The organism is Pseudomonas sp. SW-3 (assembly GCF_016615645.1).
In the GTDB taxonomy this organism is placed as follows: domain Bacteria; phylum Pseudomonadota; class Gammaproteobacteria; order Pseudomonadales; family Pseudomonadaceae; genus Aquipseudomonas; species Aquipseudomonas mandelii.
The window spans coordinates 3373439-3488781 of record NZ_CP067098.1; the positions used below are offsets into that span (position 1 = coordinate 3373439).

Here is a 115343-nt window from a genome sequence, read left to right on the forward strand (position 1 = left end):
TTCACCCGTGCTGCAACCTGCGATCCAGATCTTGATCGACGGATAGGTCTTGAGCAGTGGCACGACTTCCTTGCGGATCGCGAGGAAATGCGAAGGATCGCGAAACATTTCGCTGACCGGGATCGTCAGCAATTGCAGCAACTGCATGAACGCGGTCGGATCGTGCAGCACCTTTTCTTGCAGGGCCGAAATGGTATTGCACTCGAATTGCGCCAACGCATGATTGACCCGGCGCTTGATCGAAGCGCCGGAATAATCGCGAAAGTCGTAGCTGTACTTGAGGTAGATCGCCTCGATCAACAACCGCAATTCGATCTCGCTGTTACGCGCCACTGTTTCAATGCGTTCCACTAAATGCGTTCCATCTTCGGTAACCACACGCGAATCAGCGAAAACAGGCGATCCAGGTCAATGGGCTTGGCCAGGTAATCGTTGGAGCCGGCTTGCAGGCAGCGCTCCTGATCGTCCTTCATGGCCTTGGCCGTCACCGCAATGATGGGCAGCTTGCGCCAGCGCGGGTCCTTGCGGATCTCGATGGTGGCTTCGAAACCGTCCATCTCCGGCATCATCACGTCCATCAACACCAGATCGATGTCCTCGACTTCATTCAGTTTTTCAATCGCCTCACGACCGTTCCGGCCGATGACCACGACTGCACCCTTTTGCTCCAAAGCGCTGGTCAGGGCGAAGATGTTGCGTACATCGTCGTCCACCAGCAGCACTTTGCGGCCTTCGAAGACCTTGTCGCGGCTGCGCGCGGTCTTGAGCATCCGTTGGCGTTCATGGGACAACCTGGATTCGACTTTGTGCAGAAAGAGTGTGACCTCATCCAGCAAACGCTCGGGTGAGCGAGCGCCTTTGATGATGATCGAGCGCGAGTACTTGCGCAGGTCAGCCTCTTCGTCCCGGGTCAGGTTGCGTCCGGTGTAAACGATGACCGGCGGGAACGAGCAGATATCTTCGGTGGACATGCGCTTGAGCAGATCGTTGCCGAGCATGTCCGGCAGCTTCAGGTCGATGATCATGCAATCGAAAATGGTCGTGCGCAGCAGGTCGAGCGCTTCCTGGGCGAAGCCGACGGCGGTGATTTCAATGTCCTCGTCGCCGATCAGGCGAGCAATGCTGTCGCGTTGCAAATCATCGTCTTCGACCAGCAGCACCCGTTTGACCTTCTGGGTCAGCTTGGCCTCGAGGCGGGCAAACACGTCCTTGAGTTCTTCGCGAGTGGTCGGCTTGACCGCATAACCGATCGCGCCCATGTGCATGGCCGCCTCGACCCGATCTTCCACCGAAATCACATGCACCGGAATGTGGCGGGTTTCGGCATGTTCTTTCAGACGCTGCAATACGGTCAGCCCGGAATGGTCCGGCAGGCGCATGTCCAGCAAAATGGCGTCGGGAATGAACTCCTTGGCCAGGTCGTAGCCTTCATCGGCCCCGTGAGCGACCAGGCACTGGTAACCCAGTTCGTGGGCCAGATCGTAGAGAATGTTTGCAAAATTCGGCTCATCTTCCACCACCAGGATGCAACGGGTGGTGAATGGCGCCTTGCTGCGGTCATCATCGAAACGTGGAATGTCGACTTCGGCAATCAGCGGCACCAGCGCGGGCGTTGTCACCCTAGGTTTTGCGGCGACCGGGGTAGCCTGCATCGGCGCGAGGGGCGCATCACCCGGTTCTACGTATTGCTGCGGCAGCACGAGGGTGAACACACTGCCCTGCCCCGGCTCGCTGGTGACGCTGATCGAACCGCCCAGCAACGCCGCCAGATCGCGGGAAATCGACAGGCCTAGCCCCGTGCCGCCATAACGGCGATTGGTGGTGCCGTCGGCCTGGCGGAAGGCTTCGAAAATGCTGTCCTGCTGGTCGGCGGCGATGCCGATCCCGGAATCGCGGACGATAAAGGCGATGCCGTCGTTCGGCTGGGACGCCACCGTGAGGCTGACGATGCCTTTTTCGGTAAATTTCACCGCGTTCGACAGCAGATTCTTAACGACTTGCTCCAGACGCTGGCGGTCGGTGAACAGCATCATCGGCGAACCGGGCTGCACGTCGACCTCGAACTCCAGCTTCTTGTCAGCGGCCATCGGCTCGAACATTCCGCGCAGTCCGTCCACCAGACGCGCAACGCTGGTGTTCTCGGGGCGCATTTCCAGCTTGCCGGCCTCGACCTTGGAAATATCCAGAATGTCATTGATCAGATTGAGCAAGTCATTGCCGGCGGAGTAGATCGACTCGGCGAACTTCACCTGCTCGGCGCTGAGATTTTCCTGAGGGTTTTCCGCCAGCAACTTGGCCAGGATCAGCGAACTGTTCAACGGCGTGCGCAGTTCGTGGGACATGTTGGCGAGGAACTCGGACTTGTACTTGCTCGAGCGCTGCAATTCTTCGGCGCGCTCTTCAAGCTGGGCCTGGGCCTGGTTGAGCTCGGTGTTCTTCAAGTCCATCGCATCACGCTGATCGGCCAGAATCTGTGCCTGATCGGCGAGTTGTTCGTTGGTCTGCTCCAACTCGACTTGCTGGGTTTCCAGGTGAGCCTGGGACTCCTTGAGAATCCGCGATTGCTCTTCGAGCTCTTCGTTGGCGGTCTTGAGTTCTTCTTGCTGAACTTGCAGCTCTTCGTTGAGCTGCTGGGTTTCGGCCAGCACTTCCTGCAAACGCTGACGGTAGCGAGCGGCCTCGATTGACGTGCCGATGTTGCCGGCGATCAGCTCGAGCAATTCGACGTCGCGGTCGTCCAAGGGGCGCAGGAAACCCAACTCGATCACGCCATTAACCCGATCATCGTCGCTGGTGGGCACCACGAGCACGCTACGCGGCAGGCCTTCGCCCAGACCGGAGCTGACTTTGAAATAGTCGCTTGGCACGTCATCGAGACGGATCAGGCGAGCCTGTTGCGCCACCTGGCCGGCAATCCCTTCATCGCTGTAGATCTGCTGGTCGCGCTCTTCCTGCTCGCGAGAAAAACCGTAGGACGCTATTCGTCTGAGGCCGCCATGTTCTTCGCGCACATAAATAGCAGCGACCGCAGTGCCCAGATATTGCGCGCAGAACTGCAGGATGTTGCGCCCCAACAGATTCAGGGACAGTTGCCCCAGCACCTGCTCGGCCAGTTCGGTCTGGCCGTTGCGCAGCCACGCTTGCTGTTCCAGGCGCCGGGCGCTGGCCTGTTGTGCGGCGAGGTTGGCGCTATAGCTTTGGGACAGGTTGAGCAAATCGCGACGACCGATATAGGCCAGCAAACCGCTGATGCCGAGGATGAACAGCAGGTAAAGGGAGATGCTCCAGATCGTGGTGCGGCGCACTTCCTCGTTGCGCGTGGTGCGCAACTGCTGCTCCATGTCGATCACGTCTTCGAATTGCTTGCGGATTTCGTCGGTCAGCCGTTTGCCCTGCCCAGCTTTGACAGCACCGCGATAATCACCGTTGGTGCGCTGCAACTCGATCATGGATTGCGCATAGTTGGCCCACTCAACCTGCAAGGCCTGGAGTCGGCGCAGACGATCGGTCTGAACCGGATTGTCGGCCGTGAGCTCGAGCAAAGTATTGAGCGCGACCGCGATTCTCGGCTTGGCCGTTTCGTAAGGGTCGAGAAAATGCTCATCGCCGCTGAGCAGAAAGCCGCGCATCCCCGTTTCCAGATCAACGGTCAGTTTCACCGCCTCATTGGCGTTATTGATCACCCGGTCGGTGTGCTCGACCCACTGGATTACCGACAGCAGGTAAGTGATCAGCGAGACAAAGAACACCGCGCTGAGCACACCAACGCCCAACGGCAGACTGATGTTGCGGCTCAGGAGTTTACGGAATCGTTGCTCATCAACCGAAGACGCAGGGGTCATGGGGAGGCCTTGTCGAACTGTTCAAAACCAGGGAGTTTGCCCCAAAACGGGCACATTGATCCAACTTTCTGCGGCCGATCCGGGCAAATACCCGCATTTAGCTGCGATCGATCTAAGGAGCGGTTATCCTGCCGTCTCTTGTACAGCTATTCTTTTTTGCACAACGCCGGGAACTTGTCGGGATCTGCCACTTACTCATGATAGAGCCCGGCGATTTCGATCGACCTGCGACCCTGAATTTACCTTGAGAGCCCTCTTATGTCCTCCACCCCGTCCACCATCCTGGTAGTAGAAGACGATGACATCGTGCGCATGCTGATCGTCGATGTACTGGAGGAACTGGACTACAAGGTCCTTGAGGCCGATGGCAGCAAAAAGGCGCTGGAGTTTCTAAACGATGAGGACCAGCACATCGATTTGATGATGACCGATGTGGGTTTGCCGGATATGGATGGCAGAGAACTGGCGAAACAGGCGCGGATGCTGCGTCATGAATTGCCGATCCTGTTCGCCAGCGGTTATGCCGAGAGCATCGAGCTCCCTGCGGGCATGCAAGTGATCGGCAAGCCGTTTTCGATTGATAAGTTGCGCGACAAGGTCAAAGGCATGCTTGCTTAATCATTCATTACATTTTCTTAGGCGCACTTTTTCCAAAAAATGGTTTGCCGTATCAACGGCAAACCTTAGCTGCCTATAAATGATCCTGCTGCACTTGAGCAATCAATGCGCCTTCCCTGTTTATTGAAACAATCCATCACACTAACAACCTTGCTACCGGACCTGTGCGGATAAACCTGAGCACGTTTTCCATAGCCTTAGCCTGCCCACCACCGGTTGCACAGGCCGCCCTGGATGGCAGAACATTCCATCGACGTCGTGATCCCTTGCGGCCAGATATGGTTAAATCCCGCGCCTCTCGCGTCACTCAGCCCTCATCCCGAGTCAAGGAAATACCGTTCATGAATCAGCCCCGCGCAACCAAAGTCCTCGTCATTGGTTACGTCTGGCCCGAGCCCCGCTCTTCGGCCGCCAGTGGGCATGTGATGCAGATTCTGGATACGTTTCTGAAACAAGGCTGGGATATTACCTTCAGCAGTCCGGCCGGTACCGGTGAACATCGCGCGGATCTGACGGCGCTAGGCATTCGCGAAGTCCCGATCGAATTGAACAACAGCAGTTTCGACGACTTCGTCAGCCAACTGGCCCCGGATATCGTGCTGTTTGATCAATTCATGATGGAAGAGCAATTCGGCTGGCGTGTCGAGAAACACTGCCCCGCCGCCTTGCGAGTGCTTGAAACTTCGGATCTGCAAAGCCTGCGGCACGCCCGACATCAGCGTCTCAAGGATCGCTTGAAGACCAGCGACGATAACAATGATTTCACTGACCTGTTCGCACCGGCATTGCGCGAAGAGTTTGACTTGATGGCCGATACCGATCTGGCCAAACGGGAAATGGCCGCGCTGTATCGTTGCGATTTGAACCTGATGATCTCTGAAGTGGAAATCGAGTTGCTGGTCGAGCAGTTCAAGATGCCGCGCAATTTGCTGCACTGGTGCCCGTTGATGGTCGAACCGCCGAGCGTGCCGGCGGCTGCCTTTGAAGATCGGGCGCACTTTCTCAGCATCGGTAACTTTCGACATGCGCCGAACTGGGATGCGGTGCTCTGGATGAAAACGGCGATCTGGCCGTTGATCCGCGAACAACTACCCGGCGCCCAACTGCACATCTATGGCGCTTACACGCCGCCCAAGGCCACTGCGCTGCATAACGCGGCCCAAGGGTTCCATGTCATGAACTGGGCGGAAGACGCCTTGCAAGTGATGTCGGCGGCGCGCGTGTGCCTGGCACCGCTACGTTTCGGCGCGGGCATCAAGGGCAAGATCATCGACGCCATGCTGTGTGGCACGCCTACAGTCACAACGCCTATCGGCGCAGAAGCAATGCACGGCCAGCATCCCTGGCCTGGCGCCGTGGCCCGGACGGCACGGGAGTTCGCCGATGATGCGGTGCGGTTGTACAAGGATGAAGCACTCTGGACGGACGCCCAATCCAGAGGGCAGGTGTTGTTGGCCAATCGTTATAGACAAGCCGAACATGGCCCGGCACTTATCGAAAAGTTAATAGACTGCCGACAACGTCTTGCCCAACTTAGAACGGATAACTTTACCGGCAGCATGCTGCGTCATCACCACCATAAAAGTACGCAGTATATGGCGCAATGGATTGAAGCAAAAAACCGCACTCACTAACTATCGACACTATCGCTACACACTTTGCATTGTCACGCTTATTGACCCCTTCCACACCCCACCTTATAAACAACTCGCCGGATTAGATTCAGACAAACTTATCCGGCGGCTTTTATCTAACTTACCACTTGATGCAAGGATGCATTAAATGACTACCATTGTTCAAAACAACCTGACACTTAACGACTGGATGGCCAGCACGCCGGCCATTGACACGTTGTCACTCTGCGAATTGACCCTGCCGGGCACCCATAACGCTGGCAGCGACTGGAAAGCCTCTTGGCCGCTTATTCCAGGCGCCCACTGGCTGGCTTGTCAGCACCAATCGTTTTACTCGCAACTGTGCAAAGGCTCTCGAGCGTTGGATATCAGACTCGTATTTGACGCCAAGGAACCGGGGCTTGGAAAATTCCGAATGCATCACAACGGCTACCGCAACAATCGTACCTTGGGGAACTTGTTTACCGACCTGAGGCAGTTTCTTGACGAGAACCCCGATGAATTCATTGTCCTGGACTTCCACGAACTAAAAGGGGATGCGTTTGATTACACTTTTTTCAACAACATGATGATCCATCTTATGGGGCACCTGATAATTCCCACTCGAAACCGTTCTCTGAGCCTGCATCAACTCAAGCAAATCAGTTCTGAGCAAAGGCTCCTGGTCGCGGCCCCTGGGCATTGGCAGCTTGATCGAAACGTGTTCCTTGAACAGATTGAACACCAATGGTCTGGCAGCGGCATCACAAGCGCCGCCGATCTGCAGAAGCACATTACGAGCGTCCTGACCTACCCGCCAGGCACATGGGCACCATGGTCGCTCTCGGCAGCGAGTTACAGCGCCCTCGGTGGCCCCGTGGATATTCATGATGAACTCAATGCCTGGTTCGACCCCGAAAAAAGTGATTGGGCGGCAAAGTGCAACATCATCAATGTTGACTTCATTGAAGAGTCGCAAATTGTTTCCTACTGCCGAACCGCAAACGTGTATAAAGCCGCCAAACGAGCCAACTAATCGGCGTGCCATTAAACGGCCATCTATGTGTAACTGTTTCCATGACTGGAAATCCTCTTACTCACTTCTATGCTGGGTCATGAAAGCCTTTCTGCGCAGGGCGATCAACACAGGTGTGGCGTGCAGCCAACTCTGATACATGAACTTCGTCGCCCCACGGAGGGGGCGCGTCAACGACAAGGAACTGTCATGACCCAAAACACAGCGGGCACGTTAGACAAACAAAAGTGGATGAGTAACGTCCTGGATATCCATCGATTAAAACTGACCGATATCGTCTGGCCGGGCGCCCATAACGCCGGCATGGATAAACAGGCACCCAATTATGATGTTGTTATCGGCAACTGGACAACGTGTCAAAACGGTTCATTTGCCTGGCAACTGTCCAACGGTGCCCGGGCCTTTGATATCCGCTTGGGTTACACCGAGGGCGCGGACCAGTCGATTTTCTATTTTCACCACAACGGATACCAGTCCCATCGGGTCCTCGATGAACTGATGACAGACGTGTCAGCGTTCCTTGACCGCAATCCCGATGAGTTCATCGTGCTGGATTTCCACCAACTCGCGGATGGGTCCAAACCCTTTGATTATCAGAAACTCAACGATCTTCTGGTGAGTCGACTCGGGCAGCGAGTGATCCCCCCCGGCGACGCTGAAAAAACCATCGGCGAACTGAAGCGGATCAGTTCTCGCCGCCGGGTGGTGTTGGCGGCGCATGGACGGCGGGAACTGGATGAGGATTACTTCTGGCCGCGCATCCCACACAAGTGGATAAACAAACGGTTTACCGATACCGAGGATCTGCAAAACCATGTTTCCAGCGCACTCGAAGACGCGCCGTACGAAACGTTTCTATGGTCGTTATCAGCCACCAGCTACGCGTTTCTGGGAGGGCCTCAGGACATCAAAACCCAGATCAATGACTGGTTCAATCCCACCCGGGACTGGGTCACACGCTGCAGCATCATCAATACCGACTTTTTCGACGAATCAGAGATCGTTCGTTATTGCTGGACGGCCAACAGCATGAAAGCGGTTTACGGCCATGCGTTGCATGAGCGGACTCCGGGCTGACACACGGGACGTTGCACACTGGCATTAGGGGCCTGGAAAGAGGCATGATCAGGGCGCAATGATAATAAAAAGCGCCCTGACATGACCCGAACCGCAAGAGTCACAGATCCTTCCTACGAACTGATGGACGACCACAACGGGTTGTCGATCATCTATCGCCAGCATGGATTCCCCTGCCCGTTGGTGCGGTGGCATTTCCACAAGGAATACGAACTGCACCTGATCGTCGCCAGTTCCGGCAAGGTGTTCATCGGCGATTACATTGGCAACTTCTACCCGGAAACCCTGTTCTTGACCGGCCCGAATCTGCCTCACAACTGGATCAGCCAGGTGGCCGAAGACGAGGTAGTGCCCAAGCGCGACATGCTGGTCAACTTCACGGATGAATTGTTCGAGAGCGGTCATCAGGTATTCGCAGAACTGAAGACCCTTGCGCCACTGCTGGAGCGCGCGCAGTACGGCATCGAATTTCGTTGCAAGCGCACCATCCGCCAGGCCATGACGTTGATGCAACGCATCGCCGACACTAAAGGCGTCACCCGGCTCGGGCACTTTTTCATACTGCTGGAGCTGCTCGCGGCTTCTGACGATTTTCAGTTGCTGTCGGGTGCCACCACGCCGCAACTGGCGGATGAACACAATATCGATCGCACCAACCGGGCGGTGGATTACATTTTTGCGCATTACGCCCGGGACCTGCCGCTCGAGGAAGTCGCCGAGCATTTAGGCATGAAGCCAACGTATTTCAGCCGGGTGTTCAAGCAAGCCACCGGGCGCTGCTTCATCGAGTTCGTCAATCGCCTGCGCATCAGCAAATCCTGCGAGTTGCTGGCCGATGGCGACAAACCGGTGACCGATGTGTGTTTCGAATCGGGTTTCAACAATATTTCCAACTTCAATCGGCGGTTCCAACAGCTCAAGGGCATGACGCCCTCGCATTACCGGCGGCTGGCGGTACAGCGGCTGACCGAACAGAATCTGGCCTGAACGTCTTGGTCATAGGGCGTTTTGGGCCATACGCCATACCTGTAGGAGCGCGAGGCTTGCCCGCGAATGGGCCGGAAAACCTGTACAAAATCGATGACTGTTCACCTCTGTGAAGCCTGTCCTTGTATCTCCCCCCATTAATCCCAGTGCAAAAAAGTATCGATTCAAGTGCGACGGATGATTTGTCACATCCTCAATTGAAGGCTGTAATCAGTGCACATTCTTCCTGCCCTCGGAAGACACAAAAACAATAACTGTCCTTCTGTCCCCCATCGGGTGCAGAAAAGGAGTGCACGATGCAACCTTCTGTAAAAGCTCTGCTTGCCCTCACCTGCATGACCCTCAGCAGCGTCAGTCTTGGCGCTCAGACGCTGACCATCGCCACCGTCAACAACAGCGACATGATCCGCATGCAAAAGCTCTCGAAAACCTTCGAGGCCGAGCATCCGGACATCAAGCTCAATTGGGTGGTGTTGGAAGAAAACGTCCTGCGCCAACGCCTGACCACTGACATCGCCACCCAGGGCGGGCAGTTCGACGTGCTGACCATTGGCATGTACGAAGCCGCACTCTGGGGCGCCAAGGGCTGGCTGGAGCCGATGAAGGATCTGCCGGCCACCTACGCCCTCGACGATGTGTTCCCTTCGGTGCGTGAAGGCCTTTCGGTCAAGGGCTCGCTCTACGCCCTGCCGTTTTACGCGGAAAGCTCCATCACCTATTACCGCACCGACCTGTTCAAGGACGCCGGGCTGACCATGCCCGAGCGCCCGACCTGGACCCAGATCGGCGAATTCGCCAGCAAGCTCACCAATAAAGACAAAGAACAGTACGGCATCTGCCTGCGTGGCAAGGCCGGTTGGGGCGAGAACATGGCGCTGATCACCACCGTCGCCAATGCCTATGGGGCACGCTGGTTTGATGAGCAGTGGAAGCCGGAATTCACTGGCCCCGAGTGGAAAAACGCCTTGAATTTCTACGTCGACACCATGAAGAAATCCGGCCCGCCGGGTGCCTCCAGTAACGGCTTCAACGAAAACCTTGCGTTGTTCAACAGCGGCAAGTGCGCGATCTGGGTGGACGCCAGCGTTGCCGGTTCCTTCGTCACCGACAAAACCCAAAGCAAGGTCAGCGAGCACGTTGGCTTTACTTATGCGCCGCATGAGACCACCGACAAAGGTTCAGCCTGGTTGTATTCCTGGGCGCTGGCGATCCCGACCAGTTCCAAGGCCAAGGACGCGGCGAAAACCTTCAGTGCCTGGGCTACCTCCAAGGAATACGGCGCATTGGTTGCCGAAAAAGACGGCATCGCCAACGTGCCGCCCGGCACTCGGGCCTCGACCTACAGCGAGGCTTACATGAGCGCCGCACCGTTTGCCAAGGTCACGCTGGAATCGCTGAAAGCGGCGGACCCGAGCAAACCGACCCTCAAACCGGTGCCTTACATCGGCATCCAGTTGGTGACTATTCCTGAATTCCAGGCGGTGGGCACCCAGGTCGGCAAGTTGTTCTCGGCGGCGCTGATTGGCCAGACCACGGTCGACCAGGCACTGACGGCGGCCCAGCAAACCACCGAACGTGAGATGAAACGCGCCGGTTATCCCAAATAACCCCTAGCCATCCAATTTGTGGCGAGGGCGCTTGCTCCCGCTGGGCTGCCTAGCGGCCCCAAATCCGGGAAACGCGATTCATCAGACAGACCGCATTTTCCGGATTTACGACTGCTTCGCAGCCGAGCGGGAGCAAGCTCCCTCGCCACAGGGTCTCGCCGCATTTCGAGCAAGTGATCGCCATGAATATTTCAACTGCCAAAGCTCACATGGACATCCCCCAACCGGTGCGTAAAAGCCGATTGGCCAATCCCGGCTGGTTTCTGGTCAGCCCCTCGGTGGCGTTGTTGCTGCTGTGGATGATCGTGCCGCTGGGCATGACCGTTTACTTTTCAATGATCCGCTACAACCTTCTCTATCCCGGCGAAAACGAATTCGTCGGGCTGGAGAACTTCACCTACTTCCTGACTGACTCCGGGTTCATGCCCGGCGCCACCAACACCCTGTTGCTGGTCGGCAGCGTGCTGCTAATCAGCGTGATACTGGGCGTGCTGATCAGTGCCTTGCTGGAGGCCAGCGAATTCCTCGGTCGCGGCATCGTGCGGGTGATGCTGATCTCGCCGTTTTTCATCATGCCCACCGTCGGTGCGCTGATCTGGAAGAACCTGATTTTCCATCCGGTGTCGGGGATTCTCGCCTACGTCTGGAAGCTGTTCGGCGCACAGCCGGTGGACTGGCTGGCGCACTACCCGCTGCTGTCCATCATCATTATCGTGTCCTGGCAATGGCTGCCCTTCGCGATCCTGATCCTGATGACCGCCATGCAGTCCCTAGACCAGGAACAGAAAGAAGCCGCACGCCTCGACGGGGCTGGGCCGATCGCGATCTTCTGGCACCTGACCCTGCCGCACCTGGCACGGCCGATTGCGGTGGTGGTGATGATCGAAACCATCTTCCTGCTCTCGGTGTTCGCCGAAATCTTTACCACCACCAACGGCGGTCCCGGCTATGCCTCGACCAACCTTGCGTACCTGATCTACAACCAGGCACTGGTGCAGTTCGACGTCGGCATGGCGTCCGCCGGCGGCTTGATCGCGGTGGTGATCGCCAACATCGCGGCCATCGTTCTGGTACGGATGATCGGCAAAAACCTGACAGACAAAGCCTGAGGCCTGCGCCATGACTCTTCAACAATCCCGCCGCCTGCAAAGCCTGCTGCTCGGCACTCTGGCCTGGGCCATCGCGATCCTGATCTTCTTCCCGATTTTCTGGATGGTGTTGACCAGTTTCAAAACCGAAATCGACGCCTTCGCCACGCCGCCGCAGTTCATCTTCACGCCGACGCTGGAGAACTACCTGCACATCAACGAGCGCAGCGATTACTTCAGCTTCGCCTGGAACTCGGTGGTGATTTCGTTCAGCGCTACGGCTCTGTGCCTGCTGATCGCGGTGCCGGCGGCCTACTCCATGGCGTTCTACGAAACCCAGCGCACCAAAGGCACGCTGCTGTGGATGCTCTCCACCAAGATGCTGCCGCCGGTGGGCGTGCTGATGCCGATCTACCTGTTGGCCAAGAGCTTCGGCTTGCTCGATACGCGCATCGCGCTGATTGTGATCTACACGCTGATCAACCTGCCGATCGTTGTCTGGATGATTTACACCTACTTCAAGGACATCCCCAAAGACATCCTCGAAGCCGCGCGCCTCGACGGTGCCACGCTTTGGCAGGAAATGGTCCGGGTGCTGCTGCCGATCGCCAAGGGAGGCCTGGCCTCCACCGTGCTGCTGTCGCTGATCCTGTGCTGGAACGAAGCGTTCTGGTCGCTGAACCTGACCTCGTCGAAAGCCGCGCCACTGACCGCGTTGATCGCTTCGTACTCCAGCCCCGAAGGCCTGTTCTGGGCCAAGTTGTCGGCGGTGTCGACCCTGGCCTGCGCGCCGATCCTGATTTTCGGCTGGATCAGCCAGAAACAACTGGTCCGCGGCCTGTCGTTTGGCGCTGTGAAATGACCTGCCGACATGCAAATCCCTGTGGGAGCGAGGCTGCTCGCGATGAGGGAGTGTCATGCAGCATTAATGCATCTGGCACACCGCAATCACGAGCAGGCTCGCTCCCACAGAAAAGCCCGCCCGGCTCAACTGAATAACAACACGTGGAGGCCCATCATCATGGCCAACCTGAAAATCAAGAATCTGCAAAAAGGCTTCGAAGGCTTTTCCATCATCAAAGGCATCGACCTGGAAGTGAACGACAAGGAATTCGTGGTCTTCGTCGGCCCGTCGGGCTGCGGCAAATCCACCCTGCTGCGCCTGATCGCCGGCTTGGAAGAAGTCAGCGACGGCACCATTGAACTCGATGGCCGCGACATCACCGAAGTCAGTCCGGCCAAACGCGACCTGGCGATGGTGTTCCAGACCTACGCCCTGTACCCGCACATGACCGTGAAAAAGAACATGTCGTTCGCCCTTGATCTGGCCGGCGTACCGAAGGCTGAAGTCGAGAAGAAAGTCGGTGAAGCGGCGCGCATCCTCGAGCTGGGGCCAATGCTTGAGCGCAAGCCCAAGCAACTCTCCGGCGGCCAGCGTCAACGTGTCGCAATCGGCCGCGCCATCGTGCGCAACCCGAAAATCTTCCTGTTCGACGAACCGCTGTCCAACCTCGACGCCGCGCTTCGCGTGCAGATGCGCCTGGAACTGTTGCGCCTGCACAAAGACCTGCAAGCGACGATGATCTACGTGACCCACGATCAGGTCGAAGCGATGACCATGGCCGACAAAGTGGTCGTCCTCAACGGCGGCAAAATCGAGCAAGTCGGCTCGCCGCTGGACTTGTACCACCAGCCAGCCAACCTGTTTGTCGCCGGGTTCCTCGGCACGCCGAAAATGGGTTTCCTCAAAGGCAAAGTCACCCGAGTCGAGAGCCAAAGCTGTGAAGTCCTGCTGGACGCCGGCACCCGCATCACCCTGCCGCTGAGCGGTGCCCAACTGAACGTCGGCGGCGCGGTGACCCTGGGCATTCGTCCGGAGCACCTCAACCTCGCACAAACCGGCGACTGCACCTTGCAGGTCACCGCCGACGTCAGCGAACGCCTGGGCAGCGACACCTTCTGCCACGTCGTCACCGCTTCCGGCGAAGCGTTGACCATGCGCGTTCGTGGCGACCTCGCCAGCCGTTACGGCGAAGCCTTGAGCCTGCACCTGGACGCCGAACACTGCCATTTATTCGATGCCGACGGCGTGGCGCTCACCCGCCCGCTGCGTGCAGCGGCCTGATTTAGAGAGCCTGTGATGAAACTCAACCAACAGAACCTCAACCGCCTTGCGCCCGAAGTGGCCCTGCCCGCCTACGCCCTGAGCGATACGCGCCAAGGCATCGCCCACATCGGCGTCGGAGGTTTTCACCGTGCCCATCAGGCGTATTACACCGACGCCTTGATGAATACCGGAGAAGGCCTGGACTGGGCGATTTGCGGGGTCGGCCTGCGCGCCGAAGACCGTCGCGCCCGGGACGATCTGAAAGAGCAGGATTACCTCTTCACCCTGTTCGAACTGGGCGACACCGACGACACTGAAGTACGGGTCATCGGCGCGATTCGCGACATGCTGTTGGCCGAAGACGGCGCGCAGGTGTTGATCGACAAGCTCGCCAGCCCAGAGATCCGCATCGTCTCGCTGACCATCACCGAAGGCGGTTATTGCATCGACGACAGCAACGGCGAGTTCATGGCGCACCTGCCGCAAATCCAGCACGACCTGGCCAACCCGAACGCACCGAAAACCGTGTTCGGCTTCCTCTGCGCCGCGCTGGCCAAACGTCGCGCCGCCGGCACGCCGGCCTTCACCTTGATGTCCTGCGATAACCTGCCGCACAACGGCGCCGTCACCCGCAAAGCCTTGTTGGCCTTCGCCGCGTTGCGCGATGCCGATCTGCGTGACTGGATCGCCAACAGCGTGAGCTTCCCCAACGCGATGGTCGACCGCATCACGCCAATGACCAGCACCGAACACAAGCTGCAACTGCACGACAAACATGGCGTCGACGACGCCTGGCCGGTGGTCTGCGAACCCTTTGTGCAGTGGGTGTTGGAAGACAAGTTCGTCAACGGGCGTCCGGCTTGGGAAAAGGTCGGCGTGCAATTCACCGACGATGTCACTCCGTATGAAGAGATGAAGATCAAACTGCTCAACGGCAGTCATTTGGCCCTGACGTATCTGGGGTTTCTGAAGGGTTATCGCTTCGTGCACGAGACCATGAATGATCCGCTGTTTGTGCGCTACATGCGTGCCTACATGGACCTGGACGTCACCCCGCAACTGTCGCCCGTGCCGGGCATTGACCTGACGGATTACAAGAACACGCTGGTGGCGCGTTTCTCCAATCAGGCCATCGCCGATCAGCTGGAGCGTGTGTGTTCGGACGGCTCGTCGAAGTTTCCCAAGTTCACCATTCCAACCATTAATCGCCTGATTGCCGATGGCCAGGAGACCAAGCGTGCCGCGCTGGTGGTGGCAGCCTGGGCGTTGTATTTGAAGGGGGTGGATGAGAATGGAGATACCTACTCGATTCCCGATCCGCGGGCGGCGTTCTGCCAGGCCTTGGTGGCCGATGATGCGTTAATGACCCAGCGGTTGCTGCAGGTTGAGGAGATCTTTGGTACGGCGATTCCCCGTTCTCCGGCGTTTGTGGCGGCGTTTGAATGGTGCTGTAACAGCTTGCGGGAGGTGGGTGTGACGCGGACGCTGGAGCGGGTGCTGGCGTAAATGTGGCGGTGACAATGCTGCCGTCTTCGCGAGCAGGCTCGCTCCCACATTGGATCGTTGTCGAACATGACTAAACATCTCCTGTGGCAGCGGGCTTACCCGCGATGACGGACTGACCGACAACCTAAATGTCGAACCTGACGATCCAAGGACCTTCGATGGCAAACCAACAATTATTCCTCGGCATTGACTGCGGCACCCAAGGCACCAAAGCCGTGATCCTAGACGCCCACACTGGCCAGGTCCTGGGCCAGGGCGCCGCTGTGCACAGCTTGATCAGCGGCGCCAACGGTCGCCGCGAGCAAGACACCGGCCAGTGGCTCGAAGCGTTCACCCTGGCCACCCGCCGTGCGTTACTCGCGGCGAAAGTCGACGGTCAGGACATCCTTGGCCTCGGCGTCTCCGGACAGCAACACGGCCTGGTATTGCTCGATGACCAAGGTCAGGTGCTGCGTCCGGCGAAGCTTTGGTGCGACACCGAATCCACCCCGGAAAATGACCGTCTCCTGGCTCAACTCGGTGGCGAAAAGGGTTCACTTGAGCGTCTGGGTGTGGTCATCGCGCCCGGCTACACCGTTTCCAAACTGCTGTGGACCAAAGAACAGCACCCGGACATTTTCGCCCGGATCGCCCACATCCTCCTGCCCCACGACTACCTGAACCACTGGCTCACCGGCCGCAGTTGCAGCGAGTACGGCGACGCGTCAGGCACCGGCTATTTCAACGTGCGGACCCGCCAATGGGATTTGCAGTTGCTGCGCGACATCGACCCGAGCGGACGCCTGCAAGCCGCGTTACCGGAGTTGATCGATGCGCATCAAGCCGTCGGCACGATCCTGCCCGGCATCGCCGAACAGCTTGGCATCAACCCGCAGGCGCTGGTCTCCAGCGGGGGCGGCGACAACATGATGGGTGCGATCGGCACCGGCAATATCAAGCCCGGTGCGATCACCATGAGCCTCGGCTCTTCGGGGACGGTGTACGCCTATGCTGACCAGCCGAAAGTCAGCCCGGATGCTTCGGTCGCCACGTTCTGCTCGTCCAGCGGTGGCTGGCTGCCGTTGATCTGCACCATGAACCTGACCAACGTCACGGGGGTCATTCGCGAGCTGTTCGCCCTTGATATCGAACACTTCAACGATTTGGTCGAGCAGGCGCCCATCGGTGCCGAAGGCGTGTGCATGCTGCCGTTCCTCAATGGCGAGCGCGTCCCCGCCCTGCCCCATGCCACCGGCAGCCTGCTGGGCTTGACCATGACCAACCTGACCCAGGCCAACCTGTGCCGCGCAGTCGTCGAAGGCACGACCTTCGGTTTGCGATATGGACTGGACCTGCTGCGCCAGAATGGCTTACAAAGCCGCAGCATTTGCCTGATCGGCGGCGGCTCGAAAAGCCCGGTGTGGCGCCAGATCGTCGCCGACATCATGAACACCCCGGTGATCTGTACCGAGCAGAGCGAAGCGGCAGCCCTGGGCGCAGCGATTCAGGCGGCGTGGTGCAAGTCCAGGGCAAACGGCCACGAGGACAGTCTGGCGGACCTTTGCGAGCGTTGTGTAAAGCTCGATCTGGCCAGTGAAACCTTGCCGATTGCCGACAATGTGGCGGCCTGTCAGCAGGCCTATGAACGTTATCAACAACATGTCGCAACCCTTTAAAGAGCGAACAACTATGTATCTGGTGTGTGGCGAAGCGCTGTTCGATTTCTTCAGTGAAGACGACGCCGGCGGCCTGGCTTCAAAAGTGAATTTCAAGGCAATTGCCGGCGGTTCGCCGTTCAATGTGGCGGTTGGCTTGCGGCGATTGGGCGTGGAAGCGGCGCTTTTTGCAGGACTCTCCACCGATTACCTTGGCCGACGCTTGCAGCAAGTGCTGCAGGACGAAGGTGTGCGCCCGGATTACCTGGTGGACTTCGCCGCACCTACCACACTGGCAATGGTCGCGGTCGGGGCCAATGGCTCGCCGCACTACAGCTTTCGTGGTGAAGGTTGCGCGGACAGGCAGCTCAGAACTGAACATTTGCCTGAGCTGGGCCCGCAAGTGCGTGGTTTGCACATTGGCTCGTTCTCCCTGGTGGTGCAGCCGATTGCCGACACGCTGCTGGCGTTGGTGCAGCGTGAAAGCGGAAAACGCCTGATCAGCCTTGATCCGAATGTCCGACTCAATCCTGAACCGAATATCGACCTGTGGCGTTCGAGGATTGCGACGCTGGTTGAGTTGGCGGATCTGATCAAAGTCAGCGATGAGGATTTGAGTCTGTTGTACCCCGAACAAGATCCGCAGCGGGTGATTGAAAGTTGGTTGCAGCATCGCTGTCAGTTGGTGTTCCTGACCCGAGGTGGTGAGGGTGCCACGGTGTTCAGCCGCACTCAGGGTTCGTGGTCAGTACCGGCGAGCTCAGTGAAAATCGCTGATACCGTGGGCGCGGGCGATACGTTCCAGGCGGCGTTGATTACCTGGTTGACCGAGCAGCAGCTCGATTCGGTTGAAGGTGTTCAATCCCTTGAGCGCGGGCAAATCGACGGGATGTTGAAGTTTGCGGTACAGGCAGCGGCGCTGACGTGCAGCAAGACCGGCCCGGATTTGCCGTATCGGCAGCAACTCAACTGACAGATCGTTCCTACGTTCCGCGTGGGAATACAGCCCGGGACGCTCCGCGTCCAAAGCGGACGCGGAGCGTCAGTGAGGCATTCCCACGCAGAGCGCAGGAACGATCAACAGGATCATCGGCAATGGCGGCAGCAGGCTTTTATCGGTCGAAGAGGACTTTAGTCTGGAAATGACTGTTGATTCTTGGCCACCTGGAAGGTGTGGCGCAGTGATACCCAGGAAAAGATAACTAAAAATCCCCTGCATTCATTGGCCGAAACCTTGTATCTAAGGGTTTTCCCGATAGCCCAATGCATCCACTCCTACGCCATTTGCGCCTTGAACGTGGCGGTTTAATCCTGCACCATCCGCACCAGCTTATTCAAAGGACGGAATTAAAGGCATGCTGGACGCGAACGCAACCCATATTTCCCTGACGCTGGAAGGCGTTTCCGTTGACCTGCAAGTGCTCAGCTTCGTCGGTCGCGAAACCCTCAATCAACCGTTCTGTTTCGACATCGAACTGGTCAGCGCCCGTCCCGACCTGAAACTTGAAGAGTTGCTGCACAAGCCTGGCTGCCTGACCTTCGGCGCCACCGGCAAGGGCATCATTCACGGTCTGGTCTATCGCATCGAGCAAGGCGATTCCGGCAAAAGCCTGACGCGCTACAGCATCAGTCTGGTCCCGCAACTCGCTTACCTGCGCCACAACCATGACCAGCAGATCTTCCAGCATTTAAGTGTGCCGAAGATCATCGCCCAGGTACTGGAGGCGCGCGGCATCCTGTCTGACGCTTACAGTTTCCAGCTCGGCGCGATCTACCCCGAGCGCGATTACTGCGTCCAGTACGACGAATCCGACCTGCATTTCATCCAGCGTCTGTGTGAAGAGGAAGGCATTCACTTCCATTTCCAACACAGCGCCAGCGGCCACAAACTCGTCTTCGGCGATGACCAGACGGTGTTCCGCAAACTCGCACCCGTGGCCTACCAGCAAGACTCCGGCATGGCCGCCACGAAACCGGTGATCAAACGTTTCAACCTGCGCCTGGAAACCCGCACCACCCGCGTCAGCCGCCGCGACTACGACTTCGAAAAACCACGCATCCTGCCCGAAGGCGCCGCCAAGAGCGCTCTCGCCCCGGACCTCGAAGACTACGACTACCCCGGCCGCTTCCTGACCCGCGAGCGCGGCAAACAACTGGCCACCCGCGCGCTGGAGCGCCATCGCAGCGATTACAAACTGGCCGAAGGCAAAGGCGACGAGCCAACCCTCGTCAGCGGCCACTTCATGGCCCTGAGCGAACACCCGCGTGCCGAGTGGAACGATCTCTGGCTGCTGCTCGAAGTCGTGCACGAAGGCAAGCAGCCGCAAGTGCTCGGCAAAAACGTCACCAGCGACGTCACCCATAACAAAGACGATTTCCATCAGGGCTACCGCAACCGCTTCCTCGCCACCCCTTGGGACGCGCACTTCCGCCCTGCCCTCGAACACCCGAAACCGAAAGTCCTCGGCAGCCAGACCGCCATCGTCACCGGCCCGCCCGGCGAAGAAATCCACTGCGACCAATACGGCCGCGTCAAAGTGCAATTCCACTGGGACCGCGACGGCCAGGCCAACGACACCACCAGCTGCTGGCTACGCGTCGCCACCGGCTGGGCCGGCAGTGCCTACGGCGGCATCGCGATCCCGCGGGTCGGCATGGAAGTCCTCGTCACCTTCCTCGAAGGCGACCCCGACCAACCGCTGATCACCGGCTGCCTGTTCCACAAGGAAAACGTCGTCCCCTACGACCTGCCGGCAAACAAGACCCGCAGCACCTTCAAAACCCTCAGCTCCCCGGGCGGCAAGGGCTACAACGAGTTCCGTATCGAAGACAAGAAAGGTGCGGAACAGATCTACCTGCACGCCCAGCGCGACTGGGATGAAAACATCGAGCACGACCAGAAAATCCGCATCGGCAATGAACGCCATGACACGGTCGAGGCCAATGTTTTCAGCGAGTTCAAGGTTGAAGAACACCGGATTACCCATCTGGACCGAAAGACTGAGGCGCGGGCGGATGATCACCTGACCGTGGCGGTGACCCAGCATGTGAAGATCGGCACAGCGCAGTTTGTCGAGGCGGGTCAGGAGATTCATTACCACGCTGGCGAGAAGGTGGTGGTTGAAGGCGGAATGGAACTGACGGCGAAAGCTGGCGGAAGTTTCGTCAAGGTTGATGCGGGGGGCGTGACGATTAGTGGGGCTGAGGTGAAGGTGAATACCGGGGGCTCGCCTGGGGTGGGTACGCCTGCTGCGCCGTTGTTGCCGGGGCCGATGAAGGTGGCGGATGCGGATGTCGCGGGCAAAGCGCCTCTCCCCAGCCGCCTCAACGAATCGGGTATTACGCCGTTGTGCGGCAAACAAAGCAACGGCGCCTGCAGCCGTAAGGATTGCACATGCATGTGACCGCCATGAACACCCTGCTGGCCGCACCTCGTTACGGATTCGAGTCGCTGCCCAGGGAACAGTCCAGTCAGGTCCTGTGTTTCATCATCGATCGCGCACGCCAACCCGAGGCAATGTCGCGTCTGTATCGCATCGGCGAACCGATGAATGCTCAAGCCTTGTACAGCAGCACTGACTTTGCGGAAATCGCCAATGACGGTCCGCTCTGGCTCACAGCACCTTGGGGCAGCCGATTGGCAGTCGAAGCCACGCGCTTGTGCGAAGAAAATCACTCGGGCATTGCCCTGGTCGCAGAAGACGCCACTCAGGCACTCGCACACGCGCGCTGGTTGCTACGAGCCAACGACGGTTCCGGCGGCCAAAGCCTGTTGAGTTATCACAAACCTAGCCTGTGGGCTGCGCTGGCCTACACCGCAGGCGACACGTCCATTCAATTGTTCGGTCCTTGGCAAGCAGTGTATAGCCCTGCCCCGAGACACTTCGGCAAAGAGCGCGGCGCGTGGCTGTCCTGGACGGCGAAGTCGGAACTGAAGTGGCGTGGCGATGGCCCGGCGTTCAACCTTCCCGACAACGCAGCAAAGATTCAAGCGCGGCTGGGGTGGTTGTACTGGGTCGATGAGCAATATGCAGCGTTCGGTAAGCCCGGTGATGACCGGATCAATGAAATTACCGAGAACCTGGACCTTTTGCTCAAAAACAACATCTACGAAGGTGATCACTTGCTCAAGCTCGCCTCCGTCGTCGACGGACCGCGGCTTGAAACACAGCCAGAAGCAATGGCCATCCTGCAATCCAGGGAAGAGTCGTTCATCAAGGTTGAACAGCTGATGCAAACAGCATCCGCCAATCCCCAATGAACCCGACGCAACAACAGAACGGAAGCACCATGGAAATTACCAATCATTCAGTCAATCCTGGTGAAACGCTCAGCCAGATTGCTACTCGCTACAACACCAATGTTGCGCAACTGCGCCAGATGAATCCATTCATTACCAACCCGAGTGCGATTAAACCGGGTTGGAATCTTAGTGTTCCCAAGAGTGCTCAGGCTGAAGCGGTTGCAAAACCAGCGGCCCCTTCAACGGCAGCTTCCCAACCTGCTCCAACAGCCGAAAGTGCAAGTGCGCCTGGCCCTAAGCCCATTGACTTGGGGCCGAAAAAAGACTTTACAGAAACGTGCGCCCCCAGCTTCAAGGATCAGCCCAAGCCTTGTTCCAACACGTACGGCACCGCAATTTATGCAACTGACGAAGAAGAGTTTTGGTTACTGCCCGAGCGCGCCGCCTCCTCGATGAAGGAGGCGATGCACGCTCTGGAGAATCAAATTGCCCCGAGTAAATCCCGCGATGAGCGCCTCAAGGGATTAGATGACAGCGGATTACTGAATTACTTCCTTGAGCCAAAACTGAGTAATTTTCTCGAGGGCGAACAGCGCCAGCGAATGGAGGAGATTGAAGCTCAGGAACCGAATATCGAAATGGACCCAGGAATGGTCCTTCGCAGCCGCCAAGAAGTAAAACGCGCAAAAGAAAAGGACGCACCAAAGGCCGAAACGCCGAAAACCGATACTCAGCGCTCACGTATAGATCAGCTTCAGTCGGATATCGATACTCAGAACCGTATCCGGGATGATTACAGCGAGCTACGCAAGTTACGCAGCGAGTGGTTGGCGCTAAAAAAAACAGCTATTGCCGCCGCCGAAAAGAAGGGTCATACGTACGAGAACGGTACGTTGTTCGCTGCCGGGGCAATCGAGGCTCGCGCTCGCGTCCAAAATTACCTGGAGAAACGCAAGGCGCTGATCAGTGAAGGTGGCATCAAGCCACAGGCTCAGGAAGATATCGCCAAGCTCCTTGAAACTGACAAGAAAAAGCGTGATGAACTGCAGAAGTGTTTATACACCTGCGAAGGCGATACATACGCCTACCTGGCGTGGAAGCATGGCGAAGCCAAGTCGTTTGCCTATCACGAATACACCGACGCGATTATCAAAGTAGCGGAATACGGGATCGCCTTACCTGAGTACGCATTGATCAGTGGCGATGACATCACTACAGGTATCGAGCAGTTCAAGTTGTATCTCGATACGGAAAAACAGCAATCGGAAATCAATAACCGCTTGCGTGAAAAATACAAAAACTGGATCGAAGCGACGGGTCAAAATGCCCAGGCACCTGCCGGTCTGGTCGAAGCCGAACGTGCCGAATGGGACCGTTTGCAAGTTGTAAAACAGGGCTTACACGAAAAGGCTCAACAAAAAGTCGCTGCTGACCCTATTCGACGTCACTTATTATGGGAGCCTGAACAGTTTGAGCCTCAGCCGGTTGATCGGCTTGTCAAAGATGGCTTTCCGCTAAGAGAGGTCAGCACACTGGCTACAAGCGGCACGCCGTTGAAGTGGTTCAGTTTGCTCAACCTCAAGGGTGCGCCAAACCTTCTTGAGGAAGACTTGAAAAAAGCCGGCAAGAGCGCAAAAAAAATTCTTGAAGGCATCCCAAAAAATGGTGACGGTGGTGCAAATAAAAACAGCGCGCAGAAGGTATTTGGCCAGTGGCTGGCAAGCCAGGGCGCGCTAAAAATTGGAGATCAAGCCGGCGATTGGTTTGATACCAATGGTTGGTTCAATATCGACAAGTTTTACAGCTTCTTGCAAACCAACGGCTATAAAGTGACTCAGCTTGAGGATGCCGGTGCGCGAAAAGAATGGGGCGAGCATCTAAAGCAGGTCGTATTCAAAAAGAGTGTTCGTGGTGAAGTGAGGCTTTTCGACAAGAGCCAGCAGGCGCAATTTGTCCGCTGCCTTGCGCCGCCGCAAAAAAAACTGCATGGCGAAGTGAAACTGGAAGGTCCCTCCTTCTCTGCCGCTGAAGGCTTCAAGACGTCGGCCAGTGCGTCACTGAGCTTTGACTTGGCTCGAGGTGAAGTGGAACTGCTTAAAATCGACATGCCGACTCGCGAAAAAGCCAAGGATGTGACGGTCGATTACTATCTCGAAGGTAATCCTCAACTTCAGACCTTGAACCTCGGCCGTATGTCCTTCCATTTCGGTGCCCGTGCGTGGGGATACGCCGGTGCGTCGCTCATGCTCGCCGGTAGTATTGAGCTGGTCCCTATAGGCGGCAATACCAAATATGGCGCGACACTCAGCCCTGTCAAACCGGCACAGCGCGAAGATACCGAAGCAAAGGCCGAACGGAAGACCTACGAAGAAACGATCAAAACCAAAGCCGACAATGGTGATACCAGCCCTACCCCAGACCTTGAATACAAGTCCAAGGCGCTCACGGCTGTCGATACCAAATCAAGTGGCCAAGTCATGTCCGGCAAGGCCGCCAACGTACAAATTGAAAATGGCATAAAGGCCAACTTCAATCTGTTCGCCGGCGTGCAAGCAGGTATCCAACTGACAGGGGCTTTGAATTGGGCTCCGCCTAAAGCATTGGCTGTATTGCGGGCAGGACCCTCCACCGGAATCAATAACAGCAAGGAGGCTACGAGCGCTAGCCAATGGCTAACGCTTGCCAACCTCAGCGGATCTTTAGGTGCTGCCTATGGCGCGGGCTTGCAGGGCAATGCTGGAGTTTCTCTGGATAAGGGTAAATTCATTCTCAATCTTAAAGCAACGGTTGTTCTTGGGCCGGGTGCAAGTGGTAGTTTCAAATTTGAGGTAGGTTACGAGGCTGTTGTAGAGCTTATCAATATTTATCGACGTGAGCTGTATAAAGCTAAAGGCGCTTCTATTAGCTGGATTACTCCAGAGGCTGCTGAACAGGCTTCTGCACTGAACATGCTCGGTGCGGTCGGGTTGGATGTTGCAATGATCTATATGATGGGCATCGACGTTATTATGAATCTATATGACGCGATGACCAGTAGTGGAAAGGGAGGGCCCATTGCAGACACTATTATTGAATATGAAAATCAAGCCGAATTGCAAAAATGGTTTATGGAAGCAGCTCCCGCGGCCTTGGGCCCCCTCCTTATGACGCTCAGTTCTGAGCCGGAAGAGTTTTCAGTAATTTCAACGAACCAAGACACAAGTGAAAGTAAAAGTACCGATCGTAAGTACGTAAAACAGGAAGCACGTTTGCTCCAACAACGAGCTCTCGACAGAGTGATTTATTGGGTAGGATCAACGGCGGATGGCGCAGAAGCGTTAACCAAAGCTCAACAGCTATTTGAGGACGCTTGTAAATGCATGAACAAACTAGGCGTCGCACCTAAAGAGTCCGGGCAAGCGTATTGTGAGAATAGATACAGACTAGATAATTTTATGGCAGTTCCTGTACTTAGCATGGAACGTGCGGAAGGCGTTAAAGCTCGGGCCCGCTATAAATCAAATGTGAAGAAAATGGGTCAGCGTATAGACGCGTTCTGCAAGCTGGACTTTCGGGAAAATAGCTATATCCCGATGACCACCATGAAATATTCCGGCCCTTTATAATCGAGTCAACTAAATATGTTAAAAATGAAAAATGCCGTTTGCATTGCCTTATCAACCCTATTCTTTAGCTTTGTGGCGCAGGCAGAAGTATCGACACAGCAAGTGAAAGCAAAGGAAAAGGGTATTGAGCTTTACAATCAATTCAAAGCCATATCTGCAGTCCCCTATCTGAAGGCAGCAGCGGAAGGTGGCGATCGTGAAGCACAGTACTACTTGGGCGAAGCGTTACGCAAAAATAACAAATATATAACTCCAGAAGCTCAGAGCGCGTATGAAGCCTCTGCTCGCCAAGGTGATATATATGCAATGATAAGATTGTCTCAGCGCAATAACGATCTCTGCGTTGAGATGAACAACTGCTCAGGTGAAAAAAAATCGCCAAACGAGTGGTCCAAAAGTGCCTTAGAGGCTGCTACGAAAGAAGCTGAAAAAGGTGACGCCGAGGCTATGTATTTGATGTACCGGATAACCGGAGACGACAAATGGTTTGAAAAATCCGCAGACGAAGGTTTTGCGCTAGCGCAGTACTATCTAGCGGCGGATTACCGTGAAGGTAAAGGTTTCTTCCTGACACCTTCAAAACGCGCGGAGATGGTCGAACGCTGGATGAAGGCATCTGCGGAGGGTGGCAACCCTCAAGGTATGTTGGCGTATGCCGCGATTCAGGGTCGAAAAAAGGACTGGGAGCAATTCAGGTCGTGGAATGAAAAAGCAGCAATGACTGGATATGTCAGCGCTGTATATGGTTATGGCTCTTACTTAGCAGGACAATCGCCGGAATACGGCTTTAAGGAGGATCTAGTAACAGCCTATGCATCCATTTCCTGGGTGCTTGAACTAGACGGTGGGGGCGGCATGCGAGAATTTGCACAAGATGAACTCCCGGAAATCGCGGCAAAAATGACTGGGGAACAGATCGAAAAATCAAAAAAAACCCTGACGGAATGGAAAGCAACCCGCCCACCACTATCCTTCTTCCCTGACAAGCTATGAACTATTAACACTATGAAAGCGTATTTTTTCGTAGCCCTCTTCGCGATCGGTTTGTCCTCAGAGGTTAGCGCACAATCTACTTCGGACCGAAGTACATCGATACGTCAGGCAAGCCTGAAGAAATCAGCTATCGGAAGCTTTCTGACGCTTGCAGTTATCAGAACTGACTGAAAGGCCTGATTTTGCACTTTGCGGTACTCCTGTGAGGGATCAGGCGCTATGCTTTGGCGCCTCCCTCACTGCCGCAAGGATCCGCCATGCAGTTATCGTTTCGTATCGTGTCGGCCTTCACTTCCCTCCTCTGTTTTTACTGGCCCTGGTCTGGGGTTTGATGCCGTGGCCCTGAGCGAACACCCGCGCGCCGAGTGGAACGACCTCTGGCTGTTGCTCGAAGTCGTGCACGAAGGCAAGCAGCCGCAAGTGCTCGGCAAAAACGTCACCAGCGACGTCACCCACAACAAAGACGATTTCCATCAGGGCTACCGCAACACCTTCCTTGCCACCCCGTGGGACGCGCACTTCCGCCCTGCCCTCGAACACCCGAAACCGAAAGTCCTGGGCAGCCAGACCGCCATCGTCACCGGCCCGCCCGGCGAAGAGATCCACTGCGACGAATACGGCCGCGTCAAAGTGCAATTCCACTGGGACCGCGACGGCCAGGCCAACGACACCACCAGTTGCTGGCTACGCGTCGCCACCGGCTGGGCCGGCAGTGCCTACGGCGGCATCGCCATCCCGCGCGTCGGCATGGAAGTCCTCGTCACCTTCCTCGAAGGCGACCCCGACCAACCGCTGATCACCGGCTGCCTGTTCCACAAGGAAAACGTCGTCCCCTACGACCTACCTGCGAACAAGACCCGCAGCACCTTCAAAACCCTCAGCTCACCGGGCGGCAAGGGTTACAACGAGTTTCGTATCGAAGACAAGAAAGGTGCGGAACAGATCTACCTGCACGCCCAGCGCGACTGGGATGAAAACATCGAACACGACCAGAAAATCCGCATCGGCAATGAGCGCCATGACACGGTTGAGGCCAATGTTTTCAGCGAGTTCAAGGTTGAAGAACATCGCATCACGCAACTGGATCGCAAGACTGAAGCGCGGGCGGATGATCACCTGACCGTGGCGGTGACCCAGCATGTGAAAGTGGGGACGGCGCAGTTTGTCGAGGCGGGTCAGGAGATTCATTACCACGCTGGCGAGAAGGTGGTGGTTGAGGGTGGGATGGAACTGACGGCGAAAGCTGGCGGGAGTTTCGTCAAGGTTGATGCGGGGGGCGTGACGATCAGTGGGGCTGAGGTGAAGGTGAACACCGGGGGCTCGCCTGGGGTGGGGACAGGGATTCAGATTTTGCCGCCCGTCATCCCGTGGGCCGCCGCTCAGGACAAAGCCGGCGCCCTGCTCGTCCCGGCCGCCGTACAAATGGCCATGGCCAAAGCCGCCCGTGCGGCGGGCGACATACGCTGCCCGATTTGCGAAGCCTGCCGTGAAGGCAAGTGCGATCTGGGGACTGCAGCATGAGCGACGCACTGAACAACTGGCTCGGCGAACAGGCAAAACTCAATCGCGTGCTGATCCTGGCCCTGGACAGCCTCGCTGACCCGAACCCGGTCACTTCGCTCTACAGCGCCGGATTGATGAAGCGCTCGGTGCAGCTCTATCGACGCACCCAGTACGCCGACTTCGCCGCCATCAGCCCCTGGTTCACCGAACTGCACGAACCCAACGCCGATGCCTTCCGCAAACTGCTGGACGACCCGCAGCGCAACTGGGGTTGGATCGGCAGCATGGAAAAAGCCGATCTCGACGGCCTGACCCAACACTGGCAAGCGCGGATGGTCATTGAGGAAGACGGCGAACGTTCGTTGTTCCGTTTTCAGGACAATAGGGTGATTGCTCGATGCCTCGCTAACTTGAGCGAAACCGAATGGCCGTTGCTGTTAGGCCCGATCAGCAGCGTGCTGTATTGGGACGAGGAGCAATGGAAAAGCGCCGATAACGCCCGCCCCGGCATGTACCCGGTGCCCAACCCCGCGCCGTGGTTGCGAATTCCAAACGCGCCGGAGCGTACCCGCAGCATCTTGCGCGAAAACCTGAAACGTTGGCTGCTGGTGTACCACGTCGAGGCCACCGCCAAACTCTCCGAAACCCGCAATGTCCGCGAATGGCTGGAAGAACAGATGGACCTGCTTGAAACCTGGCAATGGAACACGCCAGAACAACGCGAATTCATGCTCAGCCTGAGACTTGATCCCAAATGCGCAGAAGACGTGGCTTGGCAGCCATTGCCGAGTGAAACCCCAGAGCAGCATTTTGCGCGGTGTCAGCGGGTGTTTGATGCGAGTTTGGGCAAACCAGAGCGTGAGTAAGTTTGTGGCGGCTGGCATAACAGCGTTTGCGGCTGAACACTTTTCTGGATGCTTGCCTTTGTTCCTCGCTGCGGCGGGCGTGATGGTGGCTTCTGGCTGTTCGGCCATCAAGCCTGCCGATAGTTTTACGTTGCTGACGGAACTGCCACCTGGGTTCAGCATTAAAGGTGAAGCTTCCTATGTGCCTCGTACGGGGGAGATGTGTTCAGTGCCTGCGAAGAAAGGCAGGAACTTTCCGGGGTTGAAGTTTTTTGAGCAGAAGCTGAGCGCTGGTGCACAAACGGCGCGGTTTGAAGTTCCGCTGACGAGTACGGAAGGTGGTTGTCCTTTGGTACTAAAAAGTTTCGGATATGAAGTAGACGCAAAGTACGGAGCTGCTCGGCTCAATTTAGGTAGGGATTACACGGGGATTGCGTTTCAGGATGGAATCGCAGACAGCCAAAATGCACCTTCTCCCATGGTATTGCAGAAACAGTGTGAATGGTTTTTTCGTACGGTAGGGCCCAAACGTTACATAGCAAAAATTCTGGAGTGTAAATCTGTAGCAACACCTGAACAGGAAAACGGCACAGTTGCAAAAGGTCCGCTGCAACTTGCTCAGTTGGTGGGAAAGACGGTTAAAGTAGTTTTCGCTATTTCAAGCGAAGAGAGTCCGGCTATGGGTGATAACTGGGTGAAATTCCCCACTGGCTGGAAGCGCTGCATGGGGGAAAGCCTCGAAGACCCTTATGCGTTTTGTAATGGGAACATAACCGATTTCAAACCTTTCAAAATGCCGGATGGACGTGATTGCACCGTCTATCCCAACTGCACTGAACAAGGACAATAAAATGTTTTTTCGAAACTTTTTCACTGGATTTGTTCGAGCTGCGGCCATCGGCTTAGGGGCGCTCGGGACTGCAGGATGCTCAGTCGCACAACAGGATAGCTTCACGCTGATCACTGAACTGCCACCCGGATTCAGCATTAAAGGTGAAGCATCCTATGTGCCTCGTACGGGAGAGAGTTGTACAGTCCCACCTCGAAAAAGCAGAAGCTACCCCGGATTGAAGTTCTTCGAGCAAAAGCTTAGTAACGACGCCCAGACAGCGCAATTCGAAGTACCGCTAACCAGCATCGAAGGGGGGTGCCCCTTGGTGCTTGATACCTTCGCGTATGAGGTTGATGCCAAATATGGTGCTGACTTCCGGAATGTAGGTAGGGCACACACAGGGGTTTCGTTTGAGGATGGAAGTTTAGAAAGACCAAGACCTCCCGAAACCTTGATAAAGCAAAAGCAGTGTCAATGGTTGTTTCGCACCGCTGGACCCGATCGTTACATTGTGAAAATTTTGAAATGTAAATCTGTCACAGCGGCCAACGAGGTGAGTGACGAAGCTGAAAATGGTCCCATACAACGAGCAAAGCTCGCGGGTCAAATGATCAAAGTTGTATTTTCAATTGCCACGGAAGAAACCCCATACATGGGAGATACATGGGTTAAATTTCCTGAAGGCTGGAAACGGTGCATGGGAAAGAGCCTCGAAGATCCTTATGCGTTTTGTCGCGGCAATACTACCGATTTTAAGCCCTTTAAAATGCCAGATGGACGTGATTGCACCGTTTATCCCACCTGTACTGAATAAGGATATTTTTTATGGAGCCGAAGGCGCCTTGCAATCCACTCTTAAGTGAAAAATCAGGAGCATGCCCACTGCGTGGCGACTGGATTAGTTTTCAAGTAGTAGATGAAACCGGCAATGGAAAGTCTTACGCTGGGCTCTCCTATGTCCTTCAGGATAGTGCGCATCAAAAATATTCCGGAGTACTGGACGCTGATGGAAAAGCGAAGGTTTTCAACCATTATCAAGGCCCCGTCGTACTGACCCTTGACGCCCCTTATATAGGAACTGATGATCTTTATTCTGTCCTTTCGCAGCGAGAAAGCTACCCCATTCCCATCACAGAATTTCAGGTAAAAGCCGAGAAAACACGTTTTGTACGGAAAGACGGTTTACGCGTTGAGAAAAATCCTGCAAAGGAAAAGGCAGACCAGTTTTTTCATGTCGAAGTGAAAGACTTGGTGAAATTTACTGCTCACCTGCCACCCTGCTCTCCTAGAAAATACCCTCCAAACCAAAGTTTAATGAAAGCCATGGGCGACCTCGGGTTCGGACCAATAGAATCGGAACTCTATGGAATTGGCCTAATACCTAACAAACATACCGTTCTTGAAGTACGCCCACTGCGCGCCTTCCGCCCCATGCTGTCGAAAGACAACGCATTCAGCGCATTGTGTAGTGGTCTAATGAAACCGGACACCCATTTAGGCGAGAATGCTCGCCAGATCGAGGTGTCAGATGACTAAACAACGCCGCTCCTTTACTCCTGAATTCAAGCGCGAGGCTGCCGACCTTGTGCTCAAACAAAACTACAGCTACATCGAAGCCAGCCGTTCACTCGGCATTGGTGAATCGGCATTGCGCCGCTGGGTTGACCAGATTCAGAAAGAACATAAAGGCGTCACCCCGCAGAGCAAGGCACTGACTCCGGAACAGCAAAAAATTCAGGAGCTGGAAGCCCGGATTGCTCGGCTTGAGCGAGAGAAATCAATACTAAAAAAGGCTACCGCGCTCTTGATGTCGGAAGATCACGAGCGTTCGCGCTGATTGACCAGTTGAGGGCACATGAGCCGGTTGATTGGCTGTGCAAGGTGTTTGACGTCACTCGCTCGTGTTACTACGCCCAGCGCCTGCGGCGCCGCACGCCGGATGTTGAACGGCTTCGATTGCGTAGTCGCGTCAGTGAGCTGTTCTCGCAAAGTCGCAGCTCTGCGGGCAGTCGCAGCATCCTGTCGCTGATGCGTGAAGACGGTGAGCAACTCGGTCGATTCAAAGTGCGTAGCTTAATGCGCGAGCTTGATTTAGTCAGCAAACAACCCGGCTCCCATGCCTACAAACGAGCAACAGTAGAAAGACTGGATATCCCGAACACATTGAACCGCGAGTTCGACGTGCCAGCGCCCAATCAAGTCTGGTGCGGCGATATCACCTACATTTGGGCGCAAGGAAAGTGGCATTACCTGGCTGTCGTCCTGGATCTTTGTACGCGTCGGATCGTGGGCTGGGCGCTGTCGGAAAAGCCAGACGCTGAGCTGGTGATCAAAGCGCTGGATATGGCTTACGAGCAGCGTGGCAGGCCTTCGGATCTGCTATTCCACTCGGACCAGGGATCGCAATATGCAAGCCGACTCTTTCGCCAGCGGTTGTGGCGATACCGCATGCGCCAGAGCATGAGTCGACGAGGAAACTGCTGGGATAACGCACCGATGGAGCGCGTATTTCGCAGCTTGAAAACAGAATGGATACCGACCGTGGGCTATCGAACTGCGCAGGAAGCACAGCGCGATATCAGCCATTTTTTGATGCATCGCTACAACTGGATTCGGCCTCACCAATTCAACGAGGGGTTGGCACCAGCGCGGGCCGAGGAAAAACTTAACGTCGTGTCCGGGATTAGTTGACCACTACATTGAACCTGTATCAACTGTCTCTATTTTCAAGCTTGAGCTACTGTAATTTTGGTCAAGAGCCTGCCGAAAAACCAATCGACACTGTAACGTTTCCATTGGATCCGAGCGTCGGGCATATGTTTGGTAATAGCCTTGCCAGTTACACAGAGTCTTGGAAAATCAACTCAACCCAGACATTAGCTTACTATCCACTTTATGAAGATGTGCCTTACTCCAAGCGTTTCGAGATTTTGCCGTTCGACCCCACATTATACAAAAAAAACAATCGTGAATTAGGCCCAAATCAAGAGCATCCCGCCACGTGGCACTTCTTCGATGATGGCAAAGCCGAGGGCGGCACCAATACTCAGGCCTTCATAACCCACCATGACGAAATTATTCTAATCTCCGTTCGAGGAACGTTAGAACTAGTGGACTTCGTGCGAGACACAGATGCAGAGCAAGTTCCTATTACGGGTGGCATAGGTAAAGCGCACAAAGGCTTTTACGATGCCTACCGAGCAATGAGTACTTTTATACTTACCTATCTCGATAGTTTTCACGTAGACCAAAAAGTGATTATTTGCGGTCATAGCCTCGGCGGAGCCATTGCGACTTTGCTCGCTGAAGCACTACGACGCGATACCAAAAAATACGACGTCCTTCTCTACACCTACGGCTCCCTACGAGCCGGCGACGCCGACTTCGTCAATGGCGCGGCAGACTTGGCCCATCACCGCATGGTCAACAGCAATGACCCGATTCCAAGTGTTCCCGCGCCATGGATGAACACCCGCAAAAGTATCTGGATGCCCGGCGTGGTCCTCAGTTTTGTCACCGCCCCTTTAGGCGCACTTATTTTCGCTATAGGCCTGTCGCGAACTGGCGGTGCTCCATACGAACACCAGGGTAATCTGCACCATTTCATGCCCGTTCATTTTAAAGGGCGCGAGCAATCCGCGGTTCTCTGGGACCCAGGTTGCGACTCCATCGAAGAGGCGGCTTGCACCAAGGCATTGAAAAAGTTCGGCGATATGCCCGACCGTGATGCTTTTGTGATGCAACTGTTCCAGATGAGCGATCACTACATGGTGCCCTCCTACATTCCGTACGCTTGGGCAACATTGCGCCGCTGGCAGCAAACCCAGGAAAGCGGGACTACCGTGGTTACCAAAACAGAGTACGACCAGGTTTACTACCAATTGCAAGAGATGCAGGAGCGGCTGAAGGCGAAAGAAGCTGAACTGAGGTTCGTTTACCAATCTGACCGTCGGCAGTACCAGCAAGAGGCAAATGTGTTGAGAGCAGAAATTGGACGGCTTGATACATCAAGACAACGGATTCACACCCTTAGCTTCCTCAAACTAGTGCCTGAGGACATCTACGGCTCCGCCACTCAAGCGCCGGAACATAAAATCAACGTAGATCGCTGGATGGCAAAAAAAGAAAACAGTGTCGAGGTCCAGCTCGCGATGATTCCTGATGCAAGCAGCAGTGACCTGAGGACAGCGTAGTTTTCAGGAATGCTTTAACTCGGTACGCGTGTAAACAAGCCAGTGTCCGCAGGAGACTGGCTTGTTATGTACCGCAGTGGCGTCAGACCGGTGCCTTCCACCCCATCATCCGCTGTTGGGCAACCTGCAATAGGTCGCAGCCGTCCTGAGTCAGAAGGTAAACCGCATGGGTAATGTGCGGGATATCCTGAACATCGCCGTGCTTGAAGCATTGGCAGTGGAGCGTTTCAAGCAGCTGACTGGAGGCCCGGACCCGCTGTAGAGCGGCTTCGAGGATGTCTTGAGGATTGGCTTCGGTGTCGATCACCAAAGGACTTGAGTCGGTAACGCTGCTGTTGATTGAACGATAGCGATCGGGAAATGCGTTTAGCGTTGTCATAGTAAGTTACTCATCTGTTTTGAAGTAACCGCCCCACCGTGACCAAACGATGGGAGGCGGACTGTATACAGGCTTGGTCAACCGAGAACAGTAACTCAGCTCGCCCGAAGGCGTCCTGCACACAGCCGCCACAACGATGCGCCATAAGGACGTAGATGTCCGCGACGCGAATCATGGCACACATATGTGCACTGTTCTCACAGGTGACCAAACCTGTCCGCTGATTTTGCAGCGAGCCCAAACAGTAGTCGCTTCACCCCATCCGGCGAAAGTCGACAAGGCGTCTGTCTTTGTAGGACCAAGCCGAAGACTTCGTAGACGCTTTCCTAACGAATCATCCGACAGAAAAAACCTCGCGACAGGCGGCATTCAACCGGGTTAACCATCGCTTAACTCCGCGGTCCAAGACTTTACTGGACCGCACGCCCTCAGGTTCCTCTGACGCCCAGTGCGGCAGGTTCGACGCTCAACCGTCGAGCCGACTCAACGCCTGCACTGGAGATCGCCCCATGAACATCCGTATGCTGCTGATGACTTCCGCCCTCGCCTGCACCGCGTTTACTGGTCTTGCGCAGGCCAATGACACGTCGTCCTCGCAAGCCACCCCCTATCACTACGGCATGCCGCTGAACATCGGCAAAGTGGTCGCGCTGACTGAGCCGAACACGCTGGAATGCAAAGTGATCACGGCCGACATGAAGTACATCGATACGTCAGGCAAGCCTGAAGAAATCAGCTACCGGAAGCTTTCTGACGCTTGCAGTTATCAGAACTGACTGAAAGGTCTGATTTTGCACTTTGCGGTACTCCTGTGAGGGATCAGGCGCTATGCTTTGGCGCCTCCCTCACTGCCGCAAGGATCCGCCATGCAGTTATCGTTTCGTATCGTGTCGACCTTCACTTCCCTCCTCTGTTTTCTGCTGGCCCTGGTCTGGGGTTTGATGCCGGATGGGCTGCTGGCGATCTGGAGTATTGAGTATTCGTCTGTGGCAGGGTTTGTCGCGCGACGCAGTGCAGTGCTGTTCGCGGCGTTGGGCGTGATGTTTTATCTGGTTCGGAACGAGGCGCCGTCGGTCACCCGCAATGCGCTGAGCACCGGGTTTACCGTGGGTTGTTTCGGCTTGGCGATACTGGGTTTTGGCGAATGGCTCAATGGCCATGCCGGGCCGGGCATATTGCTGGCGGTGATGGTCGAATCGGCGCTGGGACTGGGGTTTGTCCAGGCCCGGCGCGTATCAGCAGAACTCGAAACGGCTGGTTAAAGCGCTTTCCCGGCGGGATGCAGTGGTCGATTCTCTTCCTGATGCTGCATCTCAGAGCGTAGACCGGCAATCAGGTCGTTTATTTCACGGCAACCGTTCAGGTGCTTGGCATCTATCCCGGTCTTTATCAAATCAAGGTGATCGGTTTTGCGGTCTGAATACACCTTGACGGTCATCGACAGGTCCGGCGACAGCGTGCACTGACAGCGCTTCGGCAGAAAACTGCTTTCAACGATATTGCGAAGTTCCAAGGCAGAAAGAAACATGGCGACTCTCTCCTGATTGTGAGACTGCCAGAAAAATTCAACGTCGGTCCGTGGTGAAATCTCCCGCCGTTTCTTCCGTCGACGGAGTTTCTACGTTTCACACAGCAGACCGTCCTTGTGGTTAGAGCTGACTCAATAATGTCCTGGTCAACTTAAGATCTGCTTGAGCATAAAGCATGCCGCAAATTTCGCCGTGCAGCTCATCGGTAAATCAATGATTTAACGGACATGCCTGAAAATGGCCTCATGCAATCTGCAAGAAAGGGCAGTTTGAACCCTGCAATTTGCATACATTCCCGACCGGGTTTGCATTGGTGGCGGTCGGCAGTAAGAATGCGCCTGCCAATCCAGTATCCGCTGACCCTACTCACACGCAAGGAGGCATCATGGGTTCTTTGACCTGTATCAATACCGTCGGGCTGATTGTTGCCAGCCTTTCCAGCGTGGCCTGTGCGGCAAAGCTCGAAACCGTCGCGCCGTTCCCTAAACCGGAAAGCGGTTTTACCCGCCAGGTCATTCATGTAGCGCCGCAGCCACAGGAAGAAAACTTCCAGGTCGAGGTGCTGGCGGGCAAGACGCTGACGGTGGACTGCAATCGCCAACGTCTGGGCGGTATCCTTGAGGAAAAAAACCTTGAAGGCTGGGGCTACCCCTTTTACCGTCTGGAAAAAATCATCGGCCCGATGAGCACGATGATGGCCTGCCCCGACGGCAAGAGTAAAAAGGCGTTTGTGCCGGTGGTCGGTGACGGCTTCATGCTTCGTTACAACAGCAAGTTGCCGATCGTGCTCTACGTGCCCAAGGACGTCGAAGTCCGCTATCGGATTTGGTCGGCGTCGGACAGGGTCGAGAAAGCCGTTCAAGAGTAACCGCAGCGCCCCTCCTCACGCTGAGGCGTCGCTCAACGCGGCGCGCTCGGCGACATGCCGCAGGCTGTCAAAGTTGATATTGGCGCCCGAGTCGATCGCGATCAGGGTTTGACCACGCGCACCGGTTTGAGCGACGTACTTCTTGATGCCGGCCACCGCCAAGGCACCGGAGGGCTCAGTGATCGAGCGGGTATCGTCGTAGATATTCTTGATGGCGGCGCACAGTTCGTCGTTGCTGACGGTCAGCACTTCATCGACGCAAAACCGGCAGACCTCAAATCCATAAACGCCAATCTGCGCGACGGCCACGCCATCGGCGAACGTGCCCACGGTGGGCAGGACGATCCGCTCGCCTGCTTGTAACGCCGCGTACAGACACGCGGAATGTTCTGATTCGACGCCGATGATGCGGACTTCCGGGCGCAGGTATTTGACATACGCCGCGATGCCGGCGATCAGACCTCCTCCACCCACCGGGACGAAGATCGCATCCAGGGGGCCTTGTTGCTGGCGCAGGATCTCCATGGCCACGGTGCCCTGCCCGGCGATTACGTCCGGGTCATCGAAAGGTGAGACGAAGGTGCAACCGGTTTGCTCGGCGAGGCTCAGGGCGTATTCGAGGGCGAACGGAAAGCTCTCGCCGTGCAGCACGGCCTCTGCCCCCCGACTGCGCACCCCGTGCACCTTCAATGCTGGTGTTGTGCAAGGCATGACAATCGTCGCAGCGATCCCCAATTCACGCGCCGCCAACGCTACGCCTTGGGCGTGATTGCCCGCTGAAGCGGTGATCACGCCCCGAGCCTTTTGCTCATCGCTCAGTTGCACCAATTTGTTGTAAGCGCCACGGATCTTGAAGGAAAAGGTCGGTTGCAAGTCCTCACGCTTGAGCAGGATCTGATTACCCAAGGCCTCGGACAGCGCTGGCGCGGGTTGCAACGGTGTGCGCACGGCCAGCTCATACACCGGCGCGGCGAGGATCTTTTTCACATAGTGCTCAAGCAAGGCCTGCTGGGCGGGGGTGCTGCTCATGGTCGTCTCCTGACATTGATCGGGGCCCAGGAGACAGAAAGTAAAAACCCGCCTCTAGGGCGGGTTGGGTGCTGCAGTCGTGAGCTAGCCCGCCAAATAAGGAATGGCGGTAATAATGCTTGGCTGGCAGCGCAATACGGTGGAAGTCATGGCTGGAAATTAGCCGGGCGTTGCGGGCAAGTCAATGGTCAATTTTCCTCGGTCTCTGTAGGCTGGCGGACATCGCTCATTGTCCCAAGGAAGGAAACCATGAAGTCTGTCGCCCTGCCCCTCATTGCCTTGATCGCCTTTGCCGGCTACACCGTTTCCGTGATGCTTCAGGCGGAGCAGTCGTTGATCGACTTCGGCATCGGTTTGATGTCACGCCCGGATACTGCGCAGGTGGTGATTGATCTTTATCTGTTGGCGACACTTGCGGGCGTCTGGATGTACCAGGATGCGCGCAAGCGTGGGCAGTCGGGGTTATCGGTGATTCCGTATCTGCTGATTACGGCGGTTTTCGTGTCCGTCGGGCCGCTGTTGTACCTCGTGGTTCGGGGGCTTAAGAATCGCAGGAATTGCGGTGATGCACGCCAGCAAATTTGATCCAAAGCAGTGTTGTGTTGCGGATAGAGCCTTCGCGGGCAAGCCTCGCTCCTACATTGGAGCGTATCCCCCTGTAGGAGCGAGGCTTGCCCGCGAAGACGGCCTGACAGTCGACATCGTCATTTCGCCAACCGCCTGAGCCCAAGCACCATCGCCCCCGCCCCAATCATCATCGCCGCCAGAAACAACGGATACGACACCCACCACGGCGTGCCCCCGGTCATCATGCTGAACTCGGACATGCCGCCAATGCTCGCAATCAGGTTCAGCGGCAAAAACACCACGTTAATTAATGTCAGCTTGCGCAGCAGATTGTTCATGCTGTTGTTCATCAGGTTGCCACGGGCGTCGATCAGCCCGGAAAACACCGTGGAGTAAATTTCCGCCTGCTTATAGCACTGGTTATTTTCGATGATCAGGTCGTCGATCAGGCCGATGGCCTCGGCGCTGAAGTGTTCCTTGGCGGCATGATTGCGCAACCGCGTCAGCACTGCGCCGTTGCTGTGAATCGCGTTGATGTAATAGATCAGGCTTTCGCTGAGGTTGAACATCTGGATCAGGTGCTGGTTCTGCATCGAGGCGTTGAACTTCTGCTGCAACTCCCGGGCAACCAGCTTGATTACCTTCAGGTGGCCCAGATAGTGATGGATGTTGTTGAACAGCAGATCGAGCAGCACATCCAGCGGCGTGTTCAGCCGCTGCCGGGTGCCGAGCCCGTGCAGCGGCGCATCGTCGGTGGCGATCACCAGCAAGCGCTGCGCAGAAAACAACAGGCCACAGGACGACACTTCAAAGGCCAGGCTGCCGGCACCGGAGTAATTTTCCGGGCGCTTCCAGATCAGGAACAGGTTGTCGGGGTGGAACTCGATGCGCGACACCTCGTCAGGGTCCAGGGCCGAGGCCAACGCGTGCTCATCAAGCTTGAAATGGCTGTGCAACAGGTCCCGTTCGGCGGCATCGGGGTTGCTGAACAGCATTACCTCGGCATCCAGTCGTTCGACGGCATGCAAGGCGCCGCCGTCCAGTTGAAAGCTTTTGATCATCGGCCGATCACCAGGCCTGGCCGCGACGTTTCAGTTCCAGGCGACGGACAAACTCTTCCAGTACCAGCGAATACAAATCGTCCTGCAAGTACGCATCTTCGATGCCGGCGTCCATGTTCGGGTTATCGTTGACTTCGATCACCACCACTTTGTCGCCGGACTGCTTGAGGTCCACGCCGTAGAGGCCGTCGCCGATCAGATTGGCGGTTTTCACGGCCAGGTCCACCACGGCTCGCGGCGCTTCGTGGACCGCCAGGGTGCGGCATTCACCGTTGATGTCCTGGCCCTTGGCCTTGTGGTTATAGATTTGCCAATGGCCCTTGGACATGAAGTATTGGCAGGCGAAGATCGGTTTGCGGTTGAGCACGCCGATACGCCAATCGTATTCGGTGTAGAAGAATTCCTGGGCCAGCAACAGCACCGAGTGTTCGAACAGTTCGGCGGTCGCTTCGAGCAAGGCTTGCTGGCTTTCGACCTTGATCACGCCCCGGGAGAAACAGCCGTCGGGGATCTTCAGCACCAAGGGAAAGCCCAGGCGCTCGCCGACCCGTTCGAAATCTTCCGGTCGTTCCTTATAGAGGATTTCGGTGGCGGGCATGCCGAGTTGATGGCTCTTGAGCAGGTCGGTCAGGTAGACCTTATTGGTGCAGCGCAGGATCGACGCCGGATCGTCCATCACCACCAACCCTTCGCTTTCGGCTTTCTTCGCAAAGCGATAGGTGTGGTTGTCGACGCTGGTGGTCTCGCGGATCAGCAGCCCGTCGTATTCAGCGATGCGCGCGTAGTCCTTACGCTCGATCAACTCCACATCGATGCCCAAGGTCTTGCCGACGCGTATGAAATTATCCAGCGCCTTCGCGTTGGAGGGCGGCAAGACTTCCTGCGGGTCATGCAGGATGGCCAGGTCATAACGGGCCAGCCGCCGTGAACGCGGCACGCGCCAGATCTTGCGACTGAAACTGTCCAGAGAGTTAGCGAATTGATCTTCCTGATCTTCGCGCAACCTATGCAAGGCGCCGGACTTTATACCTTCGATGTGCCAGCCGTTAGTTCGGCGAAACTCAACTAATAATATTGGACACGGAAACACTTCAAACAACTGTCGCGCCAAATCCTGCAACGGCTCGATGTTGGTTTTGCCAAAGTACAACGTCAGGGTAAAGCCTTCGGTGTCGCTGTAAAGGTGATTGCTGAGGGCTTTTTCCAGGGGTTTGTCCAAGTCGTCCAGCGCCAGGCCATACAGAGATTTTCTGGTCAATTCGCTGATGGTCCGCACCGATGGAATGACCTTGTGCCCCCGCGCTTCGGCCAGCAACGAGCAGTAATAGCCGTGCCCCAGATACTTGTAGCTGCGGCACAGGTTGATCACCTGGACCCGCTTGCCCTGTTCGTTGTCCCGCGTCTGTTCGAGGTATTCCTGGGCGCTGACAATGTCCTCGCTGGGGAAATACGAGGCCCAGTCTTCCTTGCGTTCGACGATGATTATCAACTGACTTGAAGTTCTGCCTGCGTCATTTAAATAAGTTGCTGCCGGCAAAGTTTGCTCGGATACTTCGCGCCAATGACCTTGTACCGCTGACATAGTGATTGATCCGTTGGAGAACAAGACCTTTCCTATTAAGCACGAACTTTTTCGAAAGTCCCGTTTCGTTACGTAACTTTTACGGCGGTCATATGAACACTGTCTTTCGCTTGGCGGTAGTTGAAGACTTACCCGCGCTGCTCGAACTCGAACAGCAATGTTTCACCACGGACCGGCTCAACAGTCGCAGCTTTCTGTGGATGATCACTCGAGCGCACGGGCAGTTGTTGGTGGCTCAGCATGGCGAGCAATTGGTCGGCTATGCGGTGGTGCTGTTTCACCGAGGCACCTCGCTGGCGCGGCTTTACTCGATTGCGATCGCGACCGAGGCCCGCGGCAGCGGACTGGGCAAGCAGTTGCTCGAACGCATCGAATCCTGCGCCCTTGAACATGATTGCGCCTACTTGCGCCTTGAGGTGCGGATCGACAACCCCGCGGCGATTGCCTTGTATGAGCGCAATGGTTACCGGCGTTTCGCGCTGATCCATGATTATTACCAGGACCATGCCGATGCGCTGCGCCTGGAAAAACGCATTCTTGAGCACTGCGATTCGCGCAACATCCAGGTCCCATGGTACCGGCAGACCACCGATTTCACTTGCGGCCCGGCCTGCCTGTTAATGGCCATGGCAGCGCTGCAAGGCAATCGATGGCTGGAGCGTCGCGAAGAGCTGCAAATCTGGCGTGAGGCGACGACGGTGTTCATGACCGCAGGCCATGGCGGCTGCAGCCCTCAAGGCCTGGCACTGGCGGCATGGCGCCGTGGATTTCGGGTGCGTCTGCAACTGAGCATGGAAGGGCCGCTGTTTCTCGATGGCGTGCGCGATGAGCATAAAAAAGACGTAATGCGTCTGGTGCACGAGGAGTTCACCACGCAGCTACTCGAGACGGATGTGGAGCGAGTGATCGGCGGCCCGCTGAACCTCCCTCGGCTACTGGACGATGGCGGACAACCGCTGGTGCTGATCAGCAGCTATCGGCTGACCCGCTCCAAGGCGCCGCATTGGGTGATCGTCACCGATTGCGATGACGAATTTGTCTACCTGCACGACCCGGATGTGGACCACAGCCAACATCGCCAACCGATGGACTGCCAGCATTTGCCGGTCAGCCACGGCGAGTTCGACAAGATGTGCAGTTTTGGCCGGGGCAAGCTTCGGGCGGCGGTGATTATCTACTGCCGAAAATAGACCTGTGGCGAGGGAGCTTGCTACCGCTGGGTGCAAAGCGCCCCATTCAAGCGACTGCTCCGCAGTCGGACGGGAGCAAGCTCCCTCGCCACCAAACCCCCAGAGAGGTCGAATCGGGTTACTTCAGGCCTACCTTGTACAGCCCGCCGTCGTCCTCATCGGTCAGCACATACAAGTAGCCGTCCGGCCCCTGTCGCACATCGCGGATGCGCTTGTTGAGTTCGCCGAGCAAGCGCTCTTCGTGAACCACTTTGTCGCCATCGACCTGCAAGCGGATCAGCTCCTGGCTCACCAGCGCACCGATGAACACGTTGTGCTGCCACGCCTTGAAGCGATCAGCGTCGTAGAACGCCATGCCACTGAGGCCGGGGGATTTTTCCCAGACATGGTGCGGCGCCACGGCGCCTTCTGCGGTCTTGCCCTCGGCTTCCGGGATTGGTTGTCCGGAATAGTTGATGCCGTGGGTCGCCAGCGGCCAGCCGTAATTCTTGCCGCGTTCGATGATGTTGATTTCATCACCGCCGCGTGGGCCATGCTCGTTTTCCCAGAGCACGCCAGTCCATGGATTGAGCGCTGCGCCTTGCGGATTGCGTTGGCCATAGGACCAGATTTCCGGGCGTACGCCCGACTGCCCGACAAAGGGGTTGTCGTCCGGCACTTTGCCGTCCGGGTAGATTCGCACGACCTTGCCTTGCAGCTTGTCGAGGTCCTGAGCGGTCGGCCGATCGTTGTTTTCGCCCAAGGTGATGAACAGGTAGCCGTCGCGATCAAACACCAATCGTGAGCCGAAGTGGTTGCCGACCGACAGCTTCGGCTCCTGGCGGAAAATCACTTTGAAGTCCTTGAGGGTTTTCAGGTCCTCGGACAACTGGCCTCGCCCGACCGCCGTACCGGCCTTGTCGCCCGCACCACCGCCCTCGGCGTAAGACAGATAAACCGTCCGGTCCTGCTTGAAGTCGGGCGACAGCACCACGTCCAGCAAGCCGCCCTGCCCCTTGGCCCAGACCTTTGGCACCCCATTGATCGGTGCCGAGAGCTTGCCATCGTAATCCACCACTCGCAGGTTGCCGGGCCGTTCGGTGACCAGCATGCCCCTGCGATCGGGCAGGAGCGCCAGAGCCCACGGATGTTCCAGGCCCTTCGCAACTTGCCAGACCTCAAGGGTGCCTTGTTCGCTTTTCATCTCCCGGGGCGTTGCCGCAAGAACGGGTGCCGTGGCGGTGATCAGTATGCTGGCGCAGAAGGTGGCCAAGAGGGTTTTACGCAACATGCACGATTCCTTTTGTCGTTCGAATAGCTGGCAAGAGCGCTGTCCTGCCGTTCAACGGTTGCTTGTGCCTGCATCTCGAGGGGGCGGATTGGGAATGAATTTGGGTGGGCTGGCGGGAGCGGTATGGTTCTGGGGATAGCGATTGCCGATGCCGCCGTTATCAAGGGTCGGTGGACGGGGCACCGGGACGGTATTTGGCCCGCGAATGACCGGGGCAGCGGGTTGTGTGCCTTGCATACTATTGGGATTGGCCCGGCGGATCGGGCTGTTGTAGGGGTTGCTGGAATTGCCTGTGGGGCTCTGGGCCAGCAGCATCAACGAAGGTGGCGAGGCCTGGGCCAGCTGACTCATCAGGCCACTGAATGCCAGTACGGTGCAGGCGAGCACGAATCTGTTCATGGGAAGCCTCTGGGCGTCAGCGTGGATAGAATCTTCGATAGCACGCTACGCCCGGGGTTCGGATTTGTTAACTAAAACCTCTTTCTTAAGATGTAACACCAGTTGACGGTCCAGCAGGACCGGGCCGCAGCCCGCTGAAACTTTTGCGCCGCGCCGCGGGTCACCTGAACACATCACTCGCGAGTAGACGACCATGGCACGGGCAATCTGGAAAGGCGCAATCAGTTTCGGGCTGGTGCATATCCCTGTGGCGCTGGTGTCGGCGACGTCCTCGCAGGGGGTGGATTTCGACTGGCTCGACAGCCGTAGCATGGAGCCGGTAGGTTACAAACGCGTCAACAAGGTCACCGGCAAGGAAGTCACCAAGGAACACATCGTCAAAGGTGTGCAGTACGAAAAGGGCCGGTACGTGGTCCTCAGTGAGGAAGAAATCAAGTCGGCGCACCCGTTGTCCACGCAGACCATCGACATCTTTTCTTTTGTCGACGCCGAACAGATCCCCCTGCAAAACATCGACACGCCCTACTACCTCGCGCCGGATAAACGCGGCGGCAAGGTCTATGCGCTGTTGCGCGAAACCCTCAGCAAAACCAATAAAGTTGCCCTCGCCCATGTTGTCCTGCATACCCGTCAGCACCTGGCGGCGCTGATGCCCCTGGAATCGGCCATGGTGCTGGTCATGCTGCGTTGGCCCGCTGAAGTACGCAGCCTCGATACGCTAGAGCTGGGGCCTGAGGTGACCAAGCCCGAACTGGCCAAGGGCGAACTCGACATGGCCAAGCGTCTGGTGCAGGACATGAGCGCCGACTGGAAGCCCGAGGATTATCGCGACAGTTTTGAAGACAAGATCATGGCGCTGGTCGAGAAGAAGGCGAACGAAGGCAAGATCGAGGATGTGGAAACGGCGACGGGTGAAGAGGAACGCAAGACGGCTGATGTGATTGATTTGACTGAATTGCTTAAACGTAGTCTGGGTGGCAAGACTGCCGGCAAGGCCAAACCGGCGGCTAAACCCGCAGCGAACAAAAAAGCCACGAAGACGTCTCGTGGCTGATTGTTGTTTTCGCGTTGGCTGTCAGGCCCCCTTCGCGAGCAGGCTCACTCCTACAAGTGATCGCGGTCAACTGTAGGAGCCAGCCTGCTCGCGAAGGGTTTGCAAGCCGGCATACAACATTCAGATCAGCACAAATACCGCCAGCAACCCACCAAAAATCGCCCACTTTTCAAGGTAGTAAAGTTTGCGATTACGCTTCTTCAGCGCCTTGCCCCGCAGCCGAATCGCGTAGATTTTGGCAAACAGCCGGTTGATGCCCCCAGTCTTGTCCCCGGCATCATTCGGCGCGCCCGCCGCTGACATCACGTTACGGCTGAACCAGCCATTGAACGCCGCCGCCCAGCGATACTTCATCGGCCGCTCGACGTCGCAGAACAGAATGATGCGGTTCTGCTGGGTGGTGTTTTCGGCGTAGTGAATGAAGGTCTCGTCGAACATCACCGCTTCACCGTCGCGCCAATGGTAGTTCTCACCATCGACGTTGATGTAGCAACCGGCATCGTTCGGCGTTTCCAGGCCCAGGTGATAACGGTACGAGCCAGCGTAGGGATCGCGGTGGCGGACCAGTTTGGAACCCGGTGGCAACTCGGCGAACATTGCGGCTTTGATCGACCCGATGCTTTGCACCAACTCAGTGGTGCGCGGGCAGAGTTTCGTCGCCGAAGGATGGCTGTCGCCGTACCACTTCAGGTAGAAACGCTTCCAGCCGGTCTTGAAGAACGAGTTGAAACCGACATCGTCGTATTGGTTCGAGCGCTTGATTTCCCCGGCCCTGAGCAGGTTCTGGCCTTCGGCGCGAATTTCTTCCCAGTGCGCCTGCAACGGACTCAGGTCCGGGAAATCGGCCGGATCGAGATAAGGCTTGTTGGGGATTTTCGAGAACAGATAAAGGAAGCAATTGATCGGCGCGAGAAACGACGAGTGATCGCTCAGTTGGCGGCCCAGCTTGTGGCGCACCCGCCCACGCAGGTGGACGTAGGCAATGGATACAACGTAAATAGCGGCAATGATCAGTTTCACAGAAATCGTCACATGTCAGAAGTGAACAAACTGCGTCCCCGGCCAACCTAGCGGCCCAAGGGTCTTGTGCAGCGTCTGAATACGAAACAGCGGTCCCGGTGGCGCGTCCTTGAGCCTCTACCGAGGGGCGGCGCCTGTTGAAAAGTGGCATTTTAGTCTCATTTTGTAACCAATAGTTAACCTTCAAATGTGAAAATCTGTCCGCTGGTGCCACCAAAGCGCCCGTGCGGCCTCAACGCCCTATCGTTTAAAGAGCCAGACCAGTACAATCGCCGCCAAACATTACGCGCCCCCCTTGGTTGATGACGGGAATGAACCCCGTCTCAGCGCACTTCGACTCGGGCCAAGCGCTCCAACTGCTGCTGTCCACTTATTGCCAGATGGACCTTCCGCTTCTGACCGGGATGCATTTCCCGTGGTTTGAAAAACGGAAACGGGTACTGAATCGGTACTGCCGCAACCCTAGCTACTCTGAATGCTTCGCAGGAAAAACCTTTGATCTCTACAGCTAACATCACGATGCAGTTCGGCGCCAAGCCGCTATTCGAAAACGTTTCGGTCAAGTTCGGCGCGGGCAACCGCTACGGCCTGATCGGCGCCAACGGTTGCGGCAAGTCGACCTTCATGAAAATCCTCGGCGGCGACCTCGAGCCGTCCGGCGGCCAGGTCATGCTTGAGCCGAACGTGCGTCTGGGTAAATTGCGCCAGGACCAGTTCGCCTACGAAGAATTCACCGTCATCGACACCGTGATCATGGGTCACGAAGAGCTGTGGAAGGTTAAAGCCGAGCGCGACCGCATCTACTCGCTGCCGGAAATGACCGAAGAAGACGGCATGGCCGTGGCCGAGCTGGAAACCGAGTTCGCCGAAATGGACGGCTACACCGCCGAATCCCGTGCCGGTGAATTGCTGTTGGGCCTGGGTATCGGCATCGAGCAGCACTTCGGCCCGATGAGCGAAGTGTCCCCGGGCTGGAAACTGCGCGTATTGCTGGCTCAGGCGCTGTTCTCCGATCCTGAAGTACTGTTGCTCGACGAACCGACCAACCACCTGGACATCAACACCATCCGCTGGCTGGAAAACATTCTGACCCAGCGCTCCAGCCTGATGATCATCATCTCTCACGACCGTCACTTCCTGAACAGCGTGTGCACCCACATGGCTGACCTGGATTACGGCGAGCTGCGCCTGTTCCCGGGCAACTACGACGAGTACATGACCGTGGCGACCCAGTCCCGCGAGCAACTGCTGTCGGACAACGCCAAGAAGAAGGCACAGATTTCCGAGCTGCAATCGTTCGTCAGCCGCTTCTCGGCCAACGCCTCGAAAGCCAAGCAGGCCACTTCCCGCGCCAAGGCGATCGACAAGATCCAGTTGGCCGAAGTCAAGCCTTCGAGCCGTGTGAGCCCGTTCATCCGTTTCGAACAAACCAAGAAACTGCACCGTCAGGCTGTCATTGTCGAGCGCATGGCCAAAGGCTTCGACGGCAAGCCGCTGTTCAAGGACTTCAGCTTCCAGGTTGAAGCGGGCGAACGCGTCGCGATCATCGGCCCGAACGGTATTGGTAAAACCACCCTGCTGCGCACCCTGGTCAACGAACTGACCCCGGATGCCGGCACCGTGAAGTGGACCGACGCCGCAGAACTGGGCTACTACGCCCAGGACCACGCGCACGACTTCGAAGACGACTGCAACCTGTTCGACTGGATGGGCCAGTGGACCCAGGGCGGCGAGCAAATCGTTCGCGGCACCCTCGGCCGCATGTTGTTCTCCAACGACGAAATCCTCAAGTCGGTCAAGGTTATCTCCGGTGGTGAGCAAGGTCGCATGCTGTTCGGCAAGCTGATCCTGCAAAAGCCGAACGTGCTGATCATGGACGAACCGACCAACCACTTGGACATGGAATCGATCGAAGCGCTGAACCTGGCGCTGGAAAACTACCCGGGCACGCTGATCTTCGTCAGCCACGACCGTGAGTTCGTATCGTCGCTGGCCACCCGCATCATCGAGCTAAGCCCAAGCGGCGTGATCGACTTCAGCGGTACTTATGATGACTACCTGCGTAGCCAGGGCGTTGTGTTTTAAGAGCAGCTATTAGTTTCAAGCTGCAAGCGGCAAGTAAAAGCCCTGTCCTGGTGATGGGGCTTTTTGCATTCGAGGCTGAATGGATTTGGGTGCCCTCAACCACAACGAATATAGTTAGCCTGCTTCCTTTTATACCCCACCCAAGCCATGATGCAGTTCTCCCACCGCCGCCCGCGAACGAGCCGTCATGTCTGTGCAGCAACTGCCACCGCAAAGCTCCATGGCGATCACCCTGCAGATCGTCTCCATCGTTTTCTATACCTTTATTGCCTTCCTCTGCATCGGCCTGCCTATTGCGGTGTTACCGGGCTATGTCCATGAGCAGTTGGGTTTCAGCGCGATCGTCGCGGGACTGACCATTGGCTCTCAATACCTGGCCACCCTGCTCAGCCGCCCGATGGCCGGGCGCATGTCAGACACCATTGGCACCAAACGGGCGATTGTCTACGGCCTGTCTGGGATCGTGTTGAGCGGCGTGTTGACGTTGATTTCAACCTTGCTGCAAAGCTTTCCACTGCTGAGCCTGTTGATCCTGATCGCCGGACGCTTGTTGCTCGGCATCGCCCAGGGCTTGATTGGTGTGGGCACGATCAGCTGGTGCATGGGCCAGGTCGGCGCGGAGCACACCGCGCGCTCGATTTCGTGGAACGGCATTGCGTCTTACGGCGCCATTGCGATCGGGGCGCCGCTGGGCGTGGTGATGGTCGCCGAGTACGGCTTCGCCAGCCTGGGGATCGCGTTGTCATTGCTGGCCCTGGCCGCCTTGTTGCTGATCCGCAATAAACCCTCGGTGCCGGTGATTCGTGGCGAACGCCTGCCCTTCTGGGCGGTGTTCGGGCGTATTGCGCCCTTCGGTGCCAGCCTGAGCCTGGCCTCTATCGGTTACGGCACCCTGACGACCTTTATCACCTTGTATTACGTCAGCCGTGGCTGGACCGGCGCGGCCTGGTGCCTGACGGTCTTCGGGATCTGCTTTATTTTGTCGCGCTTGCTGTTTATCTCCGCGATCAGCCGCTTCGGCGGTTTCACCTCGGCGATTGTGTGCATGAGCATTGAAACCGTGGGCCTGGTGCTGTTGTGGCTAGCGCCTTCGACCGCTTATGCGCTGATCGGCGCGGGCCTGGCCGGGTTCGGTCTTTCGCTGGTGTACCCGGCGCTGGGGGTGGAAGCAATTAAGCAAGTGCCCAACTCCAGTCGCGGCGCGGGTTTGAGTGCTTATGCGGTGTTTTTCGACCTGGCACTGGCGATTGCCGGGCCGTTGATGGGCGCGGTGGCGTTGAATCTTGGGTATTCGTGGATTTTCTTCAGTGCGGCGATGTTGTCTGTCACCGGGCTCGGCTTGACCTTGTTACTCAAACGCCGCGCAACAAGCTGACGCCACTGTGGGAGCTAGCCTGCTGGCGATGGCGGTAGAACATTCAATACATCAGTCGCCTGACAGATCGCTATCATCGGAACGCCGCCCGGAGCCAGCTCACTCCCACAGGGGTGGTGGGGAAATTACTGATCCGCAGTCTGCATCCCGGCCCGGGTAGGCTTGCCCAGCGCGTGCGAGAAGAACCGCCCGGCTTCGGACACCATGTTGCGATGGATGTCCTCGCGGTCAACACCATCGGCATCGGTGCACAGCGCCGGCATGGCGGCGATCTGCTCTTCGTTGCACGGTGCCATGAACACGAAGTGCCCTGCCCCGGCCAGCAATTTGAAGTCTGGTGCAATCGGCAGTTTGCGCGCCAGGGCGGCGGCATTTTTGTCGAACGCCACCAGTTTGTCGCCATCACCGCTGTAGAGCAGCACTGGCACATGTACGTCAGCCAAGGTGTGGCGGCCGAATTTCAGACTCAGCGGCGCCATCAGCAGCAAGGCATGCACCCGTGGATCCGCCACAGGCTGCAAATCATCCCGGTCGACAATCAGCTCGCCCTGGGTGTTGCAGGCATCGTGGTCGTCCGGGCGTTCCTGGCAGTAGCGGCGCAGACGATCCAGGTCAGGCGTGGCGCCGGAGAGGATCAGCGCCGTTTCGCCGCCCGCCGAGTAACCGATCACGCCGACCTGATCGGCATTGACGAAAGGCGCGAGCATACGGTCGCCCAGGGTCGCGGTAATGGCTTCGGAAATCTGGATGGGCCGGCCGTAAAGGTTACTCAACGTACCGAGGCGGCTGTGGTCTTTGGAGTTGTCACCGGGATGGATCACCGCCACCACCACAAACCCTTTGCGTGCCAGCGAGGTGGCGAGGTCGTGCAGCGCCAGCGGGGTACCGGTGTTGCCGTGGGACAGCATCAGCATCGGGAAACGGCCCATGGCGACGCGGGTGTCTTCCCCTGCCTCGACCGTGTAACCCTCGATTTTGCTGGTGTGTTCCCGGTCGCTCGAGGGATAGAACGCGATGGCGCGCATCGGCTGCAAGTCCAGAGGATCGAGAAAACTCATCTCATGGAAGCCGACGCTCCAGTGAGGGTGCGGCGCAGGCGCGGCGTGCACTGAATTCAGGCTGCTGAGCAGGCAAATCAGAAACGTTGCACAAAGACGCACCATGGGATGCCCCACCTTGTTACTGGACCGGAGTCGGTAACCCTCGACTGCATAACCCGGGCCACAACCTGTAATGACCAGAAACAAAAAACCCTGCATCTGGCACTTGCGTGATCAGAATACAGAGTTTTTTGGGTGGTGCCTGAGCTGTTTGAGCGCTTTACGCAAGCCTTACGCGGCGGCGAACAATTGCTCGCTGATTTGCGTGTGGGCATCGCTCATGGCTTTGGTGCGCACTTCGTCACCGTAGGCCAGGCCATGGGCACGAACAAACTCAATGTCGGTGATGCCGATGAAGCCGAACAGCACCTTCAAGTACTCTTCGTGCGCAACGCCAGTCGCCTGACCGGCATGCAGACCGCCGGACGTCGAGACGATCACGACTTTCTTGCCACCGCACAGGCCTTCAGGGCCCGCTTCGGTGTAGCGGAAGGTCTGGCCGGCAACGGCAATGCGGTCGATCCAGGCCTTGAGTTGGGTCGGGATGGTGAAGTTGTACATCGGCGCTGCGATGACAACGGCGTCGGCCGCGAGGAATTCGGCCAGGGTGGTGGCGCTGAGTTCGGCTTCGTGCTGTTGCGCGGCGTTGCGCAGTTCAGCGGTGGTGCCGGCGGCAACCAGGGTGGTGGCGGAGAAATGGCTGATGGCATCGGCGGCCAGGTCGCGGTAGGTCACCACCGCGGTTGGCTCGGCGGCTTGCCAGGCTTTGACGACTTCGCTGCTCAGCAGACGGGAAGCCGAGTTGTCACCAAGAATGCTCGAATCGATATGCAGCAGTTTCATAAGGGATCTCCAGGTGAGGATCGCCACCGGGCGATCTGATGGGGAGGATCCTACAGATGAAACCAATAGCTGATTAGTCCGCAACAATGCGATAGTTCGTCCCACTGATAGAACAATCGGATTTCCAATCATGCAAGACCTCAACGACCTTTACTATTTCGCCAAAGTGGTCGAAGCCGGTGGCTTCGCCGCAGCCGGGCGTTTGCTGGGGATTCCCAAGTCCCGATTGTCGCGACGCATTGCCGAGCTGGAAGAACGCCTCGGCGCGCGCCTGCTGCAACGCACCACCCGGCAACTCAAGCTGACGGCGGTAGGCGAACGTTACCTGCGGCACTGTCAGGCGATGCTGCTGGAAGCCGAGATGGCCGATGAAGCCGTGGCGAGTATGTCCAGCGAACCTCGCGGACGCTTGCGGGTGTCCTGCCCCGTCGGGCTGGCCCACGAAATGCTGCCGACGGTGATCAGCCGCTTCCTCGAAAAACACCCTCAGGTGCAACTGGAAGTCATGTTGCTCAATCGCCGGGTCGACTTGGTCACCGAAGGCGTCGATGTCGCGCTGCGGGTCCGTGAGTTGGGCGATGAAGATCCGTTGCTGGTGACCCGTCGCTTGCGCCAGGCACAGATGGCGATGGTCGCCAGCCCGGCCTTCCTGCACGGACGTGAGATCAACCACCCCGAAGACCTGAAATCCTTGCCGGTGCTTGGTGCGCTGGAAGCCGACCGTCTGGTGCACATTCGCATGCTCGATCAGCAGGGCAAAAGCTACGATTTGAGCCTGGAAGCGCGATTGGGCATTGACGATTTCATCGTGCGCAAGGCCTGCACGCTCGCCGGCCAGGGGTTCACCATGCTGCCGATGATGTATTGCGAACAGGAGCTGGAAAATGGTTCGCTGGTGCAGTTGCTGCCCGACTGGTCATTGCCTGGCGGCTGGCTGCAAGCGGTCTACCCTCATCGGCGCGGGGTGATGCCGGCCGTGCGGGCCTGGATCGACCATTTGATCGAATCATTCAATGCCTGTGGGGACCGATTGATATGAAGGCTGGACGCATGAGCGAAGAGGACGTCGCGCAATTCTGTCTCGCGCTACCCGGTGCGCGGGAAGACTACAAGTGGGGAGGCGTTCGGGTGTTTTCGATTGCCGGGAACAAGATGTTCGCCTTGCAGAACCTGCGCGGCGATTCCCTGGCGTTCAAGGTCGACAAGGATCTGTTCCTCGGGCATTGCGACCGCCCGGGGATTCACCCGGCGCCGTACCTGGCGCGGGCCCAGTGGATCATCATGCAAACGCCCTACCCGCTGGGATCCGAGGAGCTTCAGGCGTTGTTGAAACGTTCCCATCAACTGGTGGTGAGCAAGCTGCCCAAGCGCACCCAGGTCAGCCTGTTGCTTTAAAGCAGTGCAAACAGGTGAGCGCCGAGGAATAGCTGGTCGATCCAGAACACCTGATGCATCAGCACAATGAGCCAGAACACCAGCTGGAACGAGACCTTGCGAGTCTTGTGCCGAAACACTTGCTGGGCCAGCAAGGCACCCGGCCATCCGCCCGCCAGCTCCACCGCGTGCAACACGTTTTCCGGTGTCCGCCAGCTGTCGGCGCGAGCCTTGCGCTTGTCGCTCCAGTACAGGAAGAACGCCAGCACGCTGACGATGCCGTAAGCCGCCAGCGGAATCAGCGACACCCCATGCAGCCACAACGACATTGAACCCGTCAGTGGCAGCGCGCACAGGATCGCCAACACCAGCAATTTCAGCCGAGGGTGCTGGACCCGCTCGCCCCCGGACCTGCGTCCGGGATTGTTGCGCGCGCTGGAGTCATTCATGGGCGTGCGGCGGCCCAATCGACCCAGCCGAATTGCCAGGTGGCCAGGATGAACAGGCCGAACGCAATGCGATACCAGGCAAATGCCGCGTAGCTGTGGCTGCCGATGAACACCAGCAAGCCTCTGACGGCAATCATCGCGAAGATGAACGCCGTGACGAAGCCGATCGCAAACACCGGAAGATCAGCCGGTACGAACAGGTCGCGGTATTTGTAGCCCGAATACACCGCCGCACCGACCATGGTCGGCATCGCCAGAAAGAACGAGAACTCGGTGGCCGTCTTGCGCGACAACCCGAACAGCAAGCCGCCGATGATGGTCGAGCCGGAACGCGAGGTCCCGGGAATCATGGCCAGGCACTGGGCGAAACCGACTTTCAAGGCATCTTTCCAGGTGATTTCGTCGACAGTGTGGGCATGCACTTCATGCTGACGCTGCTCCGCCCACAACATCACGATCCCGCCCACGACCAAGGCCGTGGCCACGGTGATCGGGTTGAACAGGTATTCGTGGATGAGATCGGCAAAAATCACCCCCAATACCACCGCAGGCAGGAAAGCGATCAACAGGTTGGCGGTAAAACGCCGCGCATTGGGTTGTGTCGGCAAGCCGACGACCACGTCGAAGATCTTTCGGCGAAATTCCCACACCACCGCCAGGATCGCCCCGAGCTGGATAATGATGTTGAAAGCCATCGCGCGTTCGCCACCGAAGTTGAGCAAGTCCGCGACTATGATTTGGTGACCGGTACTGGAAATGGGCAAAAATTCCGTCAGCCCTTCTACAACCCCTAAAATCAATGCCTGCAAGGCGGTCCAAAGTTCCATCAATCCCCCAAAGGCGATGCGCCAAGGCATGCCCCATTAGTGTTTTAAGCGTTCACCGCGCCAAGCGTAGCTGAAGTCCCGCGCGCAAAGGATCCAGACGGAGCCGTAAAAACTCCGTGAAAAATCAACTTGGATTCAGGTTTTTCCGCGCGGGGCCGAAATCCTATCAGACAAGCCCCGATAACGCTGCCGCGTAATGAGACTTGGGTCGTATAGGCCCGACCGGCAAAGCGTGGTTGGATGCTGGCAATCGTTAATTACAAGAAAAAGAAATCGGAGTGACAGCGTTATGAACAGCTTGCGCAGTGTGTCGATCAGCCGACGCTTGTGGCTCATCTTGATTGTGTCGGTATTGATGTTGTTGACGTTGGGCGTGTTGATGCTCAAGCAGATCCATACCGATCTATACCAGGCAAAAGCCCAGAAAACCCAGCACGTAGTGCAGACCGCCAGCGGCATTCTGACTTACTACCACGGCCTGGAAACCGCCGGCACGCTCACCCGCGATGCCGCGCAGAAGCAGGCACTGACCGCCGTGCGCGGGCTGCGTTATGACCAAAACGACTATTTCTGGATCAACGACCTGACGCCGGTGATGGTGATGCACCCGGCCAACCCCAAACTCGATGGGCAAAACCTCTCGGCGATCCGCGACCCGGACGGTTTTGCGCTGTTCAACGAAATGGTGGCCGTCGCCAAGGCCAAAGGCGCCGGTACGGTCAACTACCGCTGGCCTAAGCCGGGCGCCAGCGACCCGGTCGGGAAAACCTCCTACGTCAAATTGTTCGAGCCTTGGGGCTGGGTGATCGGTTCGGGCGTGTACATCGATGACATGCAGGCCGAGTTCTACGGCCAGGTCTGGAAGGCTTCGTTCGTCGGCCTGGTGATTGCGCTGATCATGGCGTTGCTGGTGATCATGATCGCTCGCAGCATCGTGCGACCGCTTCAGGACACGGTGAACGCCATGGCCAACATCGCCAGCGGCGAAAGCGACCTGACCCGCAGCCTCGACACCCATGGCCAGGATGAAGTCACGCAACTGGCCCGGCACTTCAATGCCTTCACTGCCAAACTGCGAGGGGTGATCAGCGAGCTGCAAGTGTCCGCGAGCGCCCTGGGCCAGTCGTCCAGTGAACTGGGCAATGACGCCGCCCAGGCCCAGCAACGCAGTCAGCAACAGTCCCAGCAGATGGAGCTGGTGGCGACCGCGATCAACGAAGTGACTTACGGTGTGCAGGACGTGGCCAAGAATGCCGAGCATGCGGCCAGCGAAATGCGCGATGCCGAATCCCAGGCGCAGCAGGGGCAGATCAATATTGATGGCAGCTTGCAGCAGATCGACAAACTGTCCGGCACCATCGATCAAGCCGTGGAAGTGATTCGCACACTGGCCGCTGAAAGCACCCAGATTGGCAGTGTCCTGGAGGTGATCCGCTCCATCGCCGAGCAAACCAACCTGCTGGCACTCAACGCCGCCATCGAGGCTGCCCGCGCCGGTGAACAAGGCCGTGGCTTTGCGGTGGTGGCCGATGAAGTGCGCCTGTTGGCCCAGCGTACCCAGAAGTCCACGGCGGAGATCCAGTCGATGATCGAGCGCCTGCAGACTCACTCCGAAGCGGCGGTGAAAGTGATCGGCGACAGCAGTCGAGCCTCGCAACTGACCATCGAACAGGCCGGTCTGGCCGGCGCCAGCCTCAATGCCATCGGTCAGGCGCTGCGCAACCTCAACGGGCTGAACGCATCAATCGCCAGTGCAACCCTGCAGCAAGCCCATGTGGTGGAAGACATCAATCAGAACGTCACCCAGGCGGCAGGCTTGTCCCACAGCACTGCGCTGGCGGCCGAGCAATCGAGTGTGGCCAGCGTTCGGCTCAAGGACTTGAGCGAGCAGGTTAACAGCCTGCTCAAACAGTTCCGCGTGTAAAAGCAGACACAGAACCCTGTGGCGAGGGGGCTTGCTCCCGCTGGGCCGCGAAGCGGCCCTGAATAGGCAATCCCGTTTTTTCAGGTAAACCGCGATAGCGCCTTTGCGACTGCTTCGCAGCCGAGCGGGAGCAAGCTCCCTCGCCACAAGTGTGCGTCAGACGCCAGTTTCGGGTTGCTAACGCATTTGCCTTCTCTCTGGGTACAATCCGCCCCCCTCTTTCGTTTTCACCAAGGAACCCCCATGTCCGGCCTTGAACTGTTTGCCGCCACCCTCGGCGTGATCGCCGTCTGGTTGACGGTCAAACAGAACCCCTGGTGCTGGCCGATCGGCCTGGTCATGGTGCTGCTTTATAGCTGGATCTTTTTTGAAGTGAAGCTGTATTCGGACATGCTCCTGCAAGTGATCTACGCCGCGCTGCAGCTCTACGGCTGGTGGCAATGGACCCGCGCGGGCGAAGCCAATAGCGGCCGGCAGGTCAGTCGGCTTGAGAGCAAATCGATCGCTGCGGGCCTTGCGGCCGGTGCCATCGGCAGTCTGCTGCTGGGCGCCGCCATGGCGCACTGGACAGATGCCGCGCAGCCCTGGCTTGATGCTGCGCTGACCGGTTTCAGCCTTGTGGCGCAGTTATGGATGGCGCAAAAACGCGTGCAATGCTGGCCGTTGTGGATCGCCGTCGATGTGATTTTCGTCGGGCTGTTCCTTTATAAAGGCATGTACCTGACTGCTGCCCTCTATGCGTTGTTCCTGTTGCTTGCCGTACAAGGCTGGCGTGAATGGCGCGCCGACCCGGCTCTGCGCGCATGAAAGTGCTGGTGCTCGCGGGCCCTGAATCCAGCGGTAAAAGCTGGCTTTCGGGCGAGATTCACGCCAATTTTGGCGGCATATTAGTCAATGAGTACGTTCGACACTTTATCGACAGCGAAGCCCGTGAAACCCGCTACGATGACATTACATCGATAGCTCATGGCCAGCTTTCGTGGGAGGACGAAGCACGCGCCAGGCAACCGTCACTGCTGATCCTCGATACGCACCTCTTAAGCAATATCCTTTGGAGTCGCACGTTGTTTAGCGATTGCCCGGCATGGATCGAGCAAGCCTTGCTGGCCCGGCACTATGACCTGCATTTGCTGCTGAGCCCTGAAACCGTGGCTTGGCATGACGACGGGCAGCGTTGCCAGCCGCAACTGGCAGAACGCCAGGCGTTTTTTCAGGCCAGCCGTGCATGGCTTGACCTGCACCGCCAACCTTGTCAGGTGCTGCAAGGTGACTGGCAACAGCGCAAGGACGCCGCATTCGAGGCTGTGACACGTTTGCTCAAGGCCTGACCGGAGTGCCCCGCCCCGCTGCAACTGTCCATTCCTGAAACACCCAATCCCACGCAAACCCCCGAACTAAAGCGGCCCGAGCGTTCCTGCAAGAAAATGTTAAGCCACTGATACAGCCTGCGTTCAACGCCCCCAGCGTGCACCGCCGCCCGTGTGGATGTCGTTTTTGCGTAGCTCTGTCTCAGTGGCGTTACACAATTTTTTTGACCACCCCGACAATTTAATCCAACCACTTGTTTTTAAACGAATAACCGAAAGCGGCACACCTTCTGCTCTCTACCTCGCAACGCTGATAAGGGCCAGCGTTCCATTTACAGAAGGAATTGCCGCCGTGGGGAAATTTGATAGAAGCATCTTTAGCCTGCTGATCGGATGCGCACTGGGCTCAACAGTCTGCCTGCCCGTGCAGGCTGACAACGGCATCATAACTATCAAACGTGATGTGCAGACCCGCAACGCAACCATCCCGCCGCTCATCCCCGACCCTAACCCCACGACCGTCAATGCCAACCCGTCCAGACAAATTCTCCAGCAAACGAACGAGTTGAGCGACGGCGATTTTGCCAACGTTGCCAGTGGTGCAGGCATCAACCGCCTGGTCACTCAAAACACTAACAACCTGGGCGGCAACATCAGCAACCAAACCCAACTGTCCAACCTCCCTGCCGGACGTTCGGGAAATTCAGGCAATGGCATTGCCAACATGGTCAATTCCAACATCCAGCAAGGCCTGGGTGCTCTGAAAATCATAACGGGAGACCGTTAAGATGAATCGTTCGCTGCTGATGATCGCCATGTTTTGCAGTGCATCGACCTTTGCCCAACCTCCCGTCATCAATAACGCCGACATCGACGGCTCGGGTATGCAGTACCAAGGCAACCTCACGGTCAACCAGGCGGCGGGCGATCTTCAGCAACAGGCCAACGCCAGGGCCATCGCTATTGGTACCAATGCCAGTGCGACCACGCAGATTCGCCAGCGTTTGCGCACCGTTGTCGACCCCAGAATTGATGCCCAGTCCAACATCCAGGGTGACTCCTTCAGTCACGGCAACGGCGTACTGGGTGTCAACCAGAGCGCGGGCGCCAGTAACCAGCAAGCCAACGCACTGCGGATAAGCATTAGTAAACAGCCGCAAAGCATCGACGACAGCGTCCTCATGCAACAGAACGTGGCGCTGCTCAACAACTCCGATCCAACTGACTCTGCACCAGGCCATCGCCAGGTCACTACCAGTGACCAGGCATTCACCGGTAGCCGTGGGGTGATCCAGTTGAATCAGAGCGCCGGGGTGGGAAACCGAATGGCCAATACCCTGAGCGTAAGGGTCGTGGATTGACCCGAAAAGGTAAGAAACAACACTTAACCTAAAATAAAGTACGGAGAATCACCATGAAACCTTCGATGGCACTAAAGCCTCTGGTTTTCGCAATTGCTGCGGTCATGGCTGTTGCTGTACAAGCTGGGCAAAATGATCGGCGTGGCAACCATCATGGTCATCACAACGGTGGCCAACAACAAACCCCTCCTGCAAGAATGGTCCCAATCAATGCGACTGCCAATGCGACGGACCGGCAGAACAGTACCGGCAATAGCATCTGGAATGAAGGGACAGAAAACTCGGCCGAGATGAGCAGTTCGGCCGCAGGCGCGAGCGGCAACGTCGGCGTCAACGTGGCGGCAGGTAACGGCAACCAGCAAGACAACGCCGCCGCCATCGCCAACGCAGCCTCCGACAACGCCGCGATCGATAACAGCTTTGTGTTCGGCACGGCCACTGCCACCGCTGACGTGAGGCAAGTCAGCAACAATAACCGCGTCGACAACTTTGGCTCCACCAACTCTGCCGTGATGAGCGGATCCGGCGGCGGTAGCAGCGGCAACATGGGTATCAACATTGCTGGCGGCGATCTGAACCAGCAGAAAAATACCATGGCAATTGCCAACGCCAATGCTCCACTGGGTAATGCAACCGCCACCGCGTCCGCCGTTCAAAACGGTCCCGGCCTGATCGTGAACAACAACGCTGATCGGACCTACCGCGTTGATACGATCACCGTTACCAATACGGCGAGCGGCAGTTTCTCCAAAGATAAGTCGTTTGAGGCAAGCGGCAGTCAAAGCGCTTCTTCCAGCTGGAACAAAGCCGGTTCCAAAAGCTATGACGCCAGCGGGTCAAAAAGCGTTGATATAAGCGGTTCTCACAGCAGTAATGCCAGCGGTTCCAACAGCAGCAATGCCAGCGGTTCCAACAGCAGTAGTGCAAGCGGTTCTTCGAGCGCTTCTTTGAGTGCTTCCTTGAACGCTACGCTGGACGCTACTTCGGCGGCTTCCAACTCCACTACCGTCAATTTTGGCTTCGGCGACCGCACCCGCAGCTCGTCTTCCGACGCATCGCTTAACGCATCGCTCGACGCGACGCTTGATGCATCGATAGACAAATCGTATGACAGATCGCACGACTCTTCGTACGACAGATCGCGCGACTCCTCGTACGACAGATCGCGCGATTCGTCGTTCGAAAAATCGTATGACAAGTCGTACTCGAAGTCGTCTGACTCCTCGTACGAAAAATCGGGCAGCAAATCGTCCGAGTCTGAGTACGCAAAAGCGAAAGCCTACAGTGAAAGCAGCTCGTATGATTTGAGCAACACCTACTCTTATCAAGTGCTGACTCCAACTGGCTGGGCCAACCCTGTGACCAACACTGCAACCCTGAGCGGTTCGGTGAACGGCGGCAGCGGCAACCTGGGCGTCAACGTGGCGGCTGGTGTGGGCAACCAACAAAGCAACTCGTTGGCCATTTCCAACCAATCGTTCTAAATGCTGTCTCTGGAGGCCCCCTTACGGGGGCCTTTTTCAACATCACCAGAGGGCGTCCAATCATGCGTATTCTCGCCTTGGCATTTTTGCTTTGCGTGGCCACCGTGATCGAGGCCGCACAAATGCCGCTCTCCATCCTGCCGGGCGGCGCGTTGGTGTACAAGCCGATCCAGAGCGTTCGCGAGCGCAAATTTGCCGACCTGGTACAACAGAAAACCGACTTCAGTTGCGGCGCTGCGGCGCTGGCGACCATCTTGCGCCAAGCCTATTGGCTGGACGTGAATGAAGAACAGATCATCGAAGGCATGCTGGCACACTCCGATCAAGATCTTGTCCGTGTCCAGGGCTTCTCCATGCTCGACATGAAGCGTTACGTGGAAAGCATCGGCATGCGAGCCCGTGGCTATCGGGTAGCACCGGAAACGTTGAGTGATATCAGAATCCCGGTAGTGGTCCTCATGGATATCCGTGGCTACAAACACTTTGTGGTCATGCAAAGAGTCCATCAGGGCTGGGTCTACATCGGAGATCCGGTACTCGGTCATAAACGCTACAAAGTCGACGACTTTATCAAAGGCTGGAACGGCATCATCTTTGCCATCATCGGCCAGGGTTACGACAAAACCAATGCGTTGCTCGACCCGCCCATGCCGCTGACCGCCAGGAACCGCGTCAACGCCTTTAGCCCGGTGCAAGACGCAGAGTTGATGGATTTTGGATTTATCCAAAGCGACTTCTTCTAATAACAAGGGAGCACGACGCTCCGGGAGCATCCCATGAAGACTCCAATCTGGCTGGCCGTGGTCTGCCTGGCCGCCAGCCTGCCGACCCAGGCACAGACGTTCAAACCCATTGAACTGAAGGATCAGGAGTTGGCAACCCTGCGTGGCCGTTATGTCATGCCAGGACGGATTATCAGTTTCGGCATTTCGATGACCAGCACTTGGCAAAATGCCAATGGTGAAGTGATCGGGGCAACGTCCACGATGCAAATTCAACAATCGACCATCAAGCCACAGTTTTATGTGTCGATGATCGACGAAAAAGGGAATGGATCAACCCGTTCGCAAGGCGCCAGCACGGGCACCGGCACCGTCACTGGCGGCAACGGCCTCAATACCACCGAAGGCGTCACTCAAGTCGTACGGGCTGCCGGCGACAACAATACGGCCTACAACAACGTTGATATCAACGTCACCAAGGCAAACCAAGCGCCAGCAACGCAACAGCAGGGCCAGGCACTGGCCGCAGGCACGACATTGGTCGGCGCCAATGGCGCGGGCTCAATGAGCGTTTCCTCGACCGGTACGGGTGTGCAATTCAACATCGTGGCCAACAACAACCAGGGCAATACCGTACAACGCCTGGCCCAGGGTGGCCTGATGCAGAACACGACATTGCTCGGCAGTAGCAACCAGGTCCGCAACCTCACGTCCTTCAATGTCGTGCTGCGTGACAACGTGCCGTCAGCCGGATCGGTGAGCGGTAATCTGGACCAGCTCAAAGGTCTTCGCACTCTCGGATTCTGATCTACGCTCAGTCTCATCAGATGTAGTCAGAAGGGACGGCTAACACATGCAACGATCTTTTACGTTCAGAGCTTTGGTATGTTTGAGTAGCCTGGCCCCGGCCACAATGCTATACGCAGCACCGGACCCCCAGGTCGAAATCCTAAAACAAGAACTCATGGAGTTGAAACAGCGTTACGAAGCACAACAGAACGCGTTGATGGTACTTGAGCAACGCGTTCGCCAAGTCGAAGAAACACCGCAGCCACCAGTTCCCAAGCGCTTGACCAAATCCCCCGCCGAACCCTCCCGGGGTAACCAGGCGGTCGCCGCTGGTGCGCCGGGCACCACCGGCAGCTCATATGGCCAATCGCTCAAGGACGATTCGGAACCTGCGCAAAGCGTTTCCAACCTGTATGACGAAGCCAGCGGCTTCTTCGGTGGCGGCAAGTTCAGCGTCGAAACCGGCCTGACCTACACGCACTACGATACTCGCGCCTTGACGCTCAACGGCTTCCTGGCACTGGACTCGATTTTCCTCGGCAACATCAACCTCGACCGCATCAAGGCCGACAACTGGACCCTGGACCTGACTGCCCGCTACAACGTGGCACAACGTTGGCAGTTCGACATTAACGTCCCCGTGGTTTACCGCGAATCAACGTACTCCTCCGGCGGCGCTGGTGGCGCTGGTCCGGTGACGTCTGACGCCACCGTGACTCGCGACCCGACCATCGGCGATGTGAACGTTGGCGTTGCCTACAAGTTTCTGGATGAGTCGGTCAGCCTGCCCGATGCGGTTGCTACACTGCGCGTCAAGGCGCCGACCGGCAAGGACCCCTACGGCATCAAGCTGGTCAGCGACCCGACCAACGATAACCTCTCGGTCCCCGAGGATTTGCCGACCGGCAATGGTGTCTGGGCGATCACCCCGGGTATCTCGCTGGTCAAGACCTTCGACCCTGCCGTGCTGTTCGGCAGCCTGTCCTACACCTACAACGTTCAGGACTCTTTCAGCGACATCAGCCCTCAGGTCGGCTCCAAGGTGAAAGGGGACGTGAAGCTGGGCGATTCCTGGCAGATCGGCGCCGGCATTGCCTTCGCCTTGAACGAGAAGATGAGTATGTCGTTCTCGTTCACTGATCAGTTCGCCCGCAAGAGCAAGATCAGGCCAGACGGCGGCGACTGGCAGTCGATTTCCAACAGCGACTACAACTCGGCCAACTTCAACATCGGCATGACCCTGGCCGCCTCCGATAACCTGACGATCGTACCCAACCTGGCCATCGGCCTGACCGACGACTCGCCAGACTTCTCCTTCAGCCTGAAATTCCCGTACTACTTCTGATCCGCCACAACAAAGCCCCGCTGCGACTTCAATCCCAGCGGGGCTTTTGTATGTGGAACATTAAATCTGCGTCTAACGGATCTGATGCTTGTGCAACAAACGGTAAAAGGTCGGCCTGGATATCCCCAACACTTTGGCGGCAATGCTCAAGTTATCGCTGTGGCGGTTGAGTACATCGCACAAGGCCTGGCGTTCAGCGCGGGTCTTGTAGTCTTCCAGCGTGCCCATCGGCGCAGGAATGACGTGCTGGCTGATCAGCCCAAGGTCTCGCGCTTCGATCTGCCGGCCTTCGGCCAGTACCAACCCGCGACGTACCCGGTTGGCCAGCTCGCGAACATTGCCCGGCCAGTCGTGCTTGCCCATGGCAATCAAGGCGTCGTCGCTGAAGCTGCGGGGGCGGCGGCCGGTTTCATGGCTGTAGAAGTGGGAAAAGTGGTTGGCCAGCATGGATAAGTCGCCATGACGCTCACGCAGCGGCGCGGTGACGACCTGCAATACGTTAAGGCGGTAGTACAAATCCTCACGGAAGGTTTTTTTCTCGACGGCCGCCTCAAGGTCGACATGAGTCGCCGCCAACACCCGCACATCCACCGGAATCGGCTGGCTGCCGCCGACATGCTCGATATGTTTCTCCTGCAGAAAGCGCAGCAGATTGGCTTGCAACTCCAGTGGCAGGTCACCGATCTCATCGAGAAACAATGTGCCGCCATTCGCCGCTTCGATCCGACCGACCTTGCGTTGATGGGCGCCGGTAAAGGCGCCCTTCTCATGACCAAACAGCTCCGACTGGATCAAGTGTTCGGGAATGGCCCCGCAATTGATCGCCACAAACGGCTTGTTGTGACGCTGGGATTGTCGATGGAGCGTGCGGGCGACCAATTCTTTACCGGTTCCGCTTTCACCACGAATCAATACCGGAGACTCCGTAGGCGCCAGCTTGCTCAGTAACTTGCGCAGCTCGCGAATCGGTTTGCTGTCGCCAAGCAGCTCGTGCTCAGGCTGATCAATATGAATCGTGCCCTGTCCGCGCAGGCGCGCCATGCCGAACGCGCGGCCCAGCGTGACTTGCACCCGGGACACGTCAAACGGCAAGGTATGGAAGTCAAAAAACCATTCGCAAACGAAATCTCCGACATTTTGCAGGCGCAGGACTTCCTGGTTGAGCACGGCGATCCACTCGGTACCGCTGCGGCTGATCAGTTCTTTGACCGCTTCCGGGCGTTCCAGATGAAAAGGTTGTAATCGAAGGAGGCCGACGTCGCACGTTCGGTCGGCGGCGTTCTCCAAGGAACAGCTGTCAACATCCCAGCCCACAGAGCGCAGACCCGGCAGCAGACGATAGCAGTCGTCGCAGGGATCTACTACTAACAGACGTCGTAACGCAGGCGTTTCGATCATGACTGTTCCTTGACGCCAAACTTTAGGAAATATTATTAAAAACAGTCGTTTGGCGGATCTGGCTGTAACATTAGCAAGAATTTGACGCACCCTTGTACCGTTTGACTATAGGAACACCGCATTATTAGTTATAAGAATGAGTTTGTTAGTTACCTAACGAGTTCAACCTTTCATTCAGCTTTCAAAAACCGCTCTGCCATTGAGTATATGAAAGAAAGTTGAAATTTCTTTTGATTGAGTGTGACCTGACCCCCGGTTGAGGGCATCAGTACAAGTAACCAGCCGAACGGTAAGCCCAACCGACGGCCTGTCACTTGATTGGGCATATAGAGAGAAGACCCCATGACTGCCCCGCTCCGTATCAACGAAGCTCTTTTGATTGCCAACCGCGCATTCCAACCTTTTCAATGCGTGGCCTGGGCCCCACAAGACGGCAATGGCGAACTCAGCCTGACCATTATCGACCGCACCAATACCCACATTGGCCGCACACAAATTCCGAGCAGTACTTATTCCGACCCCGCGCAACTTGAACACATTCTTGAAGAAGCTCGCGCCGAATTGAGCGAGGAAGGTTACACGCTGCAATCGTGGTCGATGCCACACTAAGGACGTTGGCGGATGACTTAAGTTGTCCGCCTCTTCTCCTTTCTTTTAGCGAACTACGTCGCTCGTCACGCCCCCCCATTCCAACTTGCCCGCCACGAATTACTTGGCAGGCTTGTCAGTGGTTCGAAAAGTCACTGTTCTGGCACAAAGCGACCCTCCACCTGTGAGTTGTGACAGTTGTGCAATCGAGCGTTCAGGGATTGAATGTTCTGCACACGCAGTTGCCCTCCCGGTTCCCGGGTTTCGGTCAGCTCGCAAGGAGATGCGCGCATGCCCACCCTGACTGCTTTTGCCCGACCTGCCGCGCAGCGCACGGCCGGCCTCCTCGATAAAAGCTTCGCCTCCAACGGCAAAACCCAGGTGTATTTCGCCGGCAGTACGTCGAGCATCGCCAACGGCGTGGCGATCGACTCGAGCGGTCGCGTACTGGTAGCGGCGAAAGTCGGCACTCGAAGCGGCCATTGCTTTGGCCTGGCTCGCTTGCTTGAAGACGGTTCGGCAGACCTGGCATTCGGCGCTCATGGCAGCGTCATCGGGCAATTTCAGCGCGGTCATGAGGCCATGGCGGGAAAAGTCCTCGTATTGGGCGACGGGAACATCCTGGTCGCCGGCCTGCACTATGAGGACGCTCATCGGACGCTGCCGGCCTTGGCGATGTTCGACGCGCAAGGTCACCCGGTCAGGGACTTTGGCGACAATGGATGCTGTGTCATACGCCTGCCGGGGAATCTGTCCCAGGGCGTGCGCGACGCCTGGCTCCCTCCCGGCGTACCGGGGGCCGAAGCCTGCGACGTCCAGGTACAGGCTGACGGCCGAATCCTGCTGCTGGCCAATCACCCTTTCGAACTGGCCGATCACGTCGGCCTGCTGATTCGCCTGACCGACGCTGGCGAACTCGATACCTCCTTCAACGGCCGCGGCTTTGTCATGGTTAGGCATTTGCTGATGAACACCTGGCTCAGCAGCCTGCTGTTGCAGCGGGACGGCCGGATCATGGTCGGCGGATCGATCAATTTCCCTGAAGAAGGTTTGCTGGCGCGCTACCTGCCCGACGGCAGTCTGGATGATCACTTCGCCGTGGATGGTTTCATGACTTTCAGTGTTGAGGGGCACAGCGCTCAGGTCAGCCAGATCGTCCAGCAGGAAAATGGTGATTTGCATTGTTTTGGCAGCAGCCGCGACCCGATGCATTGCCTGGCGCTGACACTGCACAGCAACGGTCGCCCGGACGTTCATTGCAACGGTGGCCAGCCCCACCTGCTGAAAATCGGACCCAGTGGCTGCCAGTGGAACGCCGCCCAACTCCAGCCGGACGGCCGTGTACTGGCGGTTGGCGCCACGATTGGCGGAGTCGAAGCCGACTTTCTTCTGGCTCGGTACTTGCCGGGCGGGCAACTCGACCCTGGTTTTGCCGAGGGCACTTGTTGGGTTCGCACCCGTCTGGGGCGCAGCCTGGACACCGCCACATCAGTGGCCGTTCAGCCGAATGGAGGCATCGTCGTAGGCGGTTATTCGCTGGACGGCAACTACCGGGCGGTTGTGGTGCGCTATCTCGGCTAAGCCAACGACTTTTCCCCCACTTGATCTTCCCGTCGGCTTACGGCAAGTTGCGCGCTTCTTAATACAAGGAGTAGCCGATGTCCGGTTCAATGGCCCAGGCCTTCGCGCACAACTTTCTAGGCCACTCGCCTCGCTGGTACAAGGCGAGCATTGTCGGTTTCCTGATTCTCAACGCCCTGGTGTTGTGGACCGTCGGTCCGGTGGCGGCCGGTTGGCTGCTGGTGCTGGAGTTCATCTTCACCCTGGCCATGGCGCTCAAATGTTATCCGCTGATGCCCGGCGGGTTGCTGCTGATTGAAGCGCTGCTGCTGAAAATGACCACGCCACAGGCGCTCTATGACGAACTGATACACAACTTTCCGGTGATCCTGCTGCTGATGTTCATGGTGGCGGGCATCTACTTCATGAAAGACCTGCTGCTGTTTCTGTTCTCGCGCCTGCTGCTGGGGGTTCGTTCCAAGGCCCTGCTGGCCTTGATGTTCTGCTTTCTCTCGGCGTTTCTGTCGGCGTTCCTCGACGCCCTGACGGTGACGGCGGTGATCATCAGTGCCGCCGTGGGGTTTTACTCGGTGTATCACCGCGTCGCCTCGGGCAATGATCCGCGTCAGGACAGTGAGTTCAGTGATGACCAGCACCTGCCCAAATTGCACCACGACGACCTCGATCAGTTCCGTGCTTTCCTGCGTAGCCTGCTGATGCACGGTGCCGTGGGCACGGCATTGGGTGGCGTCTGTACGCTGGTCGGCGAGCCGCAGAACCTGTTGATCGGCCATGAAATGGGCTGGCACTTCGCCGAGTTTTTCCTGAAGGTCGCCCCGGTGTCGCTGCCCGTGCTGGCAGCGGGCCTGGTGACGTGCGTGCTGTTAGAGAAATTGCGCTGGTTCGGTTATGGCACGCTGCTGCCGGACAACGTGCGCGCGGTGTTGGCCAACTATGCCGCCGAAGACAATGCCGAACGCACTTCACGCCAGCGCGCAGCCTTGCTGGTGCAAGGCGCGGCGGCGCTGATCCTGATTGCCGGGCTAGCGTTTCATATCGCCGAGGTCGGCCTGATCGGCTTGATGGTGATCGTGTTGATCACCGCCTTCACCGGCATCACCGACGAGCACCGCATCGGCAACGCGTTCAAGGACGCGATGCCGTTCACGGCCCTGTTGGTGGTGTTCTTCGCGGTGGTTGCGGTTATCCACGATCAGCAGCTGTTCACGCCGCTGATCCAGTGGGTGCTGGCGCTGCCGGCCGATCAACAGCCGGGCATGTTGTTCATTGCCAACGGCTTGCTGTCGGCCATCAGCGACAACGTGTTTGTGGCGACCATTTACATCACCGAAGTGAAACAGGCGTTCATCTCCGGCCACATGAGCCGCGAGCATTTTGAAACGCTGGCCATTGCGATCAATACCGGCACCAACTTGCCGAGCGTGGCGACACCCAATGGCCAGGCGGCGTTTCTGTTTTTGCTGACGTCGGCGATTGCGCCGCTGATTCGCCTGTCGTATGGGCGGATGGTGTGGATGGCGGTGCCGTACACGGTGGTGATGGGTGTGCTGGGTTGGTACGCCGTGAGTTTCTGGCTTTGAGTTAGCAGGTTTGACGCCTTCGCGGGCAAGCCTCGTTCCCACAGGTCAGTGTAGGAGCGAGGCTTGCCCGCGAAGAACGATAACGCGGTTTAATCCACGTTGAGGATGTATTGCTCGATCGCCTGGGCCGCGCCGTCTTCGGTATTGGCACCTGTCACCACGTCGGCCTGGCGCTTCACCGCTTCTTCCGCCTGCCCCATGGCAATTGACAACCCGGCACGATGAAACATCGCCGGGTCATTGCCGCCATCGCCCATCGCGGCAGTCTGCTCCAGCGGCACACCGAGAAACTCCGCCAGTGTCGCCAGTGCGGCCCCCTTGTTGGCGAGCATCGCTGTCACGTCCAGGTACACCGGTTGCGACCGCGAGACTTGTGCCTGGCCTTCCACTTTCGGCAGCAGCTGCGCTTCCAGCTCAATCAACAACTGCGTGTTTTGGCTGGTGGCAACAATCTTGTCGATGCGCGTCAGATACGGCTCGAAACTCTCGACCACCACCGGCGGATAGCCGAGGCCGTGCTGCTCGCGTGGGACCATCGGCCCGTTCGGGTCTTTCAGCAACCAGTCACCGCCACTGAACACCCAGATTTCCACGTCCGCCTGATCGGCAAACAGCGCCAACGCCGTCAGCGCAGCCGTGGCCGGCAAATAATGCGCGACCAGCACGCTGCCGTCCGGATGGACGATCGTGCCGCCATTGAATGCCGCCGTCGGCAGGTCGACACCGAGCGCTTCGATCTGCTGCAGCATGGCTTTCGGTGGACGCCCGGTGGCCAGGCTGAACAGCACGCCGGCCTCACGTAACGAACGGACGGCCTCGATGGTGCGCTGACTGAGGCTGTGATCGGGCAGCAGCAAAGTGCCGTCCATGTCGCTCAGCAGAAAACGGATGGATTGTGGCGTGACGTCACTCATCCGAGGCTGTGCCAGACGCGACCGTCGCGGGCCAGCAGTTCATCAGCCGCCTCCGGGCCGTTCTCGCCCGCCGGATAGCGCTGCACGCTCGCGTCCTGCTGCCAGGCATCGAGGAATGGCTGCACGGCGCGCCAGCCGTTCTCGATGTTGTCGGCGCGCTGGAACAGCGTCTGATCACCCGTCAGGCAATCGTAGATCAGCGTTTCGTAGCCGGTGGACGGCTGCATTTCAAAGAAATCCTTGTAGGCAAAACCCAACTCGATGTTGGCCATTTTCAAGGCCGGCCCGGGCCGCTTGGCCAACAGGTCGAACCACATGCCTTCGTTGGGTTGAATCTGAATCCGCAGGTAGGTCGGTTGCAGCTCATCGACCTCGGTATCGCGGAACTGCGCGTAGGGCGCAGGTTTGAAGCAGATGACGATCTCGGTGTCACGCACGCTCATGCGTTTGCCGGTGCGCAGGTAAAACGGCACGCCGACCCAACGCCAGTTGTCGATCATGACCTTGAGCGCGACGTAGGTTTCAGTGTTGCTGTCGGACGCTACGTTGGCTTCCTCACGATAACCCGCCAAGGATTTGCCATCGAGTTCGCCGGCCGTGTATTGGCCACGCACCGAGTTGGCCCGCGCCTCTTCCGTGGACCACGGACGTATCGCGCCGACCACTTTGGCTTTCTCGCCACGGACCGCATCGGCGCCAAAGGCTGCCGGCGGTTCCATCGCGACCATCGCCAGCAACTGGAACAGGTGATTGGGCACCATGTCCCGCAAGGCGCCCGTGTGTTCATAAAAACTGCCACGGGTTTCCACGCCGACGGTTTCGGCGGCGGTGATCTGCACGTGGTCGATGTAATGGTTGTTCCAGAACGCTTCGAACAGGCTGTTGGAGAACCGGCTGATCAAAATGTTCTGCACGGTTTCCTTGCCCAGGTAGTGATCGATCCGGTAAATCTGGTTTTCCGACATCACCTTGAGCAGACATGCATTCAACGCTTCGGCGGTGTGCAGATCGGAGCCGAACGGTTTTTCGATCACCACCCTTCTGAACGCTTCGGGTGTCTCTTGCAGCAAGCCGGCGGCGCCGAGGCGGCGCACCACTTCACTGAAGAAACGTGGCGCGGTCGCCAGGTAGAACACCGCATTGCCCGTGCCGCTGGCGGCGATTTTCGCCGCCAGCGCTTGATATGTGCTGTCGTCCAGGAAATCGCCCTGGACGTAGCTGATGCCTTTGGCCAGTTTGGCCCACAGCGCCGGGTCAAGGGCTTCATCGCCCTTGCCGACTTTGGTGGCCGCTTCGGTGCGGATGAAATCTTCAAGCTTCTGCGCAAAGGCTTCGTCACTGATGGCGTTGTGGTCAACGCCGATGATCCGCAGTCCATCGCCTAGCAGACCGTCGCGACTCAGGTTGTACAGCGCCGGCATCAGCAAGCGCTTGACCAGGTCACCATGGGCACCGAACAGAAACAGCGTGGTCGGTGGTGCGGGTTCTGCTTTCGACTTATTGCGGATCAGACGGGTCATTTTTTCGAAGTCTCCACGTGGCCGCCGAAGCCGAAGCGCTGGGCCGAGAGGATCTTGTCGCCAAAGGTGCCTTGGCCGCGCGAACGGTAGCGCGAGAACAACGAGTTCGACAGCACCGGAACAGGCACCGATTGCTCCATGGCGGCTTCGATGGTCCAGCGGCCTTCACCGCTGTCAGCCACGGAGCCGGAGTACCCGTCGAGTTTCGGATCGCTGGCCAGTGCGTCGGCGGTCAGGTCGAGCAACCACGACGACACCACGCTGCCACGGCGCCAGACTTCGGCGATGTCGGCCACGTTCAGGTCGAAACGTTGGTCTTCCGGCAGGTTTTCGCTGGCTTTGGTCTTGAGGATGTCGAAGCCTTCGGCAAAGGCCTGCATCATTCCGTACTCGATGCCGTTGTGGATCATCTTCACGAAATGGCCAGAACCTGCAGGGCCGGCGTGGATGTAACCGCGCTCGGCGCGATCGTCTTCCGACTTGCGGTCCTTGGTACGCGGGATGCCGCCCATGCCGGGGGCCAGGCTGTCGAACAGCGGATCAAGGCGTTTCACCACCTCGGCTTCACCGCCGATCATCATGCAGTAACCGCGCTCCAGGCCCCAGACGCCGCCGGATGTGCCGACATCGACGTAGTGCAGGCCTTTTTCCGACAGGGTTTTCGCCCGGCGGATGTCGTCCTTATAGAAGGTGTTGCCGCCGTCGATGATGGTGTCGCCGGCTTCGAGCAAGGTGCTCAGGGAGTCGATGGTGTCTTCGGTCGGCGCACCGGCCGGCAGCATGACCCACACCGCACGTGGCTTGGCCAGGCCTGCGACCAGCGCCGGCAAGTCGATGACGCCCTTGGCGCCTTCTGCTGCCAGGGTGTCGACGAAGGCGGTATTGCGGTCGTAAACAACGGTGGTATGCCCGTTGAGCATCAGGCGACGCGCAATATTTCCGCCCATGCGGCCCAGTCCAATAATCCCGAGTTGCATGTGCTGATGCTCCCTACTACAAATAAAGTGTGTCAAAGGTTATAGCCCAACGCGACCAATGAGGGTTAGTCCAGAGCGTTGGCGTGAAGTTTCCGGGCATTGTGCCCGATCCTGACTGATAACGTCGGAAATCGAACTCAAGACACAACGACCATGAAAAATAAAAAAGTTCCCTTCAGGGGCAAAAGAAATCAAAATCGGTGCCGATAGTAATACAGCACCCGATGTCGGGGCGGTTTTACAGTTGATGCACGCCATTTGCGAGGTGAGCAATGGGCACAGTACAAGCAGCACGGCCAGCACAAACCCTTTACGTCACGATCCGTCGTGATGAATTGCGCCAGTTGAAAGAAGAGCGCGACCTGTTGAAGCAGGAGCTCGCGCAGCTGCGCTTACTCACACAAAGCTCTTCGGCTCAGCCCTTGCCCGTCACCGCGCGCGCACCACACGCCTGATCCCCCGCCTGACTCGGAAACAGCCTTCTGCTGTTTCCGACACCGCTTCCCAGCCTTGCCGTTTGCGGCAACTCACAAAGTTTTCACATCGAAGTGTTGATACTCCGGCTCACTATGGCCGCTCGGTATCCGCGCGGTTTCCGTTCGTCGGCAACATGGAAGGCTCCCGACGGGTCGACGCGATTTGATTTTTTTGGCTGGAGCGCTGAATGACTGTGTTTAAACGCAGCAATACGACTGCGAAAGGTTTTGATTGGGCAGGATTTCTCTGGTTGTTCCTGTTCTTCTGGTATTTTTCCGGCATCACCCAATTACTCATTCAATTGACGGGCACTTCGGGCTTCACCGGGTTCCGCCAAGCCTTTGTGATGAGCGCCATCTGGCTTGCACCGATGCTGCTGTTCCCTAGACAGACACGTGTCATGGCCGCGGTGATCGGCGTGGTGCTGTGGGCCTGCTCGATGGCCAGCCTGGGTTACTTCTTCATCTATCAGCAGGAATTCTCCCAGAGCGTCATCTTCATCATGTTCGAATCGAACATCAGTGAAGCGGGCGAGTACATGACCCAGTATTTCGCCTGGTGGATGGTGGCGGCGTTCCTCGCCCATACGCTGTTTGCTTATTTCCTGTGGACCCGCTTGCGCCCGGTGTACATGCCCCGTGGACGTGCGCTGGTGGCTGCAACCGCCATTCTGGTGGCCGTGGTCGGTTACCCGCTGATCAAGCAAACCGCGCGCACCGGCAGCCTGGCTGGTGGCTTCGAGAAATTCGAAACCCGTATCGAGCCGGCGGTGCCTTGGCAGATGGCAGTGGCGTATCACCGTTACCTCGACACCCTGGCCGGCATGCAAGACATGCTCGACAGCGCGAGCAAGATCCCACCGCTCAAGAACCTCAAGGACACGATGGCCAACCAGCCAGCGACCCTGGTGCTGGTGATCGGCGAGTCCACCAACCGTCAGCGCATGAGCCTCTATGGCTACCCGCGTGAAACCACGCCGGAACTGGACAAGCTCAAGGATCAGATGGCGGTCTTCGACAACGTCATCACCCCGCGCCCGTACACCATCGAGGCGTTGCAGCAGGTGCTGACGTTCGCCGACGAAGAAAACCCGGACCTTTACCTGTCCACGCCGTCACTGGTCAGCATGATGAAACAGGCCGGTTACAAGACCTTCTGGATCACCAACCAGCAAACCATGACCAAGCGCAACACCATGCTCACCACGTTCTCCGAACAGGCCGACGAGCAGGTGTACCTGAACAACAACCGCAACCAGAACGCCGCGCAGTACGATGGCGACGTCATCGCACCATTCAACAAGGCCCTGGCAGACGCCGCACCGCGCAAGCTGATCGTGGTGCATTTGCTCGGCACGCACATGAGCTATCAGTACCGGTACCCACCGACCTTCAACAAGTTCACCGATCGCAAAGGCGTGCCGGACGGCGTGCGTGACGACCAGGTGCCGACGTACAACAGCTATGACAACGCCGTGCTGTACAACGACTTCGTGGTGTCCAGCCTGATCAAGGACTACGCCAAGTCAGATCCGAACGGCTTCCTGATGTACCTCTCGGACCACGGCGAAGATGTCTTCGACTCCGTGGGCCACAGCACGCTGGGACGCAACGAGGCCAAGCCGACGGCGCCGATGTACACCATTCCGTTCATGGCCTGGGCTTCGCCGAAATGGCGTGAAACCCACGACTGGAGTTTTGCCGGTGACCTGGCGCGGCCTTACAGCAGCTCGCAACTGATCCACACCTGGGCGGACTTGGCGGGTCTGAGTTTTGATGAGCTGGACCGCAGCAAGAGCCTGGTCAGCGACAGCTTCACGCCGCGTCCGTTGATGATCGGCAATCCGTATGAGCGTCAGTCGCGCCCGCTGATCGACTTCAGCCTGATGAAACCGAAAAGCACGTCGACCGATCCGGCAGTCGCGCAGAAATGATGCCCTGAGGGATCGGCGCCGATCTTTCACTCTGTCGAGAACCCTGCGGGAGCTTGCTCCCACAGGGTTACACAAGCCCCCGCCATAACCTCTCCGAAACATCTTAAAATAACAATAATTCTCGTTTAGACCTAAATCCCCTCTCCCCCCTTCGTCTTTGAACAAACGGAATTTTTCCCTCGAAGACAAGGAGTCGGCTGCGATGTTCGCGCCTATCACCCGTTCCATGACCTTTACCCTGGGCCTGTGCAGTGCTGCGCTGAGCCCCGACCTGCTGGCTGAAACTGCCCCGGATCAAGAGCCGAGCCGCACCCTTGAACTGGGTGCAACCAATGTGACAGCCCAGGGATTGGGCAGCACCACCGAAAACACCGAGTCATACACCACCGGTGCCATGAGCACCGCTACGCGGCTCAACCTGTCGATCAAGGAAACGCCGCAATCGGTGTCCGTGGTCACGCGCCAGCAAATGGACGACTTCAAACTCGGCACGCTTTCCGAAGCCATGAGCCAGACCACCGGCGTGGTGGTTCAGCACAACGATTCGGACCGCGTCAGCTATTCGTCCCGTGGTTACTCGATCAACAACTTCCAGATCGATGGAATGCTCAACACCTTCAGCTACATGAAGTCCGATTCCGACACCATTATTTACGACCGCATCGAAGTGGTTCGCGGCGCGACCGGCCTGACCACGGGCGCCGGCGATCCTTCCGCGACGATCAACATGGTGCGCAAACGGCCGACCGCACAATGGGAGGCCCAGACCGGTGTCAGCGGCGGCAGCTATGACGATTACTACAGTTACGTCGATGTCGGCGGACCGCTGGCCTTCGACGGCCGCCTGCGCGGTCGCGGTGTGCTGGCTTATCGCGACAGCGGTTCCTACCGAGACAAGTACGCGTTGCAACGGGAAGTCGGCTACGGGATTCTCGAAGCCGACCTGACCGATGACACCGTGCTGGCCGTGGGATACGACTACCAAAACAAACAGGTGCAAGGCACCTCTTGGGGCACCGTGCCCTACTGGAATGCTGACGGCAGCAAAGCCAACCTCGGACGCTCCACCAACATGGCCACGCCGTGGAGTTCCTGGCCACTGAAAGACAAGACCGCGTTTACCACGCTGGACCAGCAACTGGGCGCCGGCTGGCACCTCAAGGCCGCTTACACCCACCGTGAGAGTGACACCGACGGCAAGATCTACTACGGCGGTGGCGGCTTCCCCGAGGCAGATCGCAGCGGCATGATCGCCAACGTCAGCCACATGGTCGGCACGCAAAAAATGAAAGCCTATGACTTCAACGTGTCCGGCCCTTATTCGCTGCTCGGGCGTGAGCACGAAATGATGATCGGCTATGGCGAAGCCGAACGCAGCGAAGACAACCCTTACACGGTAGACGGCCCGCGGTCGCCGGATTACGAGAAAGTCCCCGACTGGAAGTACATGGGCGGCATTCCCAAATTCCCGGACACCGTCACCGGCCTGAAAGGCTCCGATGAAAGCACCCGGCAAAAGGCCGGTTACCTGGCCACGCGCCTGACCCTGACCGACGACCTGCACGCGGTACTCGGCAGTCGCTATGGCACGTGGGAAATTTCAAGAAAGGCCAACCAATACGACGGCAATCTGCAATTGACCGGTGTCGAATCCACCAGCCAGAAGCACAACGACATGTGGACACCGTACGCCGGGCTGCTCTACGACATCACGCCTGAATACACCGCTTATGTCAGCTACACCGATATTTTCAAGCCGCAGGACGAGCGTGACAGCAATCACAACTACCTCGAGCCAGTGGTCGGCAGCAACTATGAACTGGGGCTCAAGGGCAGCCTGCTCGAAGAGCGACTGAACCTCGCCACCGCGGTGTTCTGGAGCAAGCAGGATAACGTGGCCGAACTCGACGACTCGGTGCCACCGGACCCGGTCACCGGAGAGGAGTTCTTTAAATCGGGCGGCAAAGGCAACAAAGTCCAGGGTTTCGAAGCCGAGGTCTCAGGTGAAGTGATGGCAGGCTGGAACATGACGGCCGGCTACACCTACACCCACTCGGCCAATGGCGAGAAGCAGCGCAACAACACCAACCAGCCGTTGAACATGTTCCGCTTCTCCACGGCTTATCGCTTGCCCGGCGACTGGCAGGCACTGACCGTGGGCGGCGCCGTGAACTGGCAAAGCGACGTCTACCGCGCCGCCAGACGCCCGGTCGGCCGTGGCGCCGATGGCGAAATCATTACCGCCAGCACCCACATCCGTCAGGAGGCCTACACGGTGGTCAAACTGATGTCGCGCTACGCATTTGATCAGCACCTGTCGGCTTCGCTGAACGTCGATAACCTGTTCGACAAGAAGTATTACGACAACGTCGGCTTCTACAACGGCGTCTACTGGGGTGACCCGCGCACGGTCACCCTGAGCCTGGACTGGAAGCTCTGACGCAGATCATATCCAGCTGACGGAATCGGCGGATAATGGCTTGGCAACATTGGTTCATGGACGAAAGAGCACCCTATCCGCAGTAGGAGGCACACCATGAAACGTACCGCGTTGATCCTTGCCAGTCTGATGATGTTCGGTTCGACCGCAGCCTTTGCCGAAGGCGGTGCCGAGCGCATGAGGTATTACTTCGAAACCCTGCACTTCAAACAACAGCAGGCCAACGGCATCGAGACCAGGACGATCGAGCTGAGGGTTCCGAACGATCAGACCGCGCAAGTGACCGAAACCTATCGGCCGACATAAACGATGGCAAACGGGCGTTCTGAGGGACGCCCTTTTTTATGCCCGCTCGACAGTTTTCACGCGCCCAGCAGCACCCCGCAAAACCCGCCCAGCAGCACCAGTAACCACGGCGGGCACCGCCAGAACAGCAGCGCCATCAATGCCAGGACCGCCATCAGAACATCCAGCGGCCCGAGGATCGAGGTGGTCCACAATGGCTGATACAACGCAGCCAGCAACAACCCGACCACCCCGGCGTTCACCCCGGCCAGCGCCGCTTGCACTCGGCCAATGCCACGCAAGCGTTGCCAGAACGGCAGGACGCCGATCACCAGCAGCAGCGACGGCAGGAATATCGCCAGGACGCACACCAGCGCGCCGCTCCAGCCGCTGATGGACGCGCCAAGGAACGCCGCAAACGTGAACAATGGTCCTGGCATCGCTTGCGCGGCGGCGTAACCGGCGAGAAACACGTCATTGTCGAGCAATCCCGTGCTCACGACCTGGCTTTGTAACAGCGGCAACACCACATGGCCGCCGCCAAACACCAGCGCCCCCGTGCGGTAGAAACGGTCGAACAGGCTGGTCAGCGAGTCCGGCCAGTAATGCGCAATCAACGGCAACCCCAACAGCAACGTCACGAACACAGCCATCGCCAGCCAGCCGGCCACGCGACTGACCCGAATCGACAAACCCTCCCGTGGCGCTGCATTGGCGTTGTGCAGCAAGACCAGGCCGATCAGCGCCGCCACGGCCATCACCGTCAGTTGCCCGCCCATCGTTGGCCAGAGCAACACCCCGGCAGTCGCCAGCAGCGTGATGGCCACTTGCACCGGACCTCGGCATAACGTGCGGGCCATTCCCCACACGGCCTGGGCAACCACGGCGACGGCGACAATTTTCAGCCCGTGAATCAAACCGGCCGGCAACGCCCAGCCACCGTGGGTGATGCCCAATGCCAGCAGCGTCAGGATCAGCGCCGAGGGCAAGGTAAACCCTGCCCACGCCGCCAATGCCCCCCAATAGCCGGCGCGGGACAAACCCAGCGCCATGCCCACCTGGCTGCTCGCCGGGCCCGGCAGAAACTGGCACAGGGCAATCAGTTCGGCGTAGGCGGCTTCGCCGAGCCAGCGCCGACGCGCCACGAACTCGTCACGAAAATAGCCCAGATGGGCGACAGGACCGCCAAACGAGGTCAGCCCCAGGCGCAGAAAGATCAGGAAAATCGCCCACGGCTTGTCCGTTTTCACGGGTGCCCTGCCTTGCGCGTCATCGAGGCGGCTCATGTGGCGTTAAAGGTCCTTGGTCCAAAACAGCACTCGGCCATGGGCCGGGTCGAACATGCCGGGGGCAAATCCGAACTTGCCATAAGACGCCTGCGCGACGGCATTACCCTCGAGGACTTCCAGGGTGATCTTGCAGCAGCCGCGCTGGCGGGCGATGTCTTCAACTTTTTGCAGCATCTTCTGGCTCAACCCCAGGCCGCGAAACCTGGGCATCACCGCCACATCGTGCACGTTGACCAGCGGCCGGCAGGCAAACGTCGAGAAACCTTCGAAGCAATTGACCAGCCCGGCCGGTTCGCCACCGACAAACGCCAGCACGCTGAATGCATGAGGACGCTTGGCCAGTTCCCCCGGCAGTTGCCGCAGGATGTCTTCGGGCAGTGGGTGCCCGCCGCCCATCGGGTCTTCGGCGTAGGCATTGAGCACCACACCGATCGCCTCGGCATGCAGCCCATTGGTGTAGCTGGCCTGAAGCACCAGAATGTCTGCGGATTCCATTTCCATCGTCAACGTCCCGTCAAATTGGCCCAGCGCGTCGCTCGCGCCGGGAGGTCGACGGACATTATCGCGAGGTGCATTCGGCGGCAACCCGAACCTGTTTCAAACGCCCCAGATCAGCGTTTCGGTCCAGCCCAACTCGGCAAAATCCTCAGCCCTCAGGTGCGACTCCCCGGCACAGAAAAACTCGTCCAGCTGCGGCGGCGTGACCGAGGTGCCGCTGAGCATCGCGTGGACCTGGCCGCGATGATGCAGCTGGTGTTCGAACAAATGCGACAGCAGGCGCAGACGGCTGTCATGTTGCGGCGTGTCCCGGGCGATGGTCACGATGCGTCCCAGGTCGGCGTCGCGCAATTGTTCGCAATAGGCAATCAGACGACGGTCCACATGCGCTTGTTCACGCTGCAAGTCGGCAGCCGCAGCGAACGGCTCGTCTTTGGCAAAGAACACATAGCAATCAGGATGCGGATCGTCCCCGCGCAGTTCCCGCTCCAGCGCATCCACGTAAAACCAGTCGCACGTCAGGATGTGGTTGAGGGTGGCGATCAGGCTGGGGAAGAAGCTCACTCGCGGTGCCGCCAGTTCGGCCGGGCTCAGCTGAGTCCAGGCCTTGGCGAGTCGGTAATTGGCCCAGGCATTCTGATACGCCATGGTCAGCAAATGATGAGACAGAGGCTGATTCATATTCGCGGCTCCCGGCCATCAGGCTTCGGCGAAACGTTGCAACTGCATTTCCTGTAAACGGCTTAACGTGCGGCGGAACGGGAATTCCAGATAACCCTCGGTGTACAACGCCGCCATCGGCACCTGCGCTTCGAGGTACAGCGGCACCTTGCGGTCGTAGCACTCGTCCACCAGGGCAATGAAACGCCGGACACCGTCGTCATGCACCGACAATTGCGGCAGCTCGCGATCACCGGCCACGACCCGTTCGGCACCGTCTTCCGTGCCTCGGGCGATGCGTCCTTCACGTTTCTGTGCGCTCAGATTTGGTACTTCACTCAACAGAATAGCGCTGAAGGTGTCGCACAGCGCCATGAAGTCCATGGCGGCGAACGGTTGTTCGCACAGGTCGGCGTAGCGGCACCAGAGTACTGTCGAACTGGCCTGCACCACAGTGACCGAGCGGTAACCAACCATGATCGGATCGCTGGACGTGGGCTGGCCTGCGGTCAACCCGTTGAACACCTCACCGAGCGCGCTCGGCTGCCCGGGCGCCGCCACCCAATACCGTTGCAGACCCGCGCCGGGATGCAGGCGATGGTCTTCGCCGCCATCCACCGCGATCACCTGCATGTGTTTTTTGATCGCTTCGATGGCGGGCACGAAGCGGTCGCGGTTGAAGCCATCGGCGTATAGCTGGTCCGGCGGTTGATTGGAGGTGCAGACCACCACCACGCCCTGCTCGAACATCACCTGAAACAAACGCCCGAGAATGATCGCGTCGCCGATGTCGTTGACGAACAGTTCATCGAAACACAGCACCCGCACTTCCTGGCTCAACTCACGGGCCAACGCCTTCAACGGGTCGGCGGTGCCGGTCAGCTGGAACGAGCGCTGATGCACCCAGCCCATGAAATGGTGAAAGTGTTGGCGTCGGGCCGGGACCTTGAGATTTTGGTAGAACTGATCCATCAACCAGGTTTTGCCCCGTCCGACCGGCCCCCAGAGGTAAACGCCGGTGATCGGCGTGCGGCCTTCATGCAGGGCTTCGTGGCATTTTTGCAGCGCCCACACGGCATGTTCCTGGGCTTCGTCCTGGACGAAGCCCTTCTGTTCAATGGCGTGTTGCCAGGCGCTTAGGGGAGAGTCGACATTCATGCGCGGCAGTATGCCATGCGCTCGGGTTTACAGAGAGATGTCCAGCCGGGCGATCTTGCCCTGCTCGTTGAGGCGGAACATGTAGCGCAGTTCCAGCGGACTGCCGGGAAAGGTTCCGGAAATCAGGTTGTGCACCAGGACTTTGCCGGTACGTTGCTGAACGTCGAGCACTTCGACCCGTGGTTCATAACGCTGCGCGGTGTCTTGCATCCATTGGGCGATGGCTTGCGTGCCGATCCGGTGTTGGCCCTCATCGAACACGTTGGCGTCCTCAGCAAAAAAACTGCCGACCCGCGAGGTGTCGCGGGCATTGGCGGCAGCAATGTAGGCGGCGATGGCGGGTGCCAGTGAAGAGGCTGGATTGGACATGGGTGCGGCTCCTTGTTGTTTGATTCTGGAGCCATGCTAGAACAGGTCTGTGTCAATTCTTGTCAGGAGTGAAACGCCCGGCGTCATCCAGTTGCATCTGCTTGTGCCAGGTGCGCAACAGGTCGCTGCGTCGCCCCGGATAGCGCTCGCCCTGCTCGTGAGCGGCCGAGATCCGGTCGGTACGAAACGTGCGGTAGGCACTGCGCAATTCGCACCAGGCGACAATGATCCGCACCTCATTGAGAAAACCCAGCGCCAATGGCCAGATCAGCCGCTGACTGGGCACCTGTTGAGCGTCTGCATAATCGATGTTCAGCTTGGATTGATCGCGAATCGCCTGGCGAAACACGTTCAACGGCACGGCGTTTTGCGGATACCCATAGCCGCGCGGGCCCGGCAACACCGTCGGGTTGCGCAAAGCATCCTGAGCTTCAGGCGCCAACACGGCGGCAATCTTCGCCAGGGCATCGGCCGCGGCTTTGCTCAACACCTCGTCGCCACGCTGATCGACGTAACGCAATCCGAGCACGATGGCTTCGGTTTCGTCGGCATTGAGCATCAGAGGCGGCAGGAACAACCCGCTGCGCAACACGTAGCCGACCCCTGCTTCGCCGAAGATGGGTGCGCCCAGCGCGGTCAACTCGGCGATGTCGCGGTACAACGTGCGTTCGGAAATCTGCAATTCCCCGGCGAGCGTCGCGGCCGTGGCCGGACGACTTTTACCCCGCAGCACTTGCAACAACGTGAGTAAACGAGTGGTACGCGACACGATCGGCAGGCTCTTTCCTGAAAAGTCGTCGGAGCTTAGCAGAGGCCGCTGTCAGAAGTTGGCAGGAGCGCCGCCCTGGTGGTCAGCTGTTTTTCCCTGCATGGAAAAGCGCCTTGACGAGCCATATTACTCGCATCATATTAAATACATGTTGCTGGACATTTAAATTGCCCCCCGGCGTCGTTCCTCAGGAGTTACCTCATGCATTACACAGTCTTCGGCCGCAAAACCGGCTTGCGGGTTTCGGAACTGGCGCTGGGCGCCGGTAACTTCGGCACCGGCTGGGGGCATGGCGCCGAGCGTGACGAAGCCAAGCGCATTTTCGACGGTTACCTGGAAGCCGGCGGCAACTTCATCGACACCGCCAACGGTTATCAGGCCGGCCAGTCGGAAGCCATGCTCAGCGAGTTCATCGCACCGGAACGCGATCGTCTGGTTATCGCCACCAAATACACCATGGGTACCACGCCATCCGCGGGCATTTCCCACACCGGCAACAGCCGCAAGAACATGGTTCGTGCCGTGGAAGAAAGCCTGAAACGGCTCAACACCGATCACATCGACCTGTTCTGGGCGCACATCAGTGACGGCGTGACGCCGATGGAAGAGATCCTGCGCGGCTTCGACGACCTGGTGCGCGCCGGCAAGATTCACTACGCCGGGCTGTCGAATTTCCCGGCCTGGCGCATTGCTCGCGCCGATGTCCTGGCCGAAGTACGCGGTTTCGCGCCGATTGCAGCGATTCAGGCCGAATACAGCCTGGCCGAACGCACCGCCGAACGTGAGTTGCTGCCGATGGCCGAAGCGCTCGGGCTGGCGGCTACGATCTGGTCGCCGCTGGGTGGCGGGTTTCTCACGGGCAAGTACCGCAGCAATGATGACAACAACCGCGCCGCCAAACTCGGCATGCTGGTCCACACCGAGAAAAGCGCCCACGAAACCGCCCTGCTCGACACCTTGCTCGCAGTGGCAGCGGAGCTTGAAGCCACGCCGACCCATGTGGCCATTGCCTGGCTGCGGGAAAAGGCCAAGCGTTCGACGACGGCGCTGATTCCGATTCTGGGTTCGCGCACTCGTGAGCAACTGGATGCAACATTGGGCGCGTTGACGGTGCAATTGAGCCCGGAGCAATTGTCGCGGCTTGATGGGGTCAGCAACGTGCCGAAGGGCGTGCCACATGAAACGATTGCCGGTTCGGCGGCGCGGTATACAGGGGCTGAAACCCTTGACCTGCCAATCATTCCGGTGGCCTGAAAAAGCTTCGCGGGCAAGCCTCGCTCCTACGGATTTGTGGCGTTCACAGACTTTGTGTTCGCCACAAGAAGGCGTCTTACCGGTCTATTTTGTGCCTGGCCGCATACAGGCACAGCATCTCCATCGCCAATGTCGCCGCCGCCAGTGACGTAATGTCCGCATGGTCGTAGGCCGGCGCGACTTCCACCACGTCCATCCCCACCAGATTGATCCCGCGCAACCCGCCGAGAATCTCCAGCGCCTGCACCGTGCTCAAGCCTCCACACACCGGCGTTCCGGTGCCCGGTGCGAACGCCGGGTCGAGGCAATCGATATCGAACGTCAGGTACACCGGGTTATCCCCCACCCGCGCACGAATCGCCTCGACAATCGCCTCACACCCTTGCCGATGCACCTGCCGCGCATCCAGTACCTGGAAGCCCTGGTGATCATCATTGGTGGTGCGCAAGCCGATCTGCACCGAGCGCGACGGATCCACCAAACCTTCCTTGGCCGCGTGCCAGAACATTGTCCCGTGATCGACGCGCTTGCCCTCTTCGTCCGGCCAGGTATCGCTGTGGGCGTCAAAGTGAATCAACGACAGGGGGCCATGTTTGCGCGCATGGGCCTTGAGCAGCGGATAACTGACGAAGTGGTCACCGCCGAAGGTCAGCATTGCGCAACCGCCGTTCAGGATGTGCTCGGCGTGGGCCTCGATGCTTTCCGGCACCGCGTGCGGCGAGCCGTAATCGAAGGCGCAATCACCGTAGTCGATGACCGCCAGATGATCGAACGGGTCAAACGTCCATGGCCAGTGACGTTCCCAGGCAATCCCGGTCGATGCGGCGCGAATGCCGCGCGGGCCGAAGCGCGCACCGGGACGGTTGCTGGTGGCGGTGTCGAACGGCACACCGCTGACCACCACGTCGACGCCGCGCAAATCACGGCTGTAGCGACGACGCATGAAACTGGTGATACCGGCGTAAGTACTTTCGGCGGCAGTACCAAAGAGGCTGTCGCGGGTCAGGGCCTGATCGTTTTGCATCGGGACGTCCATGGGATCTCCTTATTATTTATTGGCGGCTACGGAAAGTGGTCCACAGACGAGTGCGCGAGCGCATGTCCTTGAGGCTCATGCTGCGGTCGGCGTACAGCCGTTCGCGGGTGTCGGCCAGGGGGTAGATGTCCGGGTCGGTCCGCACGGCTTCGTCCACCAGCGGCGTCGCTGCACGGTTGGCCGTGGCAAAGAACAGCGTGTTGGTCAGCGCCGCGACGGACTCGGGGCGCAACATGAATTCAATGAATGCCCGAGCCGCTTCGGGGTGCGGCGCGTCCTTGGGTATCGCCAGGTTGTCCTGCCAGACCAGCGTGCCTTCCTTCGGAATCCGGTAGGCCACCTCGAACGGTTTGTTGGCCTTGCGCGCCTGGTCGGCGGCCATGCTGGCGTCGCCGTTATAGGTCAAGGCCAGGCACACGCTGCCATTGGCCAGATCGCTGATCTGCCGCCCGGTGGCGACGTACAGCACATTGGGCTGCAACTGATGCAACAACGCCTCGGCGGCGGTCAGATCTGCCTTGTCGGTGCTGTAGGGATCTTTACCGAGATAGTGCAACGCCAGGCCAATCACTTCCTGGGGCGAATCGAGAATCGCAATGCCGCAGTCCTTCAGCTTGCCGGCGTATTGCGGTTTGAACAGCAGATCGAGGCTGTTGAGCGGCACACCGGGCAAGCGTTTTTGCACCGCCTCGACGTTCATCCCCAGCCCCAGCGTGCCCCAGGTATACGGCACGCCATAACGATTGCCGGGGTCGACGGCCGCCAGTTTTTCCAGCAGGTCCGGGTCGAGGTTGGCGTAGCCCTTGAGCCCTTCGTGGGGAATCTCCTTCAGCGCACCGGCCGCCAGACCACGGGCCAGCACGCTGGAGGACGGCACCACCACGTCATAACCGCTGCCGCCGGTGAGCAGTTTGGTTTCCAGCACTTCCGAAGAATCGAACGTGTCGTAACGCACATGAATGCCGGTTTCCTTTTCGAAATGCTGCAGGGTTTCAGGCGGCACGTAATCGGCCCAACTGTAGAGGTTGAGGGTTTTTTCCTCTGCCTGGGCCGACGCGGCCATGGCGAGAAAGAGCGCGGGTAAACCCAGTTTGAATACGGGAGCCATGACGAACACCTGACCAGAGGAAGTGGTTGCAGCGTGCGCCCTCGGATACATTGGCGAAATACCAAGTTTGTTAACCTGACTTTATTGCGGAGTAATGTTTGATGCTCGGTCAACTCCACGACCTCGACCTGCAACTGCTGCGCCTGTTTGTTCGCGTGGTGGAATGCGGCGGGTTCAGCGCAGCGCAAGGTGAACTGGGGTTGAGCCAGTCGAGCATCAGCCAGCAAATGGCCAGACTCGAAACCCGGCTCGGCTATCGTTTGTGCAGTCGCGGCAAGGGTGGATTCCGGGTCACGCCCAAGGGCGAACAGTTGCTGAGCGCGACGCGCGGGCTGTTTGAATCCATCGAAGCGTTCCGCCATCAATCCAACGGCGTGGCGGGTCGGTTGATCGGCGAAGTGCGCCTGGGTTTGTCCGAAGCGCTTGATCAATCGGTGCTGCAAAAAGTCGCCGATGCCATCCGTCGCTTTCGTGAACGGGACGAATCGGTGCGCATCGAGTTGATGAGCGCCATGCCCGGCGAAATGGAACGCCTGTTGCTGCAACAACGGCTGGACCTGGCGATCGGCTATTTCTCCCAAGTGCAAAGCGCATTTGACTACCGCGAACTGTTCAGCGAAACCCAGCACCTGTACTGCGCCCCGGGTCATCCGTTGTTCACCGACGACGCGCCGGACGATCTGGCGTTGCAGGCGTGCGACCGGGTCGATCATCCCTATCGTTTTCTGCGCAGTGACGAGCCGTTTCAAGGCAAATTATGTTCGGCACGGTCCGAGCAGGTCGAAGGCACCCTCGCCTTCATCCTGTCCGGCAAGCATGTCGGCTATTTGCCTGAACATTTTGCCCGCAGCTGGGAAGACAAAGGTTTGCTGCGCGCCGTGCGCCGGGATGACCTGAGTTTTGATGTGGCGTTTCATCTGGCGCGCCATCGTGCCCAGGTGCCGGGGGATGCGCAGAAAGCCTTTGAAGAAGACCTGCTCGCCGCGTTTGAATGAACACGTACGGACCTGTGGCGAGGGAGCTTGCTCCCGTTCGGCGGCGCAGACGTCGCAAGATCTGCACACAAGGTGTGGTTGAAGGAATGCCGGGGGCCGCTACGCAGCCCAACGGGAGCAAGCTCCCTCGCCACAGCTCCGTGTGTATCGTTTGCCCTCGGTGCCCGCTGCTGGCATCCTGCGCCTCCATTTTTTGACCTGGCCCCTGGCGCTTTCCTCGTGACCTCTTCCGAACACGCAAAACCCCAGCCCCGTTCCGACCTGATCTACGGCCTCAACGACCGCCCACACCTCACCGCCACGGTCTTCGCCGCCTTGCAGCATGTGCTGGCGAGTTTTGTCGGCATCATCACGCCCACCCTGATCATGGGCGGCGCTCTGGGCCTGCAAAGCGAAGTGCCGTACCTGATCAGCATGGCGCTGTTTGTCTCGGGCCTGGGCACCTTTGTTCAGGCGCGTCGGTTCGGCCCGATCGGTTCCGGCCTGTTGTGCCTGCAAGGCACCAGTTTCTCGTTCATCAGCGTGATTCTCAGCGCCGGGTTCATGGTCAAGGCCCGGGGTGGCGGCACCGATGAAATTCTCTCGACGATTTTCGGCGTGTGCTTTTTCGCGGCATTTATCGAAGTGGTGTTGAGCCAGTTCATCGGCAAGCTGCGGATGCTGATCACACCCGTGGTGACCGGCACCATCATTACCCTGATGGGGCTTTCGCTGATCAAGGTCGCGATGACCGACATCGCCGGCGGCTTTGGCGCGGCGGACCTTGGCGCGGCCAGTCATCTGGGGTTGGCGGCGTTGGTGCTCGGCACGATCGTGGTGCTGAACCGGGTCGATGTGCCGTTCCTGCGCCTGGGGGCGATTGTCATTGGCCTGACCCTCGGTTACGTCGTGGCCTGGCTGATGGGCGACGTCAATTTCGCCAGCCTGCCCGACGTGCCGCTGATGAGCGTGCCGGTGCCGTTCAAGTACGGCTTCAATTTTGACTGGGTGGCGTTTGTGCCGGTGGCGGTGATTTTCCTGGTGTCGCCGCTGGAAGCCGCCGGTGACCTGACCGCCAACTCGATGATTTCCCGGCAACCGGTCAAGGGTCCGATTTACATCCGCCGGATCAAGTCCGGCCTGCTGGCTGACGGCCTGAACTCGGCCATGGCGGCGGTGTTCAACAGCATGCCGATGGTGACCTTCGCGCAAAACAACGGGGTGATCCAGCTCACCGGCGTGGCCAGCCGTTACGTGGCGTTCTTCATCGCCGGCCTGCTGGTGTTGCTGGGGCTGTTCCCGATGATTGGCGCGGTGCTGCAATTGATGCCCAAACCGGTGCTCGGCGGCGCGGAACTGGTGATGTTCGGCACCGTGGCGGTGGCCGGCATCAAGATCCTCGCCGAGGCCGGTCTGCATCGGCGCAACATGCTGATCGTGGCGATTTCCATCGGCATGGGCCTGGGGGTCGCAGCGGTGCCCGAAGTGCTGCGCGAGCTGCCCAAGGCGCTGCACAACATCTTCGAATCACCGATCACCGTCGGGGCGTTGTGCGCTATCGTGCTGAACGTCTTCCTGCCCGAGGAATTCATCGAGCTGGAAGAGGACGATTTCGATCCGGAAGCGTCGATCTTGCAGGTCATGGAAAACCCCGATGTCCCGGCCAAGGGTGAACCCCCACGGCCTGCGGCAGTCGCACAGTTGAACCGCTAGAAAGCTCGAGGGCTGAGCCCGTGGCGGCTCAGCCCTTTTCTTTATGAGAGTGTCTACATGCGCAGCGTCCACGCCGTCATCCTTTCTCTGCTGTTGCTCTCCCTGAGCGCCTGCGCCCTCTTCCCTCATCGCGATCCGTTGAACATCAACGTGGTCGGCATCGAGCCGCTGCAAAGCCAGGATATGGAAGTGCGCTTTGCCGTAAAGATCCGGGTACAGAACCCCAACGAAACGCCGATCGACTACAACGGCGTGGCGCTGGATCTGGAAGTCAATGGCCAGCCACTGGCGTCCGGCGTCAGCGATCAGTCGGGCTCGATTGCACGCTTTTCCGAAACCGTGCTGAGCGTGCCGGTGAGCGTTTCGGCGTTCTCGGTGTTACGCCAGACGTTGGGGCTGAGCCAGACGCAGACACTGAATAATCTTCCCTACGTGTTACGCGGCAAACTGGCGGGCGGCTTGTTTGGAACGGTGCGCTTCGTCGACACCGGAAAACTGAGCTTGCCGGGGTCGACAGCCGGAACTCGGTCATACCGACAATGAATATCCCCTGTGGGAGCGAGCCTGCTCGCGAAGGCGGTGTGTCAGAAAACACACGCATTGACTGACACTCCGCCTTCGCGAGCAGGCTCGCTCCCACAGGGGTGATGTTGTTCAACCAGTGACGGTTATGCGGTGCAACGGCCCGGGCCGGGCGCGCGTAGTGACTGATCCCGTCGTAGTCATAACGCGCGCGACTTGATCTTCTAGCGCCAATCCAGATAACGAAACAGTTCCTCCTCCTGATCAAAGTGCAGTCGCACGAGGGTATCCAGACGAATCAACTGATGCTGGATCTCATCAGCAGATGCCGTTGCGGGGTCGGAACTGAAGTCGCTACTCATGCGCGCCAGTAAATGGATAAGACGAAAAATCTCCCGGTGAGCGTGGCTCATAGCCGACATCGGGTCCTCGCCCGGCATGCTTCGCGTCAGCAGCGGGTACAGTATGTTTTCATCTTCGTGTTCATGCTGCGCCAGTGATGTTTGCAGCTTGTCGACCAGTTGCACCAGGTCGGTCTGTGCTTGCGCAAGTGGGCGCCGGGCGAAGTCATTGGCCAGTTGGTGCAGATCGCTCAGTACGGTGGAGAGTTGCTGGTGTTCATCTTGTAGGCGATCGATATGTTCTGCGGCAAGCTTTCGTTTCCTCAGCACCCACAACGGCCTCAGTGCCCGCAAGGCGTTAAGGATAATCACCACGTCGATACCCTCCTGCACCACGGCGCCAATCAGCGGCGGCAGGTAACCGAGGGCCGCCACCGCCATGGCCAGCAACGACATCCCCATGCCGACCAGCACACCCTGGCGGGCGATGTAGCGGGTGCGTCGGGCAATGTCCAGCGCCTCTACCAGACGATCCAGCCGATCCACCAGCAGCACAACACCTGCAGCTTGTGCAGAAGCAGTGGCACCGCTGGCCCCCATGGCTACGCCGACGGTGGCCGCCGCCAGGGCCGGGGCATCGTTGATGCCATCACCGACCATCAGTGTGCTGGTGCGCAGGCAACCTTCCTGTACAGCACGCACTTTATCCTCAGGGGTCAACCCGGCACGCAGCTCGTCAATCCCGGCAGATAGCGCAATCATCTCGGCGGTTTCCAGGCGATCCCCGGTGAGCATGACTATCTTTTCGATGCCCCTATTACGCAGTCGATGCAGAGTCTGTGGCGTTTCGCGCCGAACCTTGTCCGAGAAAACCAGCAGGCCCGCGAGTTGCCCATCCACGTCGATGAAGCTTCCACTGCACGCCAGGTAATCCATGTGGCGCAGCATGGCGGCGACCCAGTCAGTTTCAGGGGCGTCTTTGTGAGCGAAAGACAACGAGCCGAAACGCACCTGCACGCCATCGACTTGCCCACAAAGTCCGGAGCCTGGGCTTTCTTCTACTTCCTGTGGGACGCTCAGAGGCAATTGACGCTGATGCGCCGCCTCAACGATGGCCTGGGAGACAGGGTGCGTCGAGGCCTGCGCCAGCGAAGCGGCCAGGCCAAGCAGGCGCTGCGGATCGACCAGTCCGTTGACCTCTATCGACTGCAGACGGGCATGGCCGCTGGTCAGCGTGCCGGTCTTGTCGAGGAACACCTGCTTGACTCCGGCCAACGCTTCCAGGGTCACGCCGTCCTTGATCAGTATCCCGCGCCGCGCTGCCCTGGAAATCCCCGACATGATGGCAATCGGTACGGCCAGAATCAAAGGGCAAGGTGTGGCCACCACCAGTACCGCCAGCGCTCGCAAAGGATCACCACTCAATTGCCAGGCCAATCCGGCAATCAGCAACGTCAGCGGGATGAAGAACAATGCATAGCGGTCGGCCAGGCGCACGAAAGGTGCGCGTGAACGACGTGCCTCCTCGGCCAGCCGCACTATGCCGGCATAGGTACTCTGCGCGGCCGTTCGCGTGGCGATTATCAGGATGGGCGCACCGACATTGGAAACGCCGCTGGGCAGTTGCTCTCCTTCTCGACGGGTGACGGGCAACGACTCACCGCTGAGCGCCGATTCGTCCAGAATGGCCGCAGGACTTAGCAACCGACCGTCGACCGGTATCACCTCCCCCAGCCGCACCAGCAATGTCTGATTCAGCTGGACCTGCTCAACGGGGATCTCGCGCAAGCCGCCCTCCTCCTGCAGCCAAGCAAAACGTGGCGCCCGGTCGATGAGCGCACGAAGCTCACGGTCGGCGCGTTGCTTGGTGAAAAACTCCAGGGTCCGTCCGGTCGCCAGCATTAAGGCAATCACCGCTGCCACCAGTGTCTGATCAAAGACCAGGGCGGCAGTGATCGACAGCAGCGCGATCAGGTCGACACCGGCCTCGCGCCGGGCCAGGCGCCTGACGATTTCAAGGAGCAGTACCGCAGCCATCACCAGACTTCCGGCGGCCCAGCACCTCGATGCCCAATCAGGTGCTTGCGCAACATACGCAATGCCGCCGGCCAGCAGCGTCAGTGCGGTGAGCAGCAACAGAACAGGGTCCAGCCACTTACTGAGCATCGAAGTGAGTTCCTCAAAAGCGATTTGCAGGCCTCGCTGTAAAACAGCTGTCGCTCATCGAGGTATAGCTTAGGACTCGAATGTTTTTCGTGTCCCCGGCGCGCCGCAATTTCAGCGCTGGACACAACAGAAGTCGCGGTTGTGCCCGGACGAACCAGGTGTAAACCTATTTCAGGACTAGACAGTGCAAAAGGCTGAAGCAAGGCGTGCGTTAACGCTGCGATCACATGTTCTCTTCGACACACGAATCTGATTGTCTGACCGCCAGAATGCTGCCCTGCAACGAATACAGCGCGCGCTCCATAGTGCTGCCGATGAATCGATTAGTACCCACCCGATGCAAGGTGCCCATCACCACGACGTCAGCCTGGTAATCATCGACAAATGCACTGATCACCGGCATCGGCAGCCCCATGAAAAAATGCCGGCGCTCTGGAGCAATGCCATAGCGCTCAGCCAGGGTGTTGAAGGCCTGATAAAGGGACGCTCGCAACTCATCCATGAAGGCCACATTCCAGCAGCCGGTGATCAGCGGCGTATCGCCATTGAATGCAGGCGATAAGTCATAGGCGTAAAGCAGGTGCAGCGATGCGTCGCATTGCACGGCCAGCGTATGAGCTGCCTGAATAATGGCATCGTTCACATCACGGATTTGTGTGACCGTATCAAACAGGTCCACAGCGGCGACGATCTGATGAGGCAACTCATGATGGACCTGGTTGACCAAGTGCAACGCAACGGGACACCCGCGCAGCAAATGGTAATCCAGAGGTGTGACGAACACCCGTCCAAGTACCGGGTCCACCGTGACATCCTTGATGACCAGGTCGGGCTTGAGCTCTTCTACACATTTCAAGATGTCGAGCAGTGGATTGCAGGTGAAGACAACTTGCACGTTCACCTCCAATCCCTGCGCATTGAGACGCTGAAGCGTCAGGTCCCTCCAGTGGAGATAATGATGCTGATATCGCTGATCCCCCTCCTCGTCTTTGTTCTCTTCCCACACATGCGCCATGGGCGCGGGTTCGATAAAGGCTCGTACGTCCAGCATGGCTCCACTGGCCCTGGCCAGGGCGATGGCACGCAGCAAGGCTGGGGCCTCTTTGAGGTTTGGGTTGGCGATCAGCAGCAAGCGTTGATAGTGGGCCATGACACACCTCGTCTATACACCGGCCCATAGCTTGGCCATGTTCAAAGACTGCGCTCGTTGCGCCCTATGCCTGTTTGATTTACATCAAATCCAGGCAATTGAGTGCACTGTCACAAGAGATCTGATCCAGATCATATTCAGGCGCAGTCAGCGGAGTAGAAAGAAGTGAATCGCGAGATTTGCCACTGCGCGCCAACCTATGAAGACGGCTGGAGGATCGCATCATGCTCACTGTCAAAGACCATAATGATCGGGCCTCTGAAGCCTATTCCAACGTCACTGGGAAATACTGGATCGAAGCGCTCAAGGATGGTCGTCACGTGTTGATCCGGCAACTGACGGAAAAAGACCGCGAGCGAGAGTACCGCTTCATCAAACATCTGTGCCCTGAGTCCCGGCACATGCGCTTTCTCATGCAGAGCAGCGAACCCGGCAACAAGCAGTGCCTGGCTTACATCGCACTGGTCCACGAAAATGGCCAATTGATCGAGATCGGCGTCAGCCGGTATGTCGCCACGGGCGAATACAAGTGTGAATGTACGGTGACAGTCGCCGATCAATGGAAGCGTCTGGGTTTGGGTACGCTATTGCTGGAACATTTGATCACGGCCGCGCGCAAGAACGGTTTTCACCAGATGTATGCGCTCGACGCCTCCAGCAATGCCCCGATGCGCGACCTGGCCAGATCACTGGGCTTCGAGACGCGCGACGATCCCTACGATACCCGTCAGGTGATTCACTGCCTGTACCTGTAAAACAACGGGGCTGTTGAAGCACCTTGATCCGGCGACTCATATAAGCGGCCTATTAACCCGCCAGGCGAGGAATCTGGCCCCCGACACCTTCTCTCAAGCCTTTGCACCCTTTATTGACGAAACTCAATTGTTCATCTGGAGCAAGGCGTAGGAATAATCAAACAGGTGATGAATCGACACAAAAGTTTGCGTTTAAACACAATGTGTCGAGGACCTGCGGATCGATCTCCGGCGGTTGTGCGCAAGCGCAATACCGCTGGCGGTAACCCACCCTTACGGGGACGACGGTCATGAACACACCCTCCCAAGACATGCTGGATAACCTGTATGGCTCACCTCGGCACATTGACCAGGCTGCCATCGCACCGCTTCTGCGCCAATACGCTGAGCCTCTGCCGGCGCTGGACTCATCCGCCTTTGGTGAAATGTTCGATCGCTATGCGGATGCGCGCGTGGTGATGATTGGTGAGGCCAGTCATGGCACCAGTGATTTTTATCGAACCCGGGCAGCGATCACCCAAAGGCTGATTGAGCAACACGGGTTCAACATTGTGGCCGTTGAAGCCGACTGGCCGGACGCCGGCCATGTCGACCAGTATGTCCGGGGGTTGGCACACTCGGCGTGGAAACGTCACATCTTCAGCCGATTCCCGACCTGGATGTGGCGCAACACCGACGTGAGAGCATTCGCCCACTGGCTGCATCTCTACAACCACACCCTCGCCACTGAACGTCGCGTCGAGTTCCGCGGGCTGGACGTATACAGCTTGCGCAACTCCATCCATGAGGTGCTGAGTTATCTGGACCGGGTCGACCCACAGCTGGCCCACGAGGCCCGGCGGCGCTATGGCTGTCTGACCCCTTGGCAGGATGATCCCGCGTTGTATGGTCACTTCGTCGAACGTGCCGGCTTGATGCCTTGTGAGCAACCGGTGATTGAACAGCTCGACGCCATGCTGGCCGAACAACTGGCCGGGCTTATCCAGAACGACGAGGCCTTCTTCAATGCGGCGCAAAACGCTCGGGTGGTGCAGGCGGCGGAACAGTATTACCGTGCGATTTATCGAGGGTCGACCGCCTCATGGAACCTGCGTGACCGGCACATGTTCGACACACTTCGGGCACTGCTTGAGCACCGCGGTCCACAAGCCAAAGCCGTGGTCTGGGCGCACAATTCTCATATCGGCAACGCGGCTGCGACGGAAATGGGCTGGAAGGGTCAGTTCAACATCGGTCAGCTGTGCCGCAGTGCTTATGGGCGCGATGCCGTACTGATCGGTATGAGCACCGACCGTGGCCAGGTGGCCGCAGCCGATGACTGGGACGGCGACATGCTCATCAAGGACATCCGGCCCTCTCGCCCGGACAGTTGGGAGCACCAGTTCCTCAAGGCGGGTGTGCCGGCGTCATTGACCGACTGGCGAGACCCAACGCGCAAAGCGCTGCGCCGGGTGCTGTCCAAACCGTTGCTGGAACGGGCCATCGGGGTGATTTACCGCCCTGAAACCGAGCGTGGCAGTCACTACTTCGAAGCGACGCTGGCCGAACAGTTCGACGCCATGATCTGGATTGAACAGACCCAACCCGTGACAGCACTGGCGCTACCGAAAAGCCAGAGACTCGAACCGGAAGACGAAACCTATCCGTTTGGCGTGTGAGGCCGGTCAGGCGTTGTCAGGCGGGGTCGTGCAAATACTTCTCGAACCAGTCGCCAGCGAGTCTGGCGACTTCTTCAAGGGCTCCAGGTTCTTCGAAAAGATGAGTCGCGCCCGCCACAATTTCCAGCTGCTGCTCACACTGCAAGGCCTGACTGCTTTGATCATTCAGTTCGAGCACCACTGGGTCCTGGGCGCCTACGATCTGCAAGGTGGGTGCCCTCACCTGCGACAATGCCGCCCCCGCCAGGTCGGTGCGCCCTCCGCGGCTGACCACCGCGTGCACCACCTCCGGGCGCACGGCCGCCGCCAACAACGCCGCCGCAGCACCGGTGCTTGCGCCGAACAGACCGATTCGCAGCGAGTGCAACTCCACGTCCCGACCGACCCAGTCGATGACGTCCACCAGTCGCCTGGCGAGCAAGGCAATATCGAAACGCAGCTCCCCGGTGAGGTTGTCCAGGCGTTGCTCTGGCTCCGTGAGCAGGTCGAACAGCAGCGACGCCAGCCCCCGCCGGGCCAACGACTCTGCGACAAACTGATTGCGTGGGCTCAGACGGCCACTGCCGCTACCGTGCACGAAGATCACCAGACCGTCAGTCTGCAGCGGCAGACGCAGATCGGCCGATAACTCAACCTCTCGCAATTCCAGCTGTCGAGATTGAGGCTTAATCATCGAAAGGCTCCCGCGAGGCGGAATCCGTGGCGGCTTCTCGCTGCCAGGCCCGTTGCAACAAATCAATGACTTCTTCGTCCGAGGTCTGGGGGAAACTCAAGTACCAATACCCGATCGACATCATCCATTCAGGTATGAGTGGGCAGATCACCTCATCGACTTCGAAGCTCAGCGTGTCCACCGTTTCCCGCGGAGCAACCGGCACGGCAACGACGATACGAGCAGGTGCCTGCATACGCACCGCGCGGATCGCCGCCATCATCGAGGCGCCCGTCGCCAGGCCGTCATCCACCAGAATCACCACCTGCCCCTTGAGCTGCAAGGGTGGCCGGGCGCCCCGGTACAGGTGCTCCCGCCGCTGCAATTCCCGTGTTTCACGCGCGACCACGGCGTCGAATGCGGCCGGGGAAATCGGGTGAGCCCGCAGCGCTTCTTCATTTCGGATCTGGATACCGCCACTGGCGATGGCGCCCATGGCGAACTCGGGGTTGGACGGCACGCCCAGTTTGCGCACCAGCATCAGGTCCAGGCGCACGTCCAGGGACTTGACCACTTCATAGGCGACCGGAACGCCGCCACGGGGCAAGGCGAGGACGATGACATCGGGTCGATGGGCGTATTTGAGCAACGGTTCCACCAGACGTCGACCGGCTTCTGCCCGGTCCTCCAATGTGGTTTGTAATGAGGGGCTTTGACTCATGAAAAACCTCCTCAGGCGATGACGCCTGTCGTTTCGTTACACCATGGCCTTGTCCGGCTAGACCGCCAGAACACTGCAAGGCACCTGGTACAGAATATGTTCGGTCGTGCTGCCCAGCAGCTTCTCCAGGCCGTGGTACTGGACTCGGCCCATCACGATCACATCCACCTGCTGCTCGTTGGCAAAATCGCTCAACGCCGCGACCGGATGTCCGAGAACAAAATGCCGACGGTCAGAGGGGACGCCGTACCGACCGGCCAATTTGCTGAACGATTGTTCCTCGGTGGTGCGCAACTCTTTGGTGATGTCTGGAAGCGCCAGCCCCCCCATGTCTGCCAGATAGACCCCTGAAAGATCGCAGGCATACAGCAGGTGCAGTTCGGCATCGCACTGCAACGCCAGGTTGGTGGCTTGCTGAATGATCCGCTCGTTCAGCTCGCTGTCCGCAGGCGCCGCATCCGACGCGTCAACCGCCGCCACGACCTTGCGCGGCAAGGCATGACCACCGCCGCCCACCAGATAGACCGGTATCGGGCAGTGGCGCAACAAATGCCAATCCAGCGGGGTGAAGAATGCGCGTTTGAGCGCTGATTCGTGCTGCACTTCTTTGATCAGCAGGTCGGGCTGCATTTCCGTGACGTGATCAAGAATGTCTTGCTTCATGTCGTCGGCCCACATCACCTCTGTCGTCACTTTGAGCCCCAGCGCATTGAGATTGGTTGCCTGGTTTTTCAGCCAGTCGCGATGGTCCTGAAGGTAGCTTTCCCGGGCTTTTTCCTGCACGCCTTCGTCAAGCAGTGACAGTATCTCCAACGGTTTTACAAGCGCAGCAATATGCAAGCTCGCGCCGCTGGCCTTGGCCAGAGCGGCCGCATGGTTTATCGCTGGGGAATGGCGCAGGGCCGGGTTGATGATGAGTAACAAGCGTTGATATTGGCTCATGATCTGACTCCATACAGGGGGACTCGACGTCCATCGCTGCCCCATTGCTGAGACTAGTCGTAACGCCTGCGCCGGATCAGGCACCCGCGTTGATTCAGCGTCCTCTGTTGATGTCGCCCTGGCGTTGATTTATATCAAATCCCCGCGTAACGCCGTTCATTGGACCAATGCGGGTCATGGATCGGGCTTTCATTTCACCGTACTTGATCAATATCAACAGGGCCGGGCCGAGCAGGATTACGTTGGCAAAATGGGACGGCATGTTTGCTGTGCTCAGGACTTTGATGCTTGCCGGTTCCTTGATGGTGTGATGCCCCCACCGCACCGGCTTTCGACAGGAGACGGCAATGTCGACCCAACTTGCGAGTCAGCGGTTGCGCTTGTACGACAGCGATGAACTCGATGGCGTGCTGAAGGCGATGGCGCGCCAAGCGGCGATATTGTTGCCGCCCGCTCAATCGGCACTGATTGGCATCCAGCGTCGCGGCGAGCCGCTGGCACAGCGCTTACAGCAGCATCTTTCGCGTCAGACCGGCCAGCCAGAACTGCCACTTTACCCCCTGAAGGTCAAGCGTTATGCCGATGACCTCAAGGTCCTGCATGCACAGACGGAATTGACTGAGAACCCACTTCTGGGCGAGCTGGACCTTGCCAATACCACCCTGCTTGTTGTCGACGATGTGCTTTTTGAAGGCCACTCCCTTCTGCGCACCTGTGCCTATTTGGCGCAGCTGGGCGCTCGTCGGGTCTACACTGCGGTATTGGTTGACCGGCATGTTTGCCAGCAACCGATCCGTGCCGACATTGTCGGCGTGCACCTGCAAGTTGCCGCCCATGACATCGTCGAATGCAACGTCCCGCCCTACGAAATGGAGTTCTGCATTGAAGTGTTGCGGCATGGTGCTGTCCGATGACGGCGCAACTGTTCGATAAGCCTCAAAGGAGCCAATGCATGCTCACCGACCGCCCGCTTCTTTTTGCCCTGCAAGGCAGTGAGCACTATGCAACCCGCGTCGCGCAGCGGCTTGGCTGCCAACTGGCCCTGCATGAAGAGCGCGACTATGAAGATGGCGAACATAAATGCCGACCGCTGGCGTCGGTTAACGGTCGCGAGGTCGTGGTGTTCCATGCTTTGTATGGAGATGACCGGCAGAGCGCTAACGATAAGTTGTGTCGCCTGTTGTTCTTTTGCGGAGCACTCAAGGATGCCGGCGCTCGCCATGTGCAGGTCGTAACACCCTACCTCTGTTATGGACGCAAAGATCGTCGCAGCCAACCTCAAGACCCCACGATCACCCGCTACCTGGCGGCCATGATTGAAGCCTGCCACGTTGATCGTCTGGTTGCCCTGGAGGTGCATAATCCGGCCGCGTTCGACAATGCCTTTCGCATTCCGACGTGGAACGTGCAGTGCACAGAATTATTTGCCGAGCATTTCGCCAGGTTCGTCGGCGACGCCGACGTGGTGGCGGTGTCCCCGGATTCCGGTGGTGCCAAGCGCGCCGAACAGTTTCGTCAGGCCCTCGAACGACATCTGGGACGCTCAGTGGGCAGTGCGCTGATGGAAAAGCACCGTGCTCACGCGACGCTGACAGGCGCCCTGTTGGTGGGCGACGTATCGGGTAAGACAGCCATTGTTTTCGACGATCTGATCAGTACCGGTGAAACGCTGAAGCATGCGGGCCTTGCCTGTCAAAAGGGTGGAGCCAGCCGATTGTTTGCCGCGGCGACCCATGGTTTGTTCACGGCGGGCAGCCATCTGTTCGACAAGCCGCTTTTCGAGCACATTGCGATCTCTGACAGCGTGCCTCCATTTCGCCTATCCCCCGAGTGCGTGACGCAGCACGTGCACGTAATCGACAGCACCGCCCTGATAGCCACCTTGCTGGCTGAAAGTGGAGCATTCGATACCGTTTGAGCAGATGAAGAGGCCGATCAAAGACAATGGGGAGTGCCTGACGTTGAAAAAGATGAAAATCAACACAGCATTCACACTGATGGAGCCAGGCCCGGTGGTCTTCGTCACCACAAATGATGGCCGCAAGAACAACATTATGACCATCTCGTGGACCATGGTGATGGGCTTCACGCCGATTTTTGCCATCACCACCGGGCCCTGGAACTATTCGTACGCCGCGCTTCTGAAAACCAAGGAGTGCGTCATTTCAATCCCCACTGTCGATTTGATCGATTGCGTTATTGGTGTGGGAACCTGTTCTGGTGCCGACACAGACAAGTTTGCAACCTTCGGATTGACGCCCGTGAAAGGCAAACATGTCAGGTCACCCTTGATTAAGGAATGCCTGGCCAATATCGAATGCAAGGTTGTCGATATCATCGAGAAACACAACATTGTTGTCCTCGAAGGCCTCGCCGCCTACATCGATGAGTCACGCAAAGAGACACGAACCCTTCATTCAGTGGGTGATGGTTCCTTTGTCGTGGACGGACGCAAACTGGATAGAAGAGAAATGATGCAGTCGAAGCTACCAGAGGGTGTCCAGGTGGTTAGTCAATGATAATGAGCGCCACCGGCGTCCACTTGGCAGGCAATGAACAGTCATCGACGAGTCACTGACCTGGTGCGTTCCCGAGCGTTAATAAAAGCCTTCCGGGTAATACGTTGAGACCTGTCAGGTGAAGGCGAGCCAGCGTCAACGTTGCCACGCAATAAGTGCATTTTCCGCTGGCAGAAAGGCGTCTGAGTGCCAGGCGCGTACCCGAGGGGTGTAGCCATCCACGGGCCGCGTGGCAGCGACCGAGGTGGAAAAGATATAGCCTTGGATGGCGCCGGGTATGGGGCCGACAGCGTTCATCGGCAGGCATTCTGCCGGGTGTCCATCGCACGGGGCGGCATAGAGTTCCACCCTTACCCACTCCGGTGCGATCTCCCCCAGATAGACCGGCACGCTGATGTACAGCCACTCGCCGTCGTGTTTCGCATCGACCGTGCCGAAATGTATGTTGTCCCATCCCAAGGCAACCGCCTTGTGCCAGGCATGAAGCCCACGTGCGAGTTCAGCCTTATCCTTGCTACGGCGTCGGAACGCCTGGATCGCCGGTTGGTAACAACAACCCAGGTATTCGAGCAGCATGCGATTGCTACTGAATTGCGGCCCCAGTTGCGACATGCTGGCGCGCATGCGTTGCACCCAGTCTCGTGGAATTCCCTGCGTGTCGCGTGTGTAAAAGGTGGGCACTACTTCTTCTTCGAGCAGGCGGTACAAGCACTCGGCGTCGGCTACATCGTCGCTGGGGGCGTCGTCGCCGATTGCCCAACCGCAGGTGGGCTGGTACGCCTCCGCCCACCAACCGTCCAGTTGGGACAGGTTAAGTCCGCCATTGACCAGAACCTTCATCCCACTGGTGCCACAGGCTTCCCATGGTCGTCGCGGTGTATTGATCCAGACATCGACGCCTTGCACCAGATGTTGGGCCTGTTCAATGTCGTAATCCTCCAGGAACACGACATGCCTTCGCAGATTTGGACGATGAACAAACTCCATCCATGCCTGGATCAGCTGCTTGCCCTGCTCGTCACTGGGATGGGCTTTACCGGCGATGATCAGTTGGACGGGTCGATGCTCATCGGTTAGCAGGCGGCTCAGGCGCTCCGGGTCATGCAGCAACAAATTCGGTCGCTTATAGTCGGTGAATCGCCGCGCGAAGCCGAGCGTAAGGCAATTGGGATCGAGCACCTGCGCGGCTTCTTCGACCCGCTGAGGTGACTCGCCACGCTGTCCAAGGTGCCATGCCAAACGGTGACGCGTGTAATGCACCAGATCGCGGCGTTGCTCGGCGGCCATCGTCCACAAGGCCCTGTCATCACTGTGGGAGACCGTCCCTGAGAGAGACTCCACCGTGCCGAGCCAACGTTCCTTGCCACAGGTGCTAGTCCATAGGTGATCGGACCACACCGAATCCCAGGATGGCACATGGACGCCGTTGGTAATGTGCCCCACAGGTATCTCTTGAAGCGGCCAGCGTGGATAAAGATCACTGAACAATTGACGGCTGACCTCGCCATGCAAACGACTCACGGCATTGCACTGGGCGCACCCACGCAATGCCAGAAAAGCCATGTTGAACGGCTCATCGTCGTCCGCCGGATCACGCCGGCCCAACGCAAGCAGCTCGCGCAATGAAATGCGACAGTCTTCGAGATACTCACGCGCGTACTTGTAAATGAGCGAGGGTGGAAATAAGTCGAAACCCACAGCCACTGGCGTATGCGTTGTGAATACGTTACCTGCACGCGTTGCCCACCATGCTTCCCAGAACGATGTACCCATCTTGTGCATAAAGCGACGGGCACGTTCCAGCACAAGCAGTGCGGCGTGACCTTCGTTAAGGTGGCACACGTCAACGTCGATACCCAGTGCGTCGAGTACCGCCCAGCCACCAATGCCGAGCACCACTTCCTGGAGCAAACGCATTTCCGAGCCGCCGCCATACAACTTAGAGGTGATACCGCGGTCGGCGGGCCCATTGCGCAGATCGTTACTGTCCAGCAGATACAGGCGCGTACGTCCGACAATGGCCTGCCATATACGCAAATACAAAGTGCGACCGGGAAGTTGCAGCACGATTTTCAGCCAGGCGCCGTCATTTCCGATCGTTGGCTGAATCGGCAGGCTGGTGGCGTCGTTGTAAGGATAGGCCTCATGCTGCCTTCCTCCCGCGTCGATGTATTGCCGAAAATAGCCTTCCTGATAGAGCAAACCCACCCCAAGTATCGGAACGCCCATGTCGCTCGCCGTCTTCAGGTAATCTCCTGCAAGCACACCGAGTCCGCCAGCGTAGAGCGGAAAGGCCTCACTCAAACCGTACTCCATGCTGAAATAGGCGATCCGCGCCGAATCCCTGGCCCCTTGCTGCTGTGCATACCAGCCTGAGTCGTCGAGATAACGCCGATGCTCTGCGATGGCGTGCGCCAGTTTCTGCGAGAAGTCAGGATCTCGGCAGAGTTCGTCAAGACGCTGCTGCGAAGCATTCTGCAGAATCATCCACGGATTATGGGTACGCACCCAAAGTTCTGGGTCAATCGATTTCCACAGGTCGTCGAGTGCATGATTCCAGGTCCAGCGCAGGTTAAGCGCGAGGTCGGTCAGTGCGCAGAGTTGCTCCGGCAACTCACGTGGCAAGAAGGCATACACGTCGACACCTCAAAGTAATCGGCAGTTTTTCGGATCTTGATCAGGCGTGCCATGAGGCAACGGTTTTACGGTGTGCGATTAAGTGACAGGCGCTTTTCCACCGCCAGAACATGCCGAGTCGTGGCGAGCACTGCATCCGGATTGAGGCTTATCGAATCGATGCCAATTTCCACCAGAAATTCAGCCATCTCAGGATAGTCAGACGGCGCCTGTCCGCAAATACCGGAGTGGCGGCCGTTACGTTTTGCTCCCTCCACCGCCAGGCGAATCATCTGTTTAACCCCCGGATCGCGTTCATCGAAATCGAAGGCGACGATTTCCGAATCGCGATCCACGCCGAGCGTCAGCTGGGTCAAGTCATTGGAGCCGATGGAGAATCCGTCGAACAGTTTGGCGAAGGCGTCGATCAGGATGACGTTGTTGGGGATCTCGCACATGACGTAGACCTCCAGTCCGTTTTCTCCGCGCTTGAGGCCATGGCTGGCCATCGCTGCCAATACCTTTTCGCCCTCCTCCACTCTGCGGCAAAAAGGGATCATCAACTTGACGTTAGTCAGGCCTATCTCGTCGCGCACCCGCTTCATTGCCGCGCATTCCAGCGCAAAACCTTCGGCATAGGCACTATGGGTATAACGGGACGCCCCACGAAAACCGATCATCGGGTTATCTTCTTCCGGCTCAAAATACTGACCGCCCAGCAGGGTCGCGTACTCGTTGCTTTTGAAGTCGCTCATGCGCACTACGCAGGGTTTCGGATACACCGCCGCCGCAATTGTGGCCACGCCTTCGGCCAAGGTCTTGACGAAAAAATCCGCAGGATCATTGTAAGCAATGCTCAGGGCCGCGATCTTTTCACGTGTTGCGTCATCCACCTTTTCCGGGTGTACGAGCGCCATCGGATGCACCTTGATGTATTCATTGATAATGAATTCCATACGCGCCAGACCAATGCCATCCACCGGTAGCGAGGCAAGACTAAAGGCCTGATCAGGATTGCCCAGGTTCATCATAATCTTTGTTTTTGGATGTCCCAGCTGGCTGAGATCGGTGTGCTGAATGTCAAAACCCAGAATGCCTTCATAGACATTTCCGGTTTCGCCTTCGGCGCAGCTAATGGTGATCGGTGTGCCGGTTTCTATTTTGTCTGCCGCGTTTGCGGTTCCCACGATGGCGGGAATGCCCAGTTCACGCGATACGATGGCGGCGTGGCAAGTACGTCCGCCCCTGCTCGTCACGATAGCCGCGGCGGTCTTCATGACAGGTTCCCAGTCGGGTGCCGTGGTATCTGAGACCAGCACCTCGCCCGGTTGAAAATCACTGAGATGCTTGGCATCGTTGATGACACGCGCCTTGCCGGCGCCAATTCTGGTGCCGACCGCCCTGCCCTTAAGCAGCACTGTCGATCTTTGCTTGAGATGGTAAATCTCAAGCACGCTGCCTTTCTTTTGCGACTCCACCGTTTCCGGTCGCGCCTGCACTATATATAACCGGCCATCGATGCCGTCTTTGGCCCATTCCATATCCATGGGTTTGTAAAAACCGGCTTTGCCCGAATAGTGGTTTTCAACCTTGATGGCATAGTCGGCCAGCACCATCACATCCGCATCAGAGATGCAGAAGCGGGTTCGTTCTTCGCGGGGCGTGTCAATATTCTTGGTGTATTCCACCGCGATAGTGCCGGTATTGAGCTCGCCGGCAAAAATCATCTTCTTTGCTTTGCTACCCAGGCTGCGCTTCAAGACAGCACGATAACCCTGCAGAAAGCTGGGTTTGTGCACATAGAAACTGTCGGGGTCTATCGTGCCCTGCACGACATTCTCGCCGAGCCCCAGCGCGGCATTGATGAAGACGACATCCCTGAAGCCTGTTTCCGTGTCCAGCGAAAACATCACGCCACTGGCCCCTATATCGCTACGCACCATCTTCATGACCACGACGGCGAGATAGACCTTGTAGTAATCAAAGCCATTGTCGTATTTGTAGTGGATGGAGCGGTCGGTAAAGTTGGACGCCAGGCAACGTTTGTAGGCATCGAGCAGATCACCGTCAGTGGCGATGTTGAGATAGGTATCGTTCTGCCCGGCAAATGAGGCCTGCGGCGAATCCTCGGCGGTCGCCGAGGACCGCACCGCCAATGAAATGTTTTCGCCGTATTCCTGTTTGAGTTGGGCATAACTTTGCAAAATCGCCGTCTTTAGATCTTCCGGCAATGAACAGCCATATACGATCGCCCTCGCCTTTTTCCCCCGCGCCTGCAAATCCTTGATGTTGTCGGGGTCGAGTCCGTCAAGTGCCGCATGCAGAGGCTGCCAGGCGCCATTGTGATCAAGCACATAACGATACGCCTCAACGGTGATGGCAAAACCGTTGGGGATGCATACACCCTCAGTCGTGAGGTTCTGGTACATCTCACCCAGCGAGGCGTTCTTGCCACCGACCAGCGATACATCGTTGATACCCAGCTCTTTGAACCAGCGGATATGTGAATGCATCACGATATTTCTCCTTTTGATGGGGGGAGACTGTGTCGGCCGCTTCTATTTGATATAGAGCTTTATGGCTTGATGCCGCCTGCGTGTGTTGATTTAGATCAATGAGCGCCCTTTGAGCAGTAATAGCCGGGAGTATCAGCCCGCTTTTTGATGTATGCAGAGGGCGTAGCTGGACGAGAAGTACCGCCGCTACCAAGACCTCACCGTCCGCAATGGCAGCCGGCTCTGGTCACCTGCGCCGATTGAGCGTTGAATGATGTAGCCGAGCCGTCCGCCATCCTATTCAGGATCAAACCCATGACCCGTTCTGTTCCTGTAAACGCCGACGATCTGGAGCGACTGCATAATCGATCGTTCGAGGAAATCGTCATCGGCGAGTCCGCCTCTCTGGAGCGCACCCTGACAGCTCAAGACATTCAGCTGTTCGCACTGGTCTCGGGCGATGTGAACCCGCTGTACGTCGATCCGGAATTTGCTGCCACCACCCACTTCAACACTGTTTTCGCCCATGGCATGTGGGGGGGAGCGTTGATTTCGGCGTTGATTGGTACGCAGTTGCCAGGGCCCGGTTCGGTGCCCTTGGGGCAAACCCTCAAGTTCCTTGCCCCGGTACGCATCGGTGACACACTGACGGTCTCGGTGACGGTTACTGCTCGCGACGTAGCGCGGTATCTGCTCACGCTGGCCTGTACCGGCATCAATCAGGAAGGCGTGGTCGTGCTGGAAGGTGAATCCCTGGTCCACGCGGCCGGCGAGCATATCGATGTGCATCGAGCCAGCCTGCCGGGCATAGAGCTGCGCCACAGCGCCGACGGTCTGAATCGTTTGTTGCAAGCCTGCCAGACGCTGGAACCGATCCGCGTTGCGGTGGTACATCCATGCGACGAGGTGAGTTTCGAGGCGGCCCTTGATGCCCGCGATGCTGGGTTGATCGACCCGATCCTGATTGGCCCAAGAGCCAGACTCGAAGCGTTGGCGGCCAAGGGCGGCCACGACCTTTGCGGTCTCACCATTGAATACGTGCCCCACAGCCATGCTGCCGCCCTGCGCGGTGCGCAAATGGCCCGTGATGGTCTAGTCGAAGCGTTGATGAAAGGTAGCCTTCACACCGACGAATTGATGTCCGCCGTGGTGCCGTCGTCGGCGCTACTGCGTACCAAGCGGCGCATCACCCACTGCTTCGTGATGCAGACGCCTTTTTATCCGCGCCCCTTCATCATCACCGATGCAGCGATCAATATCGCGCCGGCGTTGGTCGACAAAGTGGACATCGTGCGTAACGCCATCGATCTGGCACATATCCTCGGCGTCAGTAATCCCCACGTGGCGATTCTCGCTGCCGTGGAAACGGTGAATGCCAACATGCCCGCCACCCTTGATGCCGCAGCGCTGTGCAAAATGGCTGATCGCGGCCAGATCACTGGCGCCGTCCTTGACGGGCCGCTGGCGTTCGACAACGCCATCTCCCTGGCGGCGGCGCGTATCAAGGGCATTCACTCAGCTGTTTCCGGTAAAGCCGACATTCTCGTCGTGCCTGATCTGGAAAGCGGCAATATGCTCGTCAAGCAGCTGGAATACCTGGGCGGTGCCTCCAGCGCGGGTATCGTGCTTGGCGCCAAAGTGCCGATTGTCCTGACCAGCCGCGCCGACTCCGTCGAATCGCGCATCGCGTCCTGCGCCATCGCCGCGCTGGTCGCCCATCACTATCGGGTCACCCCGCCATGAACGACACGGATAACGGTGAAGTGATTCTGGTCCTCAATGCGGGGTCGTCGAGCATCAAGTTCGCCCTGTTCGACGCCACCTGCAGCCCTTTGGCTCGCACACCACTGTGGCGCGCAAAGGTCGACGGCATCACGGGGCCAAACTCGGTGGTCAGCGAAAACGGCGGCGACGATCAGCCACTGACCCTCGATGCAAAACATCCTTATCACGATGCCCTTGGGTATATTCGTGAGCGGTTGCGAACTCAACTGGTAGGCCGTTCGATCAGGGCCATCGCCCACCGCGTCGTGCATGGAGGGATTAAATACTCCAAACCGGTATTGATCGACACGCAGGTGCTGGCCGACCTTAAAAGCTACATCCCGCTAGCCCCTCTGCATCAGCCCTTCGCACTGGAGGCCATCGAAACGCTGCTGCAAACCCACCCCGACCTGCCACAAGTGGTGTGTTTCGATACCGCCTTCCACCAGACCCTGCCAGACGTGGAGAAAATCCTGCCACTGCCTTGGTCGGCCTGGGAAAGCGGCTTGCGTCGTTACGGGTTTCACGGACTTTCCTATTGCTATCAATCCATTGCGCTCGCCGAACGTTATGGCGATCAGGCGCGCGGCCGGACGCTGGTCGCGCACCTGGGCAGCGGTGCCAGCCTGTGCGGTATGCGGGACTTGAAAAGCGTCGCCACCACCATGGGCTTCTCAGCGCTGGACGGTTTGATGATGGGCTCCCGCTGCGGGGCGCTGGACCCTGGCGCGGTGATTTTCCTGATGGAAATCTGGAAGCTGAGCCTGGAGCGGGTCAGCCATATTCTGTATCACGAGTCTGGCCTGCTGGGAGTTTCCGGCATTTCCAGCGACCCGCGCGAATTGCTCAAAGTCGAAGCCACTGAGCCTCGCGCGGCCATGGCCCTTGCGTTGTACCTGCGCCGCTTCATCCACGAAGCCGGTGCCCTTGTCGCGGCACTGGGTGGTCTGGACATGCTGGTGTTCACGGCAGGTATTGGCGAACACAACGCGGCGATTCGCTCTCGTATGTGCGCTGGCCTGCAGTATCTGGGTGTCGAACTGAACGAAACGGCGAACCAGGCCAATGCCTCAGTGATCTCGACCTCGGCCAGCCGAGTCAAGGTGGTGGTCGAGGCCACCAACGAAGAATGGGTCACGGCGCTCGATGCCCTGCGCCTGACAGAGCCAGCCAATTAGCAAGTTCGATCCGCCCCGCGCCTAATCCCCTGAAGGATTCGATGGCTCGCCGACAAGCTCAAATGAGGTGCCGATCGTGGGGCTGCCCCGGGCAACAAGGCGCTCTACGGCCTGACATCAGTTTTGTGCGCTTTGAGGGCGACCGCCACCGCCATCGCGTAAAAACTTCTTGAGTGAGGTCAGCGAACGGGTATTGAGCACATCGTGTTTTTCCAGCCAGGCTCGACGCGCCTGAGCGACGCCGTAGCGCAAATAGGAAAAATCCGCGGCGCGATGGGCGTCCGAATTGATGCTGATGAGCACGCCTTGATCCTTGGCGTATTGGCACTGAAGGTCAAACAGATCCATGCGCTGGGGCTGCGAGTTGAGTTCCAGGCAGCAACCACGCTCTGAGGCTGCCTTGATGATTGCAGGCAGGTCCATGTTCAGGGGCGCGCGTTCATTGATCAACCGACATAGGGGATGTGCCAGTACGCTGAAGTAGCGATGATCCATGGCCCTGAGCAGGCGTTGGGTTTGTTGATGCAGCGTCAAGCCGAAATGACTGTGGACGGCGCCCACCACCAGGTCCAGGCGCCCCAGAATGTCATCTGGCAGATCCAGGCGACCGTCTTCGAGAATGTCGACCTCAACGCCCTTGAGCAAGGTCATGCCCTGCAAGCGGGCGTTGAGCGCATCGATCTGGTCGATTTGCTTCAACAATCGATCAATGTCCAGGCCATGGGCCACCCTGAGGGACCGGGAGTGGTCGGTAATCGCCAGGTATTCCAGTCCGGCGTGCTGCGCCGCAAATGCCATCTCTTCCAGGCTATTGCCTCCATCCGAGTCACGGGTATGAGCATGCAAGTCACCTTTGAGGTCGCTCAACTCAATCAGCCTCGGTAAACGACCTGTCAGTGCCGCCTCGACTTCACCGCGATCTTCGCGCAGTTCCGGCGTGATCCATACCAATCCCAAGGCCTGATAAACCGCCACCTCGGTGGCACGGGCCACGCATTCTTCGGCCTTGAACACCCCATATTCGTTGAGTTTGAGCCCCAGCTTCCGGGCCCTCTGGCGAATCGCGATGTTATGCGCCTTGCTGCCAGTGAAATACACCAGAGCGGCGCCAAATTGCGCCGGCTTTACAATGCGCATATCCACTTGCAGGCCTGAGCCCAGCACGACGCTGGCACGCGTGCGCCCTTTAACCAACACGGTGGAAATCTCCGGGTGCTTGAGCAAGTGTGCCGTGACATTCACAGAAGGCGCTGCGGCCACGAGGAGGTCGATATCACCGACAGTGTCGCGCATGCGACGCAGGCTTCCGGCCACCGTCGCTTCCTCGATACCCGCAAGCTGCTGCAAGTATTCGATCAGACGGTGCGCCACGGGCTCGACAAACGCCAGCGGCAAACGGCGATCGCTTCCAATCCCCTTCTGCGCGGCGCTCAACAGCCGCGTTTCCATCTTTTCGCCGAAACCGGGCAGATGGCGAATGCGCCCCTGTCGAGCAGCCTCGCATAACTGCTGCGCGGTTTCGATCCCCAGATCGTGATACAGGTGCCTGACGCGTTTGGGGCCCAATCCGGCGATGGACAACAGTTCAACCAATCCGGGCGGCAATGTCGAACGCAACCGCTGGCGCAAAGCGCAATTTCCGCAGGTAACGATTTCGTTGATCTTGCCTGCCAGATCAACTCCAATACCGGTCAGTTTGGGCAGTGGTTCGCCACGCGCGATGATCTCTGCCAGCTCAAAGGTCAACGCCCTCAAGGTGCGCGCCGCATTACGGTAGGCCCGGATCCGAAAGGGGTTGGCGTCATCGATTTCCAGCAGATCAGCGATTTCGTCAAAAACCTCGGCAATTTGATCATTGCCAATCAGCCGCCTGTCCTTGAGCGAGGCCGATAGCCAGTCTGGTAACGGTTCCTGAGGCGGTACGGCGGTGAGCTTCATGGCAGTGCCCGTCCAGTGAAATGAAGAACGCGCGTTTGAGCGTTGATTCGTATTGCACGTCCTTGACTAACAGGTCGGGCTTTTTCCCGCGCGATTCCTCAAGCAGTGACGATTTTACGAAAGCGGCAATATGCAAGCTCGCCACGGTAGCCGAGTTCAGCGCTAAATGCCGGTGAGGCACATGCTGTGCGTGTTTTGCGATCAGCCGACCCAGCGAATCTCCGGCGCCTTGTGCAAGACCGGTGCAGGCGCCGATTTCGGATGGCCAACGATAATGGGCGCCACTGGCGTCCACTCGGCAGGAAGGCCCAGTGCATGCTTCCCCTGCGGCGTATCAAGAAAACGTTGGGCGAAACCGATCCAGCAGGTACCCAGCCCGTCAGCGTACGCGGCGAGCATCAGGTTTTCGGCGGCTAATGCGCAGTCTTCGACGACCCACTGACCTGGCGCGTTCCCCGAAATAAGGATGAGTACTGGCGCGTGGTAGAAGATGTGAAAGTTTTCGTCATTGAGTAACGAATGGAAGTGCGCGGAATGGGGGCCAGCGGGCATCGTCTTGAGCATGTAGGCCTTTGCTTCTCGCGAGATCCGATCCAGCACTGCTTGGTCTCGGATCACCGTGAACGTCCACGGTTGTTGGTTGACCGCGCTGGGCGCCTGGGCAGCGGCATTGATCAAACGACGAATGACATTTTCATCAACGGCTTCTGTCGTGTATTCACGCGTAGAGCGCCGGCCGGAGATTGCCTTGTCGATGTTCATGAGTGCATACCTCAAGGTAGGTCATTTCATAAAGTCGTCCACTCACGCAGACCTGCTGCTGATTTAAATCAGATCAGGGCGGAACCGGTGGCAACCGACGATTCGATCGGCTCACCGTTTGAGTGGCAAACAATGCGCGACGGCACTACTGCCCGGTACCTTCACCCCTTGCGGATCGAAGGCTCGGCTTCGCCGGATTTCGCCTTTTGCCCCAGATAGCCGATGAGCTTGTCCAGGGTGTCCACGTGTTGGTAATCGCTTTCAGGAATTGCTATTCCCAGGCTCCGATTCAGAGCCTCGATGACACGAAGCCAATCCATGGAATCCAGATCAACCTCTTCGCGCAGTGAACGATCAGATCGCAACTGCTCGATTTCAAGTTCCGGGGCAATGCCTTTCAAGGCTTTCAATACTTCATCGCGGATCATTTGCGGGTTCATGTGCCCTCTCCTCAAAGCGCCTCTGGCGTCTGCAGCAAGCGACGAACTTCGCCCAGAAAACGTGCGCCGTAATGACCGTCGCTGACTCGATGATCGGCGGACAAACTGCTAATGACAGTGGGCATGACACACAGCTGGCCCTCTTTCACCCAGGGCCGCTCACTGATACGACCGAAACCGACCAAGGCAACCTGGGGCGGATAGATCACCCCCAATACGCTGTCCACGCCCTGATCGCCGAGTTGAGTGACCGTCATGCCGGCGCCTCCCAGCTCGGAGCTGCGCAGGGATCCGCTGCGGGCGCGCTCGACCAGGCTGGCCAGTTCACTCATCAAATGAGTCAAGGATGTGTCCGCCACATGATGCAGCACCGGGGCGACCAGGCCACCCTGGCGCAAGGTGATTGCCACCCCAAGGTCGGTATCGAGTGCGGGCTTGAAGGCGTTATCCAGCCAGAAACCATTGAGCTGCGGATAGTCGCGCAAGGCCAGCGCCACTGCTTTGAGCAGCAAGACGCTGGGCAGCAGGCGCGCTTGAAGTGTGCTTTGCGCATTGTGTGCCTGCAGCCAGGCCATGGCTTTATCCAGGGCGATGGTTTCGCTGAGGTAGTAATGGGGAATCTCGCGTTTTGAACGAGTCATGGCCGCCGCAATGGCGTGCCGCATGGCCTGGTCGGGGTCCGGCGGGTGCGCCACATGAGCGGCGACCTCGATGTCCTCCAGGGTAACGACTCCCTGTGGACCATGGCCTTTCAAATCAGCGGTGCTGACGCCTAGCTCGGCTGCACGCTTGCGCGCCGCGGGAGATATCCGCGGGCGTCTGCCGGACGATGCCTGCTCTTCGATCAGCAGCGGCGCCGCCGTCGTTGTTCGTCGCGCACTGTGCGGATCTTCGCCCGGTTCCAACAACCAGGCGATGGTGGTACCGACCGGGACTTTGGCGCCGATATCGATCAGCAGTTGCGACACCGTGCCCTCATGCCAGCACTCGACATCGATGGCGGCCTTGGCGGTATCGACGACGGCAATCACCTGGCCCGGCTTGACCACATCGCCCGGGTGGACTTTCCACTCCAGCAACGTGCCTTCATCCATATCAGCCCCCAGAGAGGGCAATTTGAATTCGATCATCGTTTACCTTCCTGGCCTGATACTTGAATACGCCACGTCATTGCGCTCACCCTGATGTCCCCCGGCACAGTTCATGAGCGGCCGCGACGATCGTCGACACTTGTGGCAGGGCCGCCTCTTCCAGATGCCGGGGATAAGGTATCGGCACCTCGGCGCTGCACACCCGTGCCGGCGGTGCATCCAGCTCGAAAAAGCCTTGTTCTATGATCCGTGTAATGATCTCGGCGGATAGACTGCCGCTGCGCCATCCCTCATCGACCACCAGGGCCCGACGGGTCTTGCAGACAGAAGCCATCAAAGTCTTGTCATCCAGAGGGCGCAGGACACGCAGGTCGATGACTTCGCAATCAATACCCTCCCCGGCCAGTACCTGCGCAGCCTCCAAGGTCTTGCCGAGTGTGCCGCCGTAAGTGATCAGGGTCAGGTCCTTGCCGGTTCGGCGGACCTTGGCGGAGCTGATGTCCACCGTCTCCCACTCGCCCGCATCACCCTCCAGGTTGTAGAGCTGGGCGTGTTCGAATATCAGCACCGGGTCCGGATCCAGCAGCGCTGGCCAGAGCATGCCGCGTGCATCTTCGATGGTCGCCGGCGCCAGGATTTTCAGCCCGGGAATATGGGCGTACCAGCCCTCCAGGCTGTGCGAGTGTTGCGCCGCAAGCTGGCGTCCGGCGCCTGTCGCCATGCGCACAACCAGGGGCACGGAGAACTGTCCACCGGACATGTGCCTCAAGGCAGCAGCCGTATTCATCAACGGATCGAGGGCGAGCAGACTGAAGTTCACGGTCATGATTTCGACAATCGGCCGCATGCCCCCCAATGCCGCCCCTATTCCGGCTCCCACGAAACCCAGCTCGGACAATGGCGCGTCTCGAATGCGCTCGGGGCCGAACGCCTCAAGCAATCCCAGGGACACGGCATAACTGCCACCGTAGCGACCGACGTCTTCGCCCATCAGGAATACCCGTGGGTCCCGCTGCAGCGCCTCACGTATTGCCTCGCGCAGCGCCTCGCGATAGCTCATACGAATGCTCATGGCGCCGCCCTTGGGGTGTAGACATCGCGAGACAAATCCTCGAGCGGCTCCAGGCTACCGCTTTCGGCATAAGTAACGGCGGCTTCCACTTCAGCGTCCACCTGGGCGAGGATCGCCAGAAATCCGGGTTCGTCCAAAAGGCCCTCGGCCTTAAGCTGTGCACTGTACGTATGGATCGGCCCATGGGTCTTCCATTGCTCCACCTCGTCCTTGTCACGATAGAGCTGTGGGTCGAACATCGAATGGGCACGAAACCGATAGGTGCGGAACTCCAGAAAAAAAGGCCCACGCCCCGCACGGATGTGTTCAACCGCATCACGAGCGGCTTCATACACCGCGATCACGTCCATGCCATCGACGGACCGGGTATCGACTTTGTAGGCCGAGGCTTTCGCACACAGGTCCGTTTGCGACTGCGAACGGTCCAGGGCAGTCCCCATCGCATAGAGGTTGTTTTCACAGCAAAACAGCATCGGCAGTTGCCACAATGCGGCCAGGTTGATGGACTCATGGAAAGCCCCTTCCGCCATCGCGCCTTCACCAAAAAAACAGGCTGAAAGACGCGCTCCACCTTGCATACGTTCAGCGAGCGCCAGACCCACCGTCAGTGGCAAGCCACCCGCGACAATGGCATTGCCGCCGAAGAATCGCGTCGTGGCATCAAACAGGTGCATTGAGCCGCCGCGCCCTCGCGAGCAGCCTTCCTGGTGCCCATACATTTCGGCCATGATTGCTTTCATGGGGACGCCCTTGATCAGGGCGTGGCCATGTTCGCGATACGTCGCGACCACCGCATCGTCGGCTGCCAGTGCATGCAGAACGCCGACGGCGACCGCTTCTTCACCGATGTACAGGTGCAGAAAGCCACGAATTTTGCCCTCCCCGTATAACTCGCCAGCGCGCTCCTCAAGACGACGGATACGCACCATGTCCCGCAGCAGGTCGAGAGCAATGTCCTGGGACCGCGGTGGGAGGCTCATGGCGCACTCTCCATGCTGGAAGTGTCGCCTTCAGGCAAACCCAGTTCCCTGGCCTTGAGCAGACGCCGCATGAGTTTTCCGCTACGGGTGTGCGGAAGCACTTCCACAAATTCCAGTTCCTTGGGCGCAACGACCGCCCCGAGGCGCTTGCGTCCATGACCGAGCAATTCGTCGTGCAGGGCCTGGCTGGCAGTGAAACCACGTTTGAGTGAAACAAAGGCTTTCACGGTTTCACCCAACAGCGGGTCGGGCTTGCCGATCACCGCGGCCTCGGCTACGGCCGGGTGTTCCATGAGGGAACTTTCAACTTCGAACGGACCGATCAGGTGACCCGCCGACTTGATGACATCGTCGCTGCGACCAATGAACCAGTAGTAACCATCGGCATCGCGACGCACGAGATCGCCGCTCAGGTACCACTCGCCGACAAAGCAGTGACGATAACGCTCCTCCTGCCCCAGGTAGGTACGGAACATGGCAGGCCATGGCTGTTTCAAGGCAAGGTCACCGACCTCGTTGTCACCCAGAAACGCCAGTCCGCCCTCTTCTCCTCGAACGACGATGGCCGCCTCGACACCCGGCAGCGGCTTACCCATGGAGCCTGGTTTGATGGGCATGGCAACCGTGTTGGCAATCATGATGCCGCCGGTTTCGGTCTGCCACCAATTGTCGTGGATCGGCAGCCCAAGCACCTCTTTGCCCCACCAGACAGCCTCGGGATTAAGCGGTTCGCCGACACTGGCAATAAACCGCAGACTCGGAAAACGATGGCCGCGCGCCAACTCCGCCCCCGCTTTCATCAGCAGGCGAATGGCCGTCGGGGCGGTATACCAGACCGTCACCTGTTGCTTCTCAAGTATCCGGTACCAACGCTCGGCATCGAATTCGTTGCCCTCGACCACACTGGTGACGCCCAGCAACAACGGGGCAAAGATCCCGTAGGAAGTACCGGTCACCCAACCCGGATCGGCGCTGCACCAATAGACATCTTCGGGGTGCAAGTCCAGGGCGTATTTCCCGGTGACGCGGTGGGTCAGCGCCGCGCCATGGGCATGCAACACGCCTTTCGGAGTGCCTGTCGTGCCGCTGGTGAAGTGTAAAAGTGCGGGGCTGTCGGCGGTCGTATTGGCAACGGTGAAGGCTTCCTCTGCCTGCGCCAGCAGTTGATGCAGATTGAGCGTCCCCTCGATCTGCGCCGTATCGCCACCGTTTTCGTCATACAGCAGCACATGTTTGAGGGCCGGCAAACGCTCGCGTATGGCCGCGACCTTGCGCCGGTAGAGGGTTTCGCTGGTCAGTAACACACTGCCTTCGCCAAGACGCATACGGGTTTCGATGGGCTCCGGGCCGAACGCACAGAACAATGGCGACACCACGCAACCGAGTTTCAGGCCACCGAGCACCCCCAGATAAAGTTCCAGCCCTCGGCCACAGAGTACAAATAGTCGATCACCCGGCATCACGCCCAGCTTTTGCAATACATTGGCAAACCGGTTGGTCAGGATGCTCAGTTGGGCGTAACTGATGTCGCAACTACCCCCGTTGCGATCAAGAATGCGCAATGCCGTATGCCGTCGATGCGCACCCTGCGCATGCCGATCCACGGCCTCATACGCCAGGTTCAAACCGCCGCCCGGCAAACCGGCCAGCGCATTGGCTTCCACCTGCCAGGAAAAGGACTCCCGAGCTTGCACGCTATCGAGCCAATTCGGCGCTAACGGCAAGTTGGCCAGGGTTTTCTTAATGATCGCTGGATGCATGTTTGCCACCTTGAGTCGTCTTCGGTCCGTCCCTAGACCGCCAGGACACTGCAGGGCACCTGATACAGAATATGTTCGGTCGTGCTGCCCAGCAGTTTCTCCACCCCGTGGTACTGGACTCTGCCCATCACGATCACATCTATGTTGTGCTTGTTGGCGAACTCGCTCAGCGCCGAAACGGGATGTCCCAGAATGAAATGTCGACGGTTAGCAGGCACACCGTACCGACCGGCGAGTTTCAGAAACGATTGTTCCAGCTCTTTGCGCAGCCCCTTGGTCAGCTCCGACAGTTTCAAGCCACCGCCCAATTCCTCCAGGTAGTCTTCCGTAATGTCATAGGCATACAGCAGGTGCAACTCGGCATCACACTGTATGGCGAGGCTGGAAGCCTGGTGGATAATGCGGTCATTCAACTCACTGTTCTCAGGCCCACCCGCCGAAGCATCAACCGCCGCCACAATCTTGCGCGGCAGGACATGGCGAGCCTCGCCCACCAGATAAACCGGTACCGGACAGTGGCGCAGCAAGTGCCAGTCCAGCGGGGTGAAAAACGTGCGCTTAAGCGCTGATTCTTGCTGGATTTCCTTAATCAACAGGTCGGGCTGCAATTCCTTGACGTGATCCAGGATGTCTTGCTCCATGTCATCAGCCCACGCCACCTCGGTGGTCACCTCGATCCCTCTGCCACGCAGAAGTTTGGACTGGTCCTCCAGCCAATCGTGATGGTCCTGCAGGTAACGCTCCCGAGCCTTTTCCCGGTCGCCTTCTTCGAGCAGCGACAACAGTTTCAACGCAGGAATCAACGTCGCAATATGCAAACGTGCACCGCTGGCCCTGGCGAGCGCTGCTGCATGGTCGATTGCCGGAGAATGGCGCAGGGCCAGGTGGAGGATGAGTAACAGTTGTTGATACTGGCTCATGGTCTGACTCCAGGCAGAGGGTTCAACGCCTGCCGTTGGCCTCGTAGGGCTCAGCCGTTGCGTCCACGCCGGACCAAGCACCAGCGCTGATTCAGGTTGCTCCGCTGGAAAGTGCCTG

The 115343-nt window shown here is 58.2% G+C and carries 100 protein-coding genes and 2 pseudogenes (1 of these 102 cut by a window edge); 61 read left to right on the forward strand and 41 right to left on the reverse strand.

Going from position 1 to position 115343, the window contains the following annotated elements; all coding sequences use genetic code 11:
- Together JIO00_RS15050 and JIO00_RS15055 are read right to left on the reverse strand one after the other, a co-directional pair.
- Positions 1 to 351, reverse strand: partial view of a CheR family methyltransferase gene (locus tag JIO00_RS15050; RefSeq protein ID WP_010460449.1) — the beginning only. Its footprint begins 483 nt before the window's first position; 351 of the gene's 834 nt are visible here — the first part of the coding sequence; it begins with the start codon at positions 349 to 351; its stop codon lies off the left edge, out of view.
- Positions 351 to 3842 carry a response regulator gene (locus tag JIO00_RS15055; protein WP_010460451.1) on the reverse strand — a complete coding sequence of 1164 codons (3492 nt, stop codon included), beginning with the start codon at positions 3840 to 3842 and terminating at the stop codon, positions 351 to 353. The genes JIO00_RS15050 and JIO00_RS15055 overlap by 1 nt, the downstream gene beginning before the upstream one ends.
- Before the next feature lie 258 nt (positions 3843 to 4100).
- Here JIO00_RS15055 and JIO00_RS15060 point away from each other — a divergent pair, with 258 nt between their 5' ends.
- From JIO00_RS15060 to JIO00_RS15170, 24 genes and pseudogenes are all read left to right on the forward strand, one after another.
- Positions 4101 to 4460 (forward strand): response regulator, encoded by a 360-nt coding sequence (locus JIO00_RS15060; protein WP_010460453.1) that lies wholly within the window; start codon positions 4101 to 4103, stop codon positions 4458 to 4460.
- A 341-nt stretch (positions 4461 to 4801) separates the two neighbouring features.
- Positions 4802 to 6094: a glycosyltransferase gene (locus JIO00_RS15065; RefSeq protein ID WP_010460455.1), complete on the forward strand. Its 1293-nt coding sequence runs from the start codon at positions 4802 to 4804 to the stop codon at positions 6092 to 6094.
- A gap of 148 nt (positions 6095 to 6242) precedes the next feature.
- Positions 6243 to 7109 carry a phospholipase gene (locus tag JIO00_RS15070; protein WP_200666121.1) on the forward strand — a complete coding sequence of 289 codons (867 nt, stop codon included), beginning with the start codon at positions 6243 to 6245 and terminating at the stop codon, positions 7107 to 7109.
- A gap of 189 nt (positions 7110 to 7298) precedes the next feature.
- Positions 7299 to 8186, forward strand: coding sequence for a phospholipase (locus tag JIO00_RS15075; RefSeq protein WP_010460458.1), 888 nt, complete (start codon positions 7299 to 7301; stop codon positions 8184 to 8186).
- Positions 8187 to 8267: 81 nt separating this feature from the next.
- Positions 8268 to 9173, forward strand: coding sequence for an AraC family transcriptional regulator (locus JIO00_RS15080; RefSeq protein WP_077747836.1), 906 nt, complete (start codon positions 8268 to 8270; stop codon positions 9171 to 9173).
- 296 nt (positions 9174 to 9469) lie between these two features.
- Positions 9470 to 10780 carry an ABC transporter substrate-binding protein gene (locus JIO00_RS15085; protein WP_102593498.1) on the forward strand — a complete coding sequence of 437 codons (1311 nt, stop codon included), beginning with the start codon at positions 9470 to 9472 and terminating at the stop codon, positions 10778 to 10780.
- A gap of 182 nt (positions 10781 to 10962) precedes the next feature.
- Positions 10963 to 11889, forward strand: coding sequence for a carbohydrate ABC transporter permease (locus tag JIO00_RS15090; protein WP_200666123.1), 927 nt, complete (start codon positions 10963 to 10965; stop codon positions 11887 to 11889).
- Positions 11890 to 11899: 10 nt separating this feature from the next.
- The gene (locus tag JIO00_RS15095; RefSeq protein WP_007936731.1) at positions 11900 to 12730 is read left to right on the forward strand and encodes a carbohydrate ABC transporter permease; all 831 of its coding nucleotides are present in this window, start codon (positions 11900 to 11902) and stop codon (positions 12728 to 12730) included.
- Between the two features lie 159 nt (positions 12731 to 12889).
- A complete protein-coding gene (locus JIO00_RS15100) occupies positions 12890 to 13993 on the forward strand; it encodes an ABC transporter ATP-binding protein (RefSeq protein WP_010460469.1) in 1104 nt (367 codons plus the stop codon).
- A gap of 15 nt (positions 13994 to 14008) precedes the next feature.
- Positions 14009 to 15481, forward strand: coding sequence for a mannitol dehydrogenase family protein (locus JIO00_RS15105; RefSeq protein ID WP_200666125.1), 1473 nt, complete (start codon positions 14009 to 14011; stop codon positions 15479 to 15481).
- 158 nt (positions 15482 to 15639) lie between these two features.
- The gene (xylB, locus tag JIO00_RS15110; protein WP_200666127.1) at positions 15640 to 17136 is read left to right on the forward strand and encodes a xylulokinase; all 1497 of its coding nucleotides are present in this window, start codon (positions 15640 to 15642) and stop codon (positions 17134 to 17136) included.
- 13 nt (positions 17137 to 17149) lie between these two features.
- Positions 17150 to 18088 carry a carbohydrate kinase family protein gene (locus JIO00_RS15115; protein WP_200666129.1) on the forward strand — a complete coding sequence of 313 codons (939 nt, stop codon included), beginning with the start codon at positions 17150 to 17152 and terminating at the stop codon, positions 18086 to 18088.
- Positions 18089 to 18470: 382 nt separating this feature from the next.
- A complete protein-coding gene (locus JIO00_RS15120; RefSeq protein WP_200666131.1) occupies positions 18471 to 20519 on the forward strand; it encodes a type VI secretion system Vgr family protein in 2049 nt (682 codons plus the stop codon).
- Positions 20510 to 21376 carry a DUF4123 domain-containing protein gene (locus JIO00_RS15125; protein ID WP_200666133.1) on the forward strand — a complete coding sequence of 289 codons (867 nt, stop codon included), beginning with the start codon at positions 20510 to 20512 and terminating at the stop codon, positions 21374 to 21376. The genes JIO00_RS15120 and JIO00_RS15125 overlap by 10 nt, the downstream gene beginning before the upstream one ends.
- Positions 21377 to 21405: 29 nt before the next feature.
- Positions 21406 to 24963, forward strand: a complete 3558-nt coding sequence (locus JIO00_RS15130) for a LysM peptidoglycan-binding domain-containing protein (RefSeq protein ID WP_200666135.1) — start codon at positions 21406 to 21408, stop codon at positions 24961 to 24963.
- A 15-nt stretch (positions 24964 to 24978) separates the two neighbouring features.
- A complete protein-coding gene (locus tag JIO00_RS15135) occupies positions 24979 to 25956 on the forward strand; it encodes a tetratricopeptide repeat protein (protein ID WP_200666137.1) in 978 nt (325 codons plus the stop codon).
- Positions 25957 to 26045: 89 nt separating this feature from the next.
- Positions 26046 to 26123, forward strand: a pseudogene (locus tag JIO00_RS29830) (DUF2790 domain-containing protein); the annotation flags it as partial.
- A gap of 169 nt (positions 26124 to 26292) precedes the next feature.
- Positions 26293 to 27477, forward strand: a pseudogene (tssI, locus tag JIO00_RS15140) (type VI secretion system tip protein TssI/VgrG); the annotation flags it as partial.
- A complete protein-coding gene (locus tag JIO00_RS15145) occupies positions 27474 to 28325 on the forward strand; it encodes a DUF4123 domain-containing protein (RefSeq protein WP_200666138.1) in 852 nt (283 codons plus the stop codon). The pseudogene tssI and the gene JIO00_RS15145, both read left to right, overlap by 4 nt.
- Positions 28318 to 29154: a hypothetical protein gene (locus JIO00_RS15150; protein WP_234452886.1), complete on the forward strand. Its 837-nt coding sequence runs from the start codon at positions 28318 to 28320 to the stop codon at positions 29152 to 29154. Before JIO00_RS15145 ends, JIO00_RS15150 begins: the two co-directional genes overlap by 8 nt.
- Positions 29105 to 29950, forward strand: coding sequence for a hypothetical protein (locus JIO00_RS15155; protein ID WP_234452887.1), 846 nt, complete (start codon positions 29105 to 29107; stop codon positions 29948 to 29950). Before JIO00_RS15150 ends, JIO00_RS15155 begins: the two co-directional genes overlap by 50 nt.
- A gap of 11 nt (positions 29951 to 29961) precedes the next feature.
- Complete coding sequence (locus JIO00_RS15160; protein WP_200666140.1) at positions 29962 to 30672, forward strand: hypothetical protein; 711 nt, start codon at positions 29962 to 29964, stop codon at positions 30670 to 30672.
- Positions 30665 to 31827, forward strand: a protein-coding gene (locus tag JIO00_RS15165) for an IS3 family transposase (protein ID WP_200666142.1) whose coding sequence is annotated in 2 segments (ribosomal slippage) — positions 30665 to 30920 and positions 30920 to 31827 — 1164 coding nt in all. Because the reading frame shifts where the segments join, the coding sequence is not laid out codon by codon here. Before JIO00_RS15160 ends, JIO00_RS15165 begins: the two co-directional genes overlap by 8 nt.
- A gap of 8 nt (positions 31828 to 31835) precedes the next feature.
- A complete protein-coding gene (locus JIO00_RS15170; RefSeq protein ID WP_234452888.1) occupies positions 31836 to 33329 on the forward strand; it encodes a lipase family protein in 1494 nt (497 codons plus the stop codon).
- An 82-nt stretch (positions 33330 to 33411) separates the two neighbouring features.
- Here JIO00_RS15170 and JIO00_RS15175 read toward each other — a convergent pair whose 3' ends face one another.
- Complete coding sequence (locus tag JIO00_RS15175; RefSeq protein WP_109630981.1) at positions 33412 to 33708, reverse strand: hypothetical protein; 297 nt, start codon at positions 33706 to 33708, stop codon at positions 33412 to 33414.
- Between the two features lie 509 nt (positions 33709 to 34217).
- On the opposite strand from JIO00_RS15175, the gene JIO00_RS15180 reads away from it, so the two are divergent.
- Together JIO00_RS15180 and JIO00_RS15185 are read left to right on the forward strand one after the other, a co-directional pair.
- Positions 34218 to 34484 (forward strand): DUF2790 domain-containing protein, encoded by a 267-nt coding sequence (locus JIO00_RS15180; protein WP_200666146.1) that lies wholly within the window; start codon positions 34218 to 34220, stop codon positions 34482 to 34484.
- Between the two features lie 90 nt (positions 34485 to 34574).
- On the forward strand, positions 34575 to 34970 hold the full coding sequence (locus JIO00_RS15185) for a hypothetical protein (protein WP_200666148.1): 396 nt from the start codon (positions 34575 to 34577) through the stop codon (positions 34968 to 34970).
- On the opposite strand, the gene JIO00_RS15190 is transcribed toward JIO00_RS15185, so the two are convergent.
- The gene (locus JIO00_RS15190; protein WP_145307658.1) at positions 34967 to 35236 is read right to left on the reverse strand and encodes a DUF1652 domain-containing protein; all 270 of its coding nucleotides are present in this window, start codon (positions 35234 to 35236) and stop codon (positions 34967 to 34969) included. The two genes, JIO00_RS15185 and JIO00_RS15190, sit on opposite strands and share 4 nt — an antisense overlap.
- A 386-nt stretch (positions 35237 to 35622) precedes the next feature.
- On the opposite strand from JIO00_RS15190, the gene eco reads away from it, so the two are divergent.
- The gene (gene eco / locus JIO00_RS15195; RefSeq protein ID WP_200666150.1) at positions 35623 to 36105 is read left to right on the forward strand and encodes a serine protease inhibitor ecotin; all 483 of its coding nucleotides are present in this window, start codon (positions 35623 to 35625) and stop codon (positions 36103 to 36105) included.
- Between the two features lie 15 nt (positions 36106 to 36120).
- Here eco and ilvA read toward each other — a convergent pair whose 3' ends face one another.
- Positions 36121 to 37134: a threonine ammonia-lyase, biosynthetic gene (ilvA, locus tag JIO00_RS15200; protein ID WP_200666152.1), complete on the reverse strand. Its 1014-nt coding sequence runs from the start codon at positions 37132 to 37134 to the stop codon at positions 36121 to 36123.
- 249 nt (positions 37135 to 37383) lie between these two features.
- Between ilvA and JIO00_RS15205 the strand changes: the two genes are divergently transcribed.
- Positions 37384 to 37719 carry a DUF2834 domain-containing protein gene (locus JIO00_RS15205; RefSeq protein WP_200666154.1) on the forward strand — a complete coding sequence of 112 codons (336 nt, stop codon included), beginning with the start codon at positions 37384 to 37386 and terminating at the stop codon, positions 37717 to 37719.
- A gap of 119 nt (positions 37720 to 37838) precedes the next feature.
- Here the strand turns inward: JIO00_RS15205 and JIO00_RS15210 are convergent, their stop codons facing one another.
- Together JIO00_RS15210 and JIO00_RS15215 are read right to left on the reverse strand one after the other, a co-directional pair.
- A complete protein-coding gene (locus JIO00_RS15210) occupies positions 37839 to 38762 on the reverse strand; it encodes a magnesium transporter CorA family protein (protein ID WP_200666156.1) in 924 nt (307 codons plus the stop codon).
- Positions 38763 to 38769: 7 nt separating this feature from the next.
- Positions 38770 to 40344: a RimK family protein gene (locus JIO00_RS15215; protein WP_234452889.1), complete on the reverse strand. Its 1575-nt coding sequence runs from the start codon at positions 40342 to 40344 to the stop codon at positions 38770 to 38772.
- A 92-nt stretch (positions 40345 to 40436) separates the two neighbouring features.
- Here JIO00_RS15215 and rimI point away from each other — a divergent pair, with 92 nt between their 5' ends.
- Entirely contained in the window at positions 40437 to 41534 is a 1098-nt protein-coding gene (rimI, locus tag JIO00_RS15220) for a ribosomal protein S18-alanine N-acetyltransferase (protein ID WP_010460510.1), read from the forward strand.
- Between the two features lie 118 nt (positions 41535 to 41652).
- Here rimI and JIO00_RS15225 read toward each other — a convergent pair whose 3' ends face one another.
- Together JIO00_RS15225 and JIO00_RS15230 are read right to left on the reverse strand one after the other, a co-directional pair.
- Positions 41653 to 42804 (reverse strand): PQQ-dependent sugar dehydrogenase, encoded by a 1152-nt coding sequence (locus tag JIO00_RS15225; RefSeq protein WP_200666158.1) that lies wholly within the window; start codon positions 42802 to 42804, stop codon positions 41653 to 41655.
- Positions 42805 to 42855: 51 nt separating this feature from the next.
- Entirely contained in the window at positions 42856 to 43203 is a 348-nt protein-coding gene (locus tag JIO00_RS15230; RefSeq protein ID WP_200666160.1) for a hypothetical protein, read from the reverse strand.
- A 193-nt stretch (positions 43204 to 43396) separates the two neighbouring features.
- Between JIO00_RS15230 and ku the strand changes: the two genes are divergently transcribed.
- Positions 43397 to 44257, forward strand: coding sequence for a non-homologous end joining protein Ku (ku, locus tag JIO00_RS15235; protein ID WP_010460516.1), 861 nt, complete (start codon positions 43397 to 43399; stop codon positions 44255 to 44257).
- Between the two features lie 120 nt (positions 44258 to 44377).
- On the opposite strand, the gene lpxO is transcribed toward ku, so the two are convergent.
- Positions 44378 to 45277, reverse strand: a complete 900-nt coding sequence (lpxO, locus tag JIO00_RS15240) for a lipid A hydroxylase LpxO (protein WP_077747809.1) — start codon at positions 45275 to 45277, stop codon at positions 44378 to 44380.
- A gap of 495 nt (positions 45278 to 45772) precedes the next feature.
- Here lpxO and JIO00_RS15245 point away from each other — a divergent pair, with 495 nt between their 5' ends.
- Together JIO00_RS15245 and JIO00_RS15250 are read left to right on the forward strand one after the other, a co-directional pair.
- The gene (locus JIO00_RS15245) at positions 45773 to 47362 is read left to right on the forward strand and encodes an ABC-F family ATPase (RefSeq protein ID WP_010460520.1); all 1590 of its coding nucleotides are present in this window, start codon (positions 45773 to 45775) and stop codon (positions 47360 to 47362) included.
- Between the two features lie 187 nt (positions 47363 to 47549).
- On the forward strand, positions 47550 to 48737 hold the full coding sequence (locus JIO00_RS15250) for an MFS transporter (protein ID WP_077747808.1): 1188 nt from the start codon (positions 47550 to 47552) through the stop codon (positions 48735 to 48737).
- A 125-nt stretch (positions 48738 to 48862) separates the two neighbouring features.
- On the opposite strand, the gene JIO00_RS15255 is transcribed toward JIO00_RS15250, so the two are convergent.
- Complete coding sequence (locus JIO00_RS15255; RefSeq protein WP_010460523.1) at positions 48863 to 49900, reverse strand: alpha/beta hydrolase family protein; 1038 nt, start codon at positions 49898 to 49900, stop codon at positions 48863 to 48865.
- Positions 49901 to 50068: 168 nt separating this feature from the next.
- The gene (locus tag JIO00_RS15260; protein WP_077747806.1) at positions 50069 to 50680 is read right to left on the reverse strand and encodes an FMN-dependent NADH-azoreductase; all 612 of its coding nucleotides are present in this window, start codon (positions 50678 to 50680) and stop codon (positions 50069 to 50071) included.
- Between the two features lie 130 nt (positions 50681 to 50810).
- Here JIO00_RS15260 and JIO00_RS15265 point away from each other — a divergent pair, with 130 nt between their 5' ends.
- Both JIO00_RS15265 and JIO00_RS15270 read left to right on the forward strand, forming a co-directional pair.
- Positions 50811 to 51719 carry a LysR substrate-binding domain-containing protein gene (locus JIO00_RS15265; protein ID WP_010460527.1) on the forward strand — a complete coding sequence of 303 codons (909 nt, stop codon included), beginning with the start codon at positions 50811 to 50813 and terminating at the stop codon, positions 51717 to 51719.
- Positions 51716 to 52075, forward strand: a complete 360-nt coding sequence (locus JIO00_RS15270) for an MmcQ/YjbR family DNA-binding protein (RefSeq protein ID WP_102593511.1) — start codon at positions 51716 to 51718, stop codon at positions 52073 to 52075. The genes JIO00_RS15265 and JIO00_RS15270 overlap by 4 nt, the downstream gene beginning before the upstream one ends.
- Here the strand turns inward: JIO00_RS15270 and JIO00_RS15275 are convergent.
- A complete protein-coding gene (locus JIO00_RS15275) occupies positions 52072 to 52503 on the reverse strand; it encodes a DUF1294 domain-containing protein (protein WP_077747804.1) in 432 nt (143 codons plus the stop codon). The genes JIO00_RS15270 and JIO00_RS15275 overlap by 4 nt on opposite strands.
- Positions 52500 to 53330 carry an undecaprenyl-diphosphate phosphatase gene (locus JIO00_RS15280; RefSeq protein ID WP_042932039.1) on the reverse strand — a complete coding sequence of 277 codons (831 nt, stop codon included), beginning with the start codon at positions 53328 to 53330 and terminating at the stop codon, positions 52500 to 52502. The genes JIO00_RS15275 and JIO00_RS15280 overlap by 4 nt, the downstream gene beginning before the upstream one ends.
- A 289-nt stretch (positions 53331 to 53619) precedes the next feature.
- Between JIO00_RS15280 and JIO00_RS15285 the strand changes: the two genes are divergently transcribed.
- The 9 genes from JIO00_RS15285 (at position 53620) to JIO00_RS15325 (ending at position 62262) form a co-directional block, all read left to right on the forward strand.
- Positions 53620 to 55254: a methyl-accepting chemotaxis protein gene (locus tag JIO00_RS15285; RefSeq protein ID WP_083376687.1), complete on the forward strand. Its 1635-nt coding sequence runs from the start codon at positions 53620 to 53622 to the stop codon at positions 55252 to 55254.
- Positions 55255 to 55497: 243 nt separating this feature from the next.
- Entirely contained in the window at positions 55498 to 56061 is a 564-nt protein-coding gene (gene pnuC, locus JIO00_RS15290; RefSeq protein WP_200666162.1) for a nicotinamide riboside transporter PnuC, read from the forward strand.
- The gene (locus tag JIO00_RS15295) at positions 56058 to 56582 is read left to right on the forward strand and encodes an AAA family ATPase (RefSeq protein ID WP_010460539.1); all 525 of its coding nucleotides are present in this window, start codon (positions 56058 to 56060) and stop codon (positions 56580 to 56582) included. Before pnuC ends, JIO00_RS15295 begins: the two co-directional genes overlap by 4 nt.
- Before the next feature lie 331 nt (positions 56583 to 56913).
- Positions 56914 to 57348, forward strand: a complete 435-nt coding sequence (locus JIO00_RS15300) for a hypothetical protein (protein WP_010460541.1) — start codon at positions 56914 to 56916, stop codon at positions 57346 to 57348.
- Position 57349: 1 nt separating this feature from the next.
- Entirely contained in the window at positions 57350 to 57922 is a 573-nt protein-coding gene (locus tag JIO00_RS15305) for an adhesin (RefSeq protein WP_102593514.1), read from the forward strand.
- 53 nt (positions 57923 to 57975) lie between these two features.
- The gene (locus tag JIO00_RS15310; protein ID WP_200666164.1) at positions 57976 to 59406 is read left to right on the forward strand and encodes a heme utilization protein; all 1431 of its coding nucleotides are present in this window, start codon (positions 57976 to 57978) and stop codon (positions 59404 to 59406) included.
- A 62-nt stretch (positions 59407 to 59468) separates the two neighbouring features.
- The gene (locus JIO00_RS15315) at positions 59469 to 60149 is read left to right on the forward strand and encodes a C39 family peptidase (protein ID WP_010460547.1); all 681 of its coding nucleotides are present in this window, start codon (positions 59469 to 59471) and stop codon (positions 60147 to 60149) included.
- 33 nt (positions 60150 to 60182) lie between these two features.
- Positions 60183 to 60935, forward strand: coding sequence for a hypothetical protein (locus JIO00_RS15320; protein WP_169857707.1), 753 nt, complete (start codon positions 60183 to 60185; stop codon positions 60933 to 60935).
- 46 nt (positions 60936 to 60981) lie between these two features.
- A complete protein-coding gene (locus tag JIO00_RS15325; protein ID WP_200666166.1) occupies positions 60982 to 62262 on the forward strand; it encodes a hypothetical protein in 1281 nt (426 codons plus the stop codon).
- A 72-nt stretch (positions 62263 to 62334) separates the two neighbouring features.
- Here JIO00_RS15325 and JIO00_RS15330 read toward each other — a convergent pair whose 3' ends face one another.
- A complete protein-coding gene (locus tag JIO00_RS15330) occupies positions 62335 to 63660 on the reverse strand; it encodes a sigma-54 dependent transcriptional regulator (RefSeq protein WP_010460554.1) in 1326 nt (441 codons plus the stop codon).
- A gap of 342 nt (positions 63661 to 64002) precedes the next feature.
- On the opposite strand from JIO00_RS15330, the gene JIO00_RS15335 reads away from it, so the two are divergent.
- The 3 genes from JIO00_RS15335 (at position 64003) to nhaB (ending at position 67409) form a co-directional block, all read left to right on the forward strand.
- On the forward strand, positions 64003 to 64269 hold the full coding sequence (locus JIO00_RS15335; RefSeq protein WP_010460556.1) for a hypothetical protein: 267 nt from the start codon (positions 64003 to 64005) through the stop codon (positions 64267 to 64269).
- 270 nt (positions 64270 to 64539) lie between these two features.
- Entirely contained in the window at positions 64540 to 65829 is a 1290-nt protein-coding gene (locus JIO00_RS15340) for a hypothetical protein (protein ID WP_010460559.1), read from the forward strand.
- Positions 65830 to 65906: 77 nt separating this feature from the next.
- Complete coding sequence (nhaB, locus tag JIO00_RS15345) at positions 65907 to 67409, forward strand: sodium/proton antiporter NhaB (protein ID WP_010460560.1); 1503 nt, start codon at positions 65907 to 65909, stop codon at positions 67407 to 67409.
- An 89-nt stretch (positions 67410 to 67498) separates the two neighbouring features.
- Here the strand turns inward: nhaB and JIO00_RS15350 are convergent, their stop codons facing one another.
- From JIO00_RS15350 to gnd, 3 genes are read right to left on the reverse strand one after another with little or no spacing between them, the layout of a single operon-like run.
- A complete protein-coding gene (locus JIO00_RS15350; RefSeq protein WP_010460562.1) occupies positions 67499 to 68323 on the reverse strand; it encodes a Cof-type HAD-IIB family hydrolase in 825 nt (274 codons plus the stop codon).
- Positions 68320 to 69843, reverse strand: coding sequence for a glucose-6-phosphate dehydrogenase (gene zwf, locus JIO00_RS15355; RefSeq protein ID WP_102595631.1), 1524 nt, complete (start codon positions 69841 to 69843; stop codon positions 68320 to 68322). The genes JIO00_RS15350 and zwf overlap by 4 nt, the downstream gene beginning before the upstream one ends.
- On the reverse strand, positions 69840 to 70820 hold the full coding sequence (gene gnd, locus JIO00_RS15360) for a phosphogluconate dehydrogenase (NAD(+)-dependent, decarboxylating) (protein WP_200666168.1): 981 nt from the start codon (positions 70818 to 70820) through the stop codon (positions 69840 to 69842). The genes zwf and gnd overlap by 4 nt, the downstream gene beginning before the upstream one ends.
- 272 nt (positions 70821 to 71092) lie before the next feature.
- Here gnd and JIO00_RS15365 point away from each other — a divergent pair, with 272 nt between their 5' ends.
- The 4 genes from JIO00_RS15365 to JIO00_RS15380 all read left to right on the forward strand — a co-directional run bounded on the left by JIO00_RS15365 (position 71093) and on the right by JIO00_RS15380 (position 75976).
- Complete coding sequence (locus JIO00_RS15365) at positions 71093 to 71275, forward strand: DUF6026 family protein (protein ID WP_077747795.1); 183 nt, start codon at positions 71093 to 71095, stop codon at positions 71273 to 71275.
- A gap of 209 nt (positions 71276 to 71484) precedes the next feature.
- A complete protein-coding gene (locus JIO00_RS15370) occupies positions 71485 to 73230 on the forward strand; it encodes a phosphoethanolamine transferase CptA (protein ID WP_200666170.1) in 1746 nt (581 codons plus the stop codon).
- A 202-nt stretch (positions 73231 to 73432) separates the two neighbouring features.
- Positions 73433 to 75670 (forward strand): TonB-dependent siderophore receptor, encoded by a 2238-nt coding sequence (locus tag JIO00_RS15375; RefSeq protein WP_200666172.1) that lies wholly within the window; start codon positions 73433 to 73435, stop codon positions 75668 to 75670.
- A 96-nt stretch (positions 75671 to 75766) separates the two neighbouring features.
- On the forward strand, positions 75767 to 75976 hold the full coding sequence (locus tag JIO00_RS15380; RefSeq protein WP_010460570.1) for a hypothetical protein: 210 nt from the start codon (positions 75767 to 75769) through the stop codon (positions 75974 to 75976).
- A 56-nt stretch (positions 75977 to 76032) separates the two neighbouring features.
- Here the strand turns inward: JIO00_RS15380 and chrA are convergent, their stop codons facing one another.
- The 6 genes from chrA to JIO00_RS15410 form a co-directional block, all read right to left on the reverse strand.
- On the reverse strand, positions 76033 to 77241 hold the full coding sequence (chrA, locus tag JIO00_RS15385) for a chromate efflux transporter (RefSeq protein WP_200666174.1): 1209 nt from the start codon (positions 77239 to 77241) through the stop codon (positions 76033 to 76035).
- A 6-nt stretch (positions 77242 to 77247) separates the two neighbouring features.
- Positions 77248 to 77739 carry a GNAT family N-acetyltransferase gene (locus JIO00_RS15390; protein ID WP_200668641.1) on the reverse strand — a complete coding sequence of 164 codons (492 nt, stop codon included), beginning with the start codon at positions 77737 to 77739 and terminating at the stop codon, positions 77248 to 77250.
- A 102-nt stretch (positions 77740 to 77841) separates the two neighbouring features.
- A complete protein-coding gene (locus JIO00_RS15395; RefSeq protein WP_077747790.1) occupies positions 77842 to 78423 on the reverse strand; it encodes a DinB family protein in 582 nt (193 codons plus the stop codon).
- Positions 78424 to 78441: 18 nt separating this feature from the next.
- On the reverse strand, positions 78442 to 79560 hold the full coding sequence (gene zapE / locus JIO00_RS15400; RefSeq protein ID WP_200666176.1) for a cell division protein ZapE: 1119 nt from the start codon (positions 79558 to 79560) through the stop codon (positions 78442 to 78444).
- Between the two features lie 27 nt (positions 79561 to 79587).
- The gene (locus tag JIO00_RS15405) at positions 79588 to 79929 is read right to left on the reverse strand and encodes a nuclear transport factor 2 family protein (RefSeq protein WP_077747789.1); all 342 of its coding nucleotides are present in this window, start codon (positions 79927 to 79929) and stop codon (positions 79588 to 79590) included.
- Between the two features lie 52 nt (positions 79930 to 79981).
- Complete coding sequence (locus tag JIO00_RS15410; RefSeq protein ID WP_010460583.1) at positions 79982 to 80698, reverse strand: helix-turn-helix transcriptional regulator; 717 nt, start codon at positions 80696 to 80698, stop codon at positions 79982 to 79984.
- Positions 80699 to 80899: 201 nt separating this feature from the next.
- Between JIO00_RS15410 and JIO00_RS15415 the strand changes: the two genes are divergently transcribed.
- The gene (locus tag JIO00_RS15415; protein WP_200666178.1) at positions 80900 to 81952 is read left to right on the forward strand and encodes an aldo/keto reductase; all 1053 of its coding nucleotides are present in this window, start codon (positions 80900 to 80902) and stop codon (positions 81950 to 81952) included.
- 76 nt (positions 81953 to 82028) lie between these two features.
- Here the strand turns inward: JIO00_RS15415 and speB are convergent, their stop codons facing one another.
- Both speB and JIO00_RS15425 read right to left on the reverse strand, forming a co-directional pair.
- Positions 82029 to 82988 carry an agmatinase gene (gene speB / locus JIO00_RS15420; protein WP_200666180.1) on the reverse strand — a complete coding sequence of 320 codons (960 nt, stop codon included), beginning with the start codon at positions 82986 to 82988 and terminating at the stop codon, positions 82029 to 82031.
- Between the two features lie 16 nt (positions 82989 to 83004).
- The gene (locus JIO00_RS15425) at positions 83005 to 84096 is read right to left on the reverse strand and encodes a polyamine ABC transporter substrate-binding protein (protein WP_083376674.1); all 1092 of its coding nucleotides are present in this window, start codon (positions 84094 to 84096) and stop codon (positions 83005 to 83007) included.
- A 101-nt stretch (positions 84097 to 84197) separates the two neighbouring features.
- On the opposite strand from JIO00_RS15425, the gene JIO00_RS15430 reads away from it, so the two are divergent.
- The 3 genes from JIO00_RS15430 (at position 84198) to JIO00_RS15440 (ending at position 87326) form a co-directional block, all read left to right on the forward strand.
- A complete protein-coding gene (locus tag JIO00_RS15430; protein WP_010460591.1) occupies positions 84198 to 85091 on the forward strand; it encodes a LysR family transcriptional regulator in 894 nt (297 codons plus the stop codon).
- Between the two features lie 219 nt (positions 85092 to 85310).
- Positions 85311 to 86783: a nucleobase:cation symporter-2 family protein gene (locus tag JIO00_RS15435; RefSeq protein ID WP_200666182.1), complete on the forward strand. Its 1473-nt coding sequence runs from the start codon at positions 85311 to 85313 to the stop codon at positions 86781 to 86783.
- Positions 86784 to 86840: 57 nt separating this feature from the next.
- Positions 86841 to 87326, forward strand: coding sequence for an LEA type 2 family protein (locus tag JIO00_RS15440; RefSeq protein WP_010460595.1), 486 nt, complete (start codon positions 86841 to 86843; stop codon positions 87324 to 87326).
- A 203-nt stretch (positions 87327 to 87529) separates the two neighbouring features.
- On the opposite strand, the gene JIO00_RS15445 is transcribed toward JIO00_RS15440, so the two are convergent.
- Both JIO00_RS15445 and JIO00_RS15450 read right to left on the reverse strand, forming a co-directional pair.
- Positions 87530 to 89812 (reverse strand): heavy metal translocating P-type ATPase, encoded by a 2283-nt coding sequence (locus JIO00_RS15445; RefSeq protein ID WP_200666184.1) that lies wholly within the window; start codon positions 89810 to 89812, stop codon positions 87530 to 87532.
- 223 nt (positions 89813 to 90035) lie between these two features.
- Positions 90036 to 90962, reverse strand: coding sequence for a universal stress protein (locus JIO00_RS15450; protein ID WP_200666185.1), 927 nt, complete (start codon positions 90960 to 90962; stop codon positions 90036 to 90038).
- Between the two features lie 224 nt (positions 90963 to 91186).
- Here JIO00_RS15450 and JIO00_RS15455 point away from each other — a divergent pair, with 224 nt between their 5' ends.
- Both JIO00_RS15455 and JIO00_RS15460 read left to right on the forward strand, forming a co-directional pair.
- On the forward strand, positions 91187 to 91717 hold the full coding sequence (locus JIO00_RS15455) for a GNAT family N-acetyltransferase (RefSeq protein ID WP_200666187.1): 531 nt from the start codon (positions 91187 to 91189) through the stop codon (positions 91715 to 91717).
- A gap of 290 nt (positions 91718 to 92007) precedes the next feature.
- Complete coding sequence (locus tag JIO00_RS15460) at positions 92008 to 93375, forward strand: erythromycin esterase family protein (RefSeq protein WP_077747783.1); 1368 nt, start codon at positions 92008 to 92010, stop codon at positions 93373 to 93375.
- Positions 93376 to 93391: 16 nt separating this feature from the next.
- Here the strand turns inward: JIO00_RS15460 and JIO00_RS15465 are convergent, their stop codons facing one another.
- Genes JIO00_RS15465 through JIO00_RS15475 form a run of 3 tightly spaced genes read right to left on the reverse strand, consistent with a single transcriptional unit; the run spans position 93392 to position 95690 of the window.
- A complete protein-coding gene (locus JIO00_RS15465) occupies positions 93392 to 94048 on the reverse strand; it encodes a dienelactone hydrolase family protein (protein WP_200666189.1) in 657 nt (218 codons plus the stop codon).
- A complete protein-coding gene (locus tag JIO00_RS15470) occupies positions 94041 to 94748 on the reverse strand; it encodes a phosphoribosyltransferase (RefSeq protein WP_145307725.1) in 708 nt (235 codons plus the stop codon). Before JIO00_RS15470 ends, JIO00_RS15465 begins: the two co-directional genes overlap by 8 nt.
- A 57-nt stretch (positions 94749 to 94805) precedes the next feature.
- On the reverse strand, positions 94806 to 95690 hold the full coding sequence (locus JIO00_RS15475) for a universal stress protein (RefSeq protein WP_200666191.1): 885 nt from the start codon (positions 95688 to 95690) through the stop codon (positions 94806 to 94808).
- 347 nt (positions 95691 to 96037) lie between these two features.
- Between JIO00_RS15475 and JIO00_RS15480 the strand changes: the two genes are divergently transcribed.
- From JIO00_RS15480 to JIO00_RS15490, 3 genes are read left to right on the forward strand one after another with little or no spacing between them, the layout of a single operon-like run.
- Entirely contained in the window at positions 96038 to 96604 is a 567-nt protein-coding gene (locus JIO00_RS15480; RefSeq protein ID WP_200666193.1) for a phosphoribosyltransferase family protein, read from the forward strand.
- Positions 96605 to 96642: 38 nt separating this feature from the next.
- The gene (locus tag JIO00_RS15485; protein WP_083376665.1) at positions 96643 to 97608 is read left to right on the forward strand and encodes a ribose-phosphate diphosphokinase; all 966 of its coding nucleotides are present in this window, start codon (positions 96643 to 96645) and stop codon (positions 97606 to 97608) included.
- A 52-nt stretch (positions 97609 to 97660) separates the two neighbouring features.
- On the forward strand, positions 97661 to 98209 hold the full coding sequence (locus tag JIO00_RS15490; RefSeq protein WP_197678990.1) for a flavin reductase family protein: 549 nt from the start codon (positions 97661 to 97663) through the stop codon (positions 98207 to 98209).
- Positions 98210 to 98344: 135 nt separating this feature from the next.
- On the opposite strand, the gene glgP is transcribed toward JIO00_RS15490, so the two are convergent.
- Together glgP and ppsA are read right to left on the reverse strand one after the other, a co-directional pair.
- Positions 98345 to 100846, reverse strand: coding sequence for an alpha-glucan family phosphorylase (gene glgP / locus JIO00_RS15495; protein WP_200666195.1), 2502 nt, complete (start codon positions 100844 to 100846; stop codon positions 98345 to 98347).
- A 65-nt stretch (positions 100847 to 100911) separates the two neighbouring features.
- On the reverse strand, positions 100912 to 103338 hold the full coding sequence (ppsA, locus tag JIO00_RS15500; RefSeq protein ID WP_200668642.1) for a phosphoenolpyruvate synthase: 2427 nt from the start codon (positions 103336 to 103338) through the stop codon (positions 100912 to 100914).
- 297 nt (positions 103339 to 103635) lie between these two features.
- On the opposite strand from ppsA, the gene JIO00_RS15505 reads away from it, so the two are divergent.
- Positions 103636 to 105063 (forward strand): bifunctional enoyl-CoA hydratase/phosphate acetyltransferase, encoded by a 1428-nt coding sequence (locus JIO00_RS15505; RefSeq protein WP_154504789.1) that lies wholly within the window; start codon positions 103636 to 103638, stop codon positions 105061 to 105063.
- Positions 105060 to 106262 carry an acetate/propionate family kinase gene (locus tag JIO00_RS15510; RefSeq protein WP_200666197.1) on the forward strand — a complete coding sequence of 401 codons (1203 nt, stop codon included), beginning with the start codon at positions 105060 to 105062 and terminating at the stop codon, positions 106260 to 106262. Before JIO00_RS15505 ends, JIO00_RS15510 begins: the two co-directional genes overlap by 4 nt.
- A 117-nt stretch (positions 106263 to 106379) precedes the next feature.
- Here the strand turns inward: JIO00_RS15510 and polX are convergent, their stop codons facing one another.
- The 8 genes from polX to JIO00_RS15550 form a co-directional block, all read right to left on the reverse strand.
- Positions 106380 to 108200 (reverse strand): DNA polymerase/3'-5' exonuclease PolX, encoded by a 1821-nt coding sequence (gene polX / locus JIO00_RS15515; RefSeq protein WP_200666199.1) that lies wholly within the window; start codon positions 108198 to 108200, stop codon positions 106380 to 106382.
- A 201-nt stretch (positions 108201 to 108401) separates the two neighbouring features.
- Positions 108402 to 108962, reverse strand: a complete 561-nt coding sequence (locus JIO00_RS15520; protein WP_200666201.1) for a nitroreductase family protein — start codon at positions 108960 to 108962, stop codon at positions 108402 to 108404.
- Positions 108963 to 109123: 161 nt separating this feature from the next.
- A complete protein-coding gene (locus tag JIO00_RS15525; protein ID WP_200666203.1) occupies positions 109124 to 109402 on the reverse strand; it encodes an acyl carrier protein in 279 nt (92 codons plus the stop codon).
- Between the two features lie 11 nt (positions 109403 to 109413).
- Positions 109414 to 110532, reverse strand: coding sequence for a dihydrolipoamide acetyltransferase family protein (locus tag JIO00_RS15530; RefSeq protein WP_200666205.1), 1119 nt, complete (start codon positions 110530 to 110532; stop codon positions 109414 to 109416).
- A gap of 46 nt (positions 110533 to 110578) precedes the next feature.
- Positions 110579 to 111565, reverse strand: a complete 987-nt coding sequence (locus JIO00_RS15535; protein ID WP_042932032.1) for an alpha-ketoacid dehydrogenase subunit beta — start codon at positions 111563 to 111565, stop codon at positions 110579 to 110581.
- Positions 111562 to 112545 carry a pyruvate dehydrogenase (acetyl-transferring) E1 component subunit alpha gene (pdhA, locus tag JIO00_RS15540; protein ID WP_200666207.1) on the reverse strand — a complete coding sequence of 328 codons (984 nt, stop codon included), beginning with the start codon at positions 112543 to 112545 and terminating at the stop codon, positions 111562 to 111564. Before pdhA ends, JIO00_RS15535 begins: the two co-directional genes overlap by 4 nt.
- Positions 112542 to 114305 carry an acetate--CoA ligase gene (gene acsA, locus JIO00_RS15545; RefSeq protein WP_200666209.1) on the reverse strand — a complete coding sequence of 588 codons (1764 nt, stop codon included), beginning with the start codon at positions 114303 to 114305 and terminating at the stop codon, positions 112542 to 112544. The genes pdhA and acsA overlap by 4 nt, the downstream gene beginning before the upstream one ends.
- A gap of 32 nt (positions 114306 to 114337) precedes the next feature.
- On the reverse strand, positions 114338 to 115225 hold the full coding sequence (locus tag JIO00_RS15550) for a universal stress protein (protein ID WP_200666211.1): 888 nt from the start codon (positions 115223 to 115225) through the stop codon (positions 114338 to 114340).
- Positions 115226 to 115343 lie beyond the last annotated feature (118 nt).

Coding starts and splice junctions, on each gene's coding strand:
- JIO00_RS15055 (WP_010460451.1), bottom strand. CDS start 3,842: ATGACCCCTGCGTCTTCGGTTGATGAGCAACGATTCCGTAAACTCCTG.
- JIO00_RS15060 (WP_010460453.1), top strand. CDS start 4,101: ATGTCCTCCACCCCGTCCACCATCCTGGTAGTAGAAGACGATGACATC.
- JIO00_RS15065 (WP_010460455.1), top strand. CDS start 4,802: ATGAATCAGCCCCGCGCAACCAAAGTCCTCGTCATTGGTTACGTCTGG.
- JIO00_RS15070 (WP_200666121.1), top strand. CDS start 6,243: ATGACTACCATTGTTCAAAACAACCTGACACTTAACGACTGGATGGCC.
- JIO00_RS15075 (WP_010460458.1), top strand. CDS start 7,299: ATGACCCAAAACACAGCGGGCACGTTAGACAAACAAAAGTGGATGAGT.
- JIO00_RS15080 (WP_077747836.1), top strand. CDS start 8,268: ATGACCCGAACCGCAAGAGTCACAGATCCTTCCTACGAACTGATGGAC.
- JIO00_RS15085 (WP_102593498.1), top strand. CDS start 9,470: ATGCAACCTTCTGTAAAAGCTCTGCTTGCCCTCACCTGCATGACCCTC.
- JIO00_RS15090 (WP_200666123.1), top strand. CDS start 10,963: ATGAATATTTCAACTGCCAAAGCTCACATGGACATCCCCCAACCGGTG.
- JIO00_RS15095 (WP_007936731.1), top strand. CDS start 11,900: ATGACTCTTCAACAATCCCGCCGCCTGCAAAGCCTGCTGCTCGGCACT.
- JIO00_RS15100 (WP_010460469.1), top strand. CDS start 12,890: ATGGCCAACCTGAAAATCAAGAATCTGCAAAAAGGCTTCGAAGGCTTT.
- JIO00_RS15105 (WP_200666125.1), top strand. CDS start 14,009: ATGAAACTCAACCAACAGAACCTCAACCGCCTTGCGCCCGAAGTGGCC.
- xylB (WP_200666127.1), top strand. CDS start 15,640: ATGGCAAACCAACAATTATTCCTCGGCATTGACTGCGGCACCCAAGGC.
- JIO00_RS15115 (WP_200666129.1), top strand. CDS start 17,150: ATGTATCTGGTGTGTGGCGAAGCGCTGTTCGATTTCTTCAGTGAAGAC.
- JIO00_RS15120 (WP_200666131.1), top strand. CDS start 18,471: ATGCTGGACGCGAACGCAACCCATATTTCCCTGACGCTGGAAGGCGTT.
- JIO00_RS15125 (WP_200666133.1), top strand. CDS start 20,510: ATGCATGTGACCGCCATGAACACCCTGCTGGCCGCACCTCGTTACGGA.
- JIO00_RS15130 (WP_200666135.1), top strand. CDS start 21,406: ATGGAAATTACCAATCATTCAGTCAATCCTGGTGAAACGCTCAGCCAG.
- JIO00_RS15135 (WP_200666137.1), top strand. CDS start 24,979: ATGTTAAAAATGAAAAATGCCGTTTGCATTGCCTTATCAACCCTATTC.
- JIO00_RS15145 (WP_200666138.1), top strand. CDS start 27,474: ATGAGCGACGCACTGAACAACTGGCTCGGCGAACAGGCAAAACTCAAT.
- JIO00_RS15155 (WP_234452887.1), top strand. CDS start 29,105: ATGGACGTGATTGCACCGTCTATCCCAACTGCACTGAACAAGGACAAT.
- JIO00_RS15160 (WP_200666140.1), top strand. CDS start 29,962: ATGGAGCCGAAGGCGCCTTGCAATCCACTCTTAAGTGAAAAATCAGGA.
- JIO00_RS15175 (WP_109630981.1), bottom strand. CDS start 33,708: ATGACAACGCTAAACGCATTTCCCGATCGCTATCGTTCAATCAACAGC.
- JIO00_RS15180 (WP_200666146.1), top strand. CDS start 34,218: ATGAACATCCGTATGCTGCTGATGACTTCCGCCCTCGCCTGCACCGCG.
- JIO00_RS15185 (WP_200666148.1), top strand. CDS start 34,575: ATGCAGTTATCGTTTCGTATCGTGTCGACCTTCACTTCCCTCCTCTGT.
- JIO00_RS15190 (WP_145307658.1), bottom strand. CDS start 35,236: ATGTTTCTTTCTGCCTTGGAACTTCGCAATATCGTTGAAAGCAGTTTT.
- eco (WP_200666150.1), top strand. CDS start 35,623: ATGGGTTCTTTGACCTGTATCAATACCGTCGGGCTGATTGTTGCCAGC.
- ilvA (WP_200666152.1), bottom strand. CDS start 37,134: ATGAGCAGCACCCCCGCCCAGCAGGCCTTGCTTGAGCACTATGTGAAA.
- JIO00_RS15205 (WP_200666154.1), top strand. CDS start 37,384: ATGAAGTCTGTCGCCCTGCCCCTCATTGCCTTGATCGCCTTTGCCGGC.
- JIO00_RS15210 (WP_200666156.1), bottom strand. CDS start 38,762: ATGATCAAAAGCTTTCAACTGGACGGCGGCGCCTTGCATGCCGTCGAA.
- JIO00_RS15215 (WP_234452889.1), bottom strand. CDS start 40,344: ATGTCAGCGGTACAAGGTCATTGGCGCGAAGTATCCGAGCAAACTTTG.
- rimI (WP_010460510.1), top strand. CDS start 40,437: ATGAACACTGTCTTTCGCTTGGCGGTAGTTGAAGACTTACCCGCGCTG.
- JIO00_RS15225 (WP_200666158.1), bottom strand. CDS start 42,804: ATGTTGCGTAAAACCCTCTTGGCCACCTTCTGCGCCAGCATACTGATC.
- JIO00_RS15230 (WP_200666160.1), bottom strand. CDS start 43,203: ATGAACAGATTCGTGCTCGCCTGCACCGTACTGGCATTCAGTGGCCTG.
- ku (WP_010460516.1), top strand. CDS start 43,397: ATGGCACGGGCAATCTGGAAAGGCGCAATCAGTTTCGGGCTGGTGCAT.
- JIO00_RS15250 (WP_077747808.1), top strand. CDS start 47,550: ATGTCTGTGCAGCAACTGCCACCGCAAAGCTCCATGGCGATCACCCTG.
- JIO00_RS15255 (WP_010460523.1), bottom strand. CDS start 49,900: ATGGTGCGTCTTTGTGCAACGTTTCTGATTTGCCTGCTCAGCAGCCTG.
- JIO00_RS15260 (WP_077747806.1), bottom strand. CDS start 50,680: ATGAAACTGCTGCATATCGATTCGAGCATTCTTGGTGACAACTCGGCT.
- JIO00_RS15265 (WP_010460527.1), top strand. CDS start 50,811: ATGCAAGACCTCAACGACCTTTACTATTTCGCCAAAGTGGTCGAAGCC.
- JIO00_RS15270 (WP_102593511.1), top strand. CDS start 51,716: ATGAAGGCTGGACGCATGAGCGAAGAGGACGTCGCGCAATTCTGTCTC.
- JIO00_RS15275 (WP_077747804.1), bottom strand. CDS start 52,503: ATGAATGACTCCAGCGCGCGCAACAATCCCGGACGCAGGTCCGGGGGC.
- JIO00_RS15280 (WP_042932039.1), bottom strand. CDS start 53,330: ATGGAACTTTGGACCGCCTTGCAGGCATTGATTTTAGGGGTTGTAGAA.
- JIO00_RS15285 (WP_083376687.1), top strand. CDS start 53,620: ATGAACAGCTTGCGCAGTGTGTCGATCAGCCGACGCTTGTGGCTCATC.
- pnuC (WP_200666162.1), top strand. CDS start 55,498: ATGTCCGGCCTTGAACTGTTTGCCGCCACCCTCGGCGTGATCGCCGTC.
- JIO00_RS15295 (WP_010460539.1), top strand. CDS start 56,058: ATGAAAGTGCTGGTGCTCGCGGGCCCTGAATCCAGCGGTAAAAGCTGG.
- JIO00_RS15305 (WP_102593514.1), top strand. CDS start 57,350: ATGAATCGTTCGCTGCTGATGATCGCCATGTTTTGCAGTGCATCGACC.
- JIO00_RS15310 (WP_200666164.1), top strand. CDS start 57,976: ATGAAACCTTCGATGGCACTAAAGCCTCTGGTTTTCGCAATTGCTGCG.
- JIO00_RS15315 (WP_010460547.1), top strand. CDS start 59,469: ATGCGTATTCTCGCCTTGGCATTTTTGCTTTGCGTGGCCACCGTGATC.
- JIO00_RS15320 (WP_169857707.1), top strand. CDS start 60,183: ATGAAGACTCCAATCTGGCTGGCCGTGGTCTGCCTGGCCGCCAGCCTG.
- JIO00_RS15325 (WP_200666166.1), top strand. CDS start 60,982: ATGCAACGATCTTTTACGTTCAGAGCTTTGGTATGTTTGAGTAGCCTG.
- JIO00_RS15330 (WP_010460554.1), bottom strand. CDS start 63,660: ATGATCGAAACGCCTGCGTTACGACGTCTGTTAGTAGTAGATCCCTGC.
- JIO00_RS15335 (WP_010460556.1), top strand. CDS start 64,003: ATGACTGCCCCGCTCCGTATCAACGAAGCTCTTTTGATTGCCAACCGC.
- JIO00_RS15340 (WP_010460559.1), top strand. CDS start 64,540: ATGCCCACCCTGACTGCTTTTGCCCGACCTGCCGCGCAGCGCACGGCC.
- nhaB (WP_010460560.1), top strand. CDS start 65,907: ATGTCCGGTTCAATGGCCCAGGCCTTCGCGCACAACTTTCTAGGCCAC.
- JIO00_RS15350 (WP_010460562.1), bottom strand. CDS start 68,323: ATGAGTGACGTCACGCCACAATCCATCCGTTTTCTGCTGAGCGACATG.
- zwf (WP_102595631.1), bottom strand. CDS start 69,843: ATGACCCGTCTGATCCGCAATAAGTCGAAAGCAGAACCCGCACCACCG.
- gnd (WP_200666168.1), bottom strand. CDS start 70,820: ATGCAACTCGGGATTATTGGACTGGGCCGCATGGGCGGAAATATTGCG.
- JIO00_RS15365 (WP_077747795.1), top strand. CDS start 71,093: ATGGGCACAGTACAAGCAGCACGGCCAGCACAAACCCTTTACGTCACG.
- JIO00_RS15370 (WP_200666170.1), top strand. CDS start 71,485: ATGACTGTGTTTAAACGCAGCAATACGACTGCGAAAGGTTTTGATTGG.
- JIO00_RS15375 (WP_200666172.1), top strand. CDS start 73,433: ATGTTCGCGCCTATCACCCGTTCCATGACCTTTACCCTGGGCCTGTGC.
- JIO00_RS15380 (WP_010460570.1), top strand. CDS start 75,767: ATGAAACGTACCGCGTTGATCCTTGCCAGTCTGATGATGTTCGGTTCG.
- chrA (WP_200666174.1), bottom strand. CDS start 77,241: ATGAGCCGCCTCGATGACGCGCAAGGCAGGGCACCCGTGAAAACGGAC.
- JIO00_RS15390 (WP_200668641.1), bottom strand. CDS start 77,739: ATGGAATCCGCAGACATTCTGGTGCTTCAGGCCAGCTACACCAATGGG.
- JIO00_RS15395 (WP_077747790.1), bottom strand. CDS start 78,423: ATGAATCAGCCTCTGTCTCATCATTTGCTGACCATGGCGTATCAGAAT.
- zapE (WP_200666176.1), bottom strand. CDS start 79,560: ATGAATGTCGACTCTCCCCTAAGCGCCTGGCAACACGCCATTGAACAG.
- JIO00_RS15405 (WP_077747789.1), bottom strand. CDS start 79,929: ATGTCCAATCCAGCCTCTTCACTGGCACCCGCCATCGCCGCCTACATT.
- JIO00_RS15415 (WP_200666178.1), top strand. CDS start 80,900: ATGCATTACACAGTCTTCGGCCGCAAAACCGGCTTGCGGGTTTCGGAA.
- speB (WP_200666180.1), bottom strand. CDS start 82,988: ATGGACGTCCCGATGCAAAACGATCAGGCCCTGACCCGCGACAGCCTC.
- JIO00_RS15425 (WP_083376674.1), bottom strand. CDS start 84,096: ATGGCTCCCGTATTCAAACTGGGTTTACCCGCGCTCTTTCTCGCCATG.
- JIO00_RS15430 (WP_010460591.1), top strand. CDS start 84,198: ATGCTCGGTCAACTCCACGACCTCGACCTGCAACTGCTGCGCCTGTTT.
- JIO00_RS15440 (WP_010460595.1), top strand. CDS start 86,841: ATGCGCAGCGTCCACGCCGTCATCCTTTCTCTGCTGTTGCTCTCCCTG.
- JIO00_RS15445 (WP_200666184.1), bottom strand. CDS start 89,812: ATGCTCAGTAAGTGGCTGGACCCTGTTCTGTTGCTGCTCACCGCACTG.
- JIO00_RS15450 (WP_200666185.1), bottom strand. CDS start 90,962: ATGGCCCACTATCAACGCTTGCTGCTGATCGCCAACCCAAACCTCAAA.
- JIO00_RS15455 (WP_200666187.1), top strand. CDS start 91,187: ATGCTCACTGTCAAAGACCATAATGATCGGGCCTCTGAAGCCTATTCC.
- JIO00_RS15460 (WP_077747783.1), top strand. CDS start 92,008: ATGAACACACCCTCCCAAGACATGCTGGATAACCTGTATGGCTCACCT.
- JIO00_RS15465 (WP_200666189.1), bottom strand. CDS start 94,048: ATGATTAAGCCTCAATCTCGACAGCTGGAATTGCGAGAGGTTGAGTTA.
- JIO00_RS15470 (WP_145307725.1), bottom strand. CDS start 94,748: ATGAGTCAAAGCCCCTCATTACAAACCACATTGGAGGACCGGGCAGAA.
- JIO00_RS15475 (WP_200666191.1), bottom strand. CDS start 95,690: ATGAGCCAATATCAACGCTTGTTACTCATCATCAACCCGGCCCTGCGC.
- JIO00_RS15480 (WP_200666193.1), top strand. CDS start 96,038: ATGTCGACCCAACTTGCGAGTCAGCGGTTGCGCTTGTACGACAGCGAT.
- JIO00_RS15485 (WP_083376665.1), top strand. CDS start 96,643: ATGCTCACCGACCGCCCGCTTCTTTTTGCCCTGCAAGGCAGTGAGCAC.
- JIO00_RS15490 (WP_197678990.1), top strand. CDS start 97,661: ATGAAAATCAACACAGCATTCACACTGATGGAGCCAGGCCCGGTGGTC.
- ppsA (WP_200668642.1), bottom strand. CDS start 103,338: ATGCATTCACATATCCGCTGGTTCAAAGAGCTGGGTATCAACGATGTA.
- JIO00_RS15505 (WP_154504789.1), top strand. CDS start 103,636: ATGACCCGTTCTGTTCCTGTAAACGCCGACGATCTGGAGCGACTGCAT.
- JIO00_RS15510 (WP_200666197.1), top strand. CDS start 105,060: ATGAACGACACGGATAACGGTGAAGTGATTCTGGTCCTCAATGCGGGG.
- polX (WP_200666199.1), bottom strand. CDS start 108,200: ATGAAGCTCACCGCCGTACCGCCTCAGGAACCGTTACCAGACTGGCTA.
- JIO00_RS15520 (WP_200666201.1), bottom strand. CDS start 108,962: ATGAACATCGACAAGGCAATCTCCGGCCGGCGCTCTACGCGTGAATAC.
- JIO00_RS15525 (WP_200666203.1), bottom strand. CDS start 109,402: ATGAACCCGCAAATGATCCGCGATGAAGTATTGAAAGCCTTGAAAGGC.
- JIO00_RS15530 (WP_200666205.1), bottom strand. CDS start 110,532: ATGATCGAATTCAAATTGCCCTCTCTGGGGGCTGATATGGATGAAGGC.
- JIO00_RS15535 (WP_042932032.1), bottom strand. CDS start 111,565: ATGAGCATTCGTATGAGCTATCGCGAGGCGCTGCGCGAGGCAATACGT.
- pdhA (WP_200666207.1), bottom strand. CDS start 112,545: ATGAGCCTCCCACCGCGGTCCCAGGACATTGCTCTCGACCTGCTGCGG.
- acsA (WP_200666209.1), bottom strand. CDS start 114,305: ATGCATCCAGCGATCATTAAGAAAACCCTGGCCAACTTGCCGTTAGCG.
- JIO00_RS15550 (WP_200666211.1), bottom strand. CDS start 115,225: ATGAGCCAGTATCAACAACTGTTACTCATCCTCCACCTGGCCCTGCGC.